Consider the following 115343-nt stretch of genomic DNA (forward strand, 5'->3'; position numbering starts at 1 on the left):
CAGTTTATTAGCAAATGGCTTGTCTTATAGGTATTGGTGCATATAAAAATAAAGTATTATTAAAATGGTACTGTTGTGAATAGGTTATTTTGACAAAAAACCTTGTAACTTCAAAAGTTCATCCAATGATTTACACAAAGAAAAAACACGATGAACCTCATGCGGAGGCAAGGCTTTTATTTCTTCAAAACTCATCCAACAGACTTCCTGAATGATTTGGTCGCTCATTTCGGGGTCAAAACCTTTTTGGGCTTTGCCTTCGGTAATTTGTACCTCAAAAAAAACCTCAATGGCATGAAGGGGTAATTCCAAAAACTCATTCACAAAGAGCATTTTGCCCACTGCCACTTCTGTTTGGGTTTCTTCCTGAAACTCACGCTGGAGTGCCTCAATCGTAGATTCGCCAAACTGAAGCCCCCCTCCAGGCGGACACCAAAAGTTGGCATCTTTTACTACACCAGCATGATTAATCATCAAAATTTTCTGGTTTTGCACACAGATACCACATACTCTCAAACGAAGCCGTTCTGAATAAAGCGTTAGTACTTGTTGATGTGCAATATCTGTTTCTATCATAATCTTAAATAAAACGTAAGCCACTAAAGCTTGGTGATTTCTGGCTGCCAAATGTAAAGCTTTTAGCTTCCCAAAACGGCATCAATCAGAATAGGCATCAAAATTAATCTAATTTGCTTGATAATAATGGAGTGTGTTGAGTAAAAATCGCTAAATCAGCAGAAAATAAATGCTTTATTATCAATATGTGTGATACATTCGTAGTACCGCCGCAGTTTACGTCTCAGGGATATACTATTTTTGGGAAAAATTCCGACCGAGAACCTAATGAGGCTCAGGCGGTTGTTTATTTGCCTCGACAACAATACCCCAACAATACCACAGTAGCTTGTACGTATATGGCTATTCCACAAGTACCCGAAACCTACCAAGTTGTATTGTCGAAGCCTTTTTGGATGTGGGGTGCCGAAATGGGTGTAAATGAGTGTGGATTGGCTATTGGGAATGAAGCTGTTTTTACTAAAGTACCCATTGCCAAAACCAATCAGGGACTTACAGGCATGGATATGCTTCGTTTGGCTTTGGAAAGATGTAATTCGGCCGAAAACGCCCTTGATTTGATCCTTCAATTACTTCATGATTATGGGCAGGATGCTTGTGGAGGCTACGAAAACAAAAACTTTTTTTACCATAATTCTTTTATAATTGCCGATACCCAGCACGCTTTTGTACTAGAAACTGCGGGGAAAGAATGGGTAATAGAACGTGTAAAAGGATTTAGGAGTATATCTAACGGTCTGACTATTGGTGAAGAATATGAGGCTATTTCGCCCAATGCTATTGCTTATGCTCGGAAAAAATCGTGGCTAAAAGCGGGTGAAAACTTTAATTTTGCCAAAGTATATTCTGCTTCGTTGATGACCTGGGCGAGTAGCTGTAAAATTCGCCAACAAACTAGCCAGTATGTTGGACAGGCTTATGAAAAGTTTTCGATAGAAAGTGCTTGGGAAATTCTATCGAGCCATTTTCATGACGATACGTCGTTTGTACCTCATCTGTCTACTACCAAAGATATTTGTATGCACGCCAGAGGCTTGTTATGCCCCAATCAAACGGTGGGGTCGATGGTGGCTCATTTGCGACCCCAAAAGCAGTCATCCGTTTGGATTACAGGTACATCCAATCCATGCTTATCGATATACAAGCCGATTTATTTTGATGAAAAGACCCACCTGCCTATGGCACCAAGCCGTCAATACGACAAAAGTATATGGTGGAAAGCCGAGAAACTGCACCGCTTAATTCTCTTGGGGATTCTTACCGAAGAAGACGCATGGTTGCTGAAAATGGCTATTTATCAGCTTCGTGAAGAAATCCATGAACAAGCCCTCAATGATGATTTTTTGTTTTTGCAACAACAAAAAGAAGGAAATAGAATCACATCTTTGGCTTTTCAAGTATACCAAAATCAAGTAGAACATTGGCTTACAACGATGGATTTACGTAAAAAGAAAATAGCGGCTTTTCCACCCTTATTTCATTTTTATTGGAGCAAACAAAACCGCAAAGCAGGAATAAGCATATAAAGCTAATTTTTAAGCCCAATAGAACAAAACAATCACTAATTTACGTAACCATATTCGATAGCCATTTTTAGCATTCCGACAACATTCTTTACATCAAATTTAGCAAGTAAATTGCTCCGATGAGTTTCTACTGTTTTTTCACTAATAAATAAAATACTAGCAATTTCCTTGGTAGTGTGGCCTTTGGCAATTAGCTCTAAAATCTCTTTTTCTCTTCTGGTAAACCTCAATTGATAAATATTGTGTTCTTGTTGCTTTTGGCGACTAAGCCCCTTTACAATAATATCCATAACCTCGGCACTCTGATAGGTTTGCCCTTCATGAACAATCCTGATAGCTTTGAGGAGTTCATCACGCCCCGTATTTTTTAAAATATAACCAGATGCTCCATTTTTGAGCATTTTAGTAATAAAACTCTCCTCATTGTACATCGAAATCGCAATCACCCTTGTCGAAGAATAGTGTTCGCTGATATATTTACAAATATCCAAACCACTATCTTTACCAAGATTTATATCCAGTAATACCACATCTACCGCATTATTATTCAAAAAATCAACTACCTGCTGGGCTGTCTGGCATTCGCCCTCAACCGAAATATTAGGTTCGCTTGCCAAAATAGAGGAAAGCCCTTCTGTAAAAATCTTATGGTCGTCTACTAGTAATATTCTAATCATTGTGGATTTTATCATTATCTTCACCATTGCTTTGGAAAAGACAAAATTATCATGAAAATACTCTATTTATGGTGTTGCCTACTCGGTATATTTACAGCGTATGGCCAAGATACCAGCAATTACCCCAATCAAGATACCAATTATACAAAAGCTCAGATTCAAGATTTTATTACGAAATATACCCAACAAAATGATTATAGAGGCTTGGCATTCACCTATTTAGCTTTTGCCAAAAATCAAGAAAGGTGGAACCTCGCCGATGAATCGCCTGTTGAGAGTTATCGTAAAAGTATGGATTATTTTCGAGTAATGGGCGATTCGCTCAATTACTACGAAGTAACTGGAGCAATGGGTACGTACTTTATGGAGCGACCATTTTTTCATAAATATGCCCGTGAATATTTAGAAAAAACCGTTAATTATTTCAAAAAAACAAAAAACACTAAAGCCGAAATAGGGCATTTGATTAACTTGGCCAATATGGCTATTCGTGACAACAATACGCCCAAAGTATATCAGTCGTTGGAAAGAGCCAATTTCCTTAATCAAAACATCAACGATTTGTTGATGCAGGGGCGTATTGATGCTGCTTATGCCGATTTGTACAGAAATGAAAAAAAGTATGCCTTGTCGATACTCATGGGTAAAAAAAGCTTGCAAGTAGGTCAAACGCTCAAAATTGCTTGGCTTGAAGCTTTCTCACATTACGAAATCGGTATTGCGGCATTGGAACTAGGTCAATTTGATTTTTCATTGAGCAATTTATTGGCTTGTCTCAGTATCACTGAAGCCAACTATTCGCTCAACCAGCTAAAACGTGCTGTTTATGAAGAATTAAGCAGATATTACCTGCTAAAAAAAGACTACAAAAAAGCCTACGAATATACCAATATGATAAAAGTGACGGCCGAGCTAATCTATAACTCGAAGGTAGAAAGTGATATTAGGTCGTTTCGGGAATACCAGTTGCTAGAAAAACAAAAAATTGAACTTGATAAAATCGCTTTAGAAAAAAAACTAGCCGAGTCGGCATTACAAACGCTTCGTTCACGACAACAATTGTATATTCTGTCGATTTTGTTGGCTTTGGCTCTTATCGGCATTTTGGCGTATGCCTACTTAGCAAGGCGACGATTCAACCGCCTGCAAGAAGAAGAGGTATCTAAAAATCTTCATATCGAAACCCTCCACGCACTTATCAATGGACAGGAATTAGAGCGTCTACGGATTTCGCAAGAACTCCACGACGGGCTAGGAACACTTTTGTCGAGGGTCAAAATCTTGATGGATAGCCAAAGCATGAATGTCGATAAAATTCAGCTTATGATAGACGAAGCATGTTCGGAAGTGCGTAATATATCGGGCAATTTACAACCCAATACCTTAGAAAAGTTTGGATTGGTGCGTGCTATCCAAGATTTAGTACTCAAACAACACAGTGGTTTACCTGTTATTATTTTTCAGTATTTTGGAGAATCATTTGACATTCCTTCCGAAAAAAATCTGATGATTTATCGCATTATTCAAGAGCTACTGACCAATGCCCTCAAATACGCCCAAGCTCAAGAGGTTTTAGTACAAATTATTTTTCAAGACCAAAATCAAATAACACTTACTGTCGAAGACGATGGTATTGGTTTTGATGAAACCAAAATCGAGGCTCATAACAGTGGTTGGAGCAATATTCGTTCACGAGTAAGTTTTATGCAGGGGGCTATCAATCTGCATAGCGATAGCCGTTCGGGTACGTCGGTAACCATTCATATTCCATTTTTTCAATAAGCTACCAACTTCAAAACTCAGGGTTTACCCTGAGTTTTGGTTTTAGGTATTTTCCCTGAATACAATCCATTAAAAATAAAACAAATTTGTATGAAGTTTTGGGAGAAGTGTGTTTTTCAAAGAATACGCTACTCAAAAGTTATTCTTCATAGAAATGATCTTTGAAATCCCCCATTTCTTAAACGGGGGATTTTTAGTAACCCCAAAAGCCAATAATCAAATTTTTGTTACGAATGAAAATAGCGTTTATCAATGAAATATAAGCTTGTTGTAGGGTTGTTGCTATATTGTTTTGGCGGTTTATCGCAATTACCCCAAGGTATCTTTGTTCAGAATCAATCCCCTAAAGTGATGGCAATACCTCCTTTCGAGGAGGTATCTATGCCTGTCAGTAAAGAAGGCGTTACCCTGAAAATAGCCATTAAAGATACCCTCGCAACTATATCAAAGTATATTTATGGTACCAACGCCAATCAGTACAGCGGTACACTCAACCAAGAAACCAAACTAATAGAGTATCTCAAAAAGCTCCAGCCCAATTTGATCCGCTATCCAGGGGGGCTTCATAGCGACGAGTTTTTTTGGAATGTAGAATGGGACTGGAACCTGAAAAACCCTGATGGAAAAACCGCAGGTTGGTACAAAAACTTACCTAAAGATTTACCCATCAAAATGATAAAAAACGGTAAGATAGAACCCACAGGAGGTTTGGACTACGGCTTTTGGGGTGCAGGAAAAGGCTCATGGACATTTGGGGTAGACGACTATTATGATTTTTTACAAAAAACAGGTTCAGAAGGACTCATTACCGTCAACTATGGCTATGCCCGTTATGGCACAGGCTTAAATCCAGTACAAACTGCGGCTCATTTGGCTGCTGATTGGGTGAGGTACGATAAAGGTCGTACTAAGTTTTGGGAAATTGGTAACGAAAACGTAGCTACGTGGTCGGGAAGCTACCAGATTATCAAAAGTCAAAATCAGGATGGACAGCCCGAAATACTAACACCTGAGCTGTACGGTCGGCATTGTCGAGTATTTATAGATTCGATGAAAAAAGCAGCCAAAGAAGTAGGGGCCGAAATATATATTGGTATTCAAAATGACGAAGGGGCGTTGTCGGGGGCAGGCAATAGCCCCGATTGGCTACTCGATCATACCTATTATACCAATTACCAAGAAAACGCTACTCTTGAAGCTATTTTAAATTCACCTTTTGCCGAAACTCGTAAATATGCTGAAAAAGCCCTAATAGAAGCCAAACGCTGGAATACAAGCCCCAAGCCAACCACTATGACAGAGTGGAATATTTTTGCTGAAGGCTCAAAACAAGCGTCATCGTATATCAATGGAATGCATTTGGTGTTGGTGTTGGGCGAAATGATGAAAAACCAATATGCAATGGCTACCCGTTGGGACATTGCCAATGGCTGGGGTACTAAAGGCGATGATATGGGTATGTTTAGCGGAGGCGACGACCCCGACGGTAAATTGGCAAAGTGGAATCCTAGGCCTGCTTTTTATTATCAATATTACCTTCAAAAATTTATGGGCAATCATCTGGTCAATACCTTTCAGACTGGCAACAACCAAATTGTGGGTTATGCCTCGGGGTTGTCTGATGGAAAAATTGGACTTGTTGTTGTTAACAAAAGCCGCACAGCCGAAATAGCCAAAATAGAAGTGCCTGATTGGCAAGGAATCAAACGCTTTTATCAGTATTCGCTCACAGGCGGAACCGACAACGGTAACTTTTCACTAAAAGTATTGATTAACGGTATAGGGCCAAGTACCACGCAAATAGGAGGGCCAATAGAACAACTCGACAATATTAAGGCTCAATCGGCCTTGGTTTTTGAACAAATGAAAATAGCCCTTCCTCCACTTTCAGTACAATATGTCTTGATAGAGTCGGGCAAAAATATAGCACTGAGTACAAACCAAGACGATACCCAAACGATAGAAGTATATCCTAATCCTTTCAAAGAACTGATTCAGATAAGGAGTATGAATAGAAAGATAACTTCATTTGAAATACTTCATATATCGGGAATACACCTTGTGAGTGGTAAGGTAATCGACAACAAAATTACTCTTCACAATGGCCTCAAACAAGGAGTATATATCCTAAAACTGTTTTATGAAAAGGGAGTTTTTGTTCAAAAAATCATAGCTGAATAGGAGGGAGCTAGTTGGATAATAAGGTAAAATAAAGTAGTAAACTAGAGCTTTCAGAGAACTCTTGGGTATGTATACTTCCTCAAAATCAGGATAATGGACAAGGATATATTTTGTATTTTTAAGAAAAAAAAATCAGAACATGAAAAATTCTTCTCGAAGACAATTTGTAAAAAATGTGGCTTTAGCTACAGCAGGAACTGCGGCCGTAACTCAAACAGCAGAGGCTGCTCCTAAAAAAGAGTTGTTTATTCACCATGTGTATTTTTGGTTGAAAAACCCTGGTAATGAAGCCGATACCGCCAAACTTATAGAAGGGCTGAATGCCTTGGCAAAAGTACCAACTATTAGAATGGCCCATATTGGTAAACCTGCCGCTACCAACCGTAGTGTGATTGAAAAGGGATACGCGGTATCATGGATGCTGTTTTTTGATAATATCGAAGAGGAAGAAATTTATCAAAAACATCCTATCCACTTAAAATTCGTTGAAGACTATTCTCATCTCTGGGAAAAAGTTATCGTTTACGATTCAGTTGGTCCAAAACGCTAGTTTGTTGTAATTGTTTGAATTTCAGTTGTTTAAATAGTATGTTAGTGTATTTTATAGCTGGAAAGGCCTTCTCCAAATCCATTTTACAGCCTTTATTGTTATTAGGCGAAGTTATTAGCCTGATAACAATAAAGGCAAATGGGTTGTCTTACCGTTAGATTAGTAGTGTACGAAAGTAGAGATGTTTTTGGAATTAGGATTAAAAAGGCTTTATTTTTTATGTACAAAAGATGAATAAGTTTCATAAATCTGAAATCAAATATCTGACATCTGTAATTTTCAATCCTCCAAGCACTCCTATATTTATATCCTTAATGTTTTGTTATTGATTAGTAAATCAGCTACTTATTAGGCTATATTTTTATATTTCAAACACTATATTATTTTTATGAACAATACCCTTCTGTCATTGGGTAGAATATTTGCTGGCATTGTATGGTCGAGTGCTAGCTTATTCGCTCAAAATGCTTCCGAGCAAATTCGCCTCAATCAAGTAGGTTTTTATCCTAAGGCTGTCAAGCATGCCATTTTGATAGGGAAAGACCACCCCAGTTTTTATCTAATAGCCCAAAATACCCTCGATACAGTATTTTCAGGAAAATTAGGAGGCAATATCAAAAGCCCTTTTTCTGAAAAATATTCACAGCTTATAGACTTTTCAGGATTCCAACAACAAGGAACGTATTACCTATATGTGCCTCATGTAGGCAATTCTTATCCTTTTAGTATCAAGCCCAAGATACACCATGAAGTAGCCAAAGCTGCCATAAAAGGCTATTATTACCAACGAGCTACGGTTGATTTGCCCACTCGATATGCAGGCAAATGGGCAAGACCTGCGGGGCATCCCGACAACAAAGTATTGGTACATGCTTCGGCAGTTTCAGAAAACAGACCAGAAGGAACGGTAATATCGTCGCCCAAAGGCTGGTACGATGCAGGTGATTACAACAAATATGTGGTGAATTCGGGAATAACGATGGCAACGCTTTTGTCGAGTTACGAGGACTTTAAGGCTATAGCTGGCAAACTACAATTGAATATTCCTGAAAGTAACAACCAATTACCCGACTTGATTGATGAAATCCTCTGGAATTTGAGATGGATGCAAACCATGCAAGACCCCAACGATGGTGGAGTATATCATAAACTGACAAATGCCGCATTCGATGGGATGGTTATGCCTCATAAAGCTACCAAAACAAGGTATGTTGTACAAAAAAATACCATTGCTACTCTTGACTTTGCGGCAGTAATGGCACAAGCCTCAAGGGTACTCAAGCCTTTTGCAAGGGAATTACCCCAACTGTCAGACTCATGTTTGATTGCCGCTCAGAAAGCATGGGACTGGGCTATCAAAAATCCATCGGTATATTACAGACAAAACGATAATAACCAGCATTTTAAACCTGCTATCACAACAGGAGGGTACGAAGACAAAAGTAATGTTGATGAGTGGTTCTGGGCATCGGCCGAGCTGTTTGTGACTACACATCAAAAAACTTATTTCGATGCTATTCAATGGCCAGAAGTAGCTACGATTCCTATTGCTACATGGAATCAGGTAATGCCATTGGGGTATTATTCCTTAATTAGGAACGAAGCTAACCTGCCTGATTTTGCTAAAGAAAAAATACTCAAGCTAAAAGAACAGCTATTGAATACAGCCAATCTGTTGGTCGATAAGCAAAGCGAGCAGTTGTATCATACCGTGATGGGCAAAACTGCCAAAGATTTTATGTGGGGAAGTTCGTCGCATGCAGCCAATCAGGGTATATTGTTGGTACAAGCCTACTGGTTAACCAAGCAATCTCGTTATTTGGAAGCTGCGTTGGGCAATATCGACTACCTCTTAGGACGAAATGGCACAGGTTATTCATTTCTGACAGGTTATGGTACAAAACAAGTTTTGCATCCACATCACCGTCCTTCTATAGCCGATGGTATTGCCGAGCCTATTCCTGGCTTATTGTCGGGAGGGCCAAATCCCGGACAACAAGACAAATGTGTTTATACATCTTCTGTTCCCGACGAATCCTTTTCCGACCATGATTGTTCGTATGCTTCTAACGAAATAGCCATCAACTGGAATGCCCCATTGGTATATTTGGCCATAGCATTAGAAGCCCACCTAGAATAAGTAATGGTTTCATTATCAGTGATATAAAAACACACCAAACTAGCCTATTGTTGAGTTGTCTGGTTTGGTGTGTTTTATTGATGGATAATCGAACATTGGTACTGTTAATAAACTTAATTTTGAATATTTTGGGATTGAGCCATTGATAATCAGTGAGATTACGAGAATAAACTAGTTTGGGTATTCCTTCAATAGCTTCAATCAAAAAATCATACAGCAATCAATCTTAGAGGCTGATTACTGTATGATTGGGGTTTTGGGGTAAAGAAGGAAAAAAAGACTAATAGATTATAGCATTGGCCTAGTATTTGGCAGGGTCTCCTGCCTTGGGAATACTCTTTTTAATAAAAATACGAAGGTCTTCATTCGATTTTTCTAGGTCTTCTCTTCTCAAATACATCATGTGGCCCGATTTATAACCTTCCCAAAATAGACGGTCTTTGAATTTACCACTAGGATCCATTTGCCACATCGAATATTTGGCGTTGAAATAGTCGCAAGCACCATCATAATACCCCGACTGAACCAGTACTTTCAGGTATGGATTGGCAGCCATGGCCTCACGCAAATCATAACCTGTATTATCGTTGCTTCTGTCCCAAGGGTGTACAGGCCCAAACATATTGTATTTGAGGTCAGTTTTGTATTTTAATTCTTCTCGTAAATACATATTGATAGGAGGAGTAAACGAATGTAACCACGACGTTAGTTCGGCATTGTAATCTACTTGCTCGCCACCCTCACGGCTGTCAATACCCAAGTATCTTGAATCTAAACGCCCAATAGTATAGCCTTTGTCACGGAGTAATTCTTTCCAAAACAGATTAATGGATACATTGAGATTATTTTGTAAAATAACCTTTTCAGGCAAACCCGAATAGCGAGCCATTTTTTGTGCTATCTCTTTCTTTTTGGCTTCAGGTAAAAAACCACCCTGAGTTACGGCTGGAATCAACTCGTTGATGGTAAAGTTTTCAACCTCTGGCAACATCGCTTCTAAGGTTTTGTTTTGTAAATTGGGTTCTAAAACCTTGTGATGCCATGCTGTAGCAGCAAAATAGGGCAAACGTAAGCTAATTTCAACGGGGCCTTCACGCTTGATCCCCAAGTCGGTAGGCGATACCAAGATAACACCGTTGAGGTACATCCATTGATTTTGTTGTAAAGCCTGTGCCAAGCCCGATACACGAGTTGTTCCGTAGCTTTCGCCAATCAAAAACTTGGGAGAAGCCCAACGGTTGTTACGATTAACGAATGTACCGACCCATTCGGCCAAATATTTGATGTCGGCATTGATACCAAAAAAAGTAGATTTAGGTACGTCTTTGTCGATAATTCTTGAAAAGCCAGTATTGACAGGATCGATAAACACAATATCAGCTACATCCAAAATAGAATAAGGGTTGTCTTTGATACCATACGGCTGCACGGGATAGCCTTCGTCGTCGATTTTCAAGATTCTTGGCCCTGTGTAGGCAATGTGCATCCATACCGAAGCCGAGCCTGGCCCACCATTAAAAGAAATTACCAAAGGACGTGTCGATTTGTCTTTTACGTCGGTTCTTTCATAATAAGTATAAAACAACGCTGCTTGGATTTTGGCATCTTCATTCCAAACAGGAATAGTACCAGCAACGGCTTTGTAAGGTACTTTTTGGCCTTTAATGGTTACTTCGTTGGTAGTAGTAACAAACGAATCGGGGTTGAGTGTACGGCTGCTATTATTGTTTTTTTCTTCAACAACGGCTTGGGCAGGGGTTTCTTTAGTAGGTTTTTGTTGAGCAAAACTGATAGATGCCATACTCAACAATAGACTTAGTGCGTAAATTGTTTTTTTCATGAGGATTTGTTGACGTGGGTGAATGAAAGGGGGTAAGTTCTGATTTTATGAAGCTATTTTGCCCATTTTGTATTGTTCTTTACTTCCTTAATGAGTATTTCCGACTAGCCAGCGGTTTAATTAGCTAGCTAGTCGGAAGCTCACAAAAGGGTAAACAGCTTCTATACCAAATTTATCTAATATGACCAGATAATCAAAATGATACAAGGCCTTTATGACATAGAATTATTTGAAAGATTCAGGAAAGTCTGTTTCTTGTGTTCCTCTGGTTTTGTTAGGTGCTTTGTTCATATCAAAGTCAATCACTGCTCCCTTTTGAAGAGCCGAGTGGCTAAGCCAGTTTTTAGAATAAGGCTGACCATTCAGTTTTACGGCTTTGATATAACGATTGTCTTCCGAGTTTTGTGGAGCATTGATTACCACCATTTTGCCATTTTCCAACTGTAGGGTTATCTTTTTAAATAAAGGAGCACCCATAACGTACTGGTCTGTACCTGGACAAACAGGGTAGAAGCCCATTGCCGAAAATACATACCAAGCCGAAGTCTGACCGTTGTCTTCGTCGCCACAATAGCCGTCGGGAGTTGGCTGGTACATTCTGTTCATTACCTCACGCACCCAGTATTGGCTTTTCCATGGCTCGCCAGCGTAGTTATACAAATAAGGCATGTGTTGAATAGGCTGATTACCATGAGCGTAGTTACCCATATTCATAATTTGCATTTCACGGATTTCGTGAATAACAAACCCATAATAAGAGTCGTCAAAAACAGGAGGTACAACAAATACTGAATCCAACATTTTGACAAATTCTTTTTTGCCTCCCATCAAGTTAGACAACCCATTAATATCATGAAAAACGCTCCAAGTGTAGTGCCAAGAGTTTCCTTCTGTAAAGGCATCGCCCCATTTGAAAGGATTAAATGGCGATTGGAAAGTACCGTCGGCATTTTTACCACGCATTAATTTATGACTTGGGTCAAATACATTTCTGTAGTTTTGGCATCTTTGGGCAAAACGGTCTATTTCGCTTTGTCGGCGTTTTAGGGCTTTGGCAAGCTGGTACAAACAAAAATCATCGTAGGCGTATTCGAGTGTACGAGCAGCATTTTCGTTGATTTTTACGTCGTATGGCACATAGCCCAATTTATTATAATACTGTACACCCTTGCGGCCAACCGAGCTAAGAGGGCCTTCTGTTTCTGAGTTTTTCAATAAGGCTTCGTACAAAGTATTAATATCGAAGCCTCTAACACCTTTCAAATAAGCATCGGCAATAAGCGATGCCGAGTTTGAACCAATCATACAATCACGGTGGCCGGGGCTTGCCCATTCAGGCAAAAAGCCACTTTCTTTGTAAGCATTGGCCAAGCCTTCCATAATTTGTGAATTTAGGGTAGGGTGCATCAGGTTGAAGAAAGGAAATACTGCCCGGAAAGTATCCCAAAAACCATTGTCGGTAAACATATAGCCTGGCAAAATTTTTCCATTATAAGGGCTATAGTGAACTACTTTTCCTTGGGCATCTATTTCATGGAATTTTCTAGGAAAAAGCATTGTACGGTACAAACACGAATAAAATGTACGGGTTTGGTCTACGCTACCGCCTTCTACCAGCATACGGCTAAGGGCTTTATTCCAAATATCTTTGGCTTTTTGCTTAACGGTATCGAACGAGTCGTTGCCAATTTCCTGCAAATTACGTTCAGCTTGTTCGGCACTAATAAACGACGAAGCTATACGAGCATGTACTTTTTCGCCAGATTTAGTTTTAAAACCAATAACCGCCCCAACGTGGTTGTCGCTGAGTGTAAGTGTATTGGACAACAGTTCTTTGGGTTTCCAAACGGCTTTAAAACTAAAAGATTTGTCAAATTGGATAATAAAATAGTTTTTGAAATTATCGGGTACGCCTCCACTATTTTTGGTAGTATAGCCAATAATAGTATTTTTTTCAGGAATAATCTTGATAAAAGAACCCTTGTCGAGGGCATCGATAACCACATACGAGCTATCAGATTTGGGAAACGTAAATCGCATCGAAGCCGCACGCTCGGTAGGGGCTATTTCGGTAGTAACATCGTGGTCGGCCAAATACACGCTGTAGTAGTAGGGTTTTGATACTTCTGCTTTGTGCGAAAACCAGCTAGCACGTTCGTCTTCTTGAAAACGAATTTTACCTGTAATAGGCATAATTGCAAACTGGCCGTAGTCGTTTATCCACGGGCTAGGCTGATGCGTTTGCTTAAAGCCCCTGATTTTGTCGGCATCATAAGTATAGGCCCATCCATCGCCCATTTTGCCAGTTTGTGGCATCCAAAAGTTCATACCCCAAGGCAAGGCAATTGCAGGGTAGGTATTTCCAGTGGAAAGGCTTGGCTTTGATGCAGTACCCATCAGCGGGTTAATCCATTCTACGGGGTCGGTTACTTTGCTAACATACTGGGCTTTGAGCGGTACAGCAAAAATAGCAAAAATAAAAAGGGTTAAAAGTTGGTTTTTTCTAAGAAAATTGGACATTTTTAAAAGAATTTCAAGTAGGGTGAAAATAATTTATTCAGATAAAATTATGCTAACCTATCAATCGGTATTCAAAAGGATAAATATAGGAGAATAATTTGAAAAGCTTATCAGCATCTGTGTCTGGCAGGGCTAATAAATAATCCTGTAGCAGCAAAATAACCTGGAGAAGTACTACTTTACAATTGAATTTAATGTGCTCATTAAGAACCAATACCAAATAATAAAAATAGCTATTTAAACACGATTTTGAGTATAAATACTTATTTTATATCTAACTATTTATACTCAAATTTGCATTATTAAAGTGCTTTTGTCGAATTGAAACAAGACTTTACAGAACCACCTTTGTGGTTATCATAATAATATTTGGTGTAGTTTGGATAGCGTAACCTATAAAGGTGTACGCTATTTTTTTTTGTGATAATTCATTTGTACTTTTGCGACAGTTTCTGGTGCTTTATGTTTATTTCATGATAAACCTCAAAGCTTAATAGGGAATCTGGTGCAAAACCAGAACTGTCCCCGCAACTGTAACACTCATTATTGTCAACTCATCCCTCATAACCACTGAAGCGTTTTCGGGAAGGTTCGGGTTTGACGAGTGAAGTCAGGAGACCTGCCAAAACCATTCTTGATTTGAGCTTACGGAGGATGAGCAAAGGTTGAGCGTTCGCATATTTAGTTTCACTTTTTCTTTTTTACAAATCATCACTTCGTAGTGATACAACGCAATAAATTCAGTTCCCGACAGAAGGGATTGGTTTGGGCTAACAATATGCCTTTAGGGGCTGTTTTGGAGCAAATATCCCAATCGTTTGGTCGAAAGAATGATTTTTTTCGGGTAAAATAGAAAAATGGAATTTCCCATTTCTCATGTTTATTCAGTCAAAATTTTTCAAAAACAGTACATTAGTCCTTTTGGGTTTGCAGGCTTCTCAGGCTTGGGCTCAACAAGAAAAACCCGCTAGCTTATTGGATGAAGTGGTAGTAACCACTAGCAAATACCCACAAAAGCAGTCGCAAACAGGTAAAGTAGTTACTATTATTTCGCCTGAGATTATTCAAAAAAGTAGTGGCAAAACCATCGGTGAGTTGCTCAACCAGCAGGTTGGCCTAACCGTAATTGGTTCGCAAAATAATTTAGGAACAAACCAAGATATTTATCTAAGAGGTGCAGGAAGTGGTTATACCCTTATTTTGTTGAACGGAACGCCTATTTACGATCCTTCTAGCTCGTCAAATGCTTTTGACATCAACCTTATTCCTCTCGACCAAGTTGAGCGTATCGAAATCCTTAAAGGTGGCCAATCAACCTTGTACGGTTCGGATGCTATTGCTGGGGTTATCAATATTATTACCCACAAACAACAAACTCAGCCAATTAAAGCCAATATTGCTGTAGCAGGCGGAAGCTACGACACCTACAAAGGAAATGTAGGCTTGAGTGGTCATGCCAACAAAACCAACTATTCGGTACAATATGGCTATTTGACTTCTAAGGGCTTTTCGGCTGCCAAAGAACCTACAGGAGTTACTGGTTATGACCGTGATGGAATCAATCAGCATAATTTCAATGCTTTTGTAGAGCAACAACTTACTCAAAAACTCACTTTAAAGCTTAATGGGGCATTTAATCGTTATAAAACAGACTTAGATGCAGGGGCTTTTAAAGACGAAAAAGATTATACATTTACAAGCAAAAACGTATTGTGGGGCGGTGGTTTGGTGTATGAGTTGGGCAAAGGAAAGCTTACTGTAAACTATAACCAAAATACTACTGAAAGAAAGTATCTCGACGATTCTGTTCATGTAGAAAAAGATGCTTTTAATAAATTCTCGGATGGTTTTTATAAGGGTAATGCTCAATTGCTAGAAGCGTATGCCAATTTTGGACTTAACAACCATGTAGAATTGTTGGTAGGAGCCGAAAACCGTTGGCAAAATACCGACCAAACGTATTTGTCTATCAGTGCTTATGGCCCTTACGAAAGCCCTGCAATTAATTCTTCAACGGCCAAAATCAAATTATTTAGTGGCTATTCTTCATTGACGTTCAAAAACCTAGGCATTTTTGGGGCAGAGCTTGGCGGTCGTTACAATAATCACTCTATTTATGGCGATAACTTTACTTATAATATCAACCCATACATTTTAGTAGCTAATCAGCTCAAGGTGTTTGGTACGTATTCATCTAGCTTCAAAGCCCCTTCTTTGTACCAATTGTTTTCGCCTTATGGTACGCCCGACTTGAAACCAGAAGTAGGTAAAACGATAGAATTTGGTTCGCAGTTTTTTACCAGCGACCATCGTGGAAATGTCAGAGTGGTGTATTTTGACAGAAAAGTAAAAGATGTCATTGCCTATATTTCTATCAATCAAGACCCTTGGGGACGATATGTGAATTTCAACGAACAAAAAGACCATGGCTTGGAGGTTGACGGACAGTACTCAATTGGAAAAGCTACTCTTATAGCCAATTATACGTATGTAGATGGAAAGGTTTTGGCAAGAATGACTTCAGGTAAAGATACTACTTATGCTAATTTGTTCCGTCGTCCGAAGCACTCATTCAACGCATCGCTATCGTATCAAATCTTGAAAAGCTGGTCGGCACAGGCATCTGTTCGTTCAGTTAGTAAAGCCGCTAGTGGGCCTTACGACGACGCTGCTGTAACCTTAGGCTCGTATACCACTGTAGATGTTTACCAAGAATACCGCTTCAACAATAGTTTGAAAGTGTTTTTAGATATAAAAAATATTACCAATAAGGAATATTACGATATTCCAGGCTATAACACACGCCGCCGCAACTTTATGATTGGAGCTTCGTATCAGTTCTAACATACCAGTTGCTATGAAAACTAAAGAAAATAAAGTATTGCCCTTGCTGTTTGCCTCGAAACCTATTGAGTTGTTAACAACATAAAAATAATACTTGTTTTTACCTCTATTCCTATCAGAAAAAGTAAAAGGTGTGGCACACAACGATACTTTTTCGACTCCCTTTGTGCAAGCAAAGGGAGTTTTTAAAATCCATTTTGTTATTAAAAATAAAGATACAACCATGCAAAAATCGCAATTAAATCCAAAAATGTCTGTTTTACTAGCTATTATCGTTATGGTAGCTTCTATGCGGCTTATCAACTCGTCATGTATTCATCCTTTAAGCAACTTTACGCCGATTGGGGCAATGGGCTTATTTGGAGGAGCGTATTTTTCACAAAAGTGGAAAGCATTTTTGTTTCCCATACTTACACTACTTATTTCGGACTTGGTAATTAATAATTTTATTTTTGAAGGAAAATACGGTGTAATGTACAGTGGGTGGTATTGGATTTATGGCATTTTTGCATTGATTGTATTTTTGGGCTCATGGATTATTCAAAAAGTAACCTTCAAAAATGTATTGGTAGCTGCTATTGTGGCATCGTTGAGCCACTGGCTATTGGCCGATTTAACGGTTTGGATAGGAGGCGGAACAGACCTCCGTACAGGAGGGCCATTGTCGAGAGATTGGCAAGGCTTGGTACAATGCTATGTACAGGGTTTACCTTTTCTCAAAAACTTTTTGATGGGAACGTTATTCTATAGTGCTATTATGTTTGGTGCTGTAGAATATGCCAAAGTGTATTATCCTAAAGCTGTATTAGCATAAGTAGCAGTCTAGTATCATAATTTATACCTAATAAAATCTATGCTGAGGAGTGTCTCCTCAGCATTTTTACTATTTCCAAAAGCTCACTCATATTTTCAAACGTTGGTTTATGAAAGCATGTTCTTTTTTGCCCGCTGCTACCCAAATGATTTATGACATGAACCTGCAAAACCTATTGTATGGTGTCACATTTGAGTGTAGCCCCCTTTCTCGACAAGAAAAACCCATTATTGTTCGCTGTGTTTTGGAAGATAACCATTTTACAAGCGAGGAAATAGACAAAGTGTTTTCGGCCTATAAGGCAGAAGGTCGAAGTTTATATTATGTAGAACAAGAGCGACTCGAAAAGGCCGCTCCAGATGTGATTTTTACACAAGACGTTTGCGAAGTTTGTCAAATAGATACCGTATGTACTTCGGCAGCGGTAGCCCAATTGGCCAAACAGCCTCAGTTGGTAGCCCTGACTCCTAAAAACCTACGAGATGTATTTGATTGTGCTGTTCAGGTTGCAACGGCATTGGGCCAAGAAGAAGCCGCTTACCATTATTTGGCAGGATTAAATAGAAGAATTGATAAAGTAATAGATACCCTCAGAGCAAACAAAGCTCCTTTGAGAAGAATAAGCCTTATGGAATGGATTCAGCCAATCTATAATTGCGGACACTGGATTCCTTACCAGATTGCTTTTGCGGGTGGTGTAGATATGCTAAGTAATCCTGCTGGATATAGTATTGTAACTGCTTGGGAAAAATTCAAACTTTATGACCCCGAAATATTGGTGATTGCCCCGTGTGGGTTTGATATTGCTCGTACTTACGAAGAAATAAGTTTGCTAGAAGCTCAGGAAGGTTGGAATGACCTGCAGGCTGTCAAAAACCAAAAGGTATTTATTGCTGATTATGACATGTTTACACAACCAAGTGCCTCTACGTTGGTCGATGGTATAGAAGTGCTGGCAGCGATTTTTCACCCTGAGTTATTTCAGATTCCAGCTCATTTACAACATAAATGTACCCAATACAAGCCTTTGGCTTATAGCGTATAAAATACAATCGCTAAGAAATTTTATTTTAACATACTCACAAATCGCTTCTTATTATGATTTGGATGATTACTGGCGGTGCCAGAAGCGGAAAAAGTAGCTACGGACAACAACTTGCCTTATCTTTTTCTGATAGCCCTATTTATTTGGCTACGGCTCGCCACTGGGACGGCGACTTTGAAAAACGCATAGAACGACACCGCAACGACCGTGATGAACGATGGACGCTTTGGGAAGAAGAAAAAAATATTGCTCAATTGGCTATCGACAATCGGGTGGTGATGATAGATTGTGCTACGCTTTGGCTCACCAATTTCTTTGTCGATAATCAATATGATATAGACCTTTGTTTGAGATTGGCCAAGCAACAAATAGACGAGCTTACTCAAAAAGTAGGTACATTTATTTTTATTACTAACGAATTGGGGATGGGCGTACATGCCGAAACGCCTATCGGACGAAAATTTACCGATTTACAAGGTTGGGTAAATCAATATTTAGCGGCAAAGGCTCAAAAGGTAACATTAATGGTAAGTGGTATTCCTGTTTTGATAAAAAATGAAGAAAAATAATGCAATCATGAACTGGTCGGGGGGCAAAGATTCTGCTCTGAGCCTTTATCATGTTTTGAAAGATGAAAATTTTGACATACAATACCTGCTAACGTCGGTAAATGATACTTTTAAAAGGGTGTCGATGCATGGTGTACGGGAGGAACTCCTTTGTCGGCAAGCCCAACAGGCTGGTATAGAGTTGGTTACTGTGAGGTTGCCCGAAGTGGTAAGTATGGAAGAATATCAGCAATTGATGGCCGATACTTTGCAACCACTGCTAGATAAAGGTATTACACATGCTGTTTTTGGAGATATTTTTCTGGAAGACCTCCGCAAGCACCGAGAAGAACGTTTGGCTTTACAGAATATACAAGGCGTTTTTCCTATTTGGAAACGTAATTCCTTGGAACTACTCGAAGAGTTTTGGGATTTGGGATTCCAAACCGTAGTGGTAAGTGTAAATGGCAATTATCTTAATAAAAGCTTTTGTGGGCGGGTTCTCGACCGTGATTTTGTCAAGGATTTACCCAAAAATGTAGACCCCTGTGGCGAAAATGGCGAATTTCATACCTTCGTTTTTCAAGCCCCCTATTTTAAAGAAAACATAACATATACTCTTGGCGAAACAGTAGATAAGACGTATCAATTTAAAGATGCGAACCTCAATGAACTTGTTTCGACGTATTATTTTACCGATTTATTGCCCAAACCATGAGAACATTTACAATAACCACGCCTGATAAGTCTATTCAATCATCTATTCAACACAAAATTGATTTTAAAACAAAACCGCTTGGAGCTTTGGGTACACTTGAGCAACTAGCTTTACAGATAGCTACTATTCAGGGAACTACCGAGCCTGTTCTGAATAATCCTCATTTGGTGGTTTTTGCGGCCGATCATGGTATTGCACAAGAAGGCGTGAGCAAATACCCGCCTGAAGTTACCTTTCAAATGGTGATGAATTTTGTACGAGGAGGTGCTGCTATTAATGTTTTTTGCAAACAAAATCAGATAAAGTTACAGGTTGTAGATGCTGGGGTAAATGGTATTTTTGACAAAAATATACCTATTATTCATAACAAACTTCAGCATACAGCTGGGACAAAAAATATCTTGAAAGAGCCAGCCATGAGTATCAAAGAAGGGCAGAAGTGTATCGACCGTGGGGCTACAGTTGTACAGGATATTTTTGAACAAGGATGCAATATCATAGGTTTTGGCGAAATGGGAATCGGGAATACCTCCTCGGCAAGTTTAATTATGAGCAAAATATGCAAAATTCCCGTTAGTGAGTGTGTTGGCCGAGGTACGGGTGTCGACGACGAAGCCCTTAAACATAAGGTTGCCGTTCTTACCAAAGCTCAACAATTGTACAAAGGGTTGGATTCGCCCCTCAAAATATTGACAACCTTTGGAGGCTTCGAAATAGCTCAAATGGTAGGAGCTATGCTACAAGCTGCCCAAAACAAAATGATTATTTTGGTAGATGGGTTTATTGCTACGGCTGCTTTTTTGGTGGCTAGTAAAATAGAACCTACCGTAAAAGAATACGCTATTTTTTGTCATCAGTCTGATGAAAACGGACATAAAAAAATGCTAGATTTTTTAGGAATAACTCCCCTTTTGCAACTTAACTTACGCCTAGGCGAGGGCACAGGTTGTGCTTTGGCTTATCCTATTGTCAAATCGGCCGTAACATTTCTTAATAGCATGGCCAGTTTTGAAGTCGCTGGAGTTTCTAATGCCCAATAATACTGATATAGCCCCTTCAGGTTTTTTAAATTATCATACTATGAAAAAGCAACTTCATATTTTTCTGAATGCCCTAATGTTCTATAGTCGGATTCCTGTGCCATCGTGGATGCACCACAACGAAGAGATGCTCAATCGTGCTACGGTATATTTTCCTGTAATTGGCTGGATTGTAGCAGGTATTTCGGGTTTAGTTTACTGGCTGTGTACATGGATTTTTCCACCTTCTGTAGCTGTTTTGCTCAGTATGGGAGCTGGAATTTTAACAACAGGAGCATTTCACGAAGACGGTTTGGCAGATGTTTGTGATGGATTTGGAGGAGGCTGGACAAAAATAAAAATCCTTGATATAATGAAAGATTCGAGGGTTGGAACGTATGGGGTTGTGGGGCTGCTACTTGCCCTATTGCTGAAATACGCTACGCTAACTACCTTAGATATACGTCATACGTTGTTGGCCTTAATAATAGCTCATCCGCTAAGTCGACTTACAGCTTTGTCGATGATTTATACCCACGAATATGTACGAGAAGATGCCCTAAGTAAAGTAAAGCCTATAGGCAAAAAAATCAGTTTATCAGAGTTACTATTGGCGGGTTTTTGGGCATTTTTGCCATTTGTCTTTATTCAATTGTACTGGCCAAATTGGGCAATATTGGGTGTTGTCTTACCACTATGTATTACTAAATGGTATTTAGCTAGGTACTTTACCAAATGGATAGGCGGCTATACAGGCGACTGCCTGGGAAGTATTCAGCAAATTAGTGAAATTGTGATTTATCTTTATTTGATAGCAATATGGAAATTTATTTAGTACGTCATACCCGTGTGGATGTAGCCAAAGGAATATGTTATGGTAAATCAGACGTTGGTTTGGCTACTAGTTTTGAGCAGGATATTCAGCAGGTAAAACAAAAAATATCCTCAGAACTTAGTCATTATTTGGTTCATAGTAGTCCTTTACAGCGGTGTAAATTATTGGCAGAAGCACTGAATGAATCGGATGAAAGTATTCTTTTTGATGCTCGTTGGCAAGAAATGGATTTTGGCGATTGGGAATTGAAGCTTTGGAATGATATTCCTACCGACGAAAGTCATGAATGGATGCAAGATTTTGTGAATATGCCTGCCCCCAATGGCGAAAGTTTTATAAGAATGGCCGCTAGGGTACAATCTGTATGGGAAGATTTGTTGAGGCAAGATTCTGAAAAACAGGTAGTTGTGTGTCATGGCGGAGTTGTTCGTTTAATCCTTTGTCTTGTCTTGGATTTAGATTTGAAAAATGCTTTTAAAATAGAAATAGACTACGGTTCTATTACCAAAATTTCATATTCTCCTCATTGGACTAAAGTTCAATATGTCAATCGCTAAACTATTATCAGCTTGATATGCAGAAGGGTGAAAACAATATAACGGTTTATTTTTACTTGGTTTCTTCACAGACTGAAGTTATCTGCATAAAAACTGAAAATACAAACAAAATGAATATTAAAGCGACTGACCACATATCTACACTTTGCAAAATAAAAAGAACCGTAAGTAAACGCACAAGCCGACACAAATTATCGTACATTTTATTTTGCCCAAGTCTACCCATTTAAAAGTGGCTTTTATAATTGACAGTTTAATAATCTTCTCTTCATTACACTTGCCAAGTTAAATTTTATGTAAGCAAAAACTATAGGGATAATATTAAGAGAGTTACGAGAGAAAAAAGGGCTAGTTCTTAGAGAATTGGAAGTAGCGTTATCCCTTGCCCCGACTATTTTAAGCAAGATAGAGCCGACCCAAAAATATCAACCAAAAAGAAAGTAGAAGGGCCTATTTGTTGGGAGGATAACTATGAACCAATTAAGAACTGTAATAAAGAAATAAATTCAAAATTTTGCCCCGACTGTGGACAACCAGCTAGCCTTAAAAGAATTGACAGAAAATACATTATTCATGAAATAGAGCACGTTCTATATTTTGAACGTGGAATTTTATATACAATTCGTGAGCTTACAATAAATCCAGGACGAAACATTCGTAAATATCTTTCAGAAAACAGAAGTCGCCTCGTAAAGCCTATTATATTTATCATTATAACGTCGTTGATTTATACAGTTTTAACACATCTTTTCCATGTTGAAGACGGTTATGTAAAATATCAAGAATCAAAAGGTGCCGCTCCAAGTACGATTAGCAATATTGTAAAATGGGTGCAAGGGCATTATGGTTATGCAAACATTATGATGGGAATATTTATTGCTTTGTGGTTAAAACTGTTTTTTAGGAAGTATGACTACAATTTTTATGAAATTCTGATTATGCTTTGGATTTTTCCAGTACTTATTGGAACACTAATAGATTTATTAAAAAAACATTAATTTGAAATAAAATACAATTGGCTTCAATACTTTTATAGGTAGAAAAACAAGTGAGATATTGCCAAAAGTAGGTCTGAACGATTTCAATTGAGTATTTGAATAATGCTCAAAATACATTATTCTGTTGAAAATCACACAAACGACTCTGGTTTGTGCTGAAAATCGATCTTTGGCAATACCCAAACCGTTAGTCTATAGAAAAACTATTCCTACAAAATATATCTCTCTGGATTTACTAACCTTTACAGTTTTCAGTATTTTGATAACCGCAATCCGACTCAATAAATCCTAATTTCGGGCATTTTATCAACTTCAATCACTTCGTGTTATTGAAACCTTTATTCTTCTTCGGCAATATTTGGTCTAAACCGTAATTTATTTACTGTTTTTTGAAATTATTCTAGTTGTTGTTTGCGTTGTATTAGTATATTTAATGTATATACATGAATCGGAAGGACTTTATCAAAGCGATGGCAATAATGCCCGCAACAATCAATATGCAATTGAAAGAACTGAACCAACTAGCCGATGTACATGATACATCGGCGATAATGCCAGTATTATTTCTTGGACATGGTAGCCCTATGAATGCCATCGAAGACAACGAGTTTGTAAGAGGATGGCAAAACATAGGCAAAACTATTCCTAAACCGAGGGCTATTTTATGTGTTTCGGCTCACTGGGAAACCAAGGGTACATTGGTAACGGCTATGCCAAAGCCTCCGACCATTCATGATTTTGGAGGGTTTCCTCAAGCATTATTTAATGTTCAATATCCTGCCCCAGGTAGCCCCGAAATAGCTATTGAAACTCAAAAAACGATTCATAAAACAGATGTAGGTTTGGATGAAAAGTGGGGCCTCGATCACGGTGCATGGAGCGTCATCAAGCACCTGTATCCTAAAGCTGATGTACCAGTTCTACAACTGAGTTTGGATTATACCAAATCGCCTCAGTATCACTACGAGTTAGCACAAGAATTAGCTTCGTTGCGTAAAAAAGGCGTATTGATTGTAGGAAGTGGTAATATTGTCCATAACCTTAGACGAGTAGCATGGGATAAAATTCATGAACCCGAATTTGGGTACGACTGGGCCATCGAGGCCAATAATACATTTAAGAAACTGGTACTCAACCACGACCACCAGTCACTAATCAATTATCAATCGCTTGGCTCGGCGGTGCAGTTGTCGGCTCCATCACCCGACCATTATTTGCCATTGCTTTACACATTGGCCTTGCAACAAGACCACGAAAAAGTAAGTATTTTCAACGATAAAACAGTTATGGGTTCAATCGCCATGACTTCGTTCAAAATAGACAAAGCATAGATAAGGATTTGCATTCCTATTACTTGGTAACTGAAAGTACAAAGAGCGTTTTGATAAACATGAGTTCCCTAATTTTGGAATTGAGATTATTCCCCAAATTTTCATCAAAAAGCGGTCGGAAATTGTTTTCCGACCGCTTTTTTTGATATTATCATACTGGATGACTTATGTTTATGTTCGTGCCACTATCATTGAACGATAAATTTCAGGAAGGTTTCGGTATTTGTATTTCTTAGATGAATAAAATACACACCAGATGTGAACTCTCTGAGTGGTATTTGAGTACTTTGTCTAAATGTACTCATGTACCTATATCGTCCTTGGCTATCGGTAATATTGAGTTGTACATCGTCTTTCAGACTTGTTTGTACCGAAAGTATATCAGACGCAGGGTTGGGGAATACCTTGATAGCCTGATTTATCTCTTCTTGAGTACTTAATGGAATCAATACTTCAATCTTAACTTCGGCGGTATTGGTGCAACCGTTTTGGTCAATGCCCCTTACCGAATAAACCCCAGCATTGGCAAGCTGAACATTGAGAATAGTAATAGCTGCCGAAGATGCTACAAAATTAGCAGGCCCTGTCCAATTGTATGTGCTAGCACCATTGACACCCAACGTTAGAACGCCAGATTGATATACTTGAGAGGGAGCATTAATACTAATTTGGGGTAACGCATATACCGTTATGCGAGTAGAATCACTATTCTGACAGCCATTTGCTCCGTAGCCTATTACTTTGGCGTAGCTTTGATTGGTAGACAAAAGAGCTTTTTCAATACTTGCATGGTCATTGGTAGAAACCAAAGTGCGATTATTCAAGAAAAAAGAATATTGTTGTCCTCCTGTAGCACTCATTTGTAAGGTTTGACCTTCGCAAGCTGGAGGCGAGGTTATTTTGATAGGAGGTATCGGTAATATTTTTCCTTGAACAGTATCTTTAGAAATAGCCTTTGGTAGCGAACCCTCTAGGTGTACAGTATAATCACCAGTATTCAATGAGGTAATATTACTTAGCCAAACTACTTGATTGTCGGTATTATGAATTATCTGATAGGGTTTTATCTTTACCTCCTTACCATTGGATTGTATAATTTGGGTAAAGCTATTTGTAGGCTCAAAATCACCCAATACACGACCGTATACTTTTAGGGGCTGATTGAGGCATACCGTACTTACGCTATCAATACGGACAATAGGAATAATCGTTATTTTGGTATTGGCCTCTTTTCCTGTACAACCTTCATAATAACATTTTGCCACATATTCGGTGCTGGCTAGGGGCGATGCTTCTAGGGGACTTTGATTGTAAAGACCTGCTCCTTTTTCTTTTGTTGAGTTCCAGTTCCAAAGTACTTGTTTCTCACAGCCTTGGGCTGTTAATGATACCTGCTGGCCGTACTCAATCGATGAAGGATTGGGTGTGATGGTTGGGGTAGCATATTCTCCTGTACAAGGGTTGTATCGAATCACAAATCCGTCATATAAAAACCAAAAAAGCCCATTTATATCTACGTACATAGACGAAAGTCCACTAACAGATAACTGTATTTTACCAAGTTCTGACCATTGATTATCAAAAAACTTGAGGATACTGTTATTGTCAAAAACAAATATATCGCCAGAGGTAGGATTTTCTGTAATTACGTAAGGGCGTGTAATAAGTGAGTTGCTTTGGTTAAAACGAGTCCACTTTGTACCATCAAACATGATAAGGGAATTATTTTGTGAAGCCCAGTATCGTCCTTTAGAATCTATAAAATCGTAGTTGATAGATGAATAGATATTTTCTAGGTCATTGTTGCTAAATTCGGTAAAAGAGCCATCGCTAAATTTATATCTTACCAAAGTATAACCTGAGTTGTTATAAAATCGTTGGAACAGATATTCATTATTCCAGATAGGAGCCGAATAACTGTTCAGATTGCTACGAGGTGGGGTTATTTTTAGTAAAGTTTTGAAGGTATTGTTTTCTATTTTGGCAATAATATATTCCCCCTTATCGTAAGTGTATCCATAGATATATTGGGTTTTAGTATCATATTTATAAAAAGAAAAATTACTAGGAAGTGAAATGTTGGTTGAGCTAACAAAATTTAGGGTATTATTGTCAATGATATTGATGGCATAAGCAGGTTTTGGGAAAGAACCATCGTATTCTAGCCGCCTACTCATTTGTGCAATAACTGCTATTTGGTTTTCCCCGACTGGATAAAACCCTTTTGTATTTAAAATACCTAATGCTCCTTGGGTAGTTTGGTTGTTGAGTACTGTAGGAGCAAGCGTTTGGAGGTCAAATAGAATGATACCTATTTGTGATTTATAAATAAAATGCTTAGGTGTGATAGCTCCCTGTAAGTCGAAATTTCCCATAAAAGGAATATTGTCAAAACCCATATAGGCAACATGGTTCGTATCAATATTGGCCTTTTGATAAACAAAAGTCTTAACTTTTTGGGCAATAACTCCTTTGGGGTAATAGCTTAATGGATACTCCTCAAGCATATTATATTCGAGAGTTGCTTGATAGCTTTTGTTATTTTCTAAAGATGGAATTCTGAATATATATTTGGAATTGCTGTAGCTAAATGGAGAATAGGTTTTTTCATAAACTACCTTCGATAAATCATTGCTAGGACTAATCTTTAGGGTTACTTGAGCACTTCCGTTAGTTATATAGTCATAAGTGAATAGAGTCATTCCTGCCGAAGGATTGGTAAGATGCTCGGTGTGGAGGTCGTTGACCCAGTCGTTTGAATTATATATCAAAACCGTTTTGGGGTCAGACCATGCTCCTTTTAGGGTGTCCACTATTGTTCTGATACGCCAAAAACTAGTATTGTACGAAGAATTTAGCTTGATTTTAGTTTCAGTTTCTGCAAAAAATACCGACTGTACCGACGAACTAAATTGGTAGTCATAGGTACTGGTAAACTGTATTTCGTATTGGGTAGCATTGGCAGATGGTTGTACTTTGAGCACATTGTTTTGAGCCAAGTCCAAAATCCATGACTTAGGAATATTAATGGTTTTAGGAGGTAAAATGCTACTAGCCGAAACAATAATTTTAGCGGTATTACTCCATTCGGCACTGCCCAAGCGATTAATAGCTTTTACCCGTACATAGTACGTTGAGCCACTGGTAAGTTGGTTATCAAAGTTGGTATATTGTACGGTTGTTGTATCTTGACTTACTATTTCGTCAAAGTTGGTATCTTTGGCTATTTGTACAATGTATTGTTCGGCCATTATAGAAGGATCCCACAAAAAGTAGGGGGCTTTTGCTATTGGGTATTCATCAACCAAATGAACTGTTTGGATATTAGCCGACAGTTCAGCTACGTTAGTGTTGGCGTGTTGCTCGATTACAGCACGAGTTAAGGGATGAAATGACCCTAAAGAATTACAATAACTCATTACAGAACCTTTGATAAAATCAAGGGCTTTGTCGTAGCATGCTCCTTCGGCTGCATAACAGTAGTCGATTGGGCCTCCTGGCCAGCTACAGCTTTGGGTGTGTGGCGAACCAAAGGAATGCCCCAATTCATGAGCAATTGTACCTATTCTAAACCAAGGATTTACAGATTCTTTACCCGACAAATAGGCTACACCACCAGCACCTGTAAAGTTTTTGGTAGTAATGTACATAACCTTGTCGTATTGAGACCTTAGCTGAACAAATTTTGGACTAGATGAGCTAGAATTCCACACATTATTTACCCGTGAAAGCATCTCAAAGATATTATTGGTATTATAATATGGGTCATCTTTGGCATTAGTCCATATATTAATGTAGCTTACAACAAGGCGAATATTCATCTCTTGTTCAAACACCTTCGATACCATGCTCATCTGGCGAATAGCATCTTTTTTAAGCAAATTGGTATCGCCTTTATAACTCTGATAAGTATCATAATCAATCTCGATAGCAATACGAGCTACTCGGGTAATGTTGGTGGCCATTCTACTAGATTTTTTACTTTCTATGTATTTTTGAGCATTTTGAACCAACGCCAGTGTCGAGGTTGACATTTTAGAATCGTCGGTACCACATACTGGCAGAGTAGAGGCCGTTTCTTGTGCAAGGGTATTTTGCCATGTAAAAATCAGATATAGAATAGCAAGGAAAAGTTTTTTCATAAGTTGTGTATTTTTCATGAAAGATTATAACAAATGTAAAAGATAGTATATCAGAAAAGTTACCATAAAATAAAATTTATTTGTATAAAACGGTTTTTGTCTATGATTTTTTTGTGATTGCAGGATGCTGTTGTATAGGAATAATAAATGTAAAATGACATTTTCGGTATTATAGTACTGATTGAATAATATTTTTGAATAATTATGGATTGTCAGGATATGAAAATTCTTAGAATTACTTAGCTTTGATAATAAATTCAAATAAAAGCTGTTTAACAATCTATCAAATGTCACTTCAGAAACAATCAATCAGAGTTCTTGTTGTAGGGTGTGGAAATATGGGGGCTTCTCATGCCATTGCTTATCAGTCAACCGAAGGTTTTGAAATTTGTGGAATCGTGTCTACTGGCAAAAGTAAGGAAGTACTCAATGAGCGATTAGGCGGAGGATATGCCCTTTTTAATGACTATGCCGAAGCCCTAAACGCTACCAAGCCCGATGCAGTATGTATTTCGACGTATCCCGATACGCACGAGGCTTTTGCTGTAATGGCCTTAGAGGCGGGTTGTCATGTATTCATTGAAAAACCCCTTGCCGATACAGTAGCAGGAGCACAACGAGTGGCTGATTTGGCCAAAGAAAAGGGTAAAAAAGTAGTGGTGGGTTATATTCTTCGTCATCATCCATCTTGGGAGAAGTTTGTCGAAATTGCACACGACTTGGGCCGTCCTTTGGTCATGCGAATGAACCTTAATCAGCAAAGCCACGGAGTTATGTGGAATGTTCACCGCAATTTGATGAAAAGCCTTAGCCCGATTGTTGATTGTGGGGTGCATTATATCGATGTGATGTGCCAAATGACTCGCTCAAAACCTATACAAGTTAATGCCATAGGGGCAAGGTTAACCGACGATATTCCTGAAGGAAATTATAATTATGGACAGCTCCAAATTCGTTTTGAAGATGGCTCAGTGGGTTGGTACGAAGCAGGATGGGGGCCTATGATGAGCGAAACAGCTTTTTTTGTGAAAGATGTAATTGGCCCTAAAGGCTGTGTGTCTATTGTGGCTAAAGAGGCTGGTAGTGTAGGCAAATCTGACAATGTGGACTCGCATACCAAAACCGAGTCGCTGAGGGTACATTATGCCAATATTGATGAAAATAATGCCTTTACTAAGCCCGACGAGTGGATAAACCTTACCGACGAACCCGACCACCAAGAGCTTTGTAACCGTGAACAACGCTTTTTCTTGAAAGCCCTACAGGAAGATTTGGACTTAACCGACCATTTGGAGGATGCCGTAAATAGCCTTAGAATAGCCTTCGCTTGCGACGAATCAGTAAAAACTGGGTTGCCAGTAATGTTATAATTATAACAAATATCGCTTTGCTTTGGCAAAGAAGTGGTCAATAAAAACCCGAAAATCCCTTGAAAGTTTTCGGGTTTTTATTGACCTTTGTTTTTTGTGGTACAAAAATCAGTACCTAACTTCTCCTCAAAACGCTATTTCTCATGAACCGAATCGACCGTATTACGGCAATTTTGATTCAACTACAGTCAAAAAAAATAGTAAAAGCCCAAGAAATTGCCGACCGATTCGAGATAAGTCTCCGAACGGTTTACCGTGACATTCGTACCCTCGAAGAAGCCGGAGTACCTATTATTGGCGAAGCAGGGGTAGGGTATAGTATTATGGAGGGGTATCGACTGCCTCCCATTATGTTTACCAAAGAAGAGGCCACGGCCTTTATGACAGCCGAAAAACTGGTAGAAAAACTCACTGATAATTTTACCAAAACTACCTATCAGTCAGCTATGTATAAGGTAAAGGCAGTGCTAAAACTTGCCGAAAAAGACTATCTCGATCTTATTTCGGCACATATCGAAGTGCTAGAAAATCCGTATTTGCCCAAACACAATAACGAAACAGTACATCTTCAAAAAATCTTGCATAGTATTTCAGAAAGAAGAGTTTTAAAAATGGAATATTTTGCCAATCATAGCCAAGAAAGTACCACTAGGCTGGTTGAACCCGTCGGGATTTTTCTGCTGGCAACAGCTTGGCACTTAATTGCGTATTGTCAGTTGCGTAAGGACTATCGTAATTTTCGGATTGATAGGGTTGTACATATTGAAGAAACCAATCAGTTTTTTGAAAAAGAACATCCCGCTCTTCAAAACTACCTGCCTCAAATGACTCGTCGAGAAAATATCCATACCGTTATTATTCGGGTAAAAAAAGAGGTGGTTCGGTACTTTGGTGACCAAAAATTTTATAACGGTTTTGTATCTCAAAAAGACTTAGGCGACGAAGTTGAAATGACCTTCTTGACATCTTCTATCAATGGATTTGCTCATTGGTATTTGAACTTTGGAGAATATGCCCAAATCGTCGAGCCTCAAGCTTTGCGAGATAAGGTAAAACAGATTGTAGAAAAAATGTTGGGATATTTGTGAAATACACAAGTTCTACTGACATAGGGCTGTCATAAACGGGTATTTACTTTGTTGTATCAACTAAACAAAACAATTATGACAGTGATTGAACAATTCCAAAGAGAGTTTGAAAGCGAAGTTCTTACCACTCGCAAAATGCTGAGTATTGTACCTCAAGACAAATTTGAATGGCAACCTCACCCCAAAAGTATGACCCTCAAGCGACTCGCAACTCATGTGGCCGAGCTACCAAGCTGGATTGGAATGACCCTTACAACCTCCGAACTTGATTTTGAGAATAATGCCTACGAACCTCAAGTAATTAGCTCTACCGCCGATTTATTGGCTTATTTCGAGCAAAACGTTCTGGACGGACGTGAATATCTCAAAAATGCTAAAGAAGAACAACTATCAGAAATATGGACACTGCGAAGTGGGGCTACGGTATATAGTTCCGACCCCAAAGTAGATGTACTTCGTATGTCTTTTTCACAAACAATTCATCATCGAGCTCAATTAGGTGTTTTCTTACGCCTTTTAGATATACCTATTCCAGGAAGTTATGGGCCAAGTGCCGATGATATGAGCTTCTAAGAAGAACTAACCTAATATCCCAAATATATTAGATCAAACAAGGCGGTAGAAAAACTAATTTCTACCGCCTTGTTTGATCTAATAGTCTATAAACACCTATCATTTGTGTGCTTTTTTATCCTAATAGGGTGCAACTGAAGTCACATCCTATTAGGATAAAAGTACGATGGTCAGCCTCGTGAACCCCAACACCAATAGGAGGGACTTTTAATACTACCTAAAATTCGAGATGACTCGTGTTTTCAGATAAAATAATGAGTATTTGCTGAAAATACCTTACTTATTTTGCAACAACTGAATATCAGGCGTTGAATTATCTTCGAGCGAAACTCTGCCTCTTTCTTTTCTTACAATTCTCGAATACAACCCAACTTCTTGGCTAAACAAGAACGTAAAGAATAATTTAGTGAATGAAGTATGATATTTGAGATTATCATAAAACTCAGGAGCAGTAGCCTTTAGCTTAGGCAAGTTGTTCCAAGGTACAGAAGGCATATCGTGGTGTTCGTTGTGGTATCCAACGTTCATATTGATAGTGTTCAATCCACCATAATAGCTATAAGTTTCTTGGTTTTTGTCCAACACCAAATAGTGTTCCTGAATCCAGCGAGCTCCAAGTGGGTGCAAGCCTACCGAAAACATAAAGCTAGCTCCTAGATAAGCCAAAGCAGGCCAGCCCATAGTATAAACAATAGCAGCATCAAAAGCCAACTGACAAACAATGTTCATGATAACAAAACGGTCAAATACTGCCAATTCTAAGCAACGCAAAGTTCTGATTGCTTGAAAAATTGGGAAGAACAACAACCACAACATTTTACCAATAAAATAGTTATTAATCAATTTAGCTTCCCAGAAGTCAGGTAGGTCGGCATCTAACTCATGAACCCCCTGAAACGCATGATGTTTGAGGTGATAGTTTTTGAATGAAATGGCTGTTGGAGCTAATGAAGGGAAATTGGCAATAATCCCTGCATATACATTCCAAGAAGGCTTTTTGAAAATAAGGTTGTGGGCTGCTTCGTGAATACATACAAACAATGTATGTGTAGGAAACGCTCCGATGCACCATGCTGCCGCTAAAATTACCCACCAAGCTTGGTCTTTTACTAAATAGGCCATAACAACTTGAAGTGATACACACCCTAAAATCCAGGCAAATGTCATTGGATTTTTAGTAATTAATTTTTTTACCTCAGGGTGGGCTTTGATAATTTCACGTGTACGGATACGATGTGGTTCCGTACCAGAAACATAGGTAAAATCTTTTTGATAAGCCATTCGTTCGGGATTTGTTTAATTTAGATTATGATTAATGTTATATTTTCGGGTTTGATTGATTTTAGCAAAGAAAATCTTTCAAATATATAGCGAACTTTGCGTTTTATCAATTTGTTTACAAATTAATCCATTTTTTGAGCTGAATAAAATGACATGAGTCACTGGCAAATACCTGCAATTGCTAGCTGTTTTTACTAAAAACTTAAAAAGATACAATTTGCCCTAATAGGCCTCTCTTGCACACTGCTTTGATTAAACCCTTTGATTTACCCTTACAAAGCCCTCCATAGTCGTTAGTTTTTGAGTATATTTTTGGCTTTTCAACTTTCACATGTAAAGATTATTTTCTTACGCTCAATTTTCAAAAATTATGAAAAAAAGTATCTTATCATTGATGTTGGCCGCTACCGCAGCGATGTCAATGGGACAAACGGGGAGGGCTTTGGTAAAACCAACGGCTCGCCAACTCAATTGGCAAAAACTCGAAACAACGGCATTTATTCACTTTACGGTTAATACCTTTACCGACAAAGAATGGGGCGAAGGTACAGAGTCGCCATCGATATTTAATCCAACAAAGTTAGATGCTCGTCAGTGGGTAAAAGCCCTTAAAGATGGGGGTTTCAAAATCGCAATTATTACTGCCAAACACCACGATGGTTTTTGTTTGTGGCCTTCAAAATATACCAATCATTCGGTAAAAAGTAGTCCTTACAAAGATGGAAAAGGCGATGTTGTCAAAGAAGTAGCCGATGCTTGTAAAGAATTTGGGCTAAAATTTGGGGTGTACTTGTCACCTTGGGACCGCCACGAGCCTAGCTACGGAACGGCTTCGTACAACAATTACTACAAAAATCAGTTGCGAGAATTGCTAACCAATTATGGCGAAATAGCAGAAGTATGGTTTGATGGAGCAAAGGGTGAAAATGCTAAAGACATGGAATATGATTTCAAAGGTTTTTGGCAAATTGTGCGTGAATTACAGCCTAATGCGGTGATGTTTTCGGATGCAGGCCCAGATGTACGTTGGGTAGGTAACGAAGCAGGAAACGCTGGCGAAACGTGTTGGTCAACTATCAATGCCGAGGGCTTAGCACCGGGCAAGGCCGATGCCAATTACCTCAATGTAGGCAGTGAAAATGGTAAAAGCTGGATTCCTGCCGAAACCGATGTGTCGATTCGTCCAGGTTGGTTTTGGCACGAAAAAGAAAATAACAAAGTAAGAACGCCAAGCAATTTGGTGAATTTATATTACCAATCAGTAGGGCGAAATAGCTTGTTGTTATTGAATATTCCGCCCAATACCGAGGGGCTGTTTGAGCAAAAAGATGTACAAAATATCAAAGAGTTTAGAAATATCTTGAACGAAACATTTGCCAATAACTTGGTAAGTGCCCAAAGCAAGCAACTAGTTGATCAAAAACTCGAAACGGCTATTCAGGTAAAAACCAATAACCCTTTGGTGATAAACCTGAGTAAGTCGGTCACTTTCGATAGAATTTCTTTACAAGAAAATATTGCTGAAGGACAAAGAGTGAAGTCGTTCAAAATTGAATATTGGCAAGATGGTTCTTGGAAGCCTTTGGCCACAAGCACAACCATTGGGTACAAACGATTATTGCGTTTTCCTTCGGTAACATCCAACAAGCTTCGTTTAACTGTCTTAGAGGCTTTAGCTCCAACATTATTAGGAGAGTTTGGGGTTTATAAAGCGTCGTCGAGAGAATAATAAATATAAGTCCTCATTTTGGTACTAGGATTATTCTCCGACGGTATGTCAAAAAAGCGGTCGAAAACAATTTTCGACCGCTTTTTTGATATTATTTTTAGGTACAAAATATTATGGCTCTATTGCTGCAAAGTGTACATAAAGAATAATCCCTCATGGGCTCAATCTCAATTCACTCAATTAGGGATGACTCATGCTTTTATGGGGTTATCAAATAGGTTTTACAGCAAAATAGCTAGCAAATCGCTAGGTTGATGGGCTAAATAGGTTGGCCTGAGGGTTTCTATGAGGGTTTGGGTATCATACCCCCATGCTACCCAGATAGTTTGTATACCTACTTTGTTAGAAGCTTCGAGGTCACGTGCTTCGTCGCCCAAATAAATGATTTCTTCATGTCGATAGCCTTGTTCTTTGATAAGTTTACGCAGCAAAATATCTTTTCCCATCACATTTTTGGAACAGCTAATAGTTGAAAAATAGTTGATGCCTTTTGCTTCTAAAAACAACCTAATATTTTCTTCCGAGTTTGACGACACAATATCCATACTAAAGCCAGCCTTATATAAGGTTGCCAAAACCGTTTCTATACCATCAATCAATTTTAGTTGTGGCAAATGAGCCTTATATCGCTTATAAATAACAGGAATAATAAAAGGCAGATGAATCAAGGGAACTTTGAGGTATTTGGCTCTTTCAAAAAAAGATAAATTTTTGAGTTCTAGTAAAGCAAGCTCGTCCATTAATCGGTAGCCTTTTTTTTGAGCTAATTCATTAAATAGTGTTAAAAATAGTGTTTTAGAGTTGACCAGCGTTCCGTCAAAATCAAAAATCAAATGTTTTATCTTTTTCATAATGTATAGGGTGGGCGTATCTGCCCCAAAAAGGTTATTTACATTGCCGATTATTTGTTGTTGATTTGCAAATATAAGTTATTCACCCAAGGTAAAAGCTTTTCAAATGAACAGAGTATCTATTTATGAAGATAACCAGAAACTTCGTGAGTTGCTGGAATTACTAATTAATTCATCTGAAGAGTTTCAGGTTGTGGGTTCTCATCCCAATTGTGAATTGATATTACAGCATACACAAGCCGAAATGCCCGATTTGATTATTATGGATATAGATATGCCTATATATAACGGTATTGATGGCGTGCGAATTGCCAAAGAAAAATATCCTTATCTCAAAATAATCATGCACACGGTATTTGAAGACGACGACAGGCTCTTTGCTTGCCTAAGTCATGGTGCCGATGGCTATATCCTAAAAAAAGATTCACCGTCGATGTTGTTTCAGGCTATCAAACAATTGATGGATGGAGGAGCCCCGATGTCGCCAGGGATTGCCAAGAGGATTTTGCAAACCTTTAGAAAACAGACTCTTCCAGCCAATGAATATCACCTGACCGAGCGAGAAAAGCAAGTACTAGAACTGTTGACTCGTGGGTTTTCGTATAAAATGATAGCCAATGAATGTAGTATTTCGATAGAAACCGTAAGGCGACATTTAAAGAATATTTATTTTAAATTACAAGTACAGTGTGGTACTGAAGCCGTAGCAAAAGCTATTCGGGAAAGAATTATAGATTTGCCTTAAAAACATTTCGGATTCCTTACTTATTATGTTGTTTAAGCACCGTTTTGGCGGTGCTTTTTTTGTTTTGTACTTTCTACAGTTTTACAAAATGTGTATAAAGGGTTATAAGCCTTTTTTAAATATGATAAATAAATAAAATAAAAATATTTAAAATATTGATAGTCAGATTATTAACCACAATATCAATGAGTGAAAAAGGTAATAGACTTTACTGAAATATCGCTATTACTTTGGGTATCCGTAACTAACAAAGTACCCTACTCATGAAAAAGCTATTCATCCTTATTTGTTTTTGGCAAATACCCTATCTTATTTCGGCACAAGATATAGGTAGTCTCAAAGCCCAAAAGCCTGTTTCGATTTCGGGAGGCCTGCATTTGGGCTTCAACACCTATTCCAACTTGGAAGGTCGCCAGAGGCTTGACCCTTTTTCGTGGACTATTTCGGCTAGCCCAGTATTATCAGTTTATGGTATTCAAATGCCCTTTTTCTTCCTTATCAATCAGCAATCACAATCTTATGCTGGTCCTTTTCAGCAGTTTGGCATGAGTCCCAATTACAAATGGGCTCGCTTACATTTGGGGTACCGCAATCTCAATTATTCTAATTATACCCTTGCGGGGCGTTTGTTTTTTGGAGCAGGCATTGATTTAAACCCAGGAAAATTGCGGTTTTCGGCCATGTATGGTCGATTCCAGCAGGCCAATCGCCGAGATACCACCCAAAAAGGCTTTGGGGCTTTGCCAACGGCTTTTCGTAGAATGGGCTATGCCGTAAAACTAGGCTATGGTTCTGCACAAAATTTTATCGATGTTATCTATACCAAAGGTTGGGATGAGGCCAATTCTATACAAGTGCCTATCAATGAAATACTTACGCCTTCCGAAAATACAACATTAGGAATAGTTACACAGACTACCTTTTTTAAGCGACTCACTTGGTCAAACGATATAGGGGTAAGTGGCTATAACTCAGATGCTAATGCTAAAGAGTTGACGGGCGACCTTTCTATTAAAAGCGATTTTTTAAGAAGCCTTTTCAAGCTCAGAAGAAGCTCGCAGGTAGGGTATGCAGCTTTTAGTTCCCTGAGGTTCAATTCTCGGTATATTTCTTTACAAGTGCAATACCGCCTTATCTCAACAGATTATAAGTCGATGGGTGCGTACTTTTTTAACAACGACGTACAAGAAATTGTCCTGAATCCTTCGTTGTCGCTATTTAATGGAAAAGTAAACCTCAATGGTAGCTATGGTATCCAGAAAGACAACGTAAGTAAAACCAAAGCTACCCAAACCGAACGCAATATTGGTTCGCTTAACTTATCGATTCAACCTTCTCAAAACTTTGGTTTGATGGTGACGTATTCCAACTACGGCACTTTCCAGAATAATCCCGACCGTATTATTGATACCCTCAAAATTCAGCAAGTAAACCAAAGCTTGGTATTTGCACCGAGGTATTCGTGGGGCGATAGGGTAGTAAGTCATGCCCTCAACCTGATGACCAGCTACCAAAACTCTACAGATTATAATACCGTTTCAAAACAACTCTTAGAGTTTAACAATCTATTTGTTTCGCTCAATTATAGTCGAAACAATAGCAAGCAAAAGTTTAATGTTAGCCCAGGAGTATTGTTTATCAAAAACTTCTTGTCTTATGGCAATTCTAGTTCGTTAGGTGCAAACCTGAATATTTCCAAAAACTTCAAACGCTTTTCTAACAGTCTAACTGCCAATTATAACCAAAATTATTACCAAGACGAAGCCAACGGATATACCCTTAATGCCCGTTGGAATGGACGCATTAAGGTAACAAATAAGCAACAGCTTTCGCTAGGTACAAGCCTTTTGTACAACAAAGACCTAAAATTTGATACCAGAAATTTTACTGAAATATATACCCAAGCAGGGTACTCTCTTAACTTTTAATCATTGATTGCCATGAAAAAAATACTATTAATCCTTTTATTGGTATGCATTGCTCTGGTCGAGAACTTTGCCCAGCAACTCAATGGCATAACTGTTCAAACGATTTTTCCACCACCCTATAGCCCACGATTAAAAGATTACGCTCCCGATGGTAGCAATAACTCGATGATTGTGATATTGACCAATACTAACCCCAATCCTGTACAAGTAAAACTATTGGGCGAAATCAAGGGGCAAAACAATGGTGTACGAGCCATCACAAAGGCCAATTATCAGCCATCGGGGCCATTGACTATTCCGGGCAATGGTATTCCATTGCAAATAGAGCTTTTTGGCTCAAACCAAACGATGTTCAATGAAGACAATCTGGATATTTCGGGAATAGAAACCCAAACTCTCATTTCGGGCTTGATTCCACAAGGTTATTATGAGCTTTGTATCAAGGTTGTGCCTTTTAATCAGCTTCCGGCCAATCTCAACGGTAGCGAACCCAAAGGTTGTGTAATTATTCCTATTACTTATATAGAGCCCCCACGCACTACCTCGCCGATTTGCGATGCAGGAAGGGCTATTCCAGCCACAAACCCCCAAAATATTGTATTCAACTGGACACCCTGTGTAGGCAATATTGCGGGGGCTCGTATCAACTATGATTTTTATTTGGTAAAAGTACCCGATGGGCAAAACCCCAACGATGCCATTAACAATGCCATAGAAAGAAATGTAGGAAACCCTTTTGTAGAAAAAGATTTACAAGTTCCTAATTTGATTTATGGTGCCAACTCTCCCGAATTGTCGGAGGGGCTTTATGCTTGGGCGGTAGTAGCGAAAGACAATAATGAGAAGGTTTTTCTTCAAAACAACGGACGAAGTGAAGTTTGTGTATTCAAGGTAGGCCCACAAGGCGAACGGGTGAGTCCTGAAGCAAGTACCGTAAAATGTAAGAATGCTCAAATTCCTGCCGACTTGGTGGCGGTGAAGCAAACTACTCTGGTAGGCAAAACCATTAAACTAGGCAATTTTGAATTGAGTGTCGACCAAGCTGCCGAATCGGTCGATGGTTGGGCTGGCAATGGCCGAATTACTTGGAATTATGTACCAATCAAGGTAAAATTCACCAAGCTGAAAGTCAATGCTTCCGACGAAGCTATCACAGGCTTGGCCGAAGGCAGTACCGAAGGCTTTGAGATGCCTGGCGTTACAAAACCCGACTTGTCGACCTACAAAAACATTAGCGTTGATTATCTAAAACAATATACTTCTACCTTAACCTCCAAGCTTTGGCAAGATATTAAAGGGCAGTTGGCGGTTTCGTTGCCGATTGGGTATGATGCAGGGGCAGGGCTAATAGGTATCAATTACATGACCATAGCACCCGACGGAGCAGATATGGGTGCATTGCTCAATGTAAAAATGCCAGAAGATAACTCGTTTTTGTCGATGGCCGCTACCGAAATGTGTATGTTGCCTAATAAACTTTTTCCGAATAATGCCGTATTGTATTTGGTCAAAGATTTTAAACCACCTTATACACCAATTACTTTCAAACAAAGCCATTACCCAGCCAACGACGGAACGTATGCTATTCTTACGCCCGATTCGGTGAAGCATGTACATGTAGAAGCCGAAATAAATTTGGGGCAAAATGTGTTACAACTCAATGATAGTGAGGGAAATGTACTGCCAGGCGATGTGATTTCGCAGTTGAAATTTGATTTTAATCGCTGGAGTGACTGGGTAGCTACTATTCAACTTCCCACTTTTGGTTTGAAAGATGCTAAAGGCTTATCGGTAAAAGGGTTGGAAGCATTTTATGACCATTCCGATTTCCGCAACCCCATGAATTTTACCCCACCTGCCGAATATGATGGCGACAGAGGAAATACCTTTATGGGGTTATACTTGCATAGGGTCGATGTCCTGTTGCCAAAGTCGCTCGGAGGTGGTAATAGTCGTATGAGTTTTGCCGCCCAACAAATGATTTTCGATAAAGATGGCTTCACAGGACGTTTTACGCCCTCTCGGTATCCGTTGTTAGATTATACCACTGGCAGAATGGGTAAATTAGCCTTTGCAATTGATTCTTTTGAAGTATTAATTGTCAAAAATGCTCTTATCAGAGGTTCGATGGTAGGCAAAATACAGCTTCCTATAAGTACCGATATGCTCGACTACTCGTGCAATCTTCGTAATGGACTCGATACCGTTAGAATGGTGGTTAAGCCCAAGGCACAAGGGTATAATGTTCCTATTTTCTTGGCCAATATGAAAATCTATCCTAATTCATCATTCTATGCCAATTTTGTAAAAGATAAAGACCCCGAGATTTCATTTGATCTCAATGGCGAAATGACCATAGATGCCAAAGCACCGATAGATTTCCTTGTTCCCGACCTTGTATTTGAGAAGTTTTCTATTTCTAGCCTAAAATCAAAAGGAGGCGACGAAATGGGTAATACGGGTATTTATATCAATACAGGCAACTGGAATTTGGAAGGAGGCTTATTTGGCGATAACAACAATGGAGGAAATAATAACGGAGCAAACAACAACGGTAGAGGAGGCCCTTCACTTTTGGACAACGAGGGTTATCCTGCAATGGCAGAAGAAGGTAAAAATCAGAAGCTAGGAGGTTTCCCGATTCAGTTGATTCCACCAAAATTTGTTAAAAACAATATCGGCTTAGGGCTAGAGTTTGGGGTAAAAATAAACGTAGGTGGCGAAGAAGCAAGCCTTGCCAATGCCACAGGTACAGTACAAGTATTGGGTAATATAGAGGTACAAAACGGAAAGCTTACACCAGTTTTTAAAGGGGTTTACCCATCCAGATTCACCATTGCAGGTCAGTTTGGCCCGGCTCATGTAGAAGGCGAAATAAAAATGTTTTATGGTAATGCCCAGCATGGTACAGGACTCAACGGATGGGCTAAGGTAAAAATCCCAAGTTTGGTAGCGGTAGAAGCTAGTATTTTATTTGGTAAAAAAGATGACTTTTTCTATGGCTATATGGATGCCAGTGTAGTCACCAATCCTGGGTTTGTGATTGTACCACCACTTACCTTAACAGGTTTTGGCGGAGGCTTGTATTTTAATATGCGTCAAGATGGTAGCATAGGCGAAAAATTAGAAAGTAAGCCACTTACTGCCGAAGAAAGAAGAGACCTAAGCAGTCAACCAGGCGTAACCAAGTCGGGGTTGGTATATGTGCCTCAGCGTGGTGCTTGGGGGCTAAAAGCAAGGGTATATCTATCATTGGCCGATGCCCGACTAATGACGGGTTCGGTAGGAATGGAAGCAGGGTTTAGCAACGGTGCATTGAATAATTTTAATGCCAATGGCAGAATCAATGTAATTAGTAAAGACGGTATGCCCGACGACAACACTGCCTTGGTACAAGGTAATGTAGCATTTAATTATACTGCTACGGGCAATTATGATGTATCGGCAGATTTACAAGTCAAAATTCTGACTGCTTCGGTACAAGTTCCGTTTAGAATGCACTTCTCGCCAAGAGAATGGCATATCAAATTGGGCGACCCTTATGATGTAAACCGTAGGGTATCGTTCAATATTCTGGATTTGAATTTGGCGGTAGTAAAAGCCAAAATTGGAGCGAATTTTTATATGGCTATGGGTAACGATTTGGGCGATATGCCTCCTTTGCCTAGTCCTGTAGAAAGTTTTTTAGGTACAATTCCTAACAATGCCGATGCACAGCGAAATAGCCAAATCAATGCTGTTAAAAACGTAGGTGCTGTAGGCGTTGACAGCGATGGTAAAGTAACCAGCGTTCCCGATTTTTCGATTTTGGTAGGAGGGCAGTACAACGGCTTGTTTGAAGCCAATGTGGCTATTCTTTCGCTCAATGCTCAGGCTATTATAGGGTTTGATGCAGCATTGACTCACGGTGTTGTGTGTTCAGAGGGTGGTAGTACAGCAGGTGGCTGGAACGGCTGGTATGCACAAGCCCAGCTATATGCCTACCTCAAAGGTGGAGCTTATATCGACCTCGATGTGTGGTTTGCGAGTGGTAAATTTGCTATTTGTACACTAGAGGCAGGTGCATTGCTCAAGGGCGGTCTGCCTAATCCAGCTTGGGTCAATGGGCGTGTAAAAGTACAAGGAACGGTGCTTGGGCTTATTAAAGTAAATACAGGTTTTGATATTTCTTTGGGCGAGCAATGTACCCCCCAATACCAAGAAGGTAGTGGCTTGGACGGTATTGCTATTATTGGTGATATATCACCCAACGGAGGCGAACCCGTAGAAACCGACGAACCTATTACGGTTTCATTTAATACTTCTATTGGCGAAGATTATGAAATAGGAATGCCAGATGGTTCTGTTAAGACATACCGTTTCAAACTCAAAAACTATTCTCTTACCTATGCAGATAGCAAAAATGGAGGAAAACTGACAACGTTCGATGGTTTTGCCGAACCAGAATGGGTCAATGATAAACAACAATTGATTTTGAATAAAAACAAACATTTTGCCTCAACCTCAAAACACACATTCACGATTGCTGTGGCCATCGACGAAGTAGGAGGAGGACAAGCCAATGCAGGCAAATACGAGGAGCGTAAAGCCGTTTTTACCTCAGCCAAACAGCCTGATTATATCAAATTCAAGGATATCGAATACACATGGCCATTGGAAGGACAAAACTATTTCTTGAAAGGACAATTACCTAAAGGTCTGATTCATGGGCAAATTCCTAGTGAGGCCTTCAAAGCAACCCTCGACGGTGAAGGTAATGGTACCGAAAATAGCATGATGCAGTCAATAGGTGGAGGGTATGTATATAATGCCGTATTTATTCCAAAAGATGGAGGAGATACCCTTACCACAAGCGTTACCTACGATAACCAGTCTGACGTAACTTTTGATATTCCTGCAGGTTTACAAAATGAAAAGGTATATCGCATGGAAATCAGAAGAATCTACAAAAATGGACTGAAATTAGGTAGTGCTGTCAATACCATGTTGGCCAATTCTATGATACGCAACAAGGCTACAGTAGGGCGTATGTCTTTTATGCTTAGAGACAAAGAAGATTATTTTTATGTTAATCAAAACTCACTAGCACCAATCAAAGCTGGTGCTAGTGCTGCCACCAGAACCAAAGTGGTATATGATATTGTATTCAAAACCAGTAAATACAATACTATCGGCGAAAAACTAGCAGCGGTAAACTTTGAAAAAGGCGAATACAAAAATACCAACAATAGCCAATCCAACGACTATTTGGTATTTGACCTAAAACCTTCAGGTAGCAACAACGAAAACTTTGACGATGCCGAATTGTTTGGCTATAATCGCAACGGCAGGGCTATTCCTGCATTGCTCAAAGTTACAACCACCATCAAAAATAGTGGTTATGAAGCCTATTTATTGCGAGAGGTATATACGCCTATTGTAAACTTTGGAGCTAAAAATGTCAATATCAATTATGGCTATCAAGAATGGCGGAAACAAATAGGGCTTGGTACTCCCGATAATGCCGTTGCCGTTGGACGACAACTAAGCTATCTTAGTTCAATAGCTAGTATGCAGACAAGTACATCTTTTAATATAGGCTCTAGTGTAAGCACACTCAACAATAGCTCAGCCTCTAGTTCAAGCAATACCGGTGGTATAATCAAGTCGATAGGTACACCAGTTATTGGCTCAGCCATCAATTTTAGTAGAATAGACAATATCATAGGGCCAGACTTCTTCGCTTTTAGTCTTGAAGAAGAACCCACTCGTGCTTATCAATTTACCTACCGAGTAGACCATCTGGCTTATCATGATTTTTATGCTGTAAAATTATTTGGGGCAAAAATGAATACAAATCGTCAGATTTTAAGAAACTATTTGGGCAATTGGAAACAAGTAAGCAGCTTCCCTTTCAGCTTGTCGTATGGAGGAATAGACATAAGCAGTAGTAGCAAAAGCCTAACCCTTTTCACTACAAGTGCCAATATGGCTCGTAATTTCAGCGATAGCGACATCGACCTTTATAATAATTACCAAAGTGCTAATTATTATGACTTTACGCTTCGTACACAGGGGTCGGTAGGCACTATCAGGATTGATTATAAGCCTACAGCGTCGTCGCCAAGCTTTGCTGTTGACAAAAACTTCACATTTGGTACTTCGCAGATTAGCTTGCCTCCAGTTTCGCCACGCAACTATTTCAAGTTTTAAATTTCAGACCTCAGGGGAATTACTCAAGCGTAATTCCCTAGGTTTCATATTCAAAATATTTATTTCTATGAAACGCATTTTTGTACTCATAGCCATTTTGACAATAACAGCTTTTGACATTGTGATGGCACAAAAAAATAACAATATCCTTTCCAATGAAAAAGCCAAAGTTCCTTCTATTCAGTTGCTTACTCGTAATTATGGCGACTCAATAGTACTTCGGTGGGCACCTACAAAAGCCGCCCACTGGTTGGTTTCTACCAAAAAGGGTTTTAGGGTACAACGTACAGAAGTTACCAAAAATAATCCACAAGGTACGTCGGTGATGCTAACCCAAAGCCCCTTACGCCCCATGACCTTTGAGGTCGTAAAACAACATTATTCTAAATACGACAATTATGTGGGGGCCGCTATACAAGCCCTCTACGATACCAAAACAAATAGCGAGTTTAAAGCTGATTTTGCCAATATTCTCAAAACCACTACTGAACAAAACAACCGCTATGCTACTGCCATGATGGTAGCCGATTATAGTAAAAATGCCGCCACGGTACTAGGGCTAAGAATTGTAGATAAATCGCCCAAAAACCAAGAAGCTATTTATGTGTATAAAGTTTGGATAGATGATACAGAAAGCATAAAAGGGAATATCCCCAAAGACACCGCTTCGGTGGTGGTAATTCCCCAAGAAAAATCAAAAGTTTATGCTCCGCTTACAGCAGGAGTTATCAATGGTGACCGACAAATTACATTGCGTTGGTATCGCATGAACATTGATGGGCAATTTTCAGGTTTTTTTATTGAAAGAAGTGAGGATGGTACTTTTTTCAAAAGACTCAATAATACGCCTTTTGTACAGTCGCCTGCCGATGCCGAATACCTAAAAAGAGATACGGTATCGTACAGAGGTATTAAAGACCCTAGTTTGGCTTCCACATTTACCGATTCGATAGGCGTAAATTATAAAAAATTTTATTACCGAATTGTAGGTATAGATGCCTTTGGCGAGCTAAGCCCAAGCTCTGATGTGATGGAAGGAATAGGCAAAGACTATACTCCACCTACTGCCCCCAAAAATCTTAAAATAAAAGTGGTAGACAATAAAGTGGCTATTTTGACTTGGGAAAAACACAAGCAAGAGGCCGACTTAAAAGGATATGCGATTGCACGTGGGGGCTCAGTCAATGGCCCATTTAATTTTGTAAAGCAAGACCTGCTGTCTACTCAAACCCTAACTTTTACCGACCCCGACCCACAGCCTTATACTGGCAATTACTATATTGTTGGGGCAGTAGATACCGCTGGTAATGTCAACTACACATTACCCGTAGTAGCCAATATCGAAGACCGTACACCACCAAGTGCCCCAACCAACATTGTAGCCAAAGCCGATGCACAAGGCCGAATAAAAATACAATGGGCCAATAATCCCGAAGCCGATGTTGTAACCTACAAAGTGTATCGTTCTTATCGTAAAGAGAATAAAGCTTATACTCAAATCACTCCCGATGGCACAGCCTTGGCCGAATTTGTAGACTCCTTACCCGTCAAAAACCTACTCAATAAAGCCATTTATTACAAAATTGTGGCCATCGATCTAAGTAACAACCACTCGGGGTATTCGGTAGCATCGCAGGCCATATTGCCCGATACCAAAGCTCCTACAAGCCCTATTATCGAACAGATTACTATCGAGAAAAAAGGAGTGAAGCTAACCATTATTCCAAGCTCAAGTAACGACGTATCGGCACATACGATTTACAAAAAAGAAGACAAAGGAACATGGCAGGTATTCAAAAAAATCAATGGACTCCTCAACAGTAGCATAGTTGTGATAGATTCGGCAGTAAAAAACAATCAACATTATTATTACAAAATCGAAGCTATTGACTATGCAGGCCTCAAATCGCCAGAAGCGGTAAGTACTCCAATTGCTTTTGTAGGAAATACATCACAAAACCTTATCAATAACCTGGTGGGTAACTACGATGTCACTACCAAAGCCATTCAGTTAAAATGGACCTGCGAGGCAAGCAATATATCACATTATGTAGTTTATCGCTCGTTTAATCAATCAGGCTTATCAATGTACGAAACCGTAGAAACAGGTCGGTTTGTTGATAAAAGTGCCATCCAAAACGGTACATTTGAGTATGCCGTGCGAGTTTATTTTAAAGATGGCACCAGCCATAAACTTACGTCTCCTATTAAAGTAGAAGTACGACAATAGGGCTATATATAGCTTCTTGCTAGTTTTCTAATGAAACCCTTTACTCATATTTTAGTTTTATCAATAGTCTTTTGAAAAACAAGCAAGGATGAATAAGTATTTCATGTTTTTTCCTCTTAGCAAGTAAACCCATTTGCCTGCTAAGAGGAATACAGAACAGCTATATTCAAAGCCAGATTTTAATTATGTTTTTATACCAAAATCGGTTTGAATTTTATAAATTAACTCAATAATATAAGAGCTTTCATGACGAATACTTTTACTAGCAAACAAATGGTGAAAGAAGGGTTCTACATTGTGAAAATTAAAACAGAGGAGATTCTATAATGAAAAGACTAGTAAAACATCTACAGAATAATAGAGTTGTGGTTTTTGACACAGGTAAATTTGATGATTGGTGTGTTTATGTTGTAGAAAATAATGGTAGCCGAAAAGCCCATTTTGATGAAACGTACTTTAGTGATTTACACACAATATCGTATAAGTATGATAATAACAAAGTGTATCATGATTTTGTAAAGATTTATGAGCAAACCACCAAGGCAATAGACCCCGTAGTACTAACCTTAATCGACGAAATTGTAGAAACATATTATCAGGAAGATAAGCTCTTAGTGGAACAATGGTTTACCGTCATCTATGCAGGGATGATAGCAGAAGAAAATAAGGAAAAAGCAATATTAAAGAAAAGAGTTAAGAGATTGGGAATGCATCAGGTATTGATATTGAATATACCCGCAAAAGAGGCCGCAAGATTTAGTTATGGTAAAAAATGGAGAGAGCTAGACGCAATCATGAAATCCATAGGGTTTTGAAAATCAGCACTCTAGCGTAAAGATAGTCGGTGAATACCCTCAAAATACACACCTCTTTTGAAGGTATCAAGCGAAATACACCACTTCCCCAAAATACAATCACACTCATAAAGCCAATATACCTATGTGGAAACAAAAAAAGCGAGCTAAATAGCTCGCTTGTAAGTCATTGAATATCTAAGTTGTGGTCTCGTAGGGATTCGAACCCCAAACCTCCTGATCCGTAGTCAGGTGCTCTATCCAATTGAGCTACGAAACCTTTTTCCTTTCTTACAGCGTTGCTGTGTTTCGGGACTGCAAAATTAGAAGTTTGTTTTTAAAATACAAAATATTTGAACAAAAAAAGTGAAAAATAATTTTGCGAAATATGCCCTGAGAGGCTACTTTAAGCCTTTTTTTGACAAAAATGGCATATTAGTAGTGCTGTCAATCATCTATACGTCAATCAATTATAGAGGCCATTAACCTTTCCTTGTCTTTTGTATAAATCACACCCATTTAATAGAAAAAAAAATGAATAATTACCAAAATACATCACAGGATTTCAAATGAAATACGAATTAAAATCAAGAATCTAAGAATGATTTTGTAATTTTGTACTTTCTTTAGAAAAAGCAAGCAAATACAGTTGATATGTCATAATAAACCATTTGCTGTCTTTTTTATCTACTTTTTCTAATAGTCATTCTCAATTTATAATTCTTAATTCTAAGGAATGCTTACCGTATCGAATGTATCTCTCCGTTTTGGCAAACGGGTTCTTTTTGAAGATGTTAATATTAAATTTACTGAAGGCAACTGCTATGGCTTGATTGGTGCCAATGGTGCTGGAAAATCTACGTTTCTAAAAATCCTTTCGGGTGAATTAGAATCTCAGACAGGTTCGGTTTCTATGAACCCAGGAGAGCGTATGTCTATCCTTAAACAAAACCATTTTGAGTACGAAGATTATTCGGTACTTCAAACGGTTATTATGGGTAATAAACGCCTCTACGACATCATGCAGGAAAAAGATGCGATTTACCTAAAAGAGGATTTTACAGAAGAAGATGGTAACCGTGCTGCTGATTTAGAAGCTGAATTTGCAGAAATGAATGGCTGGGAAGCTGAATCGGATGCTGCGATGCTCTTGGGCGGCTTGGGTATCAAAGAAAATTTGCACGAAGTTTTACTGAAAGACCTCAATGGTTCTGATAAAGTAAAAGTGCTATTGGCTCAGGCTCTGTTTGGCTCGCCCGATATCCTGTTGCTGGATGAACCTACCAACAACTTAGATATTGAATCTATTCTTTGGTTGGAAAACTTTTTACAGAATTTCAAAAATACAGTAATCGTTGTATCTCACGACCGTCACTTCCTCGATAACGTTTGTACACACATTGCCGACCTTGACTTTGGTAAAATTCAGTTATATGGTGGTACTTATACTTTCTGGTATGAGTCGTCGCAATTGGCTGCCCGTCAGCGTGCCGACCAAAACAAAAAGACTGATGAAAAACGAAAAGAATTAGAAGAGTTTATTCGTCGCTTCTCGGCCAACGTTGCCAAGTCAAAGCAAGCTACTGCTCGTCAGAAAATGTTAGATAAACTACAAGTAGAAGATATTAAGCCTTCGTCTCGTCGATATCCGTTTATCAACTTTAAGCCTGAACGTGAAGCTGGAGACCAATTGCTTTCTGTAGAAGGGTTGAGTGCCAAAACTGAAGATGGCACATATCTTTTCAAAGATTTAACATTTAGTATCAATAAAGGTGACAAATTAGCAGTTTTATCAAGAGATTCGTTAGCGATTTCGGTGTTTTTTGATATTTTGATGGGCGAACGCAAGCCCGATGCAGGCGAATTTAAGTGGGGAGTAACTACCACACAAGCTTATTTACCAAACGACAACGCCAAATATTTTGATGATGCTAGCTTAAATTTGGTAGACTGGTTGCGTCAATATTCTACAGAAAAAGACGAAAGCTTTATTCGTGGATTCTTAGGCAGAATGTTGTTCTCAGGAGACGAAGCTTTGAAAAAATGTACTGTTCTTTCAGGGGGCGAAAAACAACGTTGTATGTTTAGCCGTATGATGTTGTCTGGAGCGAACGTATTGCTATTTGACGAGCCAACCAACCACTTAGATTTGGAGTCTATTACGGCCCTCAACAATGGAATGGCTGATTATTCAGGAACAATGTTGTTTACCTGTCATGACCACCAATTGACACAAACAGTAGCAACACGTATATTAGAAATCGGTTCTAAGGGCTTCCTCGACAAATTAATGACCTTCGACGACTATATTTCGGATGCTAAAGTAAAAGAGCAAAAAGAAAAAATATATTAATAGTTTAATAAACGCCCTAGAATATAAATCTCTAGGGCGTTTTACCTTTAATCCCAGTTAATCATGAAAAAAATCGTATTCTTCATTCTTACCTTTGTAGTAGTATTGTCATCATGCAAAAGCAACGATGACAACGTAACCCCAACCAAAACAAATAAGGAATATATTTCGGCCAAAACATGGATACTCGATGAGTTGTCGAGCGGAGGTGTTATTACGATTTATAAAAAAGGAGCTACTACCAATCTATATGATTTCAGTAAATTAGAATTAGTGCTAAAATCCGATGGAAGTGTAACTGGCACTGATTACTTAGGTCAGGCTATCAAAGGCGGTACATGGGCAGTCAATAGCGATCAGACCAAAGTAATATTTACGAATGTCAATATTCAAAGTTTGATACTATCTGGCGAGTTTACGCTCAATAAGATTAATGATACCAATTTTGATGTTAGAGGCAATGTTTCTTATGAAGGACAAAATATAGATGCCATAGTAAAGTTAATAGCAAAATAAATTTAGGCTGTAAGGTGTCTTATTATCAGTAAATTACAATTTATTTTCAAAATATCTTACATTTTGTTTTGTATTTTAAAAACAAACTTCTAATTTTGCAGTCCCGAAACACAGCAACGCTGTAAGAAAGGAAAAAGGTTTCGTAGCTCAATTGGATAGAGCACCTGACTACGGATCAGGAGGTTTGGGGTTCGAATCCCTACGAGACCACCAGAAAGAAAACCTGATACGTTCAGGTATAAGCATTAAGCCTCACAATAACATTGTGAGGCTTTTTTGTTTTCGTACTTTTGCACCACGTTGCACCAGACGACACCAGAAAGAAAAAAAGTTACACCAAAAAGGTGCTAGTATTGTTACACCACTGATGTTACACCAAAATTATGTCTGCTATATCTTTTAACATTGAATTAGACCCGAAAGAAAAGAAAAACGGGAAACATGAAATACGCATCAGAATGAGTCAAAATCGCAAGCATAAGCGGTTTAATATTGGCTACGCTATCGAAAAAAAGCTCTGGAATACCGAAAAACAGCAGGTTAGAGCTACTCATCCACTGGCGACTATCATAAATGCTGCTATCCAAACAAAACTGATGGAGGTGCAAAAAGAGTACCTTCAATCTGTCCCGCTCGAACAGCCTATTTCTATAGCCGAACTCCAGAAAAAGGCAAAGCGTGATGTGTCTGGAGGTGACTTTGTTTCGTACTTTAAGGAGCGTTTAAATACTTATGAAAACGGGTCAACTCGAAGAACGTTAGAAAAAGTTCTTACTAAACTAGAAACATATCTAAAGGGAAAGGAACTCTACTTTACCGAAATCAATCACGATTTTCTGGATAACTATGTAATTTATCTCCGAAGAGTGCTTGGTAACTCTGATAGTACCATACACCATAATGTAAGGACACTTCGAGCTATATTTAACCAAGCGTTGGTGTCTCAGCGATATGTACCAAAAGGTATATCCCCATTTTTTGGATACAAATTATCCAAAGGAAAAAGTAATAGAAGTAAATTAAACATAGAGGAGATTGAGAAGATTGAAGCTTTTCAACCTGCTGAAGGAACTAATCTTTTCCATGTAAGGAATTTCTTTTTACTCTCTTATTATTTATTAGGTATGAGAGTTTCTAGTATGATTAAACTTAAATGGACCAACATAGACGGAAATCGTTGTAAATATCATGCAGCAAAAGGCGACAAGCCTATGGATGTCCTTATCCCACCTCAAGGGTTAGAAATCTTAGAATACTATAGGAATGAAAATAAAAGAGGTTCTGAATATATTTTTCCTTTTCTTAAGAAGGGTGAGAAAATTGACCCTTCATCCAAAGAAGATGCAAAAAAGCTAGAATCTATCACAGCAACTGTCAACAATAATCTTAGAAAACTAGCCAAAGATTTAGGCATTGAAAAAAAGATTTCTACTCACGTTGCAAGGCATTCTTTTGCATATACTGCTCGTAAGAGGACAGGAAATGATATATATGCTATTCAAAAAGCTCTCGGTCACAGCTCTGTGTCTGTTACCGAAAATTATTTTGGTAGTGAGGAGACTGTTGAGGCTGATAATTTATCAAAACTCATGTTTGATTAGCCAATAAAAAAGCATTCTCATAAAACGAGAATGCTTTAACAATTAATAGTTCTACACCTATTATTCTTGATACGTGTCATATATTAAAAAGTCACCTAATCCAAGCCTCAACCTCGCTTGCTTCTGAAAGTGGCAATTGCGTTTTGATAGAGGCTATATAATAATCTCGTCCTTTGTGGTGAAAGGCTATATTTGCTCCTGAGGTTCGGTGGAAGTCGGTATCTGCAAGGTCCAATGCACTTAGGTTGATACTGAGGGGACGCATAGAGGCTGTTAGCCTCCAGCTCTCGTATTCATGCCAAAAGTTATCTACTAGGTTGTTAGCTCCATGCCAGGCTAATCGAATACCAGGCATTTCGTTGGTGGCCGTTGGTAAGCCGCTTACCATACCGTTCCAAAACAGTATTCGGGTTTTGAAAGTGTTCGAGCCTTGATTAAGCCTTGTCGAAACTCCCGCCTGTTTCGTAATTGCTAGCCCCGTGGCCGTATCTTTTGCTAGTGTGCTTATCCTCGTTTTGAGGCTGAACAATTGCCCTGTAATGCCCGCTTGAGGAGTTGTGTATTTCTCAAAATCGGCTGGAGGTACTTTCATTAGGTCGTCGTTGCTCTCTCGTTCCCAGTCCAGCTCCAGACGGTTGAGCTTTTCGGGGGTGCGTCGTTTGGATGGTGCCACTTTGCCCGTCAAGTTCAATCGGGTTTCGCTATTCATTAGTGTTTTCCCGAATTTGCCTACTAGCTTTCGGGCCTGTACGTCGAAGAAAAACACCACGTTGAACAGCTTGCGTAGGTCCAGCAAAAAATCTACTATCGTTTGCTCTTCGGGCAAATGGTTGGCGTACTCGATAGTCGTGCGGTCGTCGAGCGAAAAGGTATTATACACAAGCATTCGCTTGTATAGTTCGCTTGTGAAAAATTCCCCTTCTACTGTGAAGTTGCAAAGCGCTTGCATTCGCTCGAACAAATACCGGACAAATAGCATAGGTACTTTGGTGTTGTCGGCTATGTATGCTCCAGCACTGTAGTCGTTCATTCGCCCTGTATACCAGGGCGACGGCTCGTTGCCATAAAACCCACTGTTGATTACTACAGGCAAGGCGTATTTTGCCGTATTGTAGTCTACATTAGCCACAAAATTGGCAGGGATAGCCTCAGCTCCCAAAGGCAACTTATTGAAAGTTGTGTGTTGGTAATCGCCAAAAAACTCGCTTAGGTTTTGCGAAAAAGCGACTATGTAACCGTCTTCCGACACATCTACGAGGTACACAAATCCGCACTCTATTAGTACACCATAGGCATACTTTTCGCACAAATACTGCACCTCGCTAAGCTGACTTTGGGGCAAATAGTACCAGTTGAACAATTGGTCCGATACTGGCGAAAATGGTACTACAAAGTCGTTGACTTTCGACCCTTGTACAGTCGAAAAATCAAAAAGGGGGTTGTATCGCTCCAACACTACTTTGTTGGTGCTTTGCCAAGGCACTTGTTTTCCGTCTATCAACAAATAGAAATCCATATTATTTCAAGTTTGATTTGGCCGTATTGGCTTCTATTCTGCCAAGGGCGTGCAGAATATCGCCTGTTCCGGTTGACTTATCTCTAATTTCATCAAGTTTTCGGCTATGTAGCTGAAGCTCCGACAACATGTAGCGTTGTAGCATCATCGCCGTAATTCGGTTATTTCGCTCTTCGTTTCGCCATTCGTTTTCTGATTTGGCTTTGGCATCATATAGCTGCTTTTTGTGCTTAATACTTTCGTCGAAAATATCTTTTTGTTGCTCCATGATTTCGTCAAGGGCCACATTCCAAAAGTTATTATTGGAAATAGCTGCTTTCTGGTCAAATTCTAGCTGCTTTTTCAGGGCCTGAACCACCAAAACAACCCCTTCTTTTTGCGATTTGTCGAGGGTATCTAGCTTTTCAGCGTGTTTTTCAAGCAGCTTTCTTGAGTCTATAACATTTGCCTTTATGGTGTCGAAGGTTTTGCCGTGGCTTATTAATACGTCGTAGAAAGTGCGGGCAATTTGGGCAATCTGGTTATTCCCAACACTCGAAAACTTACTATTTTGGTTGTTGGCATTCTTCAGCAAATCGCGCATATCAGCGGTATTTTGCTTAATTTCGGCCATATCTTTCGCCGATTTTTTCGACTCCTCCATCATTGCTTCAGTGTTGGCAGGTGTCATTGATGCCCCTGAGCTGGAGGTATCGCTATTGGTATCTATTGTTCCGCCATCCTCAAACATCCGCTTACCCGAAGCCGTCAGTATACCCCCATTGGCCATTGTAATAGGTGCACCATTTTGGTACATAGAGCTTTTCAATAGCTTATCTACAATAGGGCCATTGTTTTTGTAGGTGTTACGGCTCAGCACCATTACAGGCTCACCGCCCTCGATTTCGCCTACCTCTTGTCCTGTACGCCTGTTAATCATCGCAATACCCGCTTCGCCGTATTTGCTCCCGTGGCGGTCGCCCTGGCTCACAAAGGCATTACGAGGAATAGAAGCCCCCGAAGCCGCAAAAATCTTACCTTCCGAATCTACAACACCACCCTTTCGTCCTTCAAATTTTTGTCGGGCAATAGCCGCAATCTGAATTCCTCCAGCCACAGCTGCTAAGGCTGCCATAATAGCACCAATCGGCCAGCCAAACATCGCAAAAGACTTCAACGCTGCCTGAGCTGTATTAATGGCAGCCGCAGCAATATTCATCTTCTTTTCTCGCTCAAAGGCATCTTTTCTTACCTTCAGCTCTTTGTTCGATGCGTCCTTGTTGATAGCATCGCGCTGCTTCTCAAACTCCTCTTTCGATATTTTTCCCGAATCGTACTGCTTTTGCCAGCTTGCTATTTGGGTATCTTTTTCGGTTTTGATTTTGGCTAACTGGCTTTCCAAAAACTGCTGATTGAGCTGCTTGAGGGTATTAATTCCCTGCAAAGCAGCATCCGAAATCTGCTGTGTTTTTTCTGAAAAATCCTGAAGCTTTTTGAGGTTGGCATCCTTATCGTTTTTGACCTTATCAGCCAAAAACTTCATAAACGACGTAAAATCGCCCTTCATTGCTGAGTTCAGGCCCTCAAAAAACAGCTTGTTGTTTTCTTCACGCTGCTTATTTTGCTCTTCGTTCAGCTTGGTTTTGTTTTGCTGAAAAGTCTGTTCTTCGCTCGAAAGCTTCGCCTTTAGCTTCGAGTCGATATTCTCCATTGCCACCCTACGCTGGTCGGTATCGGCAATACTTTCTGCAATCCGGGCTTTTTCGGCGGCCGCTTCGTTGGCCAACTGTTGCTGCTTATATCGCCATTCGGTTTCGAGTAGGTTGCGTTTGGCATCCCACATCTCGGCCGAATTCCTTTTTGTAAGGTCGAGGGTGTTTTGTGCTTTGGCAACTTCAGCCGAAAACTCGGCATCAAAAAGGGCTTTGGATTCCTTCAGACGCTCGTCTCTTAGCTTTTTCTCTTCAGCCGCTGTTTTGTCGCGAAACTTTTTATCTTCATCTTCCTTCTTTTTGAGAAAATCGGCCTCAGCCTTGCTCACTTCAGCTATTCGTTCTTTTTCAAGGTTTTCGAGAGCTTCGTTTTTCTTGGTCTCATTAGCTAGTGATGTCTTGATTGCCTCAGCGTCCTGCTTGTACTTGAAGTTGATTTCTTCTACTTTGCGTTTTTTCTCGTCGGCAATTGCCTTAATCCGCATCGTTTCGAGCTTCTTATCTAAGTCTTTTTCAGCCTTTTCGGTATCAGCTCTAAGTTTGTCATCAGCCTTTTTTTGCTGAGCAAGTTGCTTTTCTTTCTCCTTTTGCTTTTTCTCAAGTTCTTTTTTCTCGGTTTCTGTTTGCTTTTGCTGTGAAGCAGTATGTTTTTTTTCAACACTACTATTCAGTTCGGTATAGAGCTTATCGACAACCTCCTGTGTCTTTTTGGCTCTATCTTCCTCATTTTTAGCCGTTTTTTCAATCGTCTGAATCCTTACCGTAGCCTGTTTGTTGAGTGCTTCACCCTTGATAGCGGTTATTTTATCGTCGTGTTCCTTATTGATTTTCTGAATCTCAACAAGTTTTTGAGCTTCACTTATATGCTCATTTCTAATCCGTTTTTTTGCCTCTTCAAGCTTCTTGTTTTCTGTGTCGATAGCCTTATCTAGGCTATCTTTCATAGTATTAATATTGACCTCCGAAATAGTTTTTGTCCAACTGTTCTGTATGGACTTCATATTATTATCGAAGTTCTTTTGCATATTGTCAAAAGTAGCAGAGGTATCTATCTGAAAATCAGCCCCGAAAAAGTTAGCAACTTCCTTGCCTTTGTTGATGATTGCTGTCATGCTGTCGTAACCAGCCTGCATTACAGCAATGAGTACCCTAAAGGGTGTACTAGCTGCTTGTATGGCTATGGCCAGTGCATTGATTACCTGTCGAAGTGTAACACTTTCCTCCGACACAGGTAACATCGACTTGAAAAAGCCTGCATAACTTTCGATTAGATTATCTACTAGCTCACCGATATTCTGAAAAATAACAACAATCGGTTCTGATTCTGTGAATAGACCTTTCACAACATCAATCCCCGAATTCATTACATCAATCAAAAACCCAAAAACAGGCTTCAATCCTTCGCCAATGGTCAGTTTTAGGCTATCAAAGTTGTCGCCTAGGTTCGACACCCTACCTTCAAGGGTTTGGCTAATTGCCGCCATACCACCAGCTACACCCTCTAGCTCGCCAAAAGAGAGTATAGCTTCCTGAATAGCTTCGGGGGTATTAGCTACCGTTTTTTGAATGCCCTTGAAGCTGAATTCTACCTGGTCGCCCGACTTGGAGGCTTGAATACCAAATTCTTTCAGACGCTCGAACTCTCCAGTGGCCGCATCGAGAACGGCCTCGGTGAGCTGGTCAAAGCTCTTACCTTGCGAGGCTGCTATGTCGCCGAGTTTTTGCATTTCCTGCATCGACGGCTGAATGCCTCGGTTGATATACTTCACATAGCTTTCGGTAAGTTCATCTACTGAAAAGGGAGTTTCAGCCGCAAACTTTTTAATGTCGCCCATGGCCGCAGAAGCAGCTTCCTGCGAGCCAAGCGAGTTTTTCAATACGGCCTCGTACTTCTCAAATTTGGCGGTAGTCTCAAAAATCTCCTTGCCCAGCTCCATCACCTGCGATGCCGCACCCTGAGCCATGTCCAACAACCCCGAGCCTGTGAATACGCCAATGGCCGACGTTTTCATTTTGTCCCACAAAGATTCTTGCTTGTCTACCTGGTAGCCAAGGTCCTTCATGGCCTTTTCTACGTTCTCGATACGGCCATTTACCGTCTTTAGCTCCTCTAGCTTATCTAGCCATTCTTTTGAGCCTACGGTAAGTTGGTGTAGTTCTCCCTCCAGTTTTTTGGAATGTGCTTGTAGCTCACTCAGCGAAGCCGTATTAAGGTCGATTTCATTGCCAAAGCCTTTCATTGCCGCTTTGGCGTTGTCTATCATACCATCTACTTTCTGAATTTCCGATAGTTTGTCGAGCCATTCGTCCGAGCCAATCGTAAGCTGATTGAGCTGGCCATGCAGTAGCTTAGAATGTGCCTGTAGTTGTTCCATCGAGGCCGTATTGAGGTCAATTGTACCTCCAAGCCCTCTCATAGTATTTTTTACATCATCGATTCTAGCATCTACCTCTCTTAGCTCATCTAGTTTTTCCAACCATTCTTTTGAACCAACTGTTAGCTTATTCAACTCAGTATTGATTTGTCGAGAATGTGCTGTTAGCTCATCCATAGAGGCATTATTAAGGTCAATGACTTTCGCATTACTCTCAATTTCATCGCCAAGCCCTTTCATGGCTTTTTTTACATCATCAATTCTAGCGTCTACCTCTCTTAGCTCATCTAGTTTTTCCAACCATTCTTTTGAACCAACTGTTAGCTTATTCAGCTCAGTATTGATTTGTCGAGAATGTGCTGTTAGCTCATCCATGGAGGCATTATTAAGGTCAATGACTTTCGCATTACTCTCAATTTCATCGCCAAGCCCTTTCATGGCTTTTTTTACATCATCAATTCTAGCGTCTACCTCTCTTAGCTCATCTAGTTTTTCCAACCATTCTTTTGAACCAACTGTTAGCTTATTCAGCTCAGTATTGATTTGTCGAGAATGTGCTGTTAGCTCATCCATGGAGGCATTATTAAGGTCAATGACTTTCGCATTACTCTCAATTTCATCGCCAAGCCCTTTCATGGCTTTTTTTACATCATCAATTCTAGCGTCTACCTCTCTTAGCTCATCTAGTTTTTCCAACCATTCTTTTGAACCAACTGTTAGCTTATTCAGCTCAGTATTGATTTGTCGAGAATGTGCTGTTAGCTCATCCATGGAGGCATTATTAAGGTCAATGACTTTCGCATTACTCTCAATTTCATCGCCAAGCCCTTTCATGGCTTTTTTTACATCATCAATTCTAGCGTCTACCTCTCTTAGCTCATCTAGTTTTTCCAACCATTCTTTTGAACCAACTGTTAGCTTATTCAGCTCAGTATTGATTTGTCGAGAATGTGCTGTTAGCTCATCCATGGAGGCATTATTAAGGTCAATGCCCTTAGTATTATCCTCGATAACCTGTCCGAAATTTTTTATTGCATCTTTGGTATCAGCAATTTTTGTATTGACAGTATTAAGCTCCTCCAGCTTTGCAAGCCATTCCTCTGAGCCTACTTTCAGCTTATTGATTTCAGACTGGAGCTGTCGTGAACGGGCTGTTAGCTCATTCATCGAGGCATCGTTGAGGTCAATATTGCTCGTGAACTCCCTTAGCCCAGCATTCACCTCACGTTGTCGCAACTTCAGCTCATTCCAAGCCTCAGACCCAACCTCGCCAGCCTCCTTCATATTTCGGAGTTCCTTGTTGATTTCTTTTGCCTCAGCCTTTAGGCTTTCGAGCGTTACTTTCGATTCTTCGTCCTCGATTTCCAGAACGACTTTCGCTTTCTCTACAAATTCCATATCCCACGTTCAAAAAAATAGTCACACTGCAATTTGCAATGTGACTATAATACTTTTCTGTTCGCTATTTAGGGGTTGCCAGCAAGTTGCTGTGCCACCTGCCAGCTCGAAAACTCAGAGGTTAGCCAGCGTAGCCTTTTCTTAGCCACGTTGACCATCTTCATTTTGTTTTCGTTGTACCATGTACCTCTATACCCTCGGTTTTGATTCACAGCAATTCTTTTGCTCCTTGAGAATGCCCATGCCAGCCTATTCACATCCGAGATAGTTACTACTCGTTTGTTTTTGTACCCAGGCGTAAACGGAAATTTTGAAGTACCCGTTTTCTCGATGAAAAATTCCATCGCATCTACAGGCGGCATATGATTACTATACCTCAACACCTTCATGTCCTTGTATCTACCATATCCATTATATACAATTTCGCCCGCTATGCCACTCGCTTTCTTCACTACAAAACGCTCGAAGTTGTCTTTCAGCTCTCCCGTAAGAACTAGCCTTTTGTATTCGATAGCGTCCTTGAACATCTTCTCACTTTCGGCCATAATCTCTGTCATGACCTTTTCTAGTTCTGCATCGTAGTTCATTATTCTACCGATAGATACACCATAGCCCCCGATGGAATAGGGGTTGGCAATAAAACCCTTATGTAATAGTTGTTGGCCTGAAATTCGCCTGGTGTAATTACCCTTGTAAGTTGCAATACCCCATTGTAGTACAGCCTAACAGTACGCTGTACTGTATTGCCTGCAATTACCATTTGGTAGGCATACGTACCTACATTGCAAGGGAAAACACAATCATTGGCCCCTTGTGGATACTTAATTGTACCTGCATTGGTATTAGCCTGCAATGCCCAGCCTACACCAAAGGCAATATCGGTATAACTGCCCGAATATGTGCCAAGCCCACCGTACAGCTGCCCTCCGGCATCGCTACCGGCTTTGTCGTACCAGCGGTAATTGAATGAGCCAGCCGGCACACCTGGTACCAGGTAGGTTTCGGGCGACACCGAACACGTAGCCCCGTTGGCAGGGTCGTTGGCATAGGCTTGTGTATTGAGCCTGCCCCAAGCTGCTTCAGCTTTTGCATTGGCATCGGCTTGGCTAAGCTCCGAGCCATACGCCCCTGCTGGTACAACAACAAGGGCCTTGCTACCGAACTGTCCTACAGAGCAATTATTTCGATGAAACGACCCTATTCGGCTAATTGCTGTAGACAAATACGGGGTTGTGGCCACACTACAAGCCGACGTTGGCACTGGTGGTATATACCCCTCAGTATCGGGTGTGTTAGCCTTAATTTCGTAGGGCTTCACACTAGCACCATCGTCCTTATAGTATTTTTCTATAAGATTGATTTGCTGAAAGCCCGCACGTCGGCCGTTGGCATCTAGCACACATCCGCCAAACTGGTACGGTCGCCAGCTTGTGGGCCGTTCTACTTTGGCCGCAGCAATAGGCAGGGGTGTCACGTTAGTTTCTCTGTTGGAGTACTCAAAGGTAAGTTCACGAGCTGTCAAATTATCGTCGTCCTTATGCTTCAACAATGAATCGTTTTTGACCACTAGGGGCACATATTCCCTATCGCTAACAAGGATAATTTGCCGTGTAAGCATAAGGTCATGATACTGAAAAAGGGTGTTTTTTTCTATCCAGCCCGTATTAATTACGAGCTCTCTTATGCCCGTAGTCTTATTGATAGTTCGCTCAGCAAAAGTTGCAGAATAGTAGAAAGGTTGTTCCCGTTCAAAAATCTGCCTTTCTACCTTAATACTTTCGCTTGCTTGTCCTGTAAGGCATAGGGTATCAAAGCCCCCAAGGCTATTTTGGTAGAGGATATACCTAATATTTCGCTCGTACGAATAATCAAGCACATATTTTCTAGCTTCGGTAAGGCGTTGGTTAGCCTCGTCCGACAGCCAAACTCGATACGACACCACGACTTTGGGCAAGTTGCCAAGCAAAAGCACTGTTGCCCCTACAGGTATACAGTACACCGCAAAAGTCAGAATACCCGACAGCTCTGAGCCTGTCATTATTTCGGAGGTATTGTCTTCGTACTGTACTTCAATCCTAAGCTTAATCTTCGAGGGGGTTGGTGATATATTCGACAGCCAGTACAGGTATTCGGGGGCATCTTGCCGTACCTTTTTTTCAGTATTTTGAAAGGTCAAAAACGAGCGTCTAGCACCTATATAGTCGGTGAAAAAAGTATCTTTCCACTCTTCAAAATACTCCTCCTGAATACCGCCCTTTATGGCCCAAAGCATCTGATTGGTGCCAGTTTGTACAGTGGTAGCCTGCTGAGCCTTGTGGCTCGTATAGAAATTAATAGTTGCCGAAGGGCAAACCGATATTTTGGATTGCCCAAAGGTAGGAGGCTTCACACTTAGGTAAGAATCTATCAGCTCCTCGATACTGAATGTAGCACCAGCAAAAATAGTAGAAGTGCCTATCATATACGGGGGCTGTTCGCTAGCCTCCAGTGTAGCTTTTTTCTCGAAATTGGAAGCACGATAATAAGCAGGAAGAAAAATATCTAAGTAATATCGAATACCCGCCCTAGTAGCTGCTTGAGGGTCGAAGGCATCAACATTAATTTCTATAGGGTTTCGACTAAGGCACATCGGCTCAAATGTCGAATTTGAAAGAATATCCATATCATTAGTGTGAAAAATTCCTCAAAACTGAGGAAATAGCCATTACAAAATATCATTAGCGTGAAAAGATGCCTCAAAATTGAGGATATAGCCATAGTGCGAGCTATTGAAAAGCAAAGGATTGAGCGGCATTTTTTGCATGCCCGACAGCTCGCATACAAGGATTCCTTTTCGGTTGTCCTGTTTCAGTTTGTTTTGAAGATTTTGGAGCAATCTCACAGCCTTTTGATAGGCTTGGATTCGGGTAACTTTGTTGTCCAGCTCTCCCGAATACATACACGTAATCGAGAATCTATACTTCTCCATCAGGTTGGCCATTTCATTGTCTTCCGTAACGATATGCGGAAGGTCCAGCCAAAGGCATGGATAATGAAAACCCTCTGTTGCGGATGCCTGCATCACATCCTCTTCGGTACCAAACACAAAATAAGGAGCGTCGACATGAGCTTGAGCAAACTGCTCAATATAAGTTGATGTACTTTCTAAGTCAGCAAATATGTAATTCATCTTCGTAGCTTTTTTTGATGAAAATACAGACTGCAAAACGGGGTTTATAGGACGGGTTTCAAACAAGAACGGGTAGTGTAATCATACACTACCCAGTCATTATTGGAGATATGCAATGCGTGCAATCAAGATTCGATTGTAGTTTTTCATTGCAATCAACTGTTCTTTCAACAATGGCTTTTGAACTGCCTCAATTTTTTGAAAATTTTCACTTAAAATAAAAACTTCAAGTTTTTCAACTTTTTGATTTAGTTGTGCCTGTTCATCAATTAGGCGTTCCTTGTATGTAGACATACATTTGGGTTTTAAAAAATTGATTATATTCCTAAATCGAATTGTACTGCTTGGACAATTTGTAACAATAGCCATATAAATTATCCATAACTCAAAGCCTACCTGAAAGGTCAAAATAACTTCTCTAATATTCATAGTTTAAGTTTCCATTCTTCCTGCGATTTCAGGAAATCTTCCTCTTCCTTTTCCGCCTTTACTTTCTTATGTTTCAGATACATATAGATAGTTTCGATAGGCGTTGCACAAACCTCATTGAAACTGCCATACAATCCAGTTTCGGCAACATCCTCCAGCATGGCAATACATCCTTCGCCTGAAGGGAAAAGTGGTTGCATATTTTCAGCCTCTTCAAACAGGGATGCGTATCGCTCCATATAACCCTTGAGCATATTGCTGTAATATTCTTGTATGCCAGCCACAACCCCAAAACTTAACTTTTCCTTGAAAACAGCCGCTCGCTCATTGGCAAGAATAGTATTATATTCTTCTCGATAATCGCCATTCCATAAGGTCGAGTGCCGAAAAAGATTAAGGTCCTTTCGTTGGGGTCTACATAGTGTAGCTACAAGCTGAAATGCGGCATCGGTTTGCCCCTGGTTGCTGAACTGTGCATAGTGCAGCAATGACATAGCATACTCGATAGCACTTGTATCTGCAAATCTTTCTGCTGGCAAAAAATAATGCACATTGTCAATTACGAAGTACTGAAAAGGTTTTGCTATCACTTCAATATGCTTCACCCAGTCGCACGAGCGGTACACCGCTAGTCGCTGTTCGGTATTAAGCCGCTCAAAAACCTTTGTAGGCATTCGAGTAAGTACTTTTGCAATATCCTTTCTAATACTATTGTAGGTATCAAGCGAAACCTCTGTATTATTCAAGTAGTGTTTTGCTGTAAGAGCAAGCTCCTTTTGCAAAAAACTACACTCCTCAAATGTTGTGGGGATTTTACCTTCCCAAAAATCTACACGAATTTTCTTCATAACAGCCCAATCAATTTTGCTAACAACAGTGCTCGATACCCCCATCTTTCCACAGTCGATAAGGTGTTTTTTTTCTTCAGCTCTTTCACCTGCTCAAGAAGAAGGGCATTATCGTACCGAAGTTTTGTGTTTTCAGCCAACAGGTTGTTTACAAGGGTATCCTTCACCTTGTTCTGATACCCAAAAGCAAGAGCATCTTCACGAAACTTCAGGGCTTTTTTTGCCCCTTCAACCGTCAATACTACATACCCTTTTGGTACCAGCTTTTTGATTTGCTCCAGCTCGTCACTTGTTGAAGAGGGAGTCGATTGCCCATTGCACTTCATTACTGTGCATAGAATCGATACGAGCATGAGAAGCCAGCCTAGCTTCCTCGCTCTTTTGGAGGTATTGAGTTGACCTAACATTAATTTGAGGGTCTGAGCTTTGGGGTTTCGAGCTTACTTTTTGCTCCTGACATCGAATCACCTGAGGTGCGATGACCATCAGCAGGAACACCGCTACCAAATACCACTTGTATTTCAGTACCCAATTTGTTAGCGAGCTCCATCCACCAGACAGCCTCGCTATCTGATTTTGTATTAATTGTGATTTGAGCCATTCCATTACTTTCCAGCATAGAACAGTTGCCCTATTTTGAGGTGAATCCACTCAGCTCGTTGTATCGAGAGGGTTCTATATTTCCCCGAATTTTCTATCGTTACCTTCCATTCAGGCTTTGGCGTATTTTCTAACTTAATAATCCGCCCTCGAACAATAGGGGAGCATGAAAAAATAGAAAAACTGAATACTATCAGGAAAGCCAGATTCAACATAAACCGCTTATCCTTACCAACATCTTGCAGATTTTTTTCTGAGTAATCTACCGTAAGCTGAGCTATTATAGCCGAAATAACTCCCGCAATAACAGTTGCTTTGTCGGCAATCAGGGTCAGAATTGCAGGTAGCTCAATATCCTTTCCAATAGTCATAATTGCTCCAGCCAAAGCCGCTAGGATAATTCCGATGTTTCTAATAATTGAAAAGACTTTTGGGGTTGGCGAAACAAATCTTTCTGCCAAGCCGATTTCATTTTGATTGTACATTAGTTCTTAGTTATGGTTTGAATTGAAACTCATATTGATTGCCGCTGAACTCTCCCGAGCTTTCAGCCAAGGGGTTACGTGGTTGTATATCCCTCGAACATCCCTCCAGTAGCGGTATATAGGGTAATAAGCTCCCTCTTTGGGTCGTCCGCCTCTGGTATTTCCGCCTATAGTAACAGGGCCTCGTATATTGGCATCGGTATAGCCTTCTACATGCGACCATGTGAATACTACCACATCCATCATGCTCACTAGCTGCTTAATTCGCCGAACATCTACACCCATGGCGGGCCAATACACAAGGGTCTTTTTCTTTTTCCAACTATAGGCCACACCCGTAACCAAGGGCGGATACACTCCGTTTTTGTGGTATCCGTACAAAATGAAGTCAGAACACCATGCTCGTCCTTTTGCACCCTTCTGGAGCTTGTTGAAACGATGAATTGCCCAATGGTCGTTTTTCCCTGTTTGTTCTACCGTAAAATTGGTATAGTATCGGAGCGTGTCGAAAATAGCATTCCGAAGCTCCAGCTCTATCGGATGGTACTGTTGTGCGTGTGACTCCAGATTGTTACAAGCAACACCAAGGCACACCATGCAAAAGACAACCATTGCTTTTGCTGTTCGGGTAATGTGGCATATCCACTCCATATTTTCTTAGAAATTTTGGCAAAAGGTAAAATTTGAAAAAGTTTGTCTGGTGCTAGAATTAGCATTATCACAAAGGCCGTGAACAGGTCGATGAACAATACAAACTTGTCGTAGAACACCTTTTGCAAATCTGTTTCGTCCAATGGTGGTGCCAGCATTTGTGTTGGTTGGTCGAGTGCCGCATACTTAGCATTAATAGCCTGAATAGCTACTTTCCAATCCATTACTTTACTGTAGCAGAAGTAGGCAACAATAAAAAGAATAGCAATCTGAAACATCCAACCAAGGCCGTGACCAAAAAGCCAGGCAAATACCGCCGTCAATTTTTCGCTAACTTTCTCTACAAAAGTTGGTATAGGCAGTTCCTCACCTTCAATATAGATTTGAGCTGCTTGCTTACGAGCTTCAGCCGCCCACTGTAGGCGTGCATCAACGTCTGCTTTTTGAAGGTTTGGGTCGTTAGCAAGTGCTTCGTAATTCTCAGCTTCAGCTAACAAAGTAGCTTTTCGAGCTCGCTTTTGCTCAAGCTGCTTTGCTTCAGCTTCGGCCTTCTGCTTTCTAGTGTTCTCAAGCTGCTTTTGAGCATCGAGGATAGCAGCTTGTAGCTCCTCTTCCTTCTTGTCGAAGTTGTTGTTCAAAACAATTGGCGGCTTCACTACATCACCCACCACATTCGTCGCCATTTTCATCGTGAAAAAAGTTATAACACAAGGGGCATTCCGGGCTCATCAGGTGGCAAGGAATCAAAAGTCCGTCGTGTCGGTTTATAAAAAATTGAATTAAAAAAACTTGAAAACTCCGTAGCTGAAGCGTACTTATTAAGGTGCTTCACAAGCTTGTTAGAAAACATTTCAGCCTGATCTAAGCAGGTTCTTTGTATTCCAGTTTTGCGGTCGGCACTTAGGTCGTCTTCGTTCAGTACACCGTCCGTTTCGCCCACTACTCGCATATCAATATTGATATTCAGAAAAGGGATTGCCTCGGCAAACGCACGGTTTGCGATGGCATGACAAAGCAAGTCCATTGCCTCTTGCTCTTTCTCCGTCCAATCTGGACTTGCTTGTCTCGCCTTTGTCTTGAATGCCTCCAGTTGCTCTTTCCCAATCAGAGGCACGATATAATACTTTTGCTGCTTTGCTATATAATTGACTAAGCGTAGGTAGAAAATCTGAGAGTGAGCTACTACAGGCAAAAACTCCGTAAGCATACTAGCAGTCGGGATAAGCAAATTGGCCGAAGCCTTGTACTCTTCAGAAGCAAGGAAAGTCTGAAATTCTCCTTTGTTCTTATACAAGTACTTCAACGCTGCTTCCATTGCAGCATCAGCTTTCTCCCTTGAGTCCTTGACGTCTGCTACATATTGCCATTTTGTGATGGCGACAGAATTAGCCGTTTTGTTTTGCATTAAGCCGATGTCCCCACGGCTCAGCACCATTTTGATAGTGCTGAGCATATTGGCGTAATGGCCAGAGGCTTCCTTGAGATACTCAATAAGCTTCTGTGTTTTGCCAGTTGGTGCAACAATTTCGGTTAGCTCGTCGTAGAACTCCTCCGAAATAATTGGCAGGATAAAACGAGTTTCCGCAGACCTCACAAAAGGCATGAAGTTTTGGGGGTTCATATCCTTTTGAATTCCCCCAATAATTTCCTTTAGCTCCTGAATACTTTTAATTAGTGTTGCCATTTGTCTTTTGCTTATCTGGATTATTTGGGTTCGCTGGCGAATTAGTAGGGGTTGAGTCCGTCACATATACTTCAATGTCCTCAAACCAAAACTTGATATTTTTGTCCCAACCGTTGAGGTCCTGAACTTCGACAAGTGGGCGTAACAACAAAGCTCTGTCACTATAGGTCATGAATTTTTGTTGGTACATGGCCGCTGCTTCGAGTTCCTTGCCTGAGCCTCCCAATTTCCCTCCAGTGTCGATACCCGCAAGCACTGGCATAACGCCGTGACCTGATGCCTGAGCAATATTGGCCGTATTGAAAAGCGACACATAAGCATCGTCGGTCATATCATTTTTGAGCGGAATGATTTCGACACCTGGCAAAGCTTTCATCGACTGTATATCATACTTATAGTATGTTACAACAGCCTTATCCTTTTTGCCAGAGAGCGAATCACGCATACGTTTCAATACGCTATTTCTATGCTCCGTCTTTTCTTCGTCTGTTTCTAGCCCTTCCTTGTCAAAATAATCATCCGGGAACTTGATAAGGTACTTAATATTATACCCTGTTGTAAGCCCCTCAAGGTGATATTGCGGAATCTTATTGGCTACTTCTGCCCATGCTTTTGTTCCCCACCAAGGGGCAAACGAGTAGAAGGGTTGCCCAGGCAATTTGTGCTTTGCGTGATATACCGCAAAGGGAAAAGCCTTTGGATTCGCTGGATTGAAAGCAGGTAATGGAACTCCCTCAGCTTTCTTGTAAGTACGCTTTCCAAAATTTGGGTTGCGTATGAAGGCAGACACACGACTTTCGTTTTGTGCCAAAGCTCTTATTCGCATCTCGAAACAATCGAGGCAATTGATTAGCTCAGCTCTTCCAGTTCTATCGAGAGGAATCCCCGTGAAGACATTACCCGAAAAACTTGCTTGATAAGCAGCATCTCCAAAATACCCAACCTTATCGAGCGAGCGGATATAATCGCTAATAGCCGAGTAGTCCTTATGAGTTGGGCTCAAAAGCTCACGCTCCATCTTGGCACCGTTAGGTTTTTCGATACCAAAACGAACTCCATTACCGATCAAAAAATCTCTACGAGTTTCAATCAAACGCCATTTGTTCGGAGACTCTGTTGCAAGACGGTGCATTTCGGTAGGCTTCTCATCCTGTGAACCCCATCGAACGTGTGTCAATCCATCATAGCTAACTGAGCCAGCTCCAATTGAGGAGCTAGGAAAACTCGTATCTTGTGTTGAGGGTACTACTTCCACAAACGCCCCCACTCTTGCATCATCATTCCTAAGAAGGAATATGCTCTTCGACAACTCAACAACTGACATACAAATCTTAGTTATAGGGATGTTCTATTTCCATCCCGTCAATATGAGTTAACAAGTCAATCACAATATCAAACTGCTCTTGAGTACGAGGTTGCCACAACTTCAATAGTCCATCCGCTCCGAATTTTTTCGAGGCCGATAACATATTGAAGTTTTCACCTTTTACTGTTCGTACCGTAACACCATCTTTACTACCTGCAACACCAACCTGACCCGCACTAGATTTTCTGTACTTAATAGAATGCGTTTGGTTAGGATTGCAAATCATAGCAAGAGCTTGAGAAAGACTTATTTTTTTACTCATATCCTCATTAATCATTTATTATTCAATATTAATTGGTTGTTTGGGGATAGTTTAGGACGCTTTTTTAACAGGATTTTCAATGAGATTTTTTACAATTTTCTGATAACTAATTAGTTACTTTGAATTAATCCAAAAAAGAGCTTCATCTCTTTCTACGTCCTAACCCGCCCTTTGACGGCAAGGGCAATTGCCATTCGAAAAAAATAGAATATAACCCCCAGAAGAGGGGGTTGAAGAGTCTGGAAGAATCGGAATGAATCTGTATGAATAGGTTAGAATGAGTCGAAAGTATTTTGTTGACTACGAACACCTGGCATATACTTGCGAAACTTGGCATATAGTATGTAGTCGAGTGCATCTGTACCATCGGTTGCGTACTCTCTGTTCGTAACCATGTCGCCTTGTGTCTCGCTCTTCTTTGACTTTCTGAAGGTGCCGTCTGTCATGATAGGGGTGCGACACATGGCTATAATAAGCACCTTGTTGGTGTTCTGATTGAATCGGATCTTAGGGGCTCGTTCATTAGACTCCTCCAATAGATGGTTAAGTAGTATGTACTTATCCTTATGTAGAGGGTTCTTACCTTGTTTCTCATACTCACGTACTACGTTCCAACCTTCATCTATAAGCACCTTGATGAACTGGCTGAAGAAGTTACCATTGTCACCGCCTGAGCCAGCGTTGCGGTTTTTTCCTGATTTATCACCATAAATTTTAACTGTTTTTTTCTGGTGTGAGGCGTATTTTTTGCACCAGTTTTTGGCGTTTTCTAAGATGACGTTTTTGTCAGGTTGTAGGACTGACGACTTCTCGAACTGCGAGTCGATAACTCTGAACTCACGACCAACCTCTTGACATGTAACAGCCCAACATATATCAGCGTTGAAGTCTAGGGATACCTCCAGCTCACGATCTGATAAGTAGTCATTAGAGCGGTATAGATGTAGCTTTGTCTTATCATCGAATTCATAATCATACGACTTGACATAGGTATGCCTTGCGTTTGAGAATGAGAAATAGAAACAGTTGGGTAACTTACCTAATCGCTCATTCTCGACTTCAACCATATATTGAAGATCAGAAAGTTGATCTTGTAAGCGCTTGCCATAATCCAGCGGCAAATTGGCTTGATTATCTCTGTACGTACTTTCTAGGAATAAGTATTCTGGAGGGTTTTTGAGCTTTTCAGAATCCGACATCTTAGACCTACGCTCCAACATTTCCTTGTAAAGCTCCTCCGTTTTGTAAATCCAGTTCCCTTCTGGTGTCCAGCTCGCAGACGAAAAATCATAGAAACTATGATGCAAATGGCTTTTTGCTAGTTTAGTATTTGGGTTGGCACGCATGGTCGGAGACAATACCGTATTGATAAAATCTTCGTCCATGGTAGCACTTTCATCTATTCGAATCAAATCTGAGTTAATCCCTCTGTGAGTGTTTGGATTATCTTGAGATACAAAACGAATAGTGTAACCATTGATAAAAGTCATCGCATACTGATAGCCTTTTTTCCCTACTTTTTGGTAAGGAGTTCCCCAGTGGTCAGGCGGTTTTACACCTAAAACATAGACGCCAAAGGGTTGAGCCTTGTTGTATTCATGAATATTTAGCCTTTCTAAAGAAGCTAGAATACCTGGTAGTACTACTGAGTCGAGCTGTACATAGGTCAGCCCGCCAATAACGTTTGTAGCTCGTGGTAACTCCCAAAAACATTGATACTGGTCAACACCTAATGTACTGGTCTTACCAGAGCCACGACCTCCATGAAATGTTTTGCGTTTTGCCCTACTTTTGAGAAATTTTAACTGTTTATCATTGAGATATACCTCTTTCACTTCGCTACTCATCGTCCTCAATTGATTTATTTTGCTTATTAAGCACGTTGATATTATTGGTAAAGACAATGGTTGGAGCTGTCTTGAAGTCGTTCAAATTGAACCCTACGGCCTCGCCTTCATACAATCCTTCGAGTGTAGAAGCCTCTTTCCAAGCCATCGTGGCTGTTTTGAAGTCTTTTTCAGCACGTGCTAGGTTGGAGAGTGTTTTGAAATAATTGATTGCCGCCATCAGGCGCCCTTTCTTGCTTACATCCTCTACATTGCCGAATAGCTCGAAACTCTCGATGCGGATAATTCGAGCCATGCCACTTTTGATATCATACTTCTTTTGCAAAGCAACTTCTATCATGTCGTCAGTACGCCCGATGTTCGCCATCGACCATGCAAGGCTATACTTGTCGAACATTTCTTGTTGTTCTATCGTCAGCTCGTCAATATCCTTTGTACCACTCAAATACTCATGGTACACATCAAATTTGTTTTTCTGAATGCCTAGCTTATTTTTCATTTTCACTAGGCTATGCGTTTGTTTTCTTGGTCGTCCCATTTCTCTCTCGTATCTATCTGCACAAAAAAAACCGCCTGCAATATCGCAAGCGGTTTGAATGAAAATTTGGACATTATTCGTTGAAAAGTTCAGGTGTTGCTATTTCATTACTATTTGAAATAGCCTTTTTGGCCAGCTCTCGATACTCGTCTTCCAGCTCTTGTATTTCGTGTGGAGCCAGTTTCGATCCTTCTTCAAAAAAGTGTTTCCAGCTTCTTCCAAGCCTTTTTCCTCGGTCTGTGTGTTTGTCTAGGGCTACATCTGGTATTTCGAGGCGTTTGAAGGGATGTGTAAGAATTTCCCAGAATATGGCCCAATCTATTAGCCTACTTTTCTTAGCCCTGCATAGCTTAATTACTGCATGGGCAAGAAACAACCTCTGTGGTTCTCCTTTATCTTCCTTATTCTTAGCAGCCTCTCGAAACATACAGAATAAAGCCCAAATTTCGCTTGAGATATGCGGCTCAGCCAATCCAATGTCTTCGCTTGATATAATCCTTAGCCTTTTCCAAAGCCATTCAGAACAATTTGACTCATAGAGTTCTAAGGCCCAAAACAATGCTTCTTTTTCCCATCCTCGCCTTATGCACTTCTGTAGCGACGATATTACTTCAGGACCGTTATAGCCCTTTTTGGTTATGATTTGATGTTTCATTTGTGTAATTTTGTGGCTCAGCAATCTTTTTGATTGTTTGAAAACCAAATTTTTATTGAAAGCTCCGCCTCGTTGAAGTGGAGCTTTCTTGTTAAAATAGTTTCATTTGTTTTTGCTCCTCGACAGATAGGAAAAGAGGGGTATCTATCCAACCTTTGTTCTGTGTCTTGCCTGCTGTAATCTTTGTTCCTTCTGTAAGAATTTTGTATAATTCCTCTCTTTCAAAAAGTGTTAGTTCCTTGAGTTGTTTCTTGTGTATTTTCATTTTCTCAGCATTTTTTTGATTTGATTTGGAGTAATTAGTCCTTTAGAAATTTTCCAACTGAGCCTGAGGGATAAGGAGAAGCTTACTATTCCATTTCTGAATAATCGCCAGGCATCTTTCATAATGTTGGAAAGCCTCAACCTCCAACTTCCGTTAAGTTCAATTATCATACTTTTTGTTATTTGTTTGAAAACCAGTTGTTTATTGTGTTACTAATATAGGCAAGAGTTACAAAGGGGTAAAACAGTGATTCTTATATTTTGCGGTAAGTTTGGCAGGCTAAAACAAGGATAATTGACCCGTAATGGCAGACTGTTTTGCCATCTTTTCGGCTATCTTTTGTTGTAATTTCTCTTCAGTAATTACCTCATTTTGCTCCTTCATTTCTACCTTCAACCTACTAACCATCTGCTCGAAAGAATGGTATTGAGCGCATTGATTAGCGTTAATTCGTTCGATAGATGGGATGCCAAATTTGAGTAACCTATTGATTTCAAAACCAAACCTCCAATCTTCCACAAGGTCTAGTGCATTTCCACAAACAATTTGCCCCCTTACTCCGTGAACGCACATATTGAAAGCCGTCATTTTGGCACAAATAGGGTCAATATCACAAGCATAGTGAGTGTTTTGAGGTGCTATTACATGGAATGATAACAGAAGCCTTCCAGACCCGCAAGCAGGGTCATTAATGGTCTTATTTATGGGTGGATTGTCTGGATTAGCATTGATATAAGAAAGAAGGTCGCATACACATTCAGGAGTAAAAAACTGTCCCAAGGCACTGCTTTTGCTTCGGCTTGCTATGATTTCGTAATAGGTACCTAATCCATCGTACCAATTGCGATTTTTGAAACTTTCATTATAGCACCTTAATAGTGCTGCCATCATCGCGCTAAGGCAATGGTAATCGTCCTTATATTTCTTTTTGAGCTTTTCTGCTAGCTCCTTATCTCCGTATGGTGACCAGCAAGCTATCATAAAATCTAAGAGGTCGTGGAATACTTCAGCTACGTCCCAGCGATATCCTCCAAGCTTGTTGAATGCCTCGTTGAACTCCCTCAACTCGTGCGGTACATCTACTGTCTTCACCATCAGAAGGGTACGTCCTCAAAGGTTTCTATTTCGTACTTTGGATAGCAAGACTTCAACAAGTGCTCCACATAATAATCTTTGATTTGGAAGCCTGCACACTCTTTGAACCTTTCTTCTATACGTTCTACTAATTTGGTGGCTGAAGACTTATACCCATGTCGTTTGTAGGTCCTCACAAAATCAATAATATCATCTATACTAATTTCCTCTTCTACAAAAAACAAAGAGTTCATTTCCTGAGCTTGTACATCGAGAGCCACCCCTTCTTTGTTGAACCATCCTTTGCTCACATCACTTAACCAATTCTTATCTCCAAACCTTTCAAAGCTCTCTTTCGGAAATGGCTTCAAAAACTCCGAAATGATATAGGCTTTTGAGCTGTAGCTAGCTTGCAGAGCTTTGGCAGAAAGCAAAAGCTCTGCAAGCTCCAATGGATTGTTAGAATGCTCAAGCAAATATTCATCTACCTGATGTTCCTGAATGCCTAAGGGTAATAGTGTCGATTTGTAGTGTAAGTGAGCAATATTGTAGATTTGTAATCTTTCACAAATTTCGGTATCAAATCTACTCACTGTTACCTTTCTGGCTGTTTGGGCCGCAAACTCGATGTAATCTTCGTTAGAAGTACCCTCATACTTCTTCATGTGCCTTTCTGCGTTGGCACCTAATTTGTAATTCTTCATAATTGTTTGAAAACCAGTTTGAAATTGAAAATTAATAGGCTCTTGCTAGCCTTTTGATTGGTGTACCTCCAAAGAGCTTAACTGTTTCCCAGAGAACAATCACATTGTCTTGAGCAAACTCTTCTTTTTGAAACTCAAAGGTTTGACCCTCGCTTTGAAAAACTAAGATGTCGTTAACCTCCTTCTTGAAAATGTAGGTTTTTGAATCGTTTTTGAGTTGGATTTTTTGATTAAAATAGAACATAACTAATTGATTTATTGTCGATTATTATGTTACGAAGGTAGGCAATGGGTACAAGGGTGAAAAACAGTGAATCTTTTATTTTACGGTAAGTTTGGCAGGCAAAAAGCATAAAAAAACCTGCACTGTTGGCAGGTTTTCACTTCATTTGGTCAAATGTTAAAATGGTACACTAAAGTTCATTTGGAAGGGATGGTTTTTTGTTCCGAGTTTTCGAACCTTAACTACATCTTTTCCAAAAATCCCCTGAAGATTATTGAGAGTTTCTTCAAGTGTCTGCATGTTGCGAAACTCGGCAAGTCCTCCAGCTCCAGTCCAGGTATCATTAAAATGAAAATAATACCTGTTGTCACGCAAAATCTTACGATTGTAATAGGCATTAAGGCCCGAAATCCAATAATCTTCCTGATATCTTTGCTCAGGTCTGAAAAATAGCTTTGAACCTGTAAGCAATCCGAACGCACAGGTGTTGACATAGCCACTCATCTGGAGGGGCTGAAGTGCATTATATGTGAAGGGTTTCCCGCAGGTATTGAAGCCCCAGAGATACACACCCATGCGTTTAGCGGTGCGAGCTGTTACCTGAATGACATCGTAAATTTCATCCGGACTTAGTTTATCCTCTTCACCCGTTTCGGTATAGATGCGCTTCATAAATGCCAAATCATCATCGAGGTGAAAGGCATCGCCAAAGTACTCCATCATCCACTGGCGCTTCCAGCTCAAGCCTATGACGCTATCAGGGTGTGTAACAATTTCGGTATCGGGGCATCGCTCTCGATATTCGCCTAATTGGCTTTCAGGAATACAAATAATACTATTGGCAACCTTCTCGTGGGTTGTGATGCGGTCGGCACGCTTGTGCGAAGCTATTAATACTTTTATCGGTTGTTCCATCGTTCAATAAAGCTTTTAGCGGTTGTCACATACGACTCACCCTTATTCGAGGTCTTATAATCATGCTCCACACCCAAACCCAATACCGAACGGACAAAGTTTTCGTCGATACTGTTATCTATCACAATCACTACAGCCGAATACTTCTCGGAATACTTTGGAACTATCGGCAATTCTGGTTCTGCTTCAACTTTGCCTACTTCATTGGTTTCGGCGACGTCTTTGTCCAGCTCTGCCAAGTCAATACCTAGCTCTTGACTCAAATCAAACTCCGAGAAATTGTCACGGAGCATCATCAAGTCGAATTCACCGCGATACTTGTCAGAGTTCAAAATCAAGTTGAGTTTCTTGAATTCTGCCTCAGTCAACTTGCGATTTGGTTTGCGGACGTCTGTCAGCTCCTCACCACGACCCGCATGAATCATCGTCATACAGCGCTGATGCCCACCAATGATGACATTATCTACATCGAGCGTCGGAATGTCCACCACATCAAACTCCTTGAGAGATTCCGCTAAGTTTTTGCGGTTCTCTACTTTAATCTTGCGGGCGTTCTTATCGAACGTCACCATATCGACCCACCGAATCTGCTCGGTATGCCATTTCAACCCCTCTACCACCATCGTAAATTATTGATTTGCTTGTTTGTATCAATTTTGTGTTGAGTTACTACATATGTAAGGTTTTCGTAATTGTATACCTTTTTGCCTTTTTGTGTATTCAGCCTATTTCCTATTACAAACGAATACTTGTATTTACTCCATCTACTTGCGTCTTTGTCTTCAAGGTCGATCGTAAAATATTTCACATAACCTTTTTTCAGCGTCACTATCTGGTGAGCATTATACACTGCTCCTAATAGGGTTCTAAGCTCAAAGAAAAACTCACCCTCAAAATCGGCGTTAGTATCGTTGATACACTGAAATACCAGGCGTTTCCAGCCTGTTTCTAGTTTTTTGGTAGTTGTATGTTTGATTATCATTTTTTTGCATTGTAAATAGTTGTCATTTGCGAGAGTTTCCACTCCAGCTCTACAATTTTTCGCTGATAGTGCAGCACCCTAATTGGGTCGCTAACATTACGGGCCTGCTTACGAGCTTTGCTCAAGTTGCTACGACAGTTGTCTATATCCTCCTTCAATGCCCACAGCTCCTTCAGCTCCATAGTTTTCAGAAATTGACTTTCATCAATCCCTTTCGACTCAGCAGGCGTTTGCTCGCTATCGGGCAAGCATCCGTGCTGCTGCACAAACTTGATCTTTGCATTATACTCCTTCCAGACATTACGCAACGCCAATATCTCAGACACAATGTCTGGGCAATTTTCGTGTTCGGGAATTGTATGGAGCTTATTACTGAGTGTAGCTTTTTTGGCATGAGCCTCATCCCGCTTTTTGATTAGTCCCTCCAGCAAGCTCTTCACCGATTCGGTCAGCTCGGGGGCTTGGACAGTCGTTGCCAAAAAGCTGCTTTGAGTATCCTCAAAAGCTGCTTTCACAGGCTCTTCAGCCTTTTGGGGCGGTTGGTAGCCTCGCAGATTAGCCAAAATTCGCTCAGCATCCTCAAGCTGCTTTTCAGTAGCTAATCCATCTTGGTGCTGCCTTTGTAACAGCCTCAGTTGTGCTTTTGCTATATGCAATTGCCGTGTGTGTTCTTGCTCGTTCATAGGCTTTTTTCAGCAAGATACAGCATCAGCCAACACCACCTTTGGACTACATTACAAGCCCATATCCCTTCAAAACACCATAGTCTACTAGGTGCTTCGTAAAGCCCAAAATTTCATTGAAATAGTCTATTTCCTCTACATAACGCAAAGGGTCTTGTCTCAGCAGGTCATTCTCCTCAATCCAATTTTGATGTTCTACTAGGTATAGAACAAGGGTCATACCTAGCTCTTCAGTATCCAAACGTGAAGTTCTAAGGTATCTAACTAACGAAGCTCTGTCGGTAGGATTTTTCATAAAAGAAGCCGATTGGTCACTCCTGATTACAATACTGAGAACAGTACACCAATAGGGGACTTGCACCCCCATGCCAATCGGCAAGGTCTTGCCGACGGTACACTTCTCAAAAACATATTGTAATAAGGACTGCAAACATACAAAAAAGAGTCTATAGATATTATACCTACAGACTCTTTTTGCTATTGTTTGTCACTTTCCAAGGTTTCCTCTTCCTCCCCAGACTCCTTTTTCTCTTCTTCAGCCTTTTTTCTAGCTTCTGCTACCTTTTCGTCTTCTTCTTTTTGTCGCTTATCAAGGCGTTCTTGAGCTTTTTCGGCTGGAGTCTTGCTTGTCAAAATCTTACCTGCAATAGGAAATGCCTGTTTGACAGCTTCCATCGGGTCAAAAACATCCACTTTTTGTCTAAGCTTTGTCATCAACGCCATAGTTTCTTTGAAATCCTCATCGTCTGTATCCAGTTGCATAACATACTTATTGCATAGCCCATACAGCTTATGAATCTCCTTCAACGAGAGTTCATCAAGTGTTCCTTGAGGTAAATCATCAGCATCTACAGTAATAACCTTGACACTAGGTGTTTCAATATTTCCATTTTCAGCCTCCAAATTTCCAATAGAGGGTTCATTGTTGACATTTGGGGTCAATTCATTTTGATTTGGGCTTTCTGCCTCTTTTTGCTTTGCCATTTGGGTTTTGCATACTTAAAGGGTTTAACACATCGGTTTCTATTCCTGATCCTACTTCTTCAGGTCGTTTTTTTTTACGAAAAACTGCTTGATTAGCTCTTCTGGCAGGCGGTCAATGAGTTCGTCTGGCGTGTTCTCATTGATAGTTACTTTGCCGAGTCCTGGCACGTGTCTGGCAATACCTCCCTCGGGTACTTCAGCCTTGTTCAATTGATACTTTCTGTCCATGATTCTAAAAGGATTAAAAAAAGCCTTATCGAATGACAAGGCTTCTTATATGAATAAACTAAATACTACACCTGTGGAAGCAATTGGATTTGCGAGATTAAGGTCTCTTTTAGCGGTACCAAATCCCACATTTGCCCATCTTGTTCTCCCTTGAGGTCAAAACCTCGTTTGTCCGAGCCTTTTTTACCCGTCTTGAAGTCCGACTTCAAGTAAATAGGGTTGTCCGAACTCCCCACTACCGAAAACGTCCCATCGTTTTGCTCCACAATAAACACCGAGCCTGCGTTACGATGCTTCTGTAGCTCTGCAATCAATTCTTTCGAATATCCTGCCAAGCTAAAGTTGATCATGTGCTTGTACGACATATACCCAGGGTCGCCCGACTGTTGCGAGCTGGCATCTACTGTGCCATCGGGGCACTCATATTCGGCAAATTTCTTACCCGTTACCATTACTGGAAGGGTGGTAATTTCGCCTGCTGTGATGTCAGCCTCTTTGGGCCACACACCCTGAATGTCTCTTGCAATTGCCACATACACCTGTCTAATCCCGCCAGGGTTGGGCTTCTGATGGCTAGTACCATCGATATTGGAAAAACTTACTGTTGGCATCTCCTTTTCCTCGTTCTATTGGTTTTCCGATTATCAAAAAAGCCCCCCATTACTGGAGGGATAAATCAAATTAAGTTTCTCTTATGGTGCATTACCAATCCACATTTCCGTAAAGTCAATTACCTCTGGCTGAGCCTGAAACTTCGCAATAAGCGCCAAGTCCTCGTTACGCTTGTTATAGTCAAACGTGAAGTCCATCGCCTCAAAATCATCGTCGTACAAAAACACCAAGTTGTTTCTTGTCGTAATAATTGGCGTTTCATAACCGCTCAAGCCTGGCTCTACCAAAAACTCAATCATCGTGCCTTCAATATACTGCTTGTTGTAGCTATTATTGTATACGATTGGACCTCTCGACGTCTGGTAATGGGCATTGTACATATCCATGTGAGCCGGCGAAATAAGGCATACCAACTGGTCACTATAGCGCCATTCTGCTGGCAATAGCCCAACAATTTTCTTGATTTCGGTAACTGCATTACTGGCCGAAATCACGTTGATAGCTACAATGTTAGCCGCTGGCAAAGTTGTAGCAACAATAGCCGCATCAATCTTCTTTTGCCAGCCATCAAAAATCGCAGCAGGTGTCTGCAATGCCGTATTGCGTGAGCCTTTCCATAGTGAAATATTTCTCAATTCCGACTTGGCTTTCTCAATAACCTTACTCAAGAAAAAGGCCTCAAAGGTTGGAAACGACTCTAAGAACAACTTAGACTGTGAACCACCCGAAAGCATGCCAAAGAACGATTTTTGCAAAGCAACAATCTTTTTCTCGGGGAAAAGAAGGTTGATTTTACACTCTACTACTTGTGCCCATCGTGGCTCTATCTTTAGGGCATCAGCGGTGGGGGTAAAGCCCTCACGCTTGTCTGGTTGTAGTACTGTACCCATTTTGAAGTCGTGTAACAACACACGGTCTTTCGTCGGAATACCCTGTACAAAATCTGTCAAAGGCTTAATGGGTGTTCCGGGAATCCCGTTAAGACCCGGTGCAAGCATCTGCGTATGCAAATGCAATTTGTTGTCGTGAGCGTAGTCCGTCGCTGTTTCAGCGAACTTGCTCAGGGTTAAACTCTCTACTGGCATCTCTCCCCCTCTAGTTTAAAAAAGTTAAAATTCTTTTACCTCGTTCTTTCACACTGATTAACTTACTTACCCTGCATCTCCATCGCCCGTGCATTCCACGGTGCCGCTTCGTAGCTTTTTAGCTTCTTTTCACCGTCCGAATTGGCATCTGTTCCAGATGCTGGAGGGTTAATTCCCGCATCTTTCAAGTTTTTGACGTATTTGGCATTGGCCTCATAATCGTCTTTGATTTGGTCGTACTTAGTAGCCTTCGGCTCATACTCGCTCACCTTCGCCTGAAGCTCAGCAATACGTGCATCCTTTGCACTCACCTCACCCGTTAGGGCATTGATTTTTTCGTCCTTTTGGGCGATTTCTTGGTCTGCAAGTGCCTCTGCGGCTACTGCATCAGTAGGCTTGTGCTTCGCAAATAATTCATTGAAAAATCCCATCTCCTCTGCCTTATTATTATTGTTAGATTGATTAAGTTGCATTTGTCTTGCCTGCTTTCTCGACAGAAAATCGGCTCGCTTGATGGCGTCCTGAAGTGTACCAATGCTGTCGACCATGTTGCGTTTGAGGGCTTCTTTTGCTCTGAAGACTTTTCCCGAAAACACATCCTCAGCGATGTTGGGACGCCCTTCCTTCACCATCCCCACAAACTCCGCACGAATGGCGTTGAGCGTTGCTTTTTTCTCAGCCAACACTGCATCTGTCATCGGCTCGTAAGGGTTCTCAAGAGCTTTGTCCTCACTGCCATCAGCTCTAATAATTTTGACACTAATACCCGCTTGGTCAAGTGCCTTAGTTTCGTCAATCGAAATACCATATACCCCGATTGAGCCCGTTTCGGCATCGGCTGAGTCCTCCAGTACAATCTCCTTTGATTGACTTACACCCCAATAGCCCGCTGAGTCAGCTCTCGAAACGTATCCAACTATTACTTTGGGCGAATCTCTAATAGTTGTCGCCAGTGCTTTCGTCCCTGCAACCTCGCCTCCAGGCGTATCCCACTTAATTACCATAGCCGATATTCGAGGATCTGCATTTACGGCGTCTATCTGATTGGCAATTTGCTCGGTTCCGTACGCACACGCCTGACCTTGTTTTGTCATTACACCCGACACACTTAGTACTGCAATCATGCCCGACTTTTCTTCTTGAGCACGCACTGGAGTATAGCGGTTTACCTCATCTTTTGTGATAATTTCGGCCGCATACAGCTCCATCAATTTCCCTTTTTCTGGAAAAACCTGAGGAAAGCGACCCGCCGCAAGCTCACGGCGGTAGTACTCCGCTATTCCCTCCTTAATTGCAAAATATCCCTCATTACCAAACCACATACCTTTTTTGCTATTAATTCCGACACAAGAATACACCCTTATTACCTCTATATCCTGTACAAGATTTCACCTCAAAAACCTATTTCTACCAAATAACCTAATTGCCCAAAACATCAAATAATGCTTTGTTTTCCCCCTAGGATTCACCGTATTAGCTATTTCCAGAAATATCTTATCGGCCAGCAACCTAGCTTCATAATCACTTAGGTTGCCCTGTGCAATCATTCTATTTTCGTACAAAAAATCATGTATCAAGGCCGCCCTATTATATTTCCCAATCGCAGGGAACAAGCTCCACAAAAACGGGGGCGAGCTCGCAAAGTCTGTCACATAGCCCGCAGGCACAGTTACTTTTCCATAGTAACTCACCTCAAAAAAAACATCCCGCACCAGACGCCACTGGTCCGATGCGGGAATGTCTTCCAAATATTCTACTACAATCGAGTTCATCTACTCTACATCTTCTACCTGTAGTACAAACTCACTCAACGACCCCTGAAACTCAAACTGTGTCAACGCCATATTAATCTGAGCTAGCTTTTCGGGGTCATTATCCAGCCTATAGCTTTCAATCAACAAGTACAACCCGTACGGAATCGTCTTCATACCGCTATCAAACTGCACCGGTGTCACAAAATCAGTTGCTACACTAGTAGTACTTCCATCTTCATTCTCTACATCCTTCAGGTATTTCGTCGACACAATATCGTATCGAATATCACACACCTTCTCGCCATCTTGCTCATACATACCTCTTTGCATAGTATATCGCATTTCTGTTGGCATAATAGCAATCACATAACTCGTACTAATCTTAGCTACATTCATCTCAAAAAAAATTAAAAGGTTAATATTCAAAAATTGGGGTAATAGCGTAGGTGATACTCGTGCCAACTGCACCGCTAAAAGTCAAGTAATTGAGTGTTCCTGCTCCACAACTATTGGGTGGTGTACTTACTACTGTAATCCCTGTAGCATCCACTACCTCAAAAATAAAATCATACGGTCTCACAATTTGCCTTGTCACATTAGTTCCTGTTCCTACAGCATCCACTGTTATTTCTTGTCGCGATTTCGAGCGTAAAATCGCTTCAGGACGAACGTAGGCACTACCTGCTAGGTCAGACGAAACGGGAGCCTGATTACCATCTTTCCCTACTAACCCTATCGTAGTTAAAGCCGTCATTTCAGCATCACTAAGTACTTCCCCCCAAAAAGCTATCTGCTTAATTGTTGTATTTGGCGAACTATCTCCACCGATTCTGAACTCATTCAGCATCGGAACTTGTAATACATTACTTACAGCTTTTGCTGCTCCGTTCACAAAACTTCTAGCATAATTAGTATCGAATGCCATTGCTATTCGCACTTCTGTATCAGGCTGTATATTAGTCGGGTACTCATACAGAGTTGCCCCATCTCTTACAATGTACCCCTGTGTCTGATTCCCAACTGTATACAATACTCCAATTCTATTATTCCCTCCAGCTGTAGGAGTACCTTGAAAAAGGCAATATTTCCCATTCACACTGGATGGCTCTCCGGCTTTTGCAGATACGAATATTGTACCACGGGTAATAATACCAAATATCTGTTGAAATAATATAGAGTTAATCATTGCATAATCTTGCTCTCTAGTTTTCACAGATTCTACATTATTCATATAACTACTTACTCGACTACCTTTTTCTAATTGTGTACCCCAGATATGTACTGTTCCTCCATTTCCAATATGTGTACCAGACACAGGATATATTGTAGTGTTCACGGTAGTATTCACGGTTGTAAATGTAATACTACACCTATACCAACCATTTTTGTACTTTTTCATTTGGCTCGAAACTGCTGTCCAACCATTACCAAATGCCATAGTTGAAACCTTACTACCAGCATTTAAGTCAAAAATTGCTTGTGCTCCTCCTGCGCCGTTGCCTGCATTGAGTTTAAAAGTACTCCCAACTGTTCCAGACTTTGCCCATACCGAAAAAGTATATTGTGTATTGGCTTGTATAGTTGTTACCTTATTCAGCCCTGCAACGGTATTATTTGAATTATCAACAAGCTTTGTAGAATTCAGCAGTCCTTCAAGCGACATTTCTGTAGAAGAATCAGTAGTTAAGTCAGTTTTTTGCCAACTCACATCTCCAAATAAATTAGAGTATGTCAATAGATTCTGCATTTGTTCTTCCACAACAAGGCCTAAGCTTTCGCCAGTTATAGGATCATGCTCAAATCTTGGCTGATTTTTTGCGGCTAGTCTTATATTCCCAAATCGGTCTGTGTATGTACCTACTGAATCCCGAAAAAATGGAATACGAGGGTCAAGAAAACGCGCATTCGCAAAATCTAACAAAAAAATAGGGCGACCTTTCGGCCTAGCCGTAGCCGTACCCTGTGCCACTGCACTTGCAGCAGCTGCACTAGCCAACGCCTGAGCCGCAGCATCCAAGGCCCTCTGAATATTAAAATTCAGGTTGGCATTCTGCAAATTCAGCGTTTCAGTTTTCCATTGCTCCAATACACCGGCCGAATATTGGCCATCGTTTGTCATATAATTCAGCCAATCCTCTAAGAATTGGGCAAAGTCCGACTTTTTGATGGGATTAGCAGCAGTAGCCGCACGCATCGCATTAAGTCTATCTGTAAGGTTTTGTCTTGTAACTGGCATTGTTCTATTAAGAAAAAGTTGATTAATGAAACACAAACTCCCATTCAGGAGCAAACTCCCTAACTGACGTCAGGTACGCAATACACTCGTCCTTCAGGGGAGCAATGTCCCACATAAAGCCATCTTGTTCGCCCTTGAGGTCGTAGCCTCGTTTGTCTGAGCCCTTACGTCCCGATTTGAAGTCCGACTTCAAATACAAAGGATTGTCCGAGCTACCCACCACACCATATTTGCCATCGTTGAACTCCACCGCAAACACACATCCCGCATTTTGGTACTTGCGTAACTCCGCAGTAATTTCCCTGCTGAAGCCCGCAAAACTAAAGCCTATGTTATGCTTGTAGTTCATATAACTGGCATCACCCGCCAAACCGCCTGATACCTCTACAGTACCATCGGGGCACTGATACTCCGCAAAAACGGTATCTGCCGTTCGCATTACTGGAGGGTTCACTACTTCACCGTCCACTACGTCATTTTTGTAGGGCCAGATAACGGCAAAATCTCTTCTGGATAGTACAAGTAATCTCCGCACGCCTCCTGGGTTGGGCTTTTGATAGCTTGCCCCGTCCAAATTCCCAAAACTGTACACCATCTTTCTCTAAGGGTTTTGTAATACAAAAATTGTTGAATCAGTTTCAACAGCAATCGAGTATTTCGTTCCATTTTTTTCGCTCTGACCCCCAGTAGTACCCGTAACAAGGTCTATCATAGCATGATGTGCTGGCGAACTCATAATGAAAGTATTACCATTCCTGTCTACTATCTTCACCATAAGTTTCTGTTCAATCAGGCTTATAAGAAACACATTTCTTGCTGCCTGTAGCTTCGGAATCTCAAACTCGAGCTTATGCCGAAATATCATACCATTGGCCGACCTTTCAGCTTCAAAGCTATATTTTCCTGTTAAGTCTGCAATTTCAACCTTATAGAAGTCTGAATCTTGTTGCAGATTCAAACTGATAGAGGTATTTTCTCTATCAACCTGATACCCTACAACCTCGTCGATAGGCAAAAGAAAAAAATATGGAACAAGTCCACCTGCATTAATGAAATCGGCAATCTGATTTTGATTGATTTGTTGGGTCAAAACCCGCTTTTTCGGTCGAAACATGGCTTGGACAAAACAGCCCCGATTTTGGTCACGTTTTTGCCAAAACTGGACGTGTTTCTTTAATTTTTGGACAACTATATCGTTTTGTTTCTTCTAAGGAGCTGGCGAAAAGCATCGCTCTTGATGTGGCCATCGTTAATCTTGTGCTTTCGATGAAACAGCGTAGCGGCGCTATTCTCGCTTGGCAAATAATCCATACGCCCTCGCATCCATGCCAAGGCGTAGACATCCATCAACAACTCAAAAAATTTGGAAAGTAATATTAGGCGTTCGTCAGTAACGAACTGATGAGGAATCTTGAACGAAAGCTCAAGAATAATTTCATTCTCAGGAAATTTGGGAAGTTCTTCTAAGCTAACATCTTTCGGGAAAAACTCGATGTCGCTTAATAGTTCGGGAGGATTATGAGCAAATACCGTAGTCACCAAAATTCCAATTCTGGAATTTTTCCGAATCTGGCATGGTTCTTTGCCTAATATATCAGAATTTTTGATGAAGAAATCCTTCACCTCTGGCTTAACAGGTACTATCAATTTCATTTCTCAGTTGTTTTTTGTAATTTCGATTTCCTACGTCGAAACCCCCAAAAACAACCAAAGGAAGCGAGTTTGCCGCTCGCTTCCCAAATATGCAAAAAAATTAATCCTGAATTTTGTACGTAGTATTTTTTGAAACTGTTACTGGCACTACAGTTGCAATTCGCATTAATTCTATGTAACGTGGAATGTGAGCATAATTTCTAAGTACAACGCTAATCGGGTCGGAAGTAACAAATAGTGTTGCATCTTGGATATCCATAAAACCAAAGCCACAATCATTTCTTTTGTCATCGTAGAGTTTACCCCAAAATTTCCCATTCAATGTAATCAGAAAGTACATCTCTTCAGGATGTGAATAATTTATCTCCATTTTAGTTTTGGCTTATCTTTTGCTTCTCAATATCAATTTTGGCTAGTAGCATCTTCACTCTAATCTCTTCAATTCTATTCTTTTTGATTAACATATCCTTACAAATTGCATCGTCAGTTATTTTGTTAATAAGTGAAAGTGGGTTATTTCTATCTTTCAAATGAATGATTAATCTATCAACACTTTTAATCGACTTTTCTAGGCTATCTACTAATTCAGATAACTCACTTTCAGATAATAATACTGATGTTTCGAGTACTTTTTTGTTTTCGTTATTCATGTTAAATAATAAATTTTGAGTTTACACAAAAGGTGTTTTTCTGTTCGTTGGAAGGCCGTTCTCGCCTAAAGTCTAGCCAGTTTGAGCCGTCACGTTGCGGTTGGCTCTGGCTTACTAGCGTCACGTTTTTTTCGACATGAACAATCGTTTTCCCCACCCTAATTCTAAGGGTTGTTAGGGTTTCGCCTGTTTTCATTGCTTTAGATTTTTGTGCCTCATACCCACATGGGCCCGAAGCGATTGAATTCCTTTGTCGGTTTTGAAATCACAGTGCAGACACCTCAGCCATGTGTCCGTTTTCTCCCCTTGTACTGGTGTTGGCTTAGGCTCTTTCAGCCACGGGAGCGGGTCAAGTCGTAGGCTTCGACACCTAGATATTATTGTCTGTAGGGCATCAAATTTCACTAGCCTATCATTAGTTGCGTGTAAGGTTTCACGAGCCCTCTCCAAGGCATCGTATTCCTTCTTTTCCAATGAGGTCATTACCGCGGTCCGAAGTAGTAAAAAATAAAACCCCAAACCAAAGCCGTAAGCAGGATTAGCACCCGCCACGTCCATTTCAATACTGTTAGTCGATTATCTTCTTTCATTTTATTTGAAGTATAGCTCCCTCAATTGAGGGAGCTCGATTTGTTACTTATTAAAATCTATATGTCTGATGTCTCGTGGAAATAGCCAAAATGCCTCTTTGACCTTTCCTCTCATACCTCCAACAAACTCAAATTTCAATTCTTTTTCGTAGCTCAATACTACCTCTTGGTGTCCCCCAACCTTAGCCATTTCTATAATATTGAGTATAGATTGAGCCTCAATCAAGTGTGAGGCAATTCTAAATTGGACATCCTCATCGAGTACTATTTTTTCAAGATTATGTCCCCAACCTACTCCGTGGCATTGCTTGCACTTGTAGGGGTTTGGTAGCATTGTAAATACCCCAGCACCTTCACAATTAGGGCAATAGATTCTTTCATTTGTAAATCTTACATCTTCGATTAGTCTCTCAAGTTCTGAAATTTTGAATTGCTTTTTCATCTTCGTCTTTTGTTTAAATTGTTGAAAGCCAGTTAGTTATTCCTTTAACTGACACGAAGATAGGCAATGGTTACAGGTAGGCAAAACAGTAAATCTTTTATTTTTAGGCTATTTTAAACTTCATCTATTGTTACAATTTTTTGGGTTTTATATTGTTCATGCCACGCTTCGGCCGAACGGAAAGCTGTAGTATATGCTAGTTGATATACCTGAAATTTTTCTACATAATTATACTCTTCGTTCTTCAGATAATACTTTGTATCTTTTTCCGTTTGGTACATTTTTATGGTATAGGTTACCATTTTTCTGGTAATCCGAAACAGCCTAATACCACAAAAAAACATCCTAAAATGCAGATATACATAAGGAGCATACATTACCGAGCCATCCAGATAGGTTATCTTTTTGATTTTGATGGTATAATCTTCAAAAAGAAAATACACCATCACATTACTTCTCAGCAGATTCATAAGGAAACACGTCTAAAATTTGAGTAGTATTAATATCTGTAATTTTGTAGTCGTTGAAAGTACCTAGTTTTTTGCTTAGGTATTCATAAGCAAGCCCAGGGTTTTCAGCATTAATAATCATCGTATGAGGTAGCATTTTTTCCTTCTGGCTACGCTCATCAAAGGTTATATACAATACCTTCATTTTGAAAAAAGTACCCTCATTGTCCTCTATAAATACCTCCGATAGCTTCATTCGGGTTAATCCCTCCAGCCTAAATTCAGGTACTTTTTGCTGAAGCTTTCTAATCAGTTGTGCTTCAGCTTCGGTATAGCTGTAGGCATCTACTAAGTATACTTCTTTGTTAGTCTTGAGGTTACCGTTAATATCTTCGGTATTATGACTAATCTTTCCTAAAAACCAAGTTGCCATTTTCTGAATCGTTTTTAAGTTGTTCGAGTTGATTTTTTAGCTCTTTGAGCTTTCCAGCTCTATAGCGGTCACTGTCTAATTTTTGAGAAGGGTCATTTTTCCACGACACTAGCCAATTTTGAGGCTGGTCATACCATGCCTGTTGTCTTTCTAGTGTCCTAATTTTGACCTCAATAATTTCTATTTCTTTCATCAGAATAGGGGGGGTTCTCTCGATAACCCAAAAAAATCTAGTGCAAATTTGAGTGCTGCCTTGGGCGTTTTTCTATGCCCGTTTTTCATGTTCCTAAAATGCGAATCGCTTTCACAATTCGCCAAATACTTAAACTGCTCCCTAAAGCTTCGTCGCCGTCGCCTCGACATAGCATCATAGCACTTTGGCCACATCTGCGAGGCCACTATGGTCTGTAGGTCTGTCATAGAATTTGTTGGGCATAAGTTGTATAATACCATAACCCTCGCTGAAACTCCAGTAACTTATATTCCTGCAACAGTGATTTTGTACTACGGGTGTCAAAAATCGCCGCACTTCTAATTTTGTGCGACATTCTCGAAAAAAAATGCCACGCCTTAAACTCAGCTACCAAAACTTGAATATTCCCTCGTTTCCAGGTCGGGCAATTGGCCGAAAACTCGTTGGTCCAGTATAGCCTACGATTACCGTCCATAAACTCTACAATCAATGCACAAGAGCTCATCTCACGCTTACGCTCTACGGTTTCAGCAGGAAGCGCCATACGCCCCCTCATTGGTTTTTTTGCCATTTTTGAATCGTTTTAATTGTTGAAAACCTATTTATAATACCCCTCAAACGAGCCCATCCAGCTCTCAACCTCTACAATTTCGCTGTAGATTTTGCCCTTAGATTTTCGTTGAATCGGTTTGAAGTTGCTTCGTTGCATAGCTATTACTAGCTCATTGAACCGTTTTAGTGGTTTCTCGCCCAAATGCCCGAATATCACGCCATAGTACTGATGTAGCCCCACCATATCCAAGTTATGCACCTCTACACGAGGTTTGGCACCCATCGCCACCTTCTCAAAATCCCTTCTGGCTTGCTGTAACAGGCGTTCAATCTTACGGTTTTTGAACTCCGTAGGGTTCACCCAGTCGGCTCGTAGTTTTTTCACCTGAGCTTCCTCAGCCCTTAGCCAAGCCTCCAAGCCCCTAAATCCACGGGCATTTTGCTTGTCAAAATACCCACGCCCCGCCACCACAATACTATGTGGGTCAGGCAAATACGCCTCGGGGTGGTAGTCGTAGTACCTAGCTGCTATGTCAATTTTTTTGGTTTGTCGGCCCAAAAACGCCATCAGCTCCTTTTCATTCCTAATATTCTGGAACGACATAAACACATCCGTCCAAACTAAGTTCAGAATCGTTCTTACAGTTTCTTTGTCGTATCGCCTCTGCGAATACAACTTCTGGTAAGCATACCCCCAAAACTGCATCGTAGCCTGGCGGCACTTCTCCGTCCAGCTATCGTACTGTACAGGAGCGTTTTGGGTGTTATTCACAGGGTTATGTTGATAACCTTCGGCCGCCGCCGCCCCCCCTTTAATCTCTCCTTTAGGGCCTTCAAGTGCCAAATTAGCTTGTTTTGAGCCATCAATAGGGGCTATTTGTTTACCCCTCTCTCTGTTTTCTACTCTCTCCTTGTCTTTTCCCACATATCCATCCTTATTCGTAATTTCTATTTCAGAACTATCTCTGAAGGTATCAATATCCGGAAAAAATTTCCCTTTAGAGGTAATCGGGCAAACCAAAAGTTCGGTAGCCGATTGGCGTTTTTCGACCGAATCACCCCACAAAAACACCGCCGAAAACCGTATTTCTATGCCCACCCTTGAGCCCTTATTCTTACGGCTAAGTACCCCCATACCCACCAGTATATCCAGCATAGAGCGTACCGTACGGTCGCTACAGCCTGCCGACTTCCCAATTCTGGGGTTTGTTGTCAGCAATCCTGGCAAGTTACCCTCTTGGCTATACGTACCCGTTGGCATAGATGCCACCATCATATTATACTGGTCGGTATACCAGTTAAGTACCGTATTGAACACCCGCTCCAGCTTGGTACGCTCCAGCTCACGAGGTTTCATTAGGTACTCTTTTTCGGCGATAGTCCCATCTGGCAGCTTCACCCTACGGGTATAGGTTTTAGCTTCCAGTTTTGCATCTTCATCACGCATCATTCCCCAAAACTTCTTTCGCAAATCGGGTTTCTCAATTCTTTTCATAGCAATCAAGTTGAAAAATCAGAGCTACTAAGGCACTACCCCGTTCACTCTATTTGTAAGCTATTTGCCTACCCTGTGGAGATACCCAGAATCGAACTAGGCTCTATGTGTACAATATACACATTGCTCTACCAACTGAGCTACATCCCCAGATTTGGCAGCACATCATACTACCAAATACTCACTCAACCTCTGATAATAACCCTATTAACTAACTACACTCTTTCTGGCCAGCCCCAACAGCATCTAAGCCCCATATTAGTTTTTGCCCTTCCTGAGCCCTACGAGCACAAGAAGAGCGATAGTAAGGATTATAAGCCATTTCATGAAGCTCTACGCAAAATATGCTGGGGCGAAAACTCCGCAAACCAAGCATCAATTTTCTGTGTCGAGTACCGCCGTACCTCGCCAATCTGGCTAAAAGGCAGGTCAAACTGCTTTCGCCACTTAGTAATCAGGCTTACCGACACCCCAAAGCGTTGGGCTACTTCCTCGTCGCTAAGCCATACGCTACCCACCTTTTGGCTCAGCAATGTTTCGTTTTGTTTCTTTACCAACTCTAGTAGTTCGAGTTGCTCTTTGGGGAGGCTTATTTCGAGTTGCATGGTTCTACTACGGTTCTTACTAGGGTTTCAAATACCTGCACGACGTTCCTAACGCCATAGCTTCTTAGCGACACCGGTACACCCTTGGTATCGCATTCAATCAAAATAAAAGCTTTAGTCTTGCTCATTGGCTTGTTTTTTATTGAGGGCTTCGGTGTACCAGTCGGGCTGAGTATCCTTTACCCACATCACAAATTGTTCAGCACATTCAAGGAGTGTTGGGTCGTCCGAGCGCCCGCCAGCCCCTTGGCTCAGAATCGTACTTCCTTCAATAGAGTCGAACACAGGAAAACGCTCTACAAAAGCTCTTTTCCATTTTCTCGAAACCCGCACCTCAGCTAGTAGCACTTTTATCCGCTCGCTTCTAAGTTTTTTGCCTTGTTTACCTATATATCCGTTCATACCGATTTATAATATTATCGTACTTTTTTCTATTGAGACTGGATATTTTAAATTATAATTGTAATTAATATATTGATTGAAATATCGACTTAACTACAATTCAAAATTATAAGATTAAAATTGAAATTTCAAATTTAATCTAAATTAATTTCAGATTTAATTTAATATTTATAATTAGACTAATTACAATTTTCAAAAAATGTCAGTAGGTCAAAGAGTGAAAGAATTACGAGGTGGGATGTCTCAAATTGACTTTGCTAAACAGTTTGGAGTAACATCTTCTACTATTTCAGGAATTGAAGCTGGTAAAAGTATTCCATCTGTTGAGTTAGCAACGAGAATTTGTGAGATGTACAATTGTTCTTTAGACTGGTTACTTAGAGGAATTGGTGAAAAAGAAACTGCCAAAGTCCAACCTGTAACACCAGCTCTAGACATTGACTTAATGACTAAATATTTAAAGGTGTTAGAGGAGAACAGCGAGTTACAAAAGCGGTTGAACAAGGAGCAAGAGAAGGAGATTGAAAAGCTTCAGGCCGCTAATTCAGGGGTTCAAACCCCACAATAAAGACAAGCTTGCACCGACTCATAAATACGTATTTTATACTTAATTTGAATTAATAGATTTTACAACCAACCTAGAACCCTCTTTTTTGATTATGAAGAACAAAACCACAGCTGGTATCCTTGCACTATTGTTAGGAGGTCTTGGCGTACACAAGTTCTACCTCGGTAAAACAGGATATGGTATTCTGTATCTACTTTTCTGCTGGACCTTCATTCCATCATTAGTTTCCTTAATTGAGGGAATTATGCTTTTGACGATGTCAGATGATTCATTCAACTCGAAATACAATCAAGCAATACTTTCATTTCTTTACAGTCAAAATAGTAATGTAAAAAATAGACGTTCAAATCCACCCGTCTCTACAAAAACTAACATAAATTCAAAAAGTGACGAATTGAATTCAGCAGTAGTTAAATCACTGGAAAAAGATGCCAATAGTCCCAAAATATCACATGAAAGTACTTCTAATTTTGACTTCCCAATTATCTCAGACACTTTAAAAACGGAAGAAATAGAGTCGAAAACAACTCAACCATTGGTAAAACCAATTGAAATATTAGAACATAATCTAAAAAGCTCTAATGAAAGTACTTCTAATTTTGACTTCCCAATTATCTCAGACACTTTAAAAACGGAAGAAATAGAGTCGAAAACAACTCAACCATTGGTAAAACCAATTGAAATATTAGAACATAATCTAAAAAGCTCTAATGAAAGTACTTCTAATTTTGACTCCCCAATTATCTCAGACACTTTAAAAACGGAAGAAATAGAGTCGAAAACAACTCAACCATTGGTAAAACCAATTGAAATATTAGAACATAATCTAAAAAGCTCTAATGAAAGTACTTCTAATTTTGACTCCCCAATTATCTCAGACACTTTAAAAACGGAAGAAATAGAGTCGAAAACAACTCAACCATTGGTAAAACCAATTGAAATATTAGAACATAATCTAAAAAGCTCTAATGAAAGTACTTCTAATTTTGACTCCCCAATTATCTCAGACACTTTAAAAACGGAAGAAATAGAGTCGAAAACAACTCAACCATTGGTAAAACCAATTGAAATATTAGAACATAATCTAAAAAGCTCTAATGAAAGTACTTCTAATTTTGACTCCCCAATTATCTCAGACACTTTAAAAACGGAAGAAATAGAGTCGAAAATAACTCAACCATTGATAAAACCAATTGAAATATTAGAACATAATCTAAAAAGCTCTAATGAAACTGAATTTAGTGAAAAAGGAAAATTAGCTAGAAGGAATTGGCAATCAATAGATGTAGTAGGCACATTTATACTCAAAGAATCAAACTACAAAGGGCATCAAGAAGCATTGAGTTATTTCCAGAAACAAAGCACATTTGACCAGTATAGTATGAATAATGAAAGGTTTTACTCAATCCAGTTTGACTTACTTAAGGAAGATGATTTTAGTAATATATTAAATGTAACAACTAAAGTTCGAAAGTACACAGAGGTAGAAATCGAAGGTAATTACTTAAATCCAACAGAGTTAAATTTAGCCTTATGGTTGTTCAGGTCAAAAAGTGAAATTGAATTTCAACAACGACTTGCGACTGCAATTAACAGAAACAGTTCAGAAAGAGTTGAGAATGCTTTAGAGATTAAAAAGTATCTGGAGGTTTTAAAAAGTACATCTTCAACTCAAGAAATTCAAAATGCCACCTGTTAAGATGGCATTAAGACTTTTCCATTAAGGAAGAAGACACCTCAAGGCAATGTCGCCTTAGGTTAAACTCATTCAAGATGGGAGAGCAGGTAAGTGAAGTAGGAAAGATGGCTTTGTCCATCAAGAATGAATCTGGGACGGTTAATGTTAACATTAATCAACCATGTACATCAGAGAAACCTCAATCAGATAAGTCAGGTTTCGAAAACATATTTAAGTGGATATCTGGTATATCTTCATTATCTAAAATTTTCGACTTGGTGAAAGAGATTTGGGATTTACCTTTCTGATGTACAACCCCTGCCAAGTTACAACTTGGTAGGGGTATTTACAAGACAAATATTTTTACAGAGAAATTAATAGATTTTACGCTACCTAATTATGATTAACTCTACCACACTTGACGTATTTGATAACAACGGTTATCAAATGTACTGCTCAGCCGCACAACTAGAAAAAGACCTAAATATCTTGAAGGGAATAATGGCTGGTATTCATTCAGACCATCATGTAAACACCCAAGAAATCGCTCTTATTAAGGACTGGATTGATAATGCACTTGCTTTTGAGCGCTATTACCCTTATCGTGTATTCATTGATAACCTTCGAAAAGTAATTGCTGACAATATTATTACCGAAGAAGAAATTCAAGATATTAACTGGCTCTGCCAGCAGTACCTAAACAAAGATAACCCATATTATTGCGCCATTACAAGTGCTACTCAAACTTTAACTGGTATTTTAAGTGGTATTACTGCGGATGGAGAAATAAATGAAGAAGAAATAGACTTTTTGAACCATTGGTTAGACGAGCACCTCTTTTTGCGTAAAACTTGGTTGTTTGATGAAATTTACCGAGTTACAAAAGAGATAGTATTTACTAGACACCTTTCTCCTAATCTTTTGGCAGAAATCCAAAAGATTACCCAAATGGTTGCTTCAGACCTTGGCAATGTAGATAATTCCAAACTAATCGAGAAAATAAAGTTAGATACGGACATTTCAGAGATTTCTATCGAAGGCAAGACATTCTGTATTACTGGTAACTCCTTATACAATAGCCGTAAAGAAATTGTAGAGATGATAGAGGCTCACGGTGGCACTGCCATGAGTGGAGTCTCTTCCAAAACCGATTATCTCTTGATTTGCGATGAGAAGAATAGTTGCTGGGCATTTGCTAGTTATGGTCGCAAAGTCGAAAAAGCTCTACAATTGCAAAAGAGTGGTAAGTCTAAAATCGAAATAGTTTATGAGATAGATTTTTACAAACATCTCGATAAACCAAAGACAAGTCAAACGGTTAGCGATTCATTTCATGCTTTTGCTGAATTATTAGCTATTAGATTTTCCAATGAAAATGAGCTTCCTAATAGATTGAAAAATGAACCAACCAAGTCAAAAACTAATCAAAATTCGGCAACGGAAATATCATTCAGACAGAAGGTAGATTCTTGGAAATTCATAATTGCCAATATGCGTGATAAAATACCAACCGAATTAGTTATAAGATTGGCCTCATTAAGCCCAAGTATTGAGGAAAATGTAACACAAGTAACCCAAGTCAAAGACTTCTTAGACTTTACGGATTATTTGATTCTGAAGCGGGACGATGAGAAATGTGATGATGACGAGCTAGGACTACTAAGTACTCTTCACACACAATTCCAGAAAGTAATAGAGAAAAAGATTAGTGAAAGAGAGTGATCAAATAGAGTTAGCCTATCAACTTAACTATGGAAGTCTGAATATTATATTCTTGGTTGAAATGAGTAAAATCTAAATTTTAAATATATTCCAAATGCCAATACCACAAAATATCACTCAAGAACATATCTTTCAGGCGATGCTTCGAATTAGAAATGAAGGAATACAGCCAAAAGACAAAGCAAAGAAATATGTCGTAGAATATGAGGACTTCCAATATCCAGTAAAGCTTGTAATTGCCTACGCCAACATATTTGCTAATGGTGATGAATTGGACAGAAATCCCAACAATTTTCAATCACACATGTCAATCAAGTTTTTGGAGGGATTTGGATTTAAGATTGTGGATGTTAAAAAAACTCAAATCACTTAATCTGTTACACCAAAGAATCAATAACAACTGGTTAATGTTTGATTAACAGAGGTTTAAAGTGCTATTTTTGGTATCCCTACGAGACCACGACAGAGATTGTTAGAATGTTATAAGCGAGCTATTTAGCTCGCTTTTTTGTTTTCCTGCACTTTTAGACTCCTCTCTAATATTTCTAAAAATGCCCTAAATCGCTCAATTTAGCCGTTTTTAAATTTTACTAACATTTTTACTAACAATTCGTGGAATGGACTTTGGACTGGTTAAAACTTTTAATTAATCTTTCATTTATAACAAGTTTTACCGATGAGTAAAAAACAAGTGAGTCCACAACCTACTCTCCACGTTTTACATCCCTTAACATCATGACCTTTTATTATTGGTTTAGAGAAGGTATAAAGCCCGATAAAGGCGTTATTTATTGCGAAATAAGAATTGATGGTGCAAAATCAGTACCTATCTCTACAAAAGTTAAATTAGCTCGTAAAAACTGGAATTCTGCCGAACAGTGCTTTGAAGGTAAGGATGCTGCCAAGAATGCCAGAATCATTGAGTTCTGGGAACTGAGATTCAAACAAATCTATCATGAAATCATTAGCGAAAAGCCTAATGAACCTATTGCTCCTACAGAAATATTGATTCGCCATCGTGGAGCAAGCTCACTTGAACGTAAAGTGCGGCAATATCCAACATTTCTTGAATGTTTTAAGGAGTTCTTGAGAACTCAGGAGGAATTAGTCAAAGCTGACAAGCTGAGTGAGCAAACAGTAAAAATCTTTAGAGCTAAGTACATTACGCTAAAAGAATACCTAGCTTTCAAGGGATTAGACAAAATTAAGAGTGATAATATCTCAACAACCCTATGTGAAGAATTTAAACATTATCTACTGATTAATAGGTATGAAGCTTCTACTATAGAGAAATACTTATTTCTTATCAAAAGAGTGACAGCCTTTGCCAATAGCAGAGGTTTGGCTAAATCTAAGCCCTTAGATAACTACAAAATAGAAAAGGCTAAGTCCAAAGACCCTATATCGTTAACGAAGTATGAGTTAGATAAAATGGACAAATTAGAGTTGAGTGAAAAGCTACGAAAAACCGTAGAGATAGCCCGTTTTTGTGCTGAAACATCACTATCCTTTTGCGATTATAATACACTAGATGAAACAGAATACGAACTTGACGAAGATGGAACACCTTGGATAGTACTTGGTAGAGACAAAAGCGATACCCCACAACGTATTCCATTGAATGATAAAGCCTTAGAAATATTTAATAAATATGGAGGAGCAGTAGACACTCTCCCTAAAATAAGTAATGCCAATTTGAATAAATATATCAAAGAAATAGCTAAAAAGGCAAGGATACACAAGCACCTGACTTTTCACACCTCACGAAAGAGCTTTGTTGACTATGTTTTAAACACCTTAGAACTACCCAACACAACGATTCAGGCCATAGTGGGTTGGAAGGATAGTAGGCAACTATCAAGGTATGCCAAAGTACAAAACTCAACAATTAAGCGGCAATTCCTGAAAAAAGATATGGGTTAGCATTGGGCCTTTGTTCTTTTTATTTGGTTCAAAAGGAGGCAATAAAACTGCCAAAAGTTTTATACAATTCCATTGATTGTTTTCAATTATGTAAAATATAAAACTTATGTTACTGGAAAGGGGTATGTGATAGAAATGGATTAACGAGTAGGGCTTAGCGATGTGGCGATTTTCCAGCAACTCCGCCCAATCCTGTTCCAAAAGTTAATTTGAAATTCTATATTTCAATTCATTCCCTAAACCGCCATAGTGACAAGCCAATGTTGGCGGTAGTTTTACTCCACTTGCTCCAATTCAAATGTTTCAATCGGTGGTGCATAATTGTAACCAAATTCTTTTTGTCTTTCTTCAAGCATTTTCTTGCTTAGCGGTGTCAATCCACTTTCTTTAATCAAATTTGAAATCTTGTCCAATTCGGAAAGAACAGTCTCCGTTTTCATAAAGGGGTAATAGTTCAAATGTCTAATGAAAAATGTAGGGGCAAAACGTGCAAATATTCTTTTGCTTGTCCAGAATGTCTCTTTGTACTTTCTATTCAAGTCTTCCAAATGTTCTTCATCTACTGTTCTTGTATCAAAATTGCTAATCAAGGGTTCAAAATATGAAATAATAACAACGTCTCCGAAGCTAAAAAATCCTTTGGACAACTTGTTCCAGTCATAATAAACTCTAAAGGTAGTCTGGTTTATTTCACCGATAAGTCCCATATATTTGCTTTGCTCTTCAACTTCAAAACCTGCCGCAAGCAGATATTGAAAGAGTTTTGATGAAAGAATTTTTCTATGCTTTTTCTTGCCTGCTTGGTCGAAAACATAAATAATCAATGTCACTAGGATTGTTAAACCTGTAGCATTCAAGAAGGCTTTATCTAATCCTTTTCTTACGATAAGACCCAACAGAAATGTCACAATAAAGCAACCAAGTCCTGAAATAAAATAAGGATTGCCGTCTATTAGGTAGGTCTTATCTCTTGTCTTTTTTATGTGAAGTAGCATCTTATAATTACGTCTAGCGGCAGTCTGTGAAAAAACTTAAATTAGTAAAAAACTTGTAATATATAGACTTCTAATGCTTTTATACTTGATTTTAGCGTTTTGAGTCGTTGTATTTTGGCTTGAATATGAGAAACATCGAGGTCATCGTCGGCCTTGTCATTGTCTGATAATTGTTGAAGGTATTCAGAGGTTTTAGTGTCAATATACGTTAAGTGACGTTCTATTTTTTTGAGATTAAAATTATTCTTTTTGGCGTTGGAAGCTCTCACTTTTGTGCCGTCAATGGCAAGGGTTGTTTTATTAACCATCTTTTGTTGTCTTCTCTCATTTGTGTAAAGTGTCTTAAAAACTTACTGCCAACTCGCTAATATGCAAAAGATTTGTAGTACTTTTTGTATTATTCCCTAAGACCTAAAACAATAAAGACCTTCACACCCAAAAGCTGCGTTTTTATTTTTTGTCCATAGACGATATAACCCCAGACCAAACAGAAAACTGTATATGGTGTAAAACTGCCCGTTGACAAATACATGCAAAATGAACTGCAAAGGGGCGTACGCTTCCCGTTCATCCAATTGTAATTGGTATACCTGTGCTGGTTGTAAAAATGCAAAAAGGGCATAGGTTTGTATGTTAAAGATCAATATTCCCCACAAAGCAAATCCCCGAATTGTGTCTATCGCCTGAATTCTATAGTTTTTGGAAGCCATTTTATATGATGTATGGCAAAAACCTTAAATCGTTATCATTTTTGTCTTTATATGGTCTCATAGCCTAACCGATAACGGATAGGTATTGTGGCAGGTGGGGATTTTAGCACCCATGTTGAGCCACTGCACGCTGTTGATTTATGTTTTACTGTTCAATAACTTTCGTCCGTCCCACTTGCCACAAACCCCTGTTATATGCAGTTTGGTTTTACTTTCCGTTTGAATAGAATGGTTCTAGTTTATCAAATAAATCACCAGCCCTATTGCAATTTGTCATAAAAACAAATCCTTTCTTTTTGTCTTTATACATCATAAAGTATGCTGTAAAATCGCCATTGTTTCCGCTGTGCATATATCTTGTCCCATAGTCTGTTTTTTTCATATTGATACCAAGACCCCAAAAATCTGCATCGTCCCAATCAGGTACTTTTGATTGTTGTTTAAACATTTCAGCTAAAGATTTTTTGGAAAGCCCTTGTCCATTAATTAGTCCTATCATAAAGTTAGCATAGTCAATGGCATTCGTTCTAAGGGTGCCAGCAGCCCCAAACTCTTCAAATTTCTTTAATTCATTTTTTACGTTTACTCCGTCGCTGTCTTTTTGTTTATAGCCTGTGGCTCTATACTTACTTATGTAGTTGTTCCACCAATAATAGGCATGTTTCATATTAAGTGGCTTGCATACTTCCTTATAAAAGACAGCATCAAGTTCCTTTTGAGTTTTGTGGAGCAAATGAGCTACTACATTAACTAGGTATTGGTAGGCTTCTCCTGAATATGAAAAGTGGGTGCCGGGTGTAAATTTTAAATAGAGGTCTCCTTTTTTAATATGAAGACTAGAATCAGCTAAGTCCCACTCTCTCCAGTTTGGCAAGCCTGTTGTATGTGAAAGAACCATTCTTGCTGTTATCAATTTATACCTTTCATCATAAGCAATATCTTTGTTTGGCAGATATTTATATAAGGGTGTATCTAATGTTAAAATGCCTTTGTCAACTAATTTTAGAACAAAATAAGCAAAGGTTGTTTTGCTCATTGATGCGGCTTCAAAAATAGTATTGGAGTCTACTTTTGTTTTATTTTCAATGTCAGCAAAACCTAGTTCATTATGATAAATTATTTTACCATTGTCAATAAATGCAATGGAAAGTCCAGGCAATTTCAATGAGTCCATTTGTGCCAACAGAAAACTGTTCATAGAAGATTTTGAAATGTTCTTTCCATTAATAGATTTTATTTGTCCATAGGCGTTTAAAGATAAAAGTGTCAGAGCAAAACAGACTGTATGATAGAAGATTCGATTTATCATAATTTAGATTGTTATTTTTAATTGCACATAACGGATGGGGCTTTGCGACGGGCGAATTTTCTTGCACAAATGCCCAATTTATTACTAAAATTCATTCAATGCACAAAGCTCTAAGTTTGCACGTCAGCCCGCCTGACGCAAAACCCGTGTGCCTGTTGTACAACTCAAATATAGAGAAATAAACATAGACTTCTATCATGTATAGAACCTTTAATTTTACCTTGGAAAATTGCCAAAAAATGCGTATTTTAAAGATATGCAAGGCCGCAAAAATCTCCAGTCGCATCGGCGGCCGCACAAAATGTATTACTAAGTCAGTCTGGATAGTGCACTTCAGTGTGAAAAAAACAAGCATATTAGCCCAAGCTATTGCCCAATTTATGCCTCTCTCAAAAGCGTATCTGTAGTCATTAATAACTCAATTTTCAGCACTTCAAGTTTGAGATTACTATATACAAAATAAAAAACAGACCTCTTTTAAATGGCTTTGAAAGAGGTCTGGATGTGTATTCGGTAGGAGCGTTTTTGGGGGAAATGAGTTGTGCAACAGCTATCCGTGTTAGCTGTTTGTGCTTTTTTGTCCAGTGAAGTGATTAGCCATTTACGCCAATTGAACAAGAACCATTCTTTTTAAGCCAAATTCCAATTCGGCAGTCAATGAATGTATTTCCAGACATAATTATTCCGCCAATTTTCAATTCATTTCCAGTTGTATCAATAAGGTTTGGGGACGGTGAAGCTGAACATTTTACGAAATAGCCATCAGGTGTATAGAGTTCCGCAGTAGTTTTAAAAGCATCACCTGTTTGTTGTTGTATCTCAAACAAGGTTTGTTTGTCCATTGTACATACCCACAAGTTTTGATGCTTTTCAATTTTTAGACCTGCTTTTTCACCGTCTTTGGTCAAGTACATTCTAGTTCCATTTACTTTGGCTAAATAAGTCCCGTCTTGGTGATAGATTGGAATTTGTGTTGTAAATCCAATACCTACTTCCTTAATAACTTCAATTAAGTTGGTGTCTTCGTATTTTAAAATAACAGGAACGTTTATAAACTTGTTAGTAGCTATTGTTACTTGTGGTGAATTTTGAAAGATTAATGAGTTTTCCATATTGTTTTATTTTAATGTTTTGTCTTAGCATAACCGCTAACGAGCAGGTATTTGCGAAGGCTGGGAAATAGACTTCCGTCCGCCCGGCTAACTGAAGCTAAATTTATAATTAAAAGTTGATGATTTGCACATAGCGAAATTATTAACGTCTTGCCCGATATGAAGCCAAATTGAAAAACAAAAAGTTGAAACACAGCTTACGTCCGCCCAGCTTTTGCAAATACGAATGTTAGCGGTAGTATTTTATGGTTCAAATCTTTTAGGCAAATAATGAGTGTCAACGCCCTCGCCATAATGTAAGTCTCTGCCTGCTCTTTCTGTCATAAATGATTTCAAACCATGATAAGGGTGATTTTCCTTTTTCTCGTCCGTTTTGTATTCAACTTTAAATGTTTTCCAACTAAAATCCATGTGTGGGCCAGAAGTCATAAGAAGTTTGCCTTCTTCTTCTCGATATTTTGGGGAAATGTATTTTCTTATTTTTTCAATTACGAGATTTGCTGCCCTTGTCATTTCAAGTGCTAAGTCTTCAACTAAAGAAACATGATAATCGAATTTCTCCGATAATTTATTGTATAGTTCTGGATTCCACTCGTCAATTTTATAGAATTTTCTTGTTCTTATAGTTCTGTCCTCATCAGTTTCTTTGGCTTTATCAATTGCACCTTCATCTGCATACTTATAAAAAACTTTTATTAAATCGTTCAAAACATTCTTTAAGTTAAAAATGGATGCTTCTAATTCCTCGTATCTCTTTGGCCAAAATCTTGAAACTATAAAGTTTGGTATAGTTTGTAATTCTTTTAATTTTTTATACCTAATTGAAGGTTGACCATGACTTACTAAGGAAGACGTCCAACCATCCCAACTGTCAAAATCAAAAGTTTTAGCTATTGTGTCAATGTATGACGCATAGTTTAAATCATCCTTTTCTTTTTCTTTGTCAAGATGTAAACTCTCTTTTACCCAAGCTTCATGTAGAGCTTTTATTTCTTTTAGCTTTTCAACTGTATAGAAACCTGGTTGGTCGTCGACAATTTTATGGTGCTTGCGGCACAACAAAACTAAGTTGTCGTATTTGTCACGGTCTTCTGGTGTTAAATCTGAAACACCCCTTGGACCGTCGTCACTTCGAGCAACAATGTGTGCCTCATCGCCAATAATAGATTCATCATCTGTTTCGGTTTCGTCAGCAATAAGGCCATGCTGACAATCGGGCATAGCACATTTACTGCCAGACCGTCCCCATAATAGTTTGTGTGTCTTTAGTGAAATGCTCATAATATTATTGCTAACGGCAGTCTGTGAAAAACTCAAAATCTAAGTCTTTAGATTGTAATAGTTGAAAATTTCTCGGATAGGTGTCCGAGTATAAAAAGGACTCAAGTTAGTTTTTTCACAGCCTAACATTTTAGGGCTTTGCGTTCGGGCGGGAAATCGAAGCACAAAAGCTTGTTTTATTACTAATGTTTAATTGAAAAAATGCTGTTGAGTTTATACTTTAGCCCGCCTGATGCGAAACACTTGTTAACTGCGGTTATTTTAGATAATCAAAAGTGTTTTCAAGTTTAAATTTTGGACTTCTTTTTAAAAAATCCATAAAGAAAGCAGTATGAGTTCCACCCATTAATATAAAAATCTTGTCATTTTTTCCAATAGGAATTTGGTTGAGATTAGAGAACATAACTAAATTTCTATGATAAAATTTTCCTGCCTCGTCTGCTCCTTCGGAATTATTCTTACTTGAATTGTACAGTAACAAATCAGCATTAAAGTTTATGAGGCTTTCTAAATATTGAGGATGATTATTTAATTTGAATAAATCATAAAAAGGAATTCCTTTCTCTGGATTTTTCGCATCATTTTCATCACTTAATGAAGCATATTTATCTAATGTTGTAGTATCTACACTATTTATAACATTTATATTGTAGTTATACCCTTCTTTAAAGTCAATTCCATAAATCTTTGTTGCTCCGCTAAGTCTTCCAACTTCATAAGCTAACAATTCTATTTCGTCTGGATTTACAAATTTTTTCTTTGGATTTTTTAGATACTCTAAATATGAAATTTGTCTTATACTGTCATTTTTAGGTAAATCTTCGATAACAATTATTGTTGGCTTAAATTCTGCCAATATTTTAGCTAATTTTTTAATTTCTTGCTGATTTTTCTTATCGTTTTCATCAAAGTCTGTTGAGTTTGCATCAGAAGTTTCTCCCATATGAAATGTTGCTACATTTAATACAGGAATTGCATCGTCAAATTTAGTTTTGTAAATATTCTGTTTTTCATAACGCACATTTTGTGCAAAAAGATTTAGTGTTATCACAAAAAATAAGAATGTCAAAAATTGTTTCATTTCTATGGAGGTTTGTTTTTATAATCGCAGCTAACGGTTTGGCGCTTGCAGAAGGCGGGGATTTTTAAGCACTTCATTTCAGCTAAAGTACAAAAGTTGATAGAAGTACACAAGTTCAATCGAAGGACTGTTCTTGAACTTACACTAAACTGTCATACGAAGTACTAAACCCACCATTACGCCAAACTGCTGTTGTTTGTTCGTATTTCTTAAAATTGCCTTTCAAAAGTATTCCCGTTAAACTTATACACTTTTCCGTCTTCCATTCCAAACCACAATTCGCCTTTAACATCTTCAAAAATGGATAGAGCATTGTCATTTGTAAGTCCATGTTTCTTTGTGTAATTAATCATCTTTACACCATCATATTTCCAAATTCCTGCGTCTCTGTCACCAAACCATATATTACCTTTACTATCTTCTGCAATTGTGAAAACGTGTTCGAGAGTGCCAGGTAATGATTTATTACCTTTTCTTCCACTTGTTGGGTGAATTAATTTGTTCTTATCAGAAAAATTAATTATTGAATCACCTTCTTTTAGTAATACACCAATGCCATTGTTACCAATCCAAAGTCTGCCTTTTGAGTCTTCGAGAATACTTCTAATATGAAGAGGTTCAACTTCAATATCAAGTCCAAGCGTTTCGTCATTGATAATTTTAAATTCTTTTCCATTATAGCCAAAAACGCCTGCGTAAGTACCGAACCAAATCATATTGTTTTTTCCTTTTGAAATACCTGTTACAGAAAATAAATTATTTGGATTAATGGCTTTTTGAGGAGGAAATGCTAAGAAACTTAATTTATGCCCATCAAACCTATAAACTCCTTCTTTAATTCCTGCTTCAAACCAAAGGTCGTTATCTGATTTCATCCATTGGTCTTGCAATGGTTCATTGCCCTGAACGGAGAAGTTATTTTGAGATTTTCCTAAGTTTGCCTTAGTGTGATTCACTATTTTTGTTCCATCATAACTACTCACTCCTTGTAGGGTATTAAACCAAATAATCCCCTTTTTATCTTCTTGAATGGAATTGATTTGATTGTCTGTTAGCCCATCATTAACCGTGAAGTACCTGAATGATTTACCATTGTAAACAGCAACTCCCTCTTTAAGGCTTCCAAACCAATAATTTCCTTTGCTGTCTTGAAAAATCGAACGAATTCCCGAAGTGAATTTTAAGGTGTCCTCTTTTGAAGTAGCTTCCAATTCAAGCTTGTTACTTTCTCCATCTGTTGATTTCTTTTCAACGCAGGAAAAGTTTAGTGTCAAAATAAGTATTAAGTAATTCAATTTATTTTTCATTTCGGGTGTTTATAATATGACGCACAACGGTTTGCAGCTTGACGAAGGCGGGGGAACTTCAGCACTACCCCTTAGAATTCCAAATGTTCAATTACTTCCGTCAGCCCAATAGCACTGAGTCAGCCCCGCTTTTAGCAATACCATGTTGGGCGTATGTGCTTGTGTTTTCAATTTGGTCTTTGGTTATAAAGATTGGCTTCAAAAAAGCATATTTCCCATCTGTGATAACATGCTTATCCTTTTTTAGTTGAACGTACTTCCAGTGAAAGTTGATGTCAGTTAAAGATTTTACTTTCTCAATGTATTTCTCATTTTCAGGAAGAAAGTCACCTGTTTGGTAGCTCATTTCATGGTGCGTTAGAAAGTTAGTCGCGACCTTAAAACGCCCATTGTTTACATAATTGTTTTCGTTAGTCAGGCATAGAAAACATCCAATATCTATTTTGTCGTTAGCAACCAACCAGTTCAGCCGCTTTATATCATTAATTATTTTTTGTCTTGTTTCTGTGTGGTTCGAATTATTTTGTTTTTTATTTGGATACTTGAATTCGATACCAATTTTTATTTCTTTGTTGGCGTGACGAAACTCTATATACAGGTCAATGAATTGACCGTCGGAAAAGTTTTGGAACAAACTTGTTTCAAAATCAATAAATGAAATGTCGTTTTGAAATTCTTTTTGAAATTCCCATGCAAAATTGAAAACGACAGATTTTTCAGATGAAACCAGTTTGTCGCCTGAATTCATCCATGTGTCAATTCTATTCCAAACATTTGCAATGTTAGTCTCTATTACCTTCATTTCTCAAATAGTTAGTGTTATAGGCATTACGCCCAACGAGCAGGGCTTTGCGATGTTGGGGCATTTGAAAAACGTCAGCCCAACATTTGCACAAATGCCCAATAGAAGTACAAATGTTGAGTTTACAACTGTCAGCCCCACTATTGCCAATACGATGTTGGCGGTAGTTTTTTTGTCTATGTACATTGCATAATATATCCACTCACTTTTGTTTTGTCGCACCAAAAAGCATAACAAATTCCTCCACTTCCAAAATATACTTCTCCATTTTCTATGTCTGGCAGGTCTGTGTCAAGTTGCAACAAAAAATCCATTTTTTCGTTAGAAATTGGACAAACTAAAACTTCCGCACTTTGTATCCAAGTTGGTTCGCCTCCAAGTCTAAACAAGTTTTCTCTACTATTTGAACATCCCCAATTTTGAAAAGTCCATCTATTTGGTGTTTCAGCTAAACAAATTTCTGTTTCTTTGATTGGTAAATCTGAATAATTTTCAATTTCCTTTGTTTCTCCAATTTTTGATGGTTTTCCAAAATTGTCGTGTTGGTAAAATACTACGCCCCATTCGTTTAACTCTCTAATGTGCATTCCTAATGTAAGACTTGATAATCCTGATATTTTAAGTCCCGAAGGAATTTCATCAAAAGTCACTAAGTGAATAAAAGGGTTTTTATCATCATTTTGAAGAATGCCTCCAAATTTATATTTCGTTTTGTCTGCTTCTAAGTTCCATGTTGGATGCTGTTTTTTGTTTGTGTGAATTGGTCTGTCGTCTGAAAAATAGTTGTTATTGAAGATAAAATGTCTTGTAATACTTTGGCAATAATTTTCTATGTTGTCATTTCGTTTTGTAAACCCAACAAGTTCTAAATGAGCCACCAAATATTCTTCTGAATTCTCGTTGTCAAAAAGTTTATTGGTTAGAGCATAGTCATAAGCAAAATTGATAGTTTCCAAATTTCTTGTTTCTAACAAACATCTAAATAGCTTTTGCTTGTCCGTAATATTGGTTTCCGAACTTATTAGTTTTGCTTTAAAGAATTGAATTCTGTCACTAACTAAATTTCTCCAAGGGTAGTCTGCATAGTAAGTACTTTCGTTTGGCTTTAAGTCAAATATAAGCTCCAAGTAATTGTGCAATAACTCTGGGAACTGCAAACTTGCATATTCAATTACGCTTTCAGCATTTTCATTTTTTTGTTTTTTTAGAATATCTAATGCAGAACTTATAAGGTCAGCAAATTGAGATTTGTCAATGTAGCTCAAAATGTCGTTGAAAATTGTTGCATTCTTGTCAAAAGATTTTAGGTATTCTGTTGCAAAATAAAATGTGTCAGTTGAGTTTGTAGTTAATTCAAATAAACGTTCATAAAGATTTGGTGTCTGCCAACCGATATTTTTAAAATCTATTATTAGTTGTTTTGCTTTGTCTGTCATTGTAGTAGAGTCTGTCTAAAATTACCACCAACGTTTCGGGGCTTGCCGAAGGCGGGGATTTTTAGCACAGAAGTTCAATCGAAGCACTACACTTTGGTTAAGCACTAAACTGTCATAGAAGCACGTCACCCGCCATTTCGCCAAACTGCTGTTATGTGCCGTTCTTCTATTCTTCGTCCTCGTCCGTGTCCTCATAATTAAACTCAACTTTGCTTTGAATTACTACTTCGTCAAGGATTTTGTTTAGATAACCTTGTTTCACAGCATCGTTAAATCTGTCATTAAGGGTCGGAATATTTATCACTTCTTCAATGCAGTCCATATAGGTGTCAACTATGGCTTTTATTGAATATGTCTTGCTGGCATTGTCCCTGATTTTCTTTAATAGGTCTTTTGTCTGCTCGGTTGATTTGATTACAAAAGTGATTGGATACTTCTGTATTTTGTCAATGTCGAGAAAGTATTTTTTGAAGTCCAAAGTTTCTGTAACTTGAAAAAATCGCCCAAGCGGTTTCATTACAAAGTCAATTCCTCCGTCATTTGCGTTTGTCCTTCCTGTTTTGTAAAGTTTCAAATTCTCTTTGTTTAGTTTTTCAAGCTCGTAACCCCAAAATATTTGCTGGTCGTGATAAAAATATTTGAGAATTGAATAACTAACAATTTCAAAAAGTCGGGCATCAACATTGGGTGCAAGCAAACCAATCACAAACTCCTCAATTTTTTTCGGGGTTGTCTTGCCGATTTCTTGCAACTCCTCACAAGATTTTACAAATCGTTGAAAAGCATCTTGCTTTGTCTTGGAATACTCGTCAATGATTTCAATGATAGCATTTGCGATATTGAAGTTGGCTTTGCCTACTTTTATTTTCAAAAGATTTTCATTTATCCAATAACGATTTGTTTCGAGGTTGCGAAGAATTGGAATAAACTCTGAACTTGGAAAATATTTTTGAAACTCCGAATTCATTCTATTGTTCAATGCGTGATTTTGAAGTTTACTGCCAAAAGGCAATTCTCTTTGGCGTTTGAATAATTTTACAAAGGCTGCACCTTCGTATCTTGAATAATCATCTTTTTGGTCAAAGCCGTTGGCGATATAATCTTCTATGATAACATAGATAGCGTAAAGGTTTGCGAAACTTGAACGAGATTTTGAACCCTTATCGCAGAACGGGTTTTCTCGTTTATGTATTGAATTAGTTGGCTCTTGTCGAAAATATCGTCAGCATTTTTGCCAAAGTGTTTTTCTAAAACCGATTTAATGTTTGCTGTGAATATATTCTCCATTTGGCTCTTCAAATAATTTTAAGGTGTTGGCGGTAGCCAACTTTTCTGTTTCAAATGTGCGGATTTCCTTTTGTAGTTTTTCGCCTTTAAACTCTTTCGCTAATTGTAATCTCCGCAAACCGATTTTTACATACTCGTCTTGAAGTTCTATACCAATGGAATTTCTGCCAAGTTCTTTTGCTACAAAGCAAGTAGTAAATGTTCCTGAAAATGGGTCTATAACTAAATCTCCTTCGTTTGAACTTGCTTTTATAATTCTTTCGAGTAAAGAGATTGGTTTTTGTGTCGGGTGATTTTCGTATTCGTCCATACGATAACGAACCCTTGCAAACTCCCAAACATTTCCGGGAACTTTCTCTGAACTGTAAATAGTCGGAACGGCTTTGCGATAGTCAATAAGTTTGCGTTTTGCTCCTGTTTTTGCTTCTACCAAAATGTCGTCCGTGTTAAAAGTGTAGTTGTTTTTGTCTTTTACACAAAACAAAATCGGCTCATACATTGAACCGTAGTATTTTTTGGCTTGAACGCCCGAACTGTCATAATACCAAACAAGTCGGGAAAGTATGTCTAACTTTTTACGAAGGTAAATGTCGAAAAAAGGCATAAACTGTGTCGCTGTCATTACATAAAAACTACCGTTTGGTTTAAGTTTTTTAATGCACAGGTCAAGCCACTCGTAGCACCATTCAAGGTATGCTTCTTCCGTTTTCCATTTTTCAATATGTCCGTTGAAGTTTTTACCAATGTTGTAGGGTGGGTCGGCAAATATCAAATCCACAGAGTTGTCAGGAAGTGTTTTTAATGCTTCCAAAGCGTCTCCGTGAATAATTTTATGTTGTTCGTTACCTAATATTTCCATTTTCAAATTCAATTAAATGTCGTTTCAAATTTAGTCAAAAAAACAGGTCGTCTGATTGAAAGTTGTCTGTTTTTGTTCACAGTCATTTCGTTGTAGCACGGTCTTTAGAATGGCACATAACGTTTCGGGGCTTTGCGTTCGGGCGGGTTATCGAAGCACAAAAGCTGATATTATTACTAAAGTTCAATTGAAAAACTGCCGTTGAGTTTTGCAATCAGCCCGCCTGACGCAAAACCCTTGTTAGCACCAGTACCTATTTTATCAATCTCTTATATTCTAATGAGTAATTTGTCGCTTGTTCGGGATTATGTTCTACAGTAACATTTTCGTCATTTCTGAATTCTGCGTTGTTTGACCAATTGTATGAACCCGTTATAACCACTTGATTGTCTATTACACAAAATTTATGATGCATTGTTCCGCCCTTTGTCCCCTTTAAAAAGTAGTGATTGTGAAACATTGTTATATCAACACCGTATTTGGCGTTTATTGCGTCATCGAAAATGGCAACTCTTATGTCTAACCCTTCGTTCTGCTTCTCAAATAGTTTAGCATAAAGAGTTTTATTCGTTAACCAAGCGGAAACAACCCAAATGGAAATTTTAGCCTTATCTAATGCGGTTAATATTCTTTTCTGAATTTCTTCAAAATGTGCTTCATTAATGACTGGTTTAGTCTTTACTATTACTCCTCCTTGAACATAGTATATTCCATTGTTTTGTTCAATAACGTAGCCTTCATCATTTAGAAATCCTTGTAAATTGTCAATTATTCCAGGTAGTTTATTAATAACAATATTTAATAATTCTCGAAGTGAACCATCATTTCGATTTGAAATTTGATTTAGCCGGTCTTTGACATATTCTGTTTTACTTGGTCGTTGACCATTCTTTTTCCCAATGTCTGGAAGTCCTCCATTGTCAAAGGAGTAAATGTCTTTGAAACCAAAGCGATTAAAAAGTTTTACTAAGTCATTTCCTGTCCCATATCCGATTATGTGAGTAGAAATATTGTCAATAAGGTATTCGGTTACTTTCATTCGTGGTGTCTTTGGTATTGGTGCTAACGATTATATAACTGCAATATAATTAAATTTTATTGCGTCTATCCAACCGATATTGAATATAAGCGAATGTTTTTGGCATGTTTATAAGGTTATTAACCAAAATCAATATACGTACTTTACTTTATGTATATTTACCAACAAAAGCCCTGATAGAAATGCGTTTTTACATTTCTATCAGGGTTCATTGAAAACAGTATCAGGGCTTTACTTTTTCCTAACTACACTTACTAAAGCTATAATACCTAAGATTAATACCAACCCATACAAAATCAGATTAGTCATTTTCTGTCTGGCGGTAGCTTGTTCCAAAGCAGTAAGTCTTTGTTGTATTTCTGTGTCGGTAGCATCGGAGTTACTACCAAATATTGAACCGAGTAATGAGGTTATTGCTTGTATTTGCTATCAATTTCGTATAAAAAAACTAGGGGTTTGAGTTGGAGCTTTACGGGGATATAGGGCTATAGAATTATGTAATGAAAACGGTTGGCCAACAATATCGCTTAATGGGTGAGTGTGAGCCGATGGGGTAAATGATGATGGTTTTCCTGTGATGCTTCCTCAATCGTGTGTATGTCCCAAATCGGACTTTCCATCTAGTTTAGCTTTGACCAAATTGGTAGCTATTGGGTTGGGGTAGGCACTCGTGTAACGGCTATCGTCGGTTATTATGTCGATATTATACCTTTGTATTGCCAATAATAGATGGTACTGCATACGAACCCACTACAAAATTCAGCACGCTTGTACCTCCTTTGGCTGTTCCTATTTCTTGTAGTACTATGCCTGATATTTTGCTATTTCAAGTGGTGATTTGAGCATCCGATACAAAGCGACGGTTGGCGTTTGTATTAAGTTGTTTTATTGTTTAGTATTATACAAATAGAGGGTTAATGTTACTTTTAGTAACTTTGTGCCGAAGGATAACAGTGTCACTGATATAACGTAAGTAACAATGGATTGTAAAACAAAAGATTTCGGACAAGAACATAAAAAAGAAATGCGTGCCGTTCAAGATTCGATGGACGTATTGAATGGCAAATGGAAAATATCTATTATTTCATCTATTTGCTACTACAATAAAAGAAGGTTTTCGGATATTTTGAACGACGTAGGAGGTATTTCCAATAGAATGTTGAGCAAAGAGTTAAAGGAGTTAGAAATTAATCAATTAGTAAAAAGAACTGTACTAGACACTCAGCCGATAACAGTTCAATATGAACTTACAGAACACGGTAAAACGCTAAAAACTATTATCAACAACCTGACCGAATGGGGAATAGCACACCGTAAAAAGATAATCAAGGAATAATTAAGCTTGGGCGAGGTTTGCCAAAATAAGTCCTTCCCATTGTTATAGTGGATAGACTTCTCAAAAGTTGACCTCGCTTAAATAGATTTAAACGAGGTCGACTAAAACGATACTTTTCAATAGTTCTTGCTGTTTGTAGTACGTCTTATTTCAGGGCATAACCGATATACCCACCGTCTACTAGCAATTCTGTTCCAGTAATGAAACTTGCATTGTCAGAAGTCAAAAACAAAACGGCTTTTGCAATTTCGTCAGGATTGCCCATTCGTTGTAAAGCTATGGTTGTGGCAAATTGTTTTTTAATGTTATCATCGGGTACTGCTTTATCAAAACCTTCGGTTTGGATTGGGCCGGGGCTGATAATATTGACTCTGATTTTTCTGTCTGCCAATTCATTTGCAGCAATTTGGGCAATTTTATTTACTGCACCTTTGGTTGCAGCATATACACTTCCATTAACTTGGGCGGTTGTTGCAACGATTGAGGAGGTGAACAAAACCGAAGCACCATTGGCCAAATGTGGAATAAGTTTTTGTAATGTAAAGAAGTAACCTTTTGCATTTGTGTTGAATTGTGCGTCAAAGTCTTCTTCGGTTACTTGTTCAATAGGTGCAAATATGGCAATTCCTGCATTTAGGAAAAGAACATCCACTTTACTTCCGCTTTCTGCTATGGCTTTTTCCAATACTGCAATGCCAGCCAGGTTTGACGTGTCCGAAACAACTGTTTTTAGTTTTGGACTGTTGATTTTTGTTGCTGCTTTTTGCAAATTATCGGCACTTCTACTTGTTATCCAAACGCTTGCACCTGCGTCGATAAATGCTTGGGCGGTTGCAAATCCAATGCCTGTACTACCGCCAGTAATAACTACGTTTTTGTTGATAAAACTCATTTTTAGGGTTATTTTAATTGTTTGACATCACAAAAGTAGAAGGTGTTTGTTACTTTTGGTAACTTTGTGCCGAATAATAACAGTAACATCGGTGTAACTAAGTAACAATGGATGGTAAAGCAAATGGTGTGGGATAGGAGTAGACAACAGAAATACAAACTCCTTAGAATAAGGTTTGCCAAAGAGCCAAATTATTACAATTGTAGCCAGAATTGAGCCTTACAGAAAAATAAAATGAACCTTACAGCAAAGTAAAACGGGAGTATTTATTTTAAATTTGTACGCTAATAACATCCAAAAAATATATGGACTTACAACAAGACGAGGCCTTCCAAACGCTAAGCTACTCTGGTATTTTTCTTTCGTGTTTCTCTCAGTATGGCGTGCATTGTGTGCATTCAAAACCCGAGCATGTTTTGGTGTATTTATATTCTGGTGAGCAGGTGATTGAAGATAGAAACAAAAAGATAAAATTGCAGGCAGGCGAATGTGCTTTTGTAAGAAGAGACCACCGTTTGAAAATGTACAAAAACAGCAAAGGCGACGATTTGTACAAAGGTATTTCAATGGTTTTTCGACGCGAGGTATTGCGTGATTTTTATAGCAAAATGAATAAATCGGCAATGCCTACCGATGTGAAGATTTCGGATAAGAAGGTGTTTAAACTACAACCGACACCTGCTATTCAAAGCTTGTTTCAGGCTCTTACGCCTTATTTTGACAATAACGTCAAGCCCACCGAAGCTGTTATTCAATTGAAGGTATTAGAAGGTATTTATGCTTTATTGAATAGCAATGAACAGCTTTATCCTATTCTTTTTGACTTTGCCGAACCTTGGAAAATAGACCTTTTGCCATTTCTGAATAATAATTATATGGAAGAACTGACTATGGAACAATTGGCTTCATTTACTGGTAGAAGTTTAGCGACTTTCAAAAGAGATTTTAAGAAAATAAGTAATCTCACACCTCAAAAATGGCTTATCAAAAAACGGCTAGAAATGGCTTATATCCAACTAAAAGAAGAAAAAAGAAAAGTGCAGGAGGTATGCACTGAAGTAGGATTCAAAAACCTGTCGCATTTTTCTACTGCATTTAAAAAACAGTATGGAATACCTCCTACAGAAATTTAAAATTGAGCTTCACAGAAAAGTAGTTTGAGCCTCACAGCAAAGTTGTTGTGGGGCTTTGTTTTTAGCTTTGCAGGGTAGAAATCATCAGAAACCATGGAAGCAACCAATATATTTGAACGACTAAAAAACGGGGAAACAATTTCGCCAAACGATAGTGATGCCTATAAAATGCGAGACGCATCGTTTGCCACCAAAGTATTGCTGGTACAAATGAACCAGTCGGCTAATCCTGCCGAAATCAGGAGTATTCTTAGTCAAATTACCCAAACAGAAATAGATGAAAGTGTAACTGTATTTACACCATTGTATATCAACTACGGCAAGCATACCCAAATAGGAAAAAATGTATTTATCAATTTTGATTGTGTTTTTTTGGATTTGGGGGGTATTACTATCGAGGACAATGTCCTAATTGCTCCCAACGTCAGACTGCTGTCGGAAGGACATCCTATCCACCCAACCGAAAGACAATCTTTAAAAGTAGCTCCGATTCATATCAAAAAAAATGCTTGGATTGGAGCAAACGCTACTATTCTACAGGGTGTAACTATTGGCGAAAATGCGGTAGTTGCAGCAGGTGCGGTGGTGTCGCAAGATATTCCTGATAACGTGATTGTAGGTGGTATTCCTGCCAAAATTATGAAAGAAATATAAACCCATATCAATGATGAAACACATAACAACTGTAGTCTTTATGGCTATTCTATTTATCAATAATTTATTCGGTCAATCAAAATCTAATACCATGAATACAACTAATGAATATTATACTTTTGTATTAAGCGACAAAGTAACCAGACAGAGGGTGAATTTTAAAAATCGTTATGGTATCAAGCTTTCAGGAGATTTGTATGTGCCTAAAAACAGCACTACCTCTTTGGCAGCCATTGCTATTTGTGGGCCTTTCGGAGCAGTAAAAGAACAATCGTCTGGGTTGTATGCCAATCAAATGGCAGAACGAGGGTTTATTGCATTGGCATTTGACCCGTCTTATACAGGTGAAAGCGGCGGCGAACCAAGAAATCTGGCCTCCCCAGAAATCAATAGCGAAGATTTTAGTGCGGCGGTTGATTTTTTAGGTATTCAAAAAAATGTAGATAGACATAAAATCGGCATTATCGGTATTTGTGGCTTTGGCGGTTTTGCTTTAAATGCAACGGCTATTGATAAAAGGGTGAAGGCTGTTGCCACTACCAGTTTGTACGATATGACCAGAGTAATATCAAGGGGTTATAATGATGTGGTTACTTTGGCACAACGTACCCAAACTTTAGAACAATTAGGACAACAACGCTGGAAAGATGCTGAAAATGGGAGTCAGGCAGAGGGTAATCGTAATTTACCTGAAAAACTCCAAGGAAATGAACCGCCCTTTGTAAAACTGTATTTTGATTATTATCGTACACCAAGAGGATTTCATAAGCGGTCTTTGAACTCCAATGGAGCTTGGTTAGCAACAAACGCATTAGCATTTATGAATATGCCTATTCTTAATTATGTAAAAGAAATTTCGCCAAGACCAATGTTGTTGATTGCAGGAGATAATGCCCATTCACGTTATTTTAGCGAAGATATTTACCAAAATGCTGCTGAACCCAAAGCGTTAATGATTATTCCAGATGCAGTCCATGTAGACTTGTACGATAAATTAGATAAAATTCCTTTCGATAAACTGGATACTTTTTTCAAAGAACATTTAAAATAGAATACGATGAGACAAATAGTAATGTTGATGCTGGCTTTGATGTCTATTTTGGTGAGTAGTGCTTCTTCTTGTAGTAAGAACGATATTGAACCCATTCATATAGAAAATAATATACCTATGACAAACGGTAAAATTACAATAAAGGTTAATAGTCAGGTGTTTACAGCAACACTTTTAGACAACAATGCGGCAAAAGCATTGAAAGAAATGTTGCCCTTGACCATCAATATGGTTGAACTAAACAACAACGAAAAGTACTACGACTTACCCAACAGTCTGCCAACCAATCCGTTCAATCCCATAACAATCAACAATGGCGATTTAATGCTATATGGTTCTAAAACTTTAGTGCTATTTTACAAAACCTTTTCAACATCGTATAGCTACACAAAATTAGGTACAGTAAATGATACTACAGGTTTGGCATCGGCATTAGGTTCAGGCAACGTTACCGTTACTTTTGCATTGGAATAATAACCACACAGAGCGGTTGCACTACTCAATTTTGTAGAACCTAAGCCAACATATAATACCCCCGACCTTGTTTAAAG

General features: G+C 39.3%; 109 protein-coding genes, 3 tRNA genes, 1 pseudogene and 1 riboswitch. Of the genes and pseudogenes, 40 read left to right on the forward strand and 73 right to left on the reverse strand.

The features are described from left to right. Positions 1–84 precede the first annotated feature (84 nt). Complete coding sequence (locus tag FLEMA_RS0108505) at positions 85–576, reverse strand: NUDIX domain-containing protein (protein ID WP_044174520.1); 492 nt, start codon at positions 574–576, stop codon at positions 85–87. A 185-nt stretch (positions 577–761) separates the two neighbouring features. On the opposite strand from FLEMA_RS0108505, the gene FLEMA_RS0108510 reads away from it, so the two are divergent. After that, on the forward strand, positions 762–2102 hold the full coding sequence (locus FLEMA_RS0108510) for a C69 family dipeptidase (RefSeq protein WP_026995103.1): 1341 nt from the start codon (positions 762–764) through the stop codon (positions 2100–2102). A 35-nt stretch (positions 2103–2137) separates the two neighbouring features. Here FLEMA_RS0108510 and FLEMA_RS0108515 read toward each other — a convergent pair whose 3' ends face one another. After that, a complete protein-coding gene (locus FLEMA_RS0108515) occupies positions 2138–2779 on the reverse strand; it encodes a response regulator (protein WP_026995104.1) in 642 nt (213 codons plus the stop codon). A gap of 51 nt (positions 2780–2830) precedes the next feature. On the opposite strand from FLEMA_RS0108515, the gene FLEMA_RS0108520 reads away from it, so the two are divergent. The 4 genes from FLEMA_RS0108520 to FLEMA_RS0108540 all read left to right on the forward strand — a co-directional run bounded on the left by FLEMA_RS0108520 (position 2831) and on the right by FLEMA_RS0108540 (position 9432). Next, positions 2831–4561, forward strand: coding sequence for a sensor histidine kinase (locus tag FLEMA_RS0108520; protein WP_026995105.1), 1731 nt, complete (start codon positions 2831–2833; stop codon positions 4559–4561). 252 nt (positions 4562–4813) lie between these two features. Next, positions 4814–6742, forward strand: coding sequence for a T9SS type A sorting domain-containing protein (locus FLEMA_RS67990; protein WP_052354032.1), 1929 nt, complete (start codon positions 4814–4816; stop codon positions 6740–6742). A 139-nt stretch (positions 6743–6881) separates the two neighbouring features. After that, a complete protein-coding gene (locus FLEMA_RS0108535; protein WP_026995106.1) occupies positions 6882–7292 on the forward strand; it encodes a Dabb family protein in 411 nt (136 codons plus the stop codon). 388 nt (positions 7293–7680) lie between these two features. Further along, positions 7681–9432 (forward strand): glycoside hydrolase family 9 protein, encoded by a 1752-nt coding sequence (locus FLEMA_RS0108540; protein ID WP_026995107.1) that lies wholly within the window; start codon positions 7681–7683, stop codon positions 9430–9432. A 301-nt stretch (positions 9433–9733) separates the two neighbouring features. Here FLEMA_RS0108540 and FLEMA_RS0108545 read toward each other — a convergent pair whose 3' ends face one another. Beyond that, positions 9734–11272, reverse strand: a complete 1539-nt coding sequence (locus FLEMA_RS0108545; RefSeq protein WP_026995108.1) for a S10 family peptidase — start codon at positions 11270–11272, stop codon at positions 9734–9736. A gap of 225 nt (positions 11273–11497) precedes the next feature. Continuing rightward, positions 11498–13792, reverse strand: coding sequence for a GH92 family glycosyl hydrolase (locus tag FLEMA_RS0108550; RefSeq protein WP_026995109.1), 2295 nt, complete (start codon positions 13790–13792; stop codon positions 11498–11500). 436 nt (positions 13793–14228) lie between these two features. Further along, positions 14229–14433: riboswitch (cobalamin riboswitch) on the forward strand. Between the two features lie 235 nt (positions 14434–14668). On the opposite strand from FLEMA_RS0108550, the gene FLEMA_RS0108560 reads away from it, so the two are divergent. From FLEMA_RS0108560 to ygiD, 11 genes and pseudogenes are all read left to right on the forward strand, one after another. Further along, positions 14669–16636, forward strand: a complete 1968-nt coding sequence (locus FLEMA_RS0108560) for a TonB-dependent receptor plug domain-containing protein (protein ID WP_026995110.1) — start codon at positions 14669–14671, stop codon at positions 16634–16636. Between the two features lie 223 nt (positions 16637–16859). Further along, positions 16860–17450, forward strand: coding sequence for a DUF6580 family putative transport protein (locus tag FLEMA_RS0108565; RefSeq protein WP_026995111.1), 591 nt, complete (start codon positions 16860–16862; stop codon positions 17448–17450). Between the two features lie 109 nt (positions 17451–17559). Next, on the forward strand, positions 17560–18495 hold the full coding sequence (locus FLEMA_RS0108570; RefSeq protein WP_026995112.1) for an ABC transporter substrate-binding protein: 936 nt from the start codon (positions 17560–17562) through the stop codon (positions 18493–18495). Between the two features lie 53 nt (positions 18496–18548). Beyond that, positions 18549–19064: a bifunctional adenosylcobinamide kinase/adenosylcobinamide-phosphate guanylyltransferase gene (locus FLEMA_RS0108575; RefSeq protein ID WP_026995113.1), complete on the forward strand. Its 516-nt coding sequence runs from the start codon at positions 18549–18551 to the stop codon at positions 19062–19064. Beyond that, the gene (locus tag FLEMA_RS0108580; protein ID WP_229359394.1) at positions 19051–19761 is read left to right on the forward strand and encodes a Dph6-related ATP pyrophosphatase; all 711 of its coding nucleotides are present in this window, start codon (positions 19051–19053) and stop codon (positions 19759–19761) included. Before FLEMA_RS0108575 ends, FLEMA_RS0108580 begins: the two co-directional genes overlap by 14 nt. Beyond that, positions 19758–20801 (forward strand): nicotinate-nucleotide--dimethylbenzimidazole phosphoribosyltransferase, encoded by a 1044-nt coding sequence (gene cobT, locus FLEMA_RS0108585; RefSeq protein ID WP_026995115.1) that lies wholly within the window; start codon positions 19758–19760, stop codon positions 20799–20801. Before FLEMA_RS0108580 ends, cobT begins: the two co-directional genes overlap by 4 nt. Positions 20802–20841: 40 nt before the next feature. Then, positions 20842–21615: an adenosylcobinamide-GDP ribazoletransferase gene (locus tag FLEMA_RS0108590; RefSeq protein ID WP_026995116.1), complete on the forward strand. Its 774-nt coding sequence runs from the start codon at positions 20842–20844 to the stop codon at positions 21613–21615. After that, positions 21600–22172 carry an alpha-ribazole phosphatase gene (gene cobC / locus FLEMA_RS0108595; RefSeq protein ID WP_026995117.1) on the forward strand — a complete coding sequence of 191 codons (573 nt, stop codon included), beginning with the start codon at positions 21600–21602 and terminating at the stop codon, positions 22170–22172. The genes FLEMA_RS0108590 and cobC overlap by 16 nt, the downstream gene beginning before the upstream one ends. Positions 22173–22780: 608 nt before the next feature. Continuing rightward, positions 22781–22891: pseudogene (locus FLEMA_RS77345) on the forward strand (DUF3667 domain-containing protein); the annotation flags it as partial. 3 nt (positions 22892–22894) lie between these two features. Continuing rightward, on the forward strand, positions 22895–23170 hold the full coding sequence (locus FLEMA_RS77200) for a hypothetical protein (protein WP_026995118.1): 276 nt from the start codon (positions 22895–22897) through the stop codon (positions 23168–23170). 479 nt (positions 23171–23649) lie between these two features. Beyond that, entirely contained in the window at positions 23650–24501 is an 852-nt protein-coding gene (gene ygiD / locus FLEMA_RS0108610; RefSeq protein WP_374755611.1) for a 4,5-DOPA-extradiol-dioxygenase, read from the forward strand. 188 nt (positions 24502–24689) lie between these two features. On the opposite strand, the gene FLEMA_RS0108615 is transcribed toward ygiD, so the two are convergent. Continuing rightward, positions 24690–28643, reverse strand: a complete 3954-nt coding sequence (locus tag FLEMA_RS0108615) for a zinc-dependent metalloprotease (protein WP_026995120.1) — start codon at positions 28641–28643, stop codon at positions 24690–24692. 287 nt (positions 28644–28930) lie between these two features. Here FLEMA_RS0108615 and FLEMA_RS0108620 point away from each other — a divergent pair, with 287 nt between their 5' ends. The 3 genes from FLEMA_RS0108620 to FLEMA_RS0108630 all read left to right on the forward strand — a co-directional run bounded on the left by FLEMA_RS0108620 (position 28931) and on the right by FLEMA_RS0108630 (position 31674). After that, a complete protein-coding gene (locus tag FLEMA_RS0108620) occupies positions 28931–30013 on the forward strand; it encodes a Gfo/Idh/MocA family protein (RefSeq protein ID WP_026995121.1) in 1083 nt (360 codons plus the stop codon). Positions 30014–30156: 143 nt separating this feature from the next. Continuing rightward, positions 30157–31101 (forward strand): helix-turn-helix transcriptional regulator, encoded by a 945-nt coding sequence (locus FLEMA_RS0108625; protein WP_026995122.1) that lies wholly within the window; start codon positions 30157–30159, stop codon positions 31099–31101. A 75-nt stretch (positions 31102–31176) separates the two neighbouring features. Next, positions 31177–31674 (forward strand): DinB family protein, encoded by a 498-nt coding sequence (locus FLEMA_RS0108630; RefSeq protein WP_026995123.1) that lies wholly within the window; start codon positions 31177–31179, stop codon positions 31672–31674. Between the two features lie 276 nt (positions 31675–31950). On the opposite strand, the gene FLEMA_RS0108635 is transcribed toward FLEMA_RS0108630, so the two are convergent. Beyond that, a complete protein-coding gene (locus FLEMA_RS0108635; protein ID WP_026995124.1) occupies positions 31951–32955 on the reverse strand; it encodes a fatty acid desaturase in 1005 nt (334 codons plus the stop codon). A 370-nt stretch (positions 32956–33325) separates the two neighbouring features. Between FLEMA_RS0108635 and FLEMA_RS0108640 the strand changes: the two genes are divergently transcribed. Next, positions 33326–34684: an alpha-L-fucosidase gene (locus FLEMA_RS0108640; protein ID WP_081681285.1), complete on the forward strand. Its 1359-nt coding sequence runs from the start codon at positions 33326–33328 to the stop codon at positions 34682–34684. Between the two features lie 221 nt (positions 34685–34905). Here FLEMA_RS0108640 and FLEMA_RS0108645 read toward each other — a convergent pair whose 3' ends face one another. Then, positions 34906–35535 (reverse strand): HAD hydrolase-like protein, encoded by a 630-nt coding sequence (locus FLEMA_RS0108645; RefSeq protein WP_044171137.1) that lies wholly within the window; start codon positions 35533–35535, stop codon positions 34906–34908. 106 nt (positions 35536–35641) lie between these two features. On the opposite strand from FLEMA_RS0108645, the gene FLEMA_RS0108650 reads away from it, so the two are divergent. From FLEMA_RS0108650 to FLEMA_RS0108675, 5 genes are all read left to right on the forward strand, one after another. After that, the gene (locus FLEMA_RS0108650; RefSeq protein ID WP_044171139.1) at positions 35642–36280 is read left to right on the forward strand and encodes a response regulator; all 639 of its coding nucleotides are present in this window, start codon (positions 35642–35644) and stop codon (positions 36278–36280) included. Between the two features lie 263 nt (positions 36281–36543). Further along, complete coding sequence (locus tag FLEMA_RS0108655; protein WP_026995128.1) at positions 36544–38208, forward strand: TonB-dependent receptor; 1665 nt, start codon at positions 36544–36546, stop codon at positions 38206–38208. A 12-nt stretch (positions 38209–38220) separates the two neighbouring features. After that, positions 38221–44400, forward strand: a complete 6180-nt coding sequence (locus FLEMA_RS0108660; protein WP_026995129.1) for a hypothetical protein — start codon at positions 38221–38223, stop codon at positions 44398–44400. A gap of 67 nt (positions 44401–44467) precedes the next feature. Continuing rightward, positions 44468–46630: a fibronectin type III domain-containing protein gene (locus tag FLEMA_RS0108665; RefSeq protein ID WP_026995130.1), complete on the forward strand. Its 2163-nt coding sequence runs from the start codon at positions 44468–44470 to the stop codon at positions 46628–46630. A 326-nt stretch (positions 46631–46956) separates the two neighbouring features. Next, positions 46957–47445: a DUF7004 family protein gene (locus FLEMA_RS0108675; protein WP_026995131.1), complete on the forward strand. Its 489-nt coding sequence runs from the start codon at positions 46957–46959 to the stop codon at positions 47443–47445. Between the two features lie 185 nt (positions 47446–47630). On the opposite strand, the gene FLEMA_RS0108680 is transcribed toward FLEMA_RS0108675, so the two are convergent. Further along, positions 47631–47704: transfer RNA gene (locus FLEMA_RS0108680), tRNA-Arg, on the reverse strand. 456 nt (positions 47705–48160) lie between these two features. On the opposite strand from FLEMA_RS0108680, the gene FLEMA_RS0108685 reads away from it, so the two are divergent. The 4 genes from FLEMA_RS0108685 (at position 48161) to FLEMA_RS0108700 (ending at position 51894) form a co-directional block, all read left to right on the forward strand. Continuing rightward, positions 48161–49777: an ABC-F family ATP-binding cassette domain-containing protein gene (locus FLEMA_RS0108685; RefSeq protein WP_026995132.1), complete on the forward strand. Its 1617-nt coding sequence runs from the start codon at positions 48161–48163 to the stop codon at positions 49775–49777. A 63-nt stretch (positions 49778–49840) separates the two neighbouring features. Beyond that, a complete protein-coding gene (locus FLEMA_RS0108690; protein ID WP_026995133.1) occupies positions 49841–50293 on the forward strand; it encodes a hypothetical protein in 453 nt (150 codons plus the stop codon). A gap of 136 nt (positions 50294–50429) precedes the next feature. Beyond that, positions 50430–50506 (forward strand) — tRNA-Arg (locus FLEMA_RS0108695). Between the two features lie 170 nt (positions 50507–50676). Next, positions 50677–51894, forward strand: coding sequence for a site-specific integrase (locus tag FLEMA_RS0108700; RefSeq protein ID WP_026995134.1), 1218 nt, complete (start codon positions 50677–50679; stop codon positions 51892–51894). Between the two features lie 91 nt (positions 51895–51985). Here FLEMA_RS0108700 and FLEMA_RS0108705 read toward each other — a convergent pair whose 3' ends face one another. The 51 genes from FLEMA_RS0108705 to FLEMA_RS0108970 form a co-directional block, all read right to left on the reverse strand. Then, a complete protein-coding gene (locus FLEMA_RS0108705; protein ID WP_026995135.1) occupies positions 51986–53410 on the reverse strand; it encodes a hypothetical protein in 1425 nt (474 codons plus the stop codon). A gap of 1 nt (position 53411) precedes the next feature. Continuing rightward, positions 53412–58874, reverse strand: a complete 5463-nt coding sequence (locus FLEMA_RS76045; protein ID WP_026995136.1) for a tape measure protein — start codon at positions 58872–58874, stop codon at positions 53412–53414. A 68-nt stretch (positions 58875–58942) separates the two neighbouring features. Next, complete coding sequence (locus FLEMA_RS0108715) at positions 58943–59461, reverse strand: hypothetical protein (protein WP_026995137.1); 519 nt, start codon at positions 59459–59461, stop codon at positions 58943–58945. Then, positions 59461–61536, reverse strand: a complete 2076-nt coding sequence (locus FLEMA_RS0108720) for a DUF5977 domain-containing protein (RefSeq protein WP_044171141.1) — start codon at positions 61534–61536, stop codon at positions 59461–59463. The genes FLEMA_RS0108715 and FLEMA_RS0108720 overlap by 1 nt, the downstream gene beginning before the upstream one ends. Before the next feature lie 42 nt (positions 61537–61578). Beyond that, the gene (locus FLEMA_RS0108725) at positions 61579–62043 is read right to left on the reverse strand and encodes a hypothetical protein (RefSeq protein WP_026995139.1); all 465 of its coding nucleotides are present in this window, start codon (positions 62041–62043) and stop codon (positions 61579–61581) included. 99 nt (positions 62044–62142) lie between these two features. Beyond that, on the reverse strand, positions 62143–62472 hold the full coding sequence (locus tag FLEMA_RS76050; RefSeq protein WP_052354033.1) for a crAss001_48 related protein: 330 nt from the start codon (positions 62470–62472) through the stop codon (positions 62143–62145). Continuing rightward, positions 62469–63320, reverse strand: a complete 852-nt coding sequence (locus tag FLEMA_RS0108735; RefSeq protein ID WP_026995141.1) for a hypothetical protein — start codon at positions 63318–63320, stop codon at positions 62469–62471. Before FLEMA_RS0108735 ends, FLEMA_RS76050 begins: the two co-directional genes overlap by 4 nt. After that, positions 63317–63727 (reverse strand): hypothetical protein, encoded by a 411-nt coding sequence (locus FLEMA_RS0108740; protein ID WP_026995142.1) that lies wholly within the window; start codon positions 63725–63727, stop codon positions 63317–63319. Before FLEMA_RS0108740 ends, FLEMA_RS0108735 begins: the two co-directional genes overlap by 4 nt. Further along, complete coding sequence (locus FLEMA_RS0108745) at positions 63727–63939, reverse strand: hypothetical protein (protein WP_026995143.1); 213 nt, start codon at positions 63937–63939, stop codon at positions 63727–63729. Before FLEMA_RS0108745 ends, FLEMA_RS0108740 begins: the two co-directional genes overlap by 1 nt. Then, complete coding sequence (locus FLEMA_RS77065; protein ID WP_052354034.1) at positions 63926–64405, reverse strand: hypothetical protein; 480 nt, start codon at positions 64403–64405, stop codon at positions 63926–63928. Before FLEMA_RS77065 ends, FLEMA_RS0108745 begins: the two co-directional genes overlap by 14 nt. A gap of 6 nt (positions 64406–64411) precedes the next feature. Beyond that, on the reverse strand, positions 64412–65017 hold the full coding sequence (locus FLEMA_RS76770) for a hypothetical protein (protein ID WP_144080062.1): 606 nt from the start codon (positions 65015–65017) through the stop codon (positions 64412–64414). Then, complete coding sequence (locus FLEMA_RS0108760; RefSeq protein WP_144080063.1) at positions 64939–65739, reverse strand: cell envelope integrity TolA family protein; 801 nt, start codon at positions 65737–65739, stop codon at positions 64939–64941. Before FLEMA_RS0108760 ends, FLEMA_RS76770 begins: the two co-directional genes overlap by 79 nt. Before the next feature lie 17 nt (positions 65740–65756). Continuing rightward, the gene (locus FLEMA_RS0108765) at positions 65757–66740 is read right to left on the reverse strand and encodes a DUF6712 family protein (RefSeq protein WP_026995146.1); all 984 of its coding nucleotides are present in this window, start codon (positions 66738–66740) and stop codon (positions 65757–65759) included. After that, positions 66724–68064, reverse strand: coding sequence for a hypothetical protein (locus FLEMA_RS0108770; RefSeq protein WP_144080064.1), 1341 nt, complete (start codon positions 68062–68064; stop codon positions 66724–66726). Before FLEMA_RS0108770 ends, FLEMA_RS0108765 begins: the two co-directional genes overlap by 17 nt. 7 nt (positions 68065–68071) lie before the next feature. Continuing rightward, complete coding sequence (locus FLEMA_RS0108775; RefSeq protein ID WP_144080065.1) at positions 68072–68368, reverse strand: hypothetical protein; 297 nt, start codon at positions 68366–68368, stop codon at positions 68072–68074. A 272-nt stretch (positions 68369–68640) separates the two neighbouring features. Beyond that, positions 68641–70215 carry a terminase large subunit domain-containing protein gene (locus tag FLEMA_RS0108780; RefSeq protein WP_026995149.1) on the reverse strand — a complete coding sequence of 525 codons (1575 nt, stop codon included), beginning with the start codon at positions 70213–70215 and terminating at the stop codon, positions 68641–68643. Beyond that, positions 70208–70714 carry a hypothetical protein gene (locus FLEMA_RS0108785; protein WP_026995150.1) on the reverse strand — a complete coding sequence of 169 codons (507 nt, stop codon included), beginning with the start codon at positions 70712–70714 and terminating at the stop codon, positions 70208–70210. The genes FLEMA_RS0108780 and FLEMA_RS0108785 overlap by 8 nt, the downstream gene beginning before the upstream one ends. A gap of 112 nt (positions 70715–70826) precedes the next feature. Next, the gene (locus tag FLEMA_RS0108795) at positions 70827–71408 is read right to left on the reverse strand and encodes an AAA family ATPase (protein ID WP_044171146.1); all 582 of its coding nucleotides are present in this window, start codon (positions 71406–71408) and stop codon (positions 70827–70829) included. Between the two features lie 91 nt (positions 71409–71499). Beyond that, positions 71500–71673, reverse strand: a complete 174-nt coding sequence (locus FLEMA_RS76920; protein WP_159102671.1) for a hypothetical protein — start codon at positions 71671–71673, stop codon at positions 71500–71502. 279 nt (positions 71674–71952) lie between these two features. Continuing rightward, entirely contained in the window at positions 71953–72768 is an 816-nt protein-coding gene (locus FLEMA_RS0108810) for an N-6 DNA methylase (protein WP_026995152.1), read from the reverse strand. Beyond that, on the reverse strand, positions 72768–73451 hold the full coding sequence (locus tag FLEMA_RS0108815; protein WP_026995153.1) for a hypothetical protein: 684 nt from the start codon (positions 73449–73451) through the stop codon (positions 72768–72770). Before FLEMA_RS0108815 ends, FLEMA_RS0108810 begins: the two co-directional genes overlap by 1 nt. 31 nt (positions 73452–73482) lie before the next feature. After that, positions 73483–73695 (reverse strand): hypothetical protein, encoded by a 213-nt coding sequence (locus FLEMA_RS0108820; protein WP_026995154.1) that lies wholly within the window; start codon positions 73693–73695, stop codon positions 73483–73485. Between the two features lie 156 nt (positions 73696–73851). Beyond that, positions 73852–74589: a GREB1-related protein gene (locus tag FLEMA_RS0108825; RefSeq protein ID WP_026995155.1), complete on the reverse strand. Its 738-nt coding sequence runs from the start codon at positions 74587–74589 to the stop codon at positions 73852–73854. After that, positions 74574–75212 carry a ParB N-terminal domain-containing protein gene (locus FLEMA_RS0108830; protein ID WP_052354035.1) on the reverse strand — a complete coding sequence of 213 codons (639 nt, stop codon included), beginning with the start codon at positions 75210–75212 and terminating at the stop codon, positions 74574–74576. The genes FLEMA_RS0108825 and FLEMA_RS0108830 overlap by 16 nt, the downstream gene beginning before the upstream one ends. Further along, entirely contained in the window at positions 75203–75571 is a 369-nt protein-coding gene (locus FLEMA_RS0108835) for a hypothetical protein (RefSeq protein ID WP_026995157.1), read from the reverse strand. The genes FLEMA_RS0108830 and FLEMA_RS0108835 overlap by 10 nt, the downstream gene beginning before the upstream one ends. Continuing rightward, positions 75568–76254, reverse strand: coding sequence for a hypothetical protein (locus tag FLEMA_RS0108840; RefSeq protein WP_026995158.1), 687 nt, complete (start codon positions 76252–76254; stop codon positions 75568–75570). Before FLEMA_RS0108840 ends, FLEMA_RS0108835 begins: the two co-directional genes overlap by 4 nt. 46 nt (positions 76255–76300) lie before the next feature. Beyond that, positions 76301–76549, reverse strand: coding sequence for a hypothetical protein (locus tag FLEMA_RS0108845; RefSeq protein WP_144080066.1), 249 nt, complete (start codon positions 76547–76549; stop codon positions 76301–76303). Between the two features lie 182 nt (positions 76550–76731). Then, the gene (locus tag FLEMA_RS0108850) at positions 76732–77238 is read right to left on the reverse strand and encodes a hypothetical protein (RefSeq protein ID WP_026995160.1); all 507 of its coding nucleotides are present in this window, start codon (positions 77236–77238) and stop codon (positions 76732–76734) included. 51 nt (positions 77239–77289) lie between these two features. Next, positions 77290–77466, reverse strand: a complete 177-nt coding sequence (locus FLEMA_RS76925; protein WP_218918523.1) for a hypothetical protein — start codon at positions 77464–77466, stop codon at positions 77290–77292. A gap of 65 nt (positions 77467–77531) precedes the next feature. Next, positions 77532–78077 carry a hypothetical protein gene (locus FLEMA_RS0108860; protein ID WP_026995161.1) on the reverse strand — a complete coding sequence of 182 codons (546 nt, stop codon included), beginning with the start codon at positions 78075–78077 and terminating at the stop codon, positions 77532–77534. Between the two features lie 81 nt (positions 78078–78158). After that, a complete protein-coding gene (locus tag FLEMA_RS0108865; protein WP_026995162.1) occupies positions 78159–79163 on the reverse strand; it encodes a hypothetical protein in 1005 nt (334 codons plus the stop codon). 62 nt (positions 79164–79225) lie between these two features. Then, positions 79226–80521, reverse strand: coding sequence for a S49 family peptidase (locus FLEMA_RS0108870; protein WP_144080067.1), 1296 nt, complete (start codon positions 80519–80521; stop codon positions 79226–79228). A gap of 30 nt (positions 80522–80551) precedes the next feature. Continuing rightward, positions 80552–80935, reverse strand: coding sequence for a DUF1353 domain-containing protein (locus FLEMA_RS0108875; RefSeq protein WP_044171148.1), 384 nt, complete (start codon positions 80933–80935; stop codon positions 80552–80554). Next, positions 80936–81313, reverse strand: a complete 378-nt coding sequence (locus tag FLEMA_RS0108880) for a hypothetical protein (protein ID WP_026995165.1) — start codon at positions 81311–81313, stop codon at positions 80936–80938. It lies immediately after the preceding gene. A 19-nt stretch (positions 81314–81332) separates the two neighbouring features. After that, a complete protein-coding gene (locus FLEMA_RS0108885; RefSeq protein WP_044171152.1) occupies positions 81333–83153 on the reverse strand; it encodes a phage head spike fiber domain-containing protein in 1821 nt (606 codons plus the stop codon). 22 nt (positions 83154–83175) lie between these two features. Beyond that, positions 83176–83748 (reverse strand): hypothetical protein, encoded by a 573-nt coding sequence (locus FLEMA_RS0108890; protein ID WP_026995167.1) that lies wholly within the window; start codon positions 83746–83748, stop codon positions 83176–83178. 6 nt (positions 83749–83754) lie between these two features. Continuing rightward, positions 83755–84267, reverse strand: coding sequence for a hypothetical protein (locus tag FLEMA_RS0108895; RefSeq protein WP_026995168.1), 513 nt, complete (start codon positions 84265–84267; stop codon positions 83755–83757). A 74-nt stretch (positions 84268–84341) separates the two neighbouring features. Beyond that, entirely contained in the window at positions 84342–84806 is a 465-nt protein-coding gene (locus FLEMA_RS0108900) for a hypothetical protein (protein WP_026995169.1), read from the reverse strand. 100 nt (positions 84807–84906) lie between these two features. Beyond that, complete coding sequence (locus FLEMA_RS0108905) at positions 84907–85146, reverse strand: hypothetical protein (protein WP_144080068.1); 240 nt, start codon at positions 85144–85146, stop codon at positions 84907–84909. A gap of 31 nt (positions 85147–85177) precedes the next feature. After that, on the reverse strand, positions 85178–85456 hold the full coding sequence (locus FLEMA_RS0108910) for a hypothetical protein (RefSeq protein WP_026995171.1): 279 nt from the start codon (positions 85454–85456) through the stop codon (positions 85178–85180). Between the two features lies 1 nt (position 85457). Next, the gene (locus tag FLEMA_RS76775; RefSeq protein WP_026995172.1) at positions 85458–85652 is read right to left on the reverse strand and encodes a hypothetical protein; all 195 of its coding nucleotides are present in this window, start codon (positions 85650–85652) and stop codon (positions 85458–85460) included. 437 nt (positions 85653–86089) lie between these two features. Next, the gene (locus FLEMA_RS0108925; protein WP_026995174.1) at positions 86090–86488 is read right to left on the reverse strand and encodes a hypothetical protein; all 399 of its coding nucleotides are present in this window, start codon (positions 86486–86488) and stop codon (positions 86090–86092) included. A gap of 113 nt (positions 86489–86601) precedes the next feature. Further along, a complete protein-coding gene (locus FLEMA_RS0108930) occupies positions 86602–86958 on the reverse strand; it encodes a hypothetical protein (protein WP_026995175.1) in 357 nt (118 codons plus the stop codon). Then, on the reverse strand, positions 86939–87370 hold the full coding sequence (locus FLEMA_RS68010) for a DUF4494 domain-containing protein (protein ID WP_044171157.1): 432 nt from the start codon (positions 87368–87370) through the stop codon (positions 86939–86941). Before FLEMA_RS68010 ends, FLEMA_RS0108930 begins: the two co-directional genes overlap by 20 nt. Further along, positions 87342–87563 (reverse strand): hypothetical protein, encoded by a 222-nt coding sequence (locus FLEMA_RS0108940; protein WP_026995176.1) that lies wholly within the window; start codon positions 87561–87563, stop codon positions 87342–87344. The genes FLEMA_RS68010 and FLEMA_RS0108940 overlap by 29 nt, the downstream gene beginning before the upstream one ends. Before the next feature lie 223 nt (positions 87564–87786). Next, positions 87787–88134: a hypothetical protein gene (locus tag FLEMA_RS0108950; protein ID WP_026995178.1), complete on the reverse strand. Its 348-nt coding sequence runs from the start codon at positions 88132–88134 to the stop codon at positions 87787–87789. Between the two features lie 27 nt (positions 88135–88161). Further along, positions 88162–89610 (reverse strand): hypothetical protein, encoded by a 1449-nt coding sequence (locus tag FLEMA_RS0108955; RefSeq protein ID WP_026995179.1) that lies wholly within the window; start codon positions 89608–89610, stop codon positions 88162–88164. Positions 89611–89686: 76 nt separating this feature from the next. Then, positions 89687–89760, reverse strand: a tRNA-Asn gene (locus tag FLEMA_RS0108960). A 173-nt stretch (positions 89761–89933) separates the two neighbouring features. Continuing rightward, entirely contained in the window at positions 89934–90215 is a 282-nt protein-coding gene (locus FLEMA_RS0108965; RefSeq protein ID WP_026995180.1) for a helix-turn-helix domain-containing protein, read from the reverse strand. Then, positions 90200–90343, reverse strand: coding sequence for a hypothetical protein (locus tag FLEMA_RS76930; RefSeq protein ID WP_159102673.1), 144 nt, complete (start codon positions 90341–90343; stop codon positions 90200–90202). Before FLEMA_RS76930 ends, FLEMA_RS0108965 begins: the two co-directional genes overlap by 16 nt. Continuing rightward, positions 90330–90617, reverse strand: a complete 288-nt coding sequence (locus tag FLEMA_RS0108970) for a hypothetical protein (protein ID WP_026995181.1) — start codon at positions 90615–90617, stop codon at positions 90330–90332. Before FLEMA_RS0108970 ends, FLEMA_RS76930 begins: the two co-directional genes overlap by 14 nt. 199 nt (positions 90618–90816) lie before the next feature. On the opposite strand from FLEMA_RS0108970, the gene FLEMA_RS76060 reads away from it, so the two are divergent. The 5 genes from FLEMA_RS76060 to FLEMA_RS0109000 all read left to right on the forward strand — a co-directional run bounded on the left by FLEMA_RS76060 (position 90817) and on the right by FLEMA_RS0109000 (position 96508). Further along, positions 90817–91185, forward strand: coding sequence for a helix-turn-helix domain-containing protein (locus FLEMA_RS76060; protein ID WP_052354036.1), 369 nt, complete (start codon positions 90817–90819; stop codon positions 91183–91185). A 91-nt stretch (positions 91186–91276) separates the two neighbouring features. Further along, the gene (locus tag FLEMA_RS76550) at positions 91277–92884 is read left to right on the forward strand and encodes a TM2 domain-containing protein (RefSeq protein ID WP_081681286.1); all 1608 of its coding nucleotides are present in this window, start codon (positions 91277–91279) and stop codon (positions 92882–92884) included. A 378-nt stretch (positions 92885–93262) separates the two neighbouring features. Beyond that, entirely contained in the window at positions 93263–94585 is a 1323-nt protein-coding gene (locus tag FLEMA_RS0108990) for a BRCT domain-containing protein (protein ID WP_026995183.1), read from the forward strand. Positions 94586–94679: 94 nt separating this feature from the next. Continuing rightward, positions 94680–94958: a hypothetical protein gene (locus FLEMA_RS0108995; RefSeq protein ID WP_026995184.1), complete on the forward strand. Its 279-nt coding sequence runs from the start codon at positions 94680–94682 to the stop codon at positions 94956–94958. Positions 94959–95320: 362 nt separating this feature from the next. Further along, positions 95321–96508: a tyrosine-type recombinase/integrase gene (locus FLEMA_RS0109000; protein ID WP_026995185.1), complete on the forward strand. Its 1188-nt coding sequence runs from the start codon at positions 95321–95323 to the stop codon at positions 96506–96508. A gap of 275 nt (positions 96509–96783) precedes the next feature. Here the strand turns inward: FLEMA_RS0109000 and FLEMA_RS0109005 are convergent, their stop codons facing one another. From FLEMA_RS0109005 to FLEMA_RS0109045, 8 genes are all read right to left on the reverse strand, one after another. Then, positions 96784–97503: a hypothetical protein gene (locus FLEMA_RS0109005; protein ID WP_026995186.1), complete on the reverse strand. Its 720-nt coding sequence runs from the start codon at positions 97501–97503 to the stop codon at positions 96784–96786. A 41-nt stretch (positions 97504–97544) separates the two neighbouring features. Then, a complete protein-coding gene (locus FLEMA_RS0109010; RefSeq protein ID WP_026995187.1) occupies positions 97545–97811 on the reverse strand; it encodes a hypothetical protein in 267 nt (88 codons plus the stop codon). 610 nt (positions 97812–98421) lie between these two features. Beyond that, positions 98422–99522 carry a serine hydrolase domain-containing protein gene (locus FLEMA_RS68025; RefSeq protein WP_081681287.1) on the reverse strand — a complete coding sequence of 367 codons (1101 nt, stop codon included), beginning with the start codon at positions 99520–99522 and terminating at the stop codon, positions 98422–98424. Between the two features lie 593 nt (positions 99523–100115). Continuing rightward, positions 100116–100634 (reverse strand): hypothetical protein, encoded by a 519-nt coding sequence (locus FLEMA_RS0109025; RefSeq protein WP_026995189.1) that lies wholly within the window; start codon positions 100632–100634, stop codon positions 100116–100118. 243 nt (positions 100635–100877) lie between these two features. After that, positions 100878–101855: an HNH endonuclease gene (locus tag FLEMA_RS76065; RefSeq protein WP_144080069.1), complete on the reverse strand. Its 978-nt coding sequence runs from the start codon at positions 101853–101855 to the stop codon at positions 100878–100880. A gap of 316 nt (positions 101856–102171) precedes the next feature. Then, a complete protein-coding gene (locus FLEMA_RS0109035; RefSeq protein WP_026995190.1) occupies positions 102172–102996 on the reverse strand; it encodes a DUF5694 domain-containing protein in 825 nt (274 codons plus the stop codon). A gap of 209 nt (positions 102997–103205) precedes the next feature. After that, positions 103206–104303 (reverse strand): ligand-binding sensor domain-containing protein, encoded by a 1098-nt coding sequence (locus FLEMA_RS0109040; protein ID WP_026995191.1) that lies wholly within the window; start codon positions 104301–104303, stop codon positions 103206–103208. 100 nt (positions 104304–104403) lie between these two features. Next, positions 104404–105105: a hypothetical protein gene (locus FLEMA_RS0109045; protein ID WP_026995192.1), complete on the reverse strand. Its 702-nt coding sequence runs from the start codon at positions 105103–105105 to the stop codon at positions 104404–104406. Between FLEMA_RS0109045 and FLEMA_RS0109050 the strand changes: the two genes are divergently transcribed. Continuing rightward, positions 105083–105298, forward strand: a complete 216-nt coding sequence (locus FLEMA_RS0109050) for a hypothetical protein (protein WP_026995193.1) — start codon at positions 105083–105085, stop codon at positions 105296–105298. The two genes, FLEMA_RS0109045 and FLEMA_RS0109050, sit on opposite strands and share 23 nt — an antisense overlap. Here FLEMA_RS0109050 and FLEMA_RS0109055 read toward each other — a convergent pair. The 5 genes from FLEMA_RS0109055 to FLEMA_RS76935 all read right to left on the reverse strand — a co-directional run bounded on the left by FLEMA_RS0109055 (position 105282) and on the right by FLEMA_RS76935 (position 110467). Further along, positions 105282–106541, reverse strand: coding sequence for a hypothetical protein (locus FLEMA_RS0109055; protein WP_026995194.1), 1260 nt, complete (start codon positions 106539–106541; stop codon positions 105282–105284). The two genes, FLEMA_RS0109050 and FLEMA_RS0109055, sit on opposite strands and share 17 nt — an antisense overlap. A gap of 166 nt (positions 106542–106707) precedes the next feature. Further along, positions 106708–107412 carry a hypothetical protein gene (locus FLEMA_RS77110; RefSeq protein ID WP_218918524.1) on the reverse strand — a complete coding sequence of 235 codons (705 nt, stop codon included), beginning with the start codon at positions 107410–107412 and terminating at the stop codon, positions 106708–106710. Positions 107413–107799: 387 nt separating this feature from the next. Next, on the reverse strand, positions 107800–108687 hold the full coding sequence (gene yhdJ / locus FLEMA_RS0109065) for an adenine-specific DNA-methyltransferase (protein WP_026995195.1): 888 nt from the start codon (positions 108685–108687) through the stop codon (positions 107800–107802). 253 nt (positions 108688–108940) lie between these two features. Beyond that, a complete protein-coding gene (locus FLEMA_RS68040) occupies positions 108941–109726 on the reverse strand; it encodes a phospholipase D-like domain-containing protein (RefSeq protein WP_044171160.1) in 786 nt (261 codons plus the stop codon). A 585-nt stretch (positions 109727–110311) separates the two neighbouring features. Beyond that, positions 110312–110467 (reverse strand): hypothetical protein, encoded by a 156-nt coding sequence (locus FLEMA_RS76935; RefSeq protein WP_159102674.1) that lies wholly within the window; start codon positions 110465–110467, stop codon positions 110312–110314. Positions 110468–110705: 238 nt separating this feature from the next. On the opposite strand from FLEMA_RS76935, the gene FLEMA_RS0109080 reads away from it, so the two are divergent. Further along, positions 110706–111062, forward strand: a complete 357-nt coding sequence (locus FLEMA_RS0109080) for a winged helix-turn-helix transcriptional regulator (RefSeq protein ID WP_026995196.1) — start codon at positions 110706–110708, stop codon at positions 111060–111062. 145 nt (positions 111063–111207) lie between these two features. Here FLEMA_RS0109080 and FLEMA_RS0109085 read toward each other — a convergent pair whose 3' ends face one another. Further along, positions 111208–111954, reverse strand: coding sequence for an SDR family oxidoreductase (locus tag FLEMA_RS0109085; protein WP_026995197.1), 747 nt, complete (start codon positions 111952–111954; stop codon positions 111208–111210). Positions 111955–112259: 305 nt separating this feature from the next. Between FLEMA_RS0109085 and FLEMA_RS0109090 the strand changes: the two genes are divergently transcribed. The 4 genes from FLEMA_RS0109090 to FLEMA_RS0109110 all read left to right on the forward strand — a co-directional run bounded on the left by FLEMA_RS0109090 (position 112260) and on the right by FLEMA_RS0109110 (position 115266). After that, entirely contained in the window at positions 112260–113087 is an 828-nt protein-coding gene (locus FLEMA_RS0109090; RefSeq protein ID WP_026995198.1) for a helix-turn-helix domain-containing protein, read from the forward strand. A 93-nt stretch (positions 113088–113180) separates the two neighbouring features. Then, the gene (locus FLEMA_RS0109100; RefSeq protein ID WP_026995199.1) at positions 113181–113741 is read left to right on the forward strand and encodes a DapH/DapD/GlmU-related protein; all 561 of its coding nucleotides are present in this window, start codon (positions 113181–113183) and stop codon (positions 113739–113741) included. A 10-nt stretch (positions 113742–113751) separates the two neighbouring features. Then, entirely contained in the window at positions 113752–114792 is a 1041-nt protein-coding gene (locus FLEMA_RS0109105; protein ID WP_218918525.1) for an alpha/beta hydrolase, read from the forward strand. A gap of 6 nt (positions 114793–114798) precedes the next feature. Further along, positions 114799–115266 (forward strand): cyclophilin-like fold protein, encoded by a 468-nt coding sequence (locus FLEMA_RS0109110; RefSeq protein WP_026995201.1) that lies wholly within the window; start codon positions 114799–114801, stop codon positions 115264–115266. Positions 115267–115343: the final 77 nt, after the last annotated feature.

The sequence above is a fragment of the Flectobacillus major DSM 103 genome (genome assembly GCF_000427405.1).
Classification (GTDB): Bacteria; Bacteroidota; Bacteroidia; order Cytophagales; family Spirosomataceae; genus Flectobacillus; species Flectobacillus major.

Excerpts from the sequence above, each read along its gene's own strand:
- FLEMA_RS0108505 (WP_044174520.1), bottom strand. The coding sequence starts at position 576 with ATGATAGAAACAGATATTGCACATCAACAAGTACTAACGCTTTATTCA.
- FLEMA_RS0108510 (WP_026995103.1), top strand. The coding sequence starts at position 762 with ATGTGTGATACATTCGTAGTACCGCCGCAGTTTACGTCTCAGGGATAT.
- FLEMA_RS0108515 (WP_026995104.1), bottom strand. The coding sequence starts at position 2,779 with ATGATTAGAATATTACTAGTAGACGACCATAAGATTTTTACAGAAGGG.
- FLEMA_RS0108520 (WP_026995105.1), top strand. The coding sequence starts at position 2,831 with ATGAAAATACTCTATTTATGGTGTTGCCTACTCGGTATATTTACAGCG.
- FLEMA_RS67990 (WP_052354032.1), top strand. The coding sequence starts at position 4,814 with ATGAAATATAAGCTTGTTGTAGGGTTGTTGCTATATTGTTTTGGCGGT.
- FLEMA_RS0108535 (WP_026995106.1), top strand. The coding sequence starts at position 6,882 with ATGAAAAATTCTTCTCGAAGACAATTTGTAAAAAATGTGGCTTTAGCT.
- FLEMA_RS0108540 (WP_026995107.1), top strand. The coding sequence starts at position 7,681 with ATGAACAATACCCTTCTGTCATTGGGTAGAATATTTGCTGGCATTGTA.
- FLEMA_RS0108545 (WP_026995108.1), bottom strand. The coding sequence starts at position 11,272 with ATGAAAAAAACAATTTACGCACTAAGTCTATTGTTGAGTATGGCATCT.
- FLEMA_RS0108550 (WP_026995109.1), bottom strand. The coding sequence starts at position 13,792 with ATGTCCAATTTTCTTAGAAAAAACCAACTTTTAACCCTTTTTATTTTT.
- FLEMA_RS0108560 (WP_026995110.1), top strand. The coding sequence starts at position 14,669 with ATGTTTATTCAGTCAAAATTTTTCAAAAACAGTACATTAGTCCTTTTG.
- FLEMA_RS0108565 (WP_026995111.1), top strand. The coding sequence starts at position 16,860 with ATGCAAAAATCGCAATTAAATCCAAAAATGTCTGTTTTACTAGCTATT.
- FLEMA_RS0108570 (WP_026995112.1), top strand. The coding sequence starts at position 17,560 with ATGAAAGCATGTTCTTTTTTGCCCGCTGCTACCCAAATGATTTATGAC.
- FLEMA_RS0108575 (WP_026995113.1), top strand. The coding sequence starts at position 18,549 with ATGATTTGGATGATTACTGGCGGTGCCAGAAGCGGAAAAAGTAGCTAC.
- FLEMA_RS0108580 (WP_229359394.1), top strand. The coding sequence starts at position 19,051 with ATGAAGAAAAATAATGCAATCATGAACTGGTCGGGGGGCAAAGATTCT.
- cobT (WP_026995115.1), top strand. The coding sequence starts at position 19,758 with ATGAGAACATTTACAATAACCACGCCTGATAAGTCTATTCAATCATCT.
- FLEMA_RS0108590 (WP_026995116.1), top strand. The coding sequence starts at position 20,842 with ATGAAAAAGCAACTTCATATTTTTCTGAATGCCCTAATGTTCTATAGT.
- cobC (WP_026995117.1), top strand. The coding sequence starts at position 21,600 with ATGGAAATTTATTTAGTACGTCATACCCGTGTGGATGTAGCCAAAGGA.
- ygiD (WP_374755611.1), top strand. The coding sequence starts at position 23,650 with ATGCCCGCAACAATCAATATGCAATTGAAAGAACTGAACCAACTAGCC.
- FLEMA_RS0108615 (WP_026995120.1), bottom strand. The coding sequence starts at position 28,643 with ATGAAAAAACTTTTCCTTGCTATTCTATATCTGATTTTTACATGGCAA.
- FLEMA_RS0108620 (WP_026995121.1), top strand. The coding sequence starts at position 28,931 with ATGTCACTTCAGAAACAATCAATCAGAGTTCTTGTTGTAGGGTGTGGA.
- FLEMA_RS0108625 (WP_026995122.1), top strand. The coding sequence starts at position 30,157 with ATGAACCGAATCGACCGTATTACGGCAATTTTGATTCAACTACAGTCA.
- FLEMA_RS0108630 (WP_026995123.1), top strand. The coding sequence starts at position 31,177 with ATGACAGTGATTGAACAATTCCAAAGAGAGTTTGAAAGCGAAGTTCTT.
- FLEMA_RS0108635 (WP_026995124.1), bottom strand. The coding sequence starts at position 32,955 with ATGGCTTATCAAAAAGATTTTACCTATGTTTCTGGTACGGAACCACAT.
- FLEMA_RS0108640 (WP_081681285.1), top strand. The coding sequence starts at position 33,326 with ATGAAAAAAAGTATCTTATCATTGATGTTGGCCGCTACCGCAGCGATG.
- FLEMA_RS0108645 (WP_044171137.1), bottom strand. The coding sequence starts at position 35,535 with ATGAAAAAGATAAAACATTTGATTTTTGATTTTGACGGAACGCTGGTC.
- FLEMA_RS0108650 (WP_044171139.1), top strand. The coding sequence starts at position 35,642 with ATGAACAGAGTATCTATTTATGAAGATAACCAGAAACTTCGTGAGTTG.
- FLEMA_RS0108655 (WP_026995128.1), top strand. The coding sequence starts at position 36,544 with ATGAAAAAGCTATTCATCCTTATTTGTTTTTGGCAAATACCCTATCTT.
- FLEMA_RS0108660 (WP_026995129.1), top strand. The coding sequence starts at position 38,221 with ATGAAAAAAATACTATTAATCCTTTTATTGGTATGCATTGCTCTGGTC.
- FLEMA_RS0108665 (WP_026995130.1), top strand. The coding sequence starts at position 44,468 with ATGAAACGCATTTTTGTACTCATAGCCATTTTGACAATAACAGCTTTT.
- FLEMA_RS0108675 (WP_026995131.1), top strand. The coding sequence starts at position 46,957 with ATGAAAAGACTAGTAAAACATCTACAGAATAATAGAGTTGTGGTTTTT.
- FLEMA_RS0108685 (WP_026995132.1), top strand. The coding sequence starts at position 48,161 with ATGCTTACCGTATCGAATGTATCTCTCCGTTTTGGCAAACGGGTTCTT.
- FLEMA_RS0108690 (WP_026995133.1), top strand. The coding sequence starts at position 49,841 with ATGAAAAAAATCGTATTCTTCATTCTTACCTTTGTAGTAGTATTGTCA.
- FLEMA_RS0108700 (WP_026995134.1), top strand. The coding sequence starts at position 50,677 with ATGTCTGCTATATCTTTTAACATTGAATTAGACCCGAAAGAAAAGAAA.
- FLEMA_RS0108705 (WP_026995135.1), bottom strand. The coding sequence starts at position 53,410 with ATGGATTTCTATTTGTTGATAGACGGAAAACAAGTGCCTTGGCAAAGC.
- FLEMA_RS76045 (WP_026995136.1), bottom strand. The coding sequence starts at position 58,874 with ATGGAATTTGTAGAGAAAGCGAAAGTCGTTCTGGAAATCGAGGACGAA.
- FLEMA_RS0108715 (WP_026995137.1), bottom strand. The coding sequence starts at position 59,461 with ATGAACTACGATGCAGAACTAGAAAAGGTCATGACAGAGATTATGGCC.
- FLEMA_RS0108720 (WP_044171141.1), bottom strand. The coding sequence starts at position 61,536 with ATGGATATTCTTTCAAATTCGACATTTGAGCCGATGTGCCTTAGTCGA.
- FLEMA_RS0108725 (WP_026995139.1), bottom strand. The coding sequence starts at position 62,043 with ATGAATTACATATTTGCTGACTTAGAAAGTACATCAACTTATATTGAG.
- FLEMA_RS76050 (WP_052354033.1), bottom strand. The coding sequence starts at position 62,472 with ATGAATATTAGAGAAGTTATTTTGACCTTTCAGGTAGGCTTTGAGTTA.
- FLEMA_RS0108735 (WP_026995141.1), bottom strand. The coding sequence starts at position 63,320 with ATGAAGAAAATTCGTGTAGATTTTTGGGAAGGTAAAATCCCCACAACA.
- FLEMA_RS0108740 (WP_026995142.1), bottom strand. The coding sequence starts at position 63,727 with ATGTTAGGTCAACTCAATACCTCCAAAAGAGCGAGGAAGCTAGGCTGG.
- FLEMA_RS0108745 (WP_026995143.1), bottom strand. The coding sequence starts at position 63,939 with ATGCTGGAAAGTAATGGAATGGCTCAAATCACAATTAATACAAAATCA.
- FLEMA_RS77065 (WP_052354034.1), bottom strand. The coding sequence starts at position 64,405 with ATGTACAATCAAAATGAAATCGGCTTGGCAGAAAGATTTGTTTCGCCA.
- FLEMA_RS76770 (WP_144080062.1), bottom strand. The coding sequence starts at position 65,017 with ATGGTTGTCTTTTGCATGGTGTGCCTTGGTGTTGCTTGTAACAATCTG.
- FLEMA_RS0108760 (WP_144080063.1), bottom strand. The coding sequence starts at position 65,739 with ATGGCGACGAATGTGGTGGGTGATGTAGTGAAGCCGCCAATTGTTTTG.
- FLEMA_RS0108765 (WP_026995146.1), bottom strand. The coding sequence starts at position 66,740 with ATGGCAACACTAATTAAAAGTATTCAGGAGCTAAAGGAAATTATTGGG.
- FLEMA_RS0108770 (WP_144080064.1), bottom strand. The coding sequence starts at position 68,064 with ATGTCAGTTGTTGAGTTGTCGAAGAGCATATTCCTTCTTAGGAATGAT.
- FLEMA_RS0108775 (WP_144080065.1), bottom strand. The coding sequence starts at position 68,368 with ATGAGTAAAAAAATAAGTCTTTCTCAAGCTCTTGCTATGATTTGCAAT.
- FLEMA_RS0108780 (WP_026995149.1), bottom strand. The coding sequence starts at position 70,215 with ATGAGTAGCGAAGTGAAAGAGGTATATCTCAATGATAAACAGTTAAAA.
- FLEMA_RS0108785 (WP_026995150.1), bottom strand. The coding sequence starts at position 70,714 with ATGAAAAATAAGCTAGGCATTCAGAAAAACAAATTTGATGTGTACCAT.
- FLEMA_RS0108795 (WP_044171146.1), bottom strand. The coding sequence starts at position 71,408 with ATGAAACATCAAATCATAACCAAAAAGGGCTATAACGGTCCTGAAGTA.
- FLEMA_RS76920 (WP_159102671.1), bottom strand. The coding sequence starts at position 71,673 with ATGAAAATACACAAGAAACAACTCAAGGAACTAACACTTTTTGAAAGA.
- FLEMA_RS0108810 (WP_026995152.1), bottom strand. The coding sequence starts at position 72,768 with ATGGTGAAGACAGTAGATGTACCGCACGAGTTGAGGGAGTTCAACGAG.
- FLEMA_RS0108815 (WP_026995153.1), bottom strand. The coding sequence starts at position 73,451 with ATGAAGAATTACAAATTAGGTGCCAACGCAGAAAGGCACATGAAGAAG.
- FLEMA_RS0108820 (WP_026995154.1), bottom strand. The coding sequence starts at position 73,695 with ATGTTCTATTTTAATCAAAAAATCCAACTCAAAAACGATTCAAAAACC.
- FLEMA_RS0108825 (WP_026995155.1), bottom strand. The coding sequence starts at position 74,589 with ATGGAACAACCGATAAAAGTATTAATAGCTTCGCACAAGCGTGCCGAC.
- FLEMA_RS0108830 (WP_052354035.1), bottom strand. The coding sequence starts at position 75,212 with ATGGTGGTAGAGGGGTTGAAATGGCATACCGAGCAGATTCGGTGGGTC.
- FLEMA_RS0108835 (WP_026995157.1), bottom strand. The coding sequence starts at position 75,571 with ATGATAATCAAACATACAACTACCAAAAAACTAGAAACAGGCTGGAAA.
- FLEMA_RS0108840 (WP_026995158.1), bottom strand. The coding sequence starts at position 76,254 with ATGAACGAGCAAGAACACACACGGCAATTGCATATAGCAAAAGCACAA.
- FLEMA_RS0108845 (WP_144080066.1), bottom strand. The coding sequence starts at position 76,549 with ATGAAAAATCCTACCGACAGAGCTTCGTTAGTTAGATACCTTAGAACT.
- FLEMA_RS0108850 (WP_026995160.1), bottom strand. The coding sequence starts at position 77,238 with ATGGCAAAGCAAAAAGAGGCAGAAAGCCCAAATCAAAATGAATTGACC.
- FLEMA_RS76925 (WP_218918523.1), bottom strand. The coding sequence starts at position 77,466 with ATGGACAGAAAGTATCAATTGAACAAGGCTGAAGTACCCGAGGGAGGT.
- FLEMA_RS0108860 (WP_026995161.1), bottom strand. The coding sequence starts at position 78,077 with ATGCCAACAGTAAGTTTTTCCAATATCGATGGTACTAGCCATCAGAAG.
- FLEMA_RS0108865 (WP_026995162.1), bottom strand. The coding sequence starts at position 79,163 with ATGCCAGTAGAGAGTTTAACCCTGAGCAAGTTCGCTGAAACAGCGACG.
- FLEMA_RS0108875 (WP_044171148.1), bottom strand. The coding sequence starts at position 80,935 with ATGAACTCGATTGTAGTAGAATATTTGGAAGACATTCCCGCATCGGAC.
- FLEMA_RS0108880 (WP_026995165.1), bottom strand. The coding sequence starts at position 81,313 with ATGAATGTAGCTAAGATTAGTACGAGTTATGTGATTGCTATTATGCCA.
- FLEMA_RS0108885 (WP_044171152.1), bottom strand. The coding sequence starts at position 83,153 with ATGCCAGTTACAAGACAAAACCTTACAGATAGACTTAATGCGATGCGT.
- FLEMA_RS0108890 (WP_026995167.1), bottom strand. The coding sequence starts at position 83,748 with ATGGTGTACAGTTTTGGGAATTTGGACGGGGCAAGCTATCAAAAGCCC.
- FLEMA_RS0108895 (WP_026995168.1), bottom strand. The coding sequence starts at position 84,267 with ATGTTTCGACCGAAAAAGCGGGTTTTGACCCAACAAATCAATCAAAAT.
- FLEMA_RS0108900 (WP_026995169.1), bottom strand. The coding sequence starts at position 84,806 with ATGAAATTGATAGTACCTGTTAAGCCAGAGGTGAAGGATTTCTTCATC.
- FLEMA_RS0108905 (WP_144080068.1), bottom strand. The coding sequence starts at position 85,146 with ATGTACTTTCTGATTACATTGAATGGGAAATTTTGGGGTAAACTCTAC.
- FLEMA_RS0108910 (WP_026995171.1), bottom strand. The coding sequence starts at position 85,456 with ATGAATAACGAAAACAAAAAAGTACTCGAAACATCAGTATTATTATCT.
- FLEMA_RS76775 (WP_026995172.1), bottom strand. The coding sequence starts at position 85,652 with ATGAAAACAGGCGAAACCCTAACAACCCTTAGAATTAGGGTGGGGAAA.
- FLEMA_RS0108925 (WP_026995174.1), bottom strand. The coding sequence starts at position 86,488 with ATGAAAAAGCAATTCAAAATTTCAGAACTTGAGAGACTAATCGAAGAT.
- FLEMA_RS0108930 (WP_026995175.1), bottom strand. The coding sequence starts at position 86,958 with ATGAATCTGCTGAGAAGTAATGTGATGGTGTATTTTCTTTTTGAAGAT.
- FLEMA_RS68010 (WP_044171157.1), bottom strand. The coding sequence starts at position 87,370 with ATGGCAACTTGGTTTTTAGGAAAGATTAGTCATAATACCGAAGATATT.
- FLEMA_RS0108940 (WP_026995176.1), bottom strand. The coding sequence starts at position 87,563 with ATGAAAGAAATAGAAATTATTGAGGTCAAAATTAGGACACTAGAAAGA.
- FLEMA_RS0108950 (WP_026995178.1), bottom strand. The coding sequence starts at position 88,134 with ATGGCAAAAAAACCAATGAGGGGGCGTATGGCGCTTCCTGCTGAAACC.
- FLEMA_RS0108955 (WP_026995179.1), bottom strand. The coding sequence starts at position 89,610 with ATGAAAAGAATTGAGAAACCCGATTTGCGAAAGAAGTTTTGGGGAATG.
- FLEMA_RS0108965 (WP_026995180.1), bottom strand. The coding sequence starts at position 90,215 with ATGCAACTCGAAATAAGCCTCCCCAAAGAGCAACTCGAACTACTAGAG.
- FLEMA_RS76930 (WP_159102673.1), bottom strand. The coding sequence starts at position 90,343 with ATGAGCAAGACTAAAGCTTTTATTTTGATTGAATGCGATACCAAGGGT.
- FLEMA_RS0108970 (WP_026995181.1), bottom strand. The coding sequence starts at position 90,617 with ATGAACGGATATATAGGTAAACAAGGCAAAAAACTTAGAAGCGAGCGG.
- FLEMA_RS76060 (WP_052354036.1), top strand. The coding sequence starts at position 90,817 with ATGTCAGTAGGTCAAAGAGTGAAAGAATTACGAGGTGGGATGTCTCAA.
- FLEMA_RS76550 (WP_081681286.1), top strand. The coding sequence starts at position 91,277 with ATGAAGAACAAAACCACAGCTGGTATCCTTGCACTATTGTTAGGAGGT.
- FLEMA_RS0108990 (WP_026995183.1), top strand. The coding sequence starts at position 93,263 with ATGATTAACTCTACCACACTTGACGTATTTGATAACAACGGTTATCAA.
- FLEMA_RS0108995 (WP_026995184.1), top strand. The coding sequence starts at position 94,680 with ATGCCAATACCACAAAATATCACTCAAGAACATATCTTTCAGGCGATG.
- FLEMA_RS0109000 (WP_026995185.1), top strand. The coding sequence starts at position 95,321 with ATGACCTTTTATTATTGGTTTAGAGAAGGTATAAAGCCCGATAAAGGC.
- FLEMA_RS0109005 (WP_026995186.1), bottom strand. The coding sequence starts at position 97,503 with ATGCTACTTCACATAAAAAAGACAAGAGATAAGACCTACCTAATAGAC.
- FLEMA_RS0109010 (WP_026995187.1), bottom strand. The coding sequence starts at position 97,811 with ATGGTTAATAAAACAACCCTTGCCATTGACGGCACAAAAGTGAGAGCT.
- FLEMA_RS68025 (WP_081681287.1), bottom strand. The coding sequence starts at position 99,522 with ATGATAAATCGAATCTTCTATCATACAGTCTGTTTTGCTCTGACACTT.
- FLEMA_RS0109025 (WP_026995189.1), bottom strand. The coding sequence starts at position 100,634 with ATGGAAAACTCATTAATCTTTCAAAATTCACCACAAGTAACAATAGCT.
- FLEMA_RS76065 (WP_144080069.1), bottom strand. The coding sequence starts at position 101,855 with ATGCCCGATTGTCAGCATGGCCTTATTGCTGACGAAACCGAAACAGAT.
- FLEMA_RS0109035 (WP_026995190.1), bottom strand. The coding sequence starts at position 102,996 with ATGAAACAATTTTTGACATTCTTATTTTTTGTGATAACACTAAATCTT.
- FLEMA_RS0109040 (WP_026995191.1), bottom strand. The coding sequence starts at position 104,303 with ATGAAAAATAAATTGAATTACTTAATACTTATTTTGACACTAAACTTT.
- FLEMA_RS0109050 (WP_026995193.1), top strand. The coding sequence starts at position 105,083 with ATGTTAGTCTCTATTACCTTCATTTCTCAAATAGTTAGTGTTATAGGC.
- FLEMA_RS0109045 (WP_026995192.1), bottom strand. The coding sequence starts at position 105,105 with ATGAAGGTAATAGAGACTAACATTGCAAATGTTTGGAATAGAATTGAC.
- FLEMA_RS0109055 (WP_026995194.1), bottom strand. The coding sequence starts at position 106,541 with ATGACAGACAAAGCAAAACAACTAATAATAGATTTTAAAAATATCGGT.
- yhdJ (WP_026995195.1), bottom strand. The coding sequence starts at position 108,687 with ATGGAAATATTAGGTAACGAACAACATAAAATTATTCACGGAGACGCT.
- FLEMA_RS68040 (WP_044171160.1), bottom strand. The coding sequence starts at position 109,726 with ATGAAAGTAACCGAATACCTTATTGACAATATTTCTACTCACATAATC.
- FLEMA_RS76935 (WP_159102674.1), bottom strand. The coding sequence starts at position 110,467 with ATGCAGTACCATCTATTATTGGCAATACAAAGGTATAATATCGACATA.
- FLEMA_RS0109080 (WP_026995196.1), top strand. The coding sequence starts at position 110,706 with ATGGATTGTAAAACAAAAGATTTCGGACAAGAACATAAAAAAGAAATG.
- FLEMA_RS0109085 (WP_026995197.1), bottom strand. The coding sequence starts at position 111,954 with ATGAGTTTTATCAACAAAAACGTAGTTATTACTGGCGGTAGTACAGGC.
- FLEMA_RS0109090 (WP_026995198.1), top strand. The coding sequence starts at position 112,260 with ATGGACTTACAACAAGACGAGGCCTTCCAAACGCTAAGCTACTCTGGT.
- FLEMA_RS0109100 (WP_026995199.1), top strand. The coding sequence starts at position 113,181 with ATGGAAGCAACCAATATATTTGAACGACTAAAAAACGGGGAAACAATT.
- FLEMA_RS0109105 (WP_218918525.1), top strand. The coding sequence starts at position 113,752 with ATGATGAAACACATAACAACTGTAGTCTTTATGGCTATTCTATTTATC.
- FLEMA_RS0109110 (WP_026995201.1), top strand. The coding sequence starts at position 114,799 with ATGAGACAAATAGTAATGTTGATGCTGGCTTTGATGTCTATTTTGGTG.